General features: G+C 68.0%; 105 protein-coding genes and 3 tRNA genes (1 of these 108 running past the window's edge). 61 read left to right on the top strand and 47 right to left on the bottom strand.

Features of this window, described 5'->3' with window-relative positions; all coding sequences use genetic code 11:
- The 11 genes from recF to ACZ54P_RS01640 form a co-directional block, all read left to right on the top strand.
- Nucleotides 1-991 carry the 3' portion of a DNA replication/repair protein RecF gene (gene recF / locus ACZ54P_RS01690; protein WP_465459644.1) on the top strand. 164 nt of this gene lie to the left of the window's left edge, so 991 of the gene's 1,155 nt are visible here — the last part of the coding sequence; the start codon falls outside the window, past its left edge; its stop codon occupies nt 989-991.
- A gap of 206 nt (nt 992-1,197) precedes the next feature.
- Nucleotides 1,198-1,758, top strand: a complete 561-nt coding sequence (locus ACZ54P_RS01685; RefSeq protein ID WP_465460206.1) for a DciA family protein — start codon at nt 1,198-1,200, stop codon at nt 1,756-1,758.
- Between the two features lie 205 nt (nt 1,759-1,963).
- The gene (gene gyrB / locus ACZ54P_RS01680) at nt 1,964-3,931 is read left to right on the top strand and encodes a DNA topoisomerase (ATP-hydrolyzing) subunit B (protein WP_465459643.1); all 1,968 of its coding nucleotides are present in this window, start codon (nt 1,964-1,966) and stop codon (nt 3,929-3,931) included.
- Nucleotides 3,932-3,981: 50 nt separating this feature from the next.
- On the top strand, nt 3,982-6,507 hold the full coding sequence (gyrA, locus tag ACZ54P_RS01675; RefSeq protein ID WP_465459642.1) for a DNA gyrase subunit A: 2,526 nt from the start codon (nt 3,982-3,984) through the stop codon (nt 6,505-6,507).
- A gap of 36 nt (nt 6,508-6,543) precedes the next feature.
- Nucleotides 6,544-7,233 carry a DUF3566 domain-containing protein gene (locus tag ACZ54P_RS01670; protein WP_465459641.1) on the top strand — a complete coding sequence of 230 codons (690 nt, stop codon included), beginning with the start codon at nt 6,544-6,546 and terminating at the stop codon, nt 7,231-7,233.
- 47 nt (nt 7,234-7,280) lie between these two features.
- Nucleotides 7,281-7,354 (top strand) — tRNA-Ile (locus ACZ54P_RS01665).
- A gap of 432 nt (nt 7,355-7,786) precedes the next feature.
- Entirely contained in the window at nt 7,787-7,975 is a 189-nt protein-coding gene (locus ACZ54P_RS01660) for a DLW-39 family protein (protein ID WP_465459640.1), read from the top strand.
- A gap of 37 nt (nt 7,976-8,012) precedes the next feature.
- Nucleotides 8,013-8,085 (top strand) — tRNA-Ala (locus ACZ54P_RS01655).
- 153 nt (nt 8,086-8,238) lie between these two features.
- Entirely contained in the window at nt 8,239-9,567 is a 1,329-nt protein-coding gene (locus ACZ54P_RS01650) for an amidase (RefSeq protein WP_465459639.1), read from the top strand.
- Complete coding sequence (locus ACZ54P_RS01645) at nt 9,564-9,725, top strand: hypothetical protein (RefSeq protein ID WP_465459638.1); 162 nt, start codon at nt 9,564-9,566, stop codon at nt 9,723-9,725. Before ACZ54P_RS01650 ends, ACZ54P_RS01645 begins: the two co-directional genes overlap by 4 nt.
- Nucleotides 9,722-11,179, top strand: a complete 1,458-nt coding sequence (locus ACZ54P_RS01640; protein ID WP_465459637.1) for an MFS transporter — start codon at nt 9,722-9,724, stop codon at nt 11,177-11,179. The genes ACZ54P_RS01645 and ACZ54P_RS01640 overlap by 4 nt, the downstream gene beginning before the upstream one ends.
- Here the strand turns inward: ACZ54P_RS01640 and ACZ54P_RS01635 are convergent.
- The 6 genes from ACZ54P_RS01635 to ACZ54P_RS01610 form a co-directional block, all read right to left on the bottom strand.
- On the bottom strand, nt 11,097-11,492 hold the full coding sequence (locus tag ACZ54P_RS01635) for a helix-turn-helix domain-containing protein (RefSeq protein WP_465459636.1): 396 nt from the start codon (nt 11,490-11,492) through the stop codon (nt 11,097-11,099). The genes ACZ54P_RS01640 and ACZ54P_RS01635 overlap by 83 nt on opposite strands.
- 37 nt (nt 11,493-11,529) lie before the next feature.
- On the bottom strand, nt 11,530-12,381 hold the full coding sequence (locus tag ACZ54P_RS01630) for an ADP-ribosylglycohydrolase family protein (RefSeq protein ID WP_465459635.1): 852 nt from the start codon (nt 12,379-12,381) through the stop codon (nt 11,530-11,532).
- Nucleotides 12,382-12,391: 10 nt separating this feature from the next.
- Nucleotides 12,392-13,396 carry a helix-turn-helix transcriptional regulator gene (locus ACZ54P_RS01625; RefSeq protein ID WP_465459634.1) on the bottom strand — a complete coding sequence of 335 codons (1,005 nt, stop codon included), beginning with the start codon at nt 13,394-13,396 and terminating at the stop codon, nt 12,392-12,394.
- Between the two features lie 106 nt (nt 13,397-13,502).
- Nucleotides 13,503-14,780 (bottom strand): M14 family metallopeptidase, encoded by a 1,278-nt coding sequence (locus ACZ54P_RS01620; protein WP_465459633.1) that lies wholly within the window; start codon nt 14,778-14,780, stop codon nt 13,503-13,505.
- 95 nt (nt 14,781-14,875) lie between these two features.
- Complete coding sequence (locus ACZ54P_RS01615) at nt 14,876-15,517, bottom strand: pyridoxine/pyridoxamine 5'-phosphate oxidase (RefSeq protein ID WP_465459632.1); 642 nt, start codon at nt 15,515-15,517, stop codon at nt 14,876-14,878.
- Complete coding sequence (locus ACZ54P_RS01610) at nt 15,517-16,239, bottom strand: hypothetical protein (RefSeq protein WP_465460205.1); 723 nt, start codon at nt 16,237-16,239, stop codon at nt 15,517-15,519. The genes ACZ54P_RS01615 and ACZ54P_RS01610 overlap by 1 nt, the downstream gene beginning before the upstream one ends.
- A gap of 100 nt (nt 16,240-16,339) precedes the next feature.
- Here ACZ54P_RS01610 and ACZ54P_RS01605 point away from each other — a divergent pair, with 100 nt between their 5' ends.
- Both ACZ54P_RS01605 and ACZ54P_RS01600 read left to right on the top strand, forming a co-directional pair.
- On the top strand, nt 16,340-16,861 hold the full coding sequence (locus tag ACZ54P_RS01605; RefSeq protein WP_465459631.1) for a DUF2020 domain-containing protein: 522 nt from the start codon (nt 16,340-16,342) through the stop codon (nt 16,859-16,861).
- Between the two features lie 167 nt (nt 16,862-17,028).
- Nucleotides 17,029-17,481 (top strand): DUF6918 family protein, encoded by a 453-nt coding sequence (locus ACZ54P_RS01600; RefSeq protein ID WP_465459630.1) that lies wholly within the window; start codon nt 17,029-17,031, stop codon nt 17,479-17,481.
- A gap of 265 nt (nt 17,482-17,746) precedes the next feature.
- Here ACZ54P_RS01600 and ACZ54P_RS01595 read toward each other — a convergent pair whose 3' ends face one another.
- Nucleotides 17,747-18,499, bottom strand: coding sequence for a hypothetical protein (locus ACZ54P_RS01595; protein WP_465459629.1), 753 nt, complete (start codon nt 18,497-18,499; stop codon nt 17,747-17,749).
- Between the two features lie 89 nt (nt 18,500-18,588).
- Here ACZ54P_RS01595 and ACZ54P_RS01590 point away from each other — a divergent pair, with 89 nt between their 5' ends.
- From ACZ54P_RS01590 to ACZ54P_RS01580, 3 genes are all read left to right on the top strand, one after another.
- Nucleotides 18,589-19,149, top strand: coding sequence for a peptidylprolyl isomerase (locus ACZ54P_RS01590; RefSeq protein WP_465459628.1), 561 nt, complete (start codon nt 18,589-18,591; stop codon nt 19,147-19,149).
- A 52-nt stretch (nt 19,150-19,201) separates the two neighbouring features.
- Entirely contained in the window at nt 19,202-20,164 is a 963-nt protein-coding gene (locus ACZ54P_RS01585; RefSeq protein ID WP_465459627.1) for a rhomboid family intramembrane serine protease, read from the top strand.
- A 100-nt stretch (nt 20,165-20,264) separates the two neighbouring features.
- Complete coding sequence (locus ACZ54P_RS01580) at nt 20,265-20,753, top strand: hypothetical protein (RefSeq protein ID WP_465459626.1); 489 nt, start codon at nt 20,265-20,267, stop codon at nt 20,751-20,753.
- Here the strand turns inward: ACZ54P_RS01580 and ACZ54P_RS01575 are convergent.
- Complete coding sequence (locus ACZ54P_RS01575) at nt 20,738-21,115, bottom strand: PH domain-containing protein (RefSeq protein WP_465460204.1); 378 nt, start codon at nt 21,113-21,115, stop codon at nt 20,738-20,740. The two genes, ACZ54P_RS01580 and ACZ54P_RS01575, sit on opposite strands and share 16 nt — an antisense overlap.
- Before the next feature lie 118 nt (nt 21,116-21,233).
- Nucleotides 21,234-21,500: a cell division protein CrgA gene (gene crgA / locus ACZ54P_RS01570; protein ID WP_101613637.1), complete on the bottom strand. Its 267-nt coding sequence runs from the start codon at nt 21,498-21,500 to the stop codon at nt 21,234-21,236.
- Nucleotides 21,501-21,888: 388 nt separating this feature from the next.
- Between crgA and ACZ54P_RS01565 the strand changes: the two genes are divergently transcribed.
- Genes ACZ54P_RS01565 through ACZ54P_RS01555 form a run of 3 tightly spaced genes read left to right on the top strand, consistent with a single transcriptional unit; the run spans nt 21,889 to nt 23,950 of the window.
- On the top strand, nt 21,889-22,815 hold the full coding sequence (locus ACZ54P_RS01565) for a class E sortase (protein WP_465460203.1): 927 nt from the start codon (nt 21,889-21,891) through the stop codon (nt 22,813-22,815).
- Nucleotides 22,815-22,970: a hypothetical protein gene (locus tag ACZ54P_RS01560; RefSeq protein WP_005161850.1), complete on the top strand. Its 156-nt coding sequence runs from the start codon at nt 22,815-22,817 to the stop codon at nt 22,968-22,970. Before ACZ54P_RS01565 ends, ACZ54P_RS01560 begins: the two co-directional genes overlap by 1 nt.
- Complete coding sequence (locus ACZ54P_RS01555; RefSeq protein ID WP_465459625.1) at nt 22,943-23,950, top strand: LLM class flavin-dependent oxidoreductase; 1,008 nt, start codon at nt 22,943-22,945, stop codon at nt 23,948-23,950. The genes ACZ54P_RS01560 and ACZ54P_RS01555 overlap by 28 nt, the downstream gene beginning before the upstream one ends.
- Here the strand turns inward: ACZ54P_RS01555 and ACZ54P_RS01550 are convergent.
- From ACZ54P_RS01550 to ACZ54P_RS01540, 3 genes are all read right to left on the bottom strand, one after another.
- The gene (locus tag ACZ54P_RS01550) at nt 23,947-24,339 is read right to left on the bottom strand and encodes an SCO5389 family protein (protein ID WP_465459624.1); all 393 of its coding nucleotides are present in this window, start codon (nt 24,337-24,339) and stop codon (nt 23,947-23,949) included. The two genes, ACZ54P_RS01555 and ACZ54P_RS01550, sit on opposite strands and share 4 nt — an antisense overlap.
- Nucleotides 24,340-24,449: 110 nt before the next feature.
- Nucleotides 24,450-25,184, bottom strand: coding sequence for an ABC transporter permease (locus ACZ54P_RS01545; RefSeq protein ID WP_465459623.1), 735 nt, complete (start codon nt 25,182-25,184; stop codon nt 24,450-24,452).
- Between the two features lie 15 nt (nt 25,185-25,199).
- The gene (locus ACZ54P_RS01540) at nt 25,200-25,910 is read right to left on the bottom strand and encodes an ABC transporter ATP-binding protein (RefSeq protein WP_465459622.1); all 711 of its coding nucleotides are present in this window, start codon (nt 25,908-25,910) and stop codon (nt 25,200-25,202) included.
- A gap of 131 nt (nt 25,911-26,041) precedes the next feature.
- Here ACZ54P_RS01540 and ACZ54P_RS01535 point away from each other — a divergent pair, with 131 nt between their 5' ends.
- Nucleotides 26,042-27,892 (top strand): sensor histidine kinase, encoded by a 1,851-nt coding sequence (locus ACZ54P_RS01535; RefSeq protein WP_465459621.1) that lies wholly within the window; start codon nt 26,042-26,044, stop codon nt 27,890-27,892.
- Nucleotides 27,832-28,485 (top strand): response regulator, encoded by a 654-nt coding sequence (locus ACZ54P_RS01530; protein WP_465459620.1) that lies wholly within the window; start codon nt 27,832-27,834, stop codon nt 28,483-28,485. Before ACZ54P_RS01535 ends, ACZ54P_RS01530 begins: the two co-directional genes overlap by 61 nt.
- Before the next feature lie 200 nt (nt 28,486-28,685).
- Here the strand turns inward: ACZ54P_RS01530 and ACZ54P_RS01525 are convergent, their stop codons facing one another.
- Nucleotides 28,686-30,005, bottom strand: a complete 1,320-nt coding sequence (locus ACZ54P_RS01525) for an FAD-dependent oxidoreductase (protein ID WP_465460202.1) — start codon at nt 30,003-30,005, stop codon at nt 28,686-28,688.
- A 111-nt stretch (nt 30,006-30,116) separates the two neighbouring features.
- On the opposite strand from ACZ54P_RS01525, the gene ACZ54P_RS01520 reads away from it, so the two are divergent.
- From ACZ54P_RS01520 to ACZ54P_RS01510, 3 genes are read left to right on the top strand one after another with little or no spacing between them, the layout of a single operon-like run.
- On the top strand, nt 30,117-30,761 hold the full coding sequence (locus ACZ54P_RS01520; protein ID WP_465459619.1) for an aminodeoxychorismate/anthranilate synthase component II: 645 nt from the start codon (nt 30,117-30,119) through the stop codon (nt 30,759-30,761).
- Nucleotides 30,758-31,570, top strand: a complete 813-nt coding sequence (locus ACZ54P_RS01515) for an ATP-binding cassette domain-containing protein (RefSeq protein WP_465459618.1) — start codon at nt 30,758-30,760, stop codon at nt 31,568-31,570. The genes ACZ54P_RS01520 and ACZ54P_RS01515 overlap by 4 nt, the downstream gene beginning before the upstream one ends.
- On the top strand, nt 31,558-32,202 hold the full coding sequence (locus ACZ54P_RS01510) for a hypothetical protein (protein ID WP_465459617.1): 645 nt from the start codon (nt 31,558-31,560) through the stop codon (nt 32,200-32,202). Before ACZ54P_RS01515 ends, ACZ54P_RS01510 begins: the two co-directional genes overlap by 13 nt.
- Before the next feature lie 217 nt (nt 32,203-32,419).
- Here the strand turns inward: ACZ54P_RS01510 and pknB are convergent, their stop codons facing one another.
- From pknB to ACZ54P_RS01475, 7 genes are all read right to left on the bottom strand, one after another.
- The gene (gene pknB, locus ACZ54P_RS01505) at nt 32,420-34,387 is read right to left on the bottom strand and encodes a Stk1 family PASTA domain-containing Ser/Thr kinase (RefSeq protein WP_465459616.1); all 1,968 of its coding nucleotides are present in this window, start codon (nt 34,385-34,387) and stop codon (nt 32,420-32,422) included.
- On the bottom strand, nt 34,384-35,670 hold the full coding sequence (locus ACZ54P_RS01500) for a protein kinase domain-containing protein (protein ID WP_465459615.1): 1,287 nt from the start codon (nt 35,668-35,670) through the stop codon (nt 34,384-34,386). Before ACZ54P_RS01500 ends, pknB begins: the two co-directional genes overlap by 4 nt.
- Before the next feature lie 3 nt (nt 35,671-35,673).
- Nucleotides 35,674-37,137, bottom strand: a complete 1,464-nt coding sequence (locus ACZ54P_RS01495) for a peptidoglycan D,D-transpeptidase FtsI family protein (RefSeq protein WP_465459614.1) — start codon at nt 37,135-37,137, stop codon at nt 35,674-35,676.
- Nucleotides 37,134-38,612, bottom strand: a complete 1,479-nt coding sequence (locus ACZ54P_RS01490) for an FtsW/RodA/SpoVE family cell cycle protein (RefSeq protein ID WP_465459613.1) — start codon at nt 38,610-38,612, stop codon at nt 37,134-37,136. Before ACZ54P_RS01490 ends, ACZ54P_RS01495 begins: the two co-directional genes overlap by 4 nt.
- Nucleotides 38,612-40,012 (bottom strand): PP2C family protein-serine/threonine phosphatase, encoded by a 1,401-nt coding sequence (locus ACZ54P_RS01485; protein ID WP_465459612.1) that lies wholly within the window; start codon nt 40,010-40,012, stop codon nt 38,612-38,614. The genes ACZ54P_RS01490 and ACZ54P_RS01485 overlap by 1 nt, the downstream gene beginning before the upstream one ends.
- On the bottom strand, nt 40,009-40,476 hold the full coding sequence (locus tag ACZ54P_RS01480) for an FHA domain-containing protein FhaB/FipA (RefSeq protein ID WP_007030429.1): 468 nt from the start codon (nt 40,474-40,476) through the stop codon (nt 40,009-40,011). The genes ACZ54P_RS01485 and ACZ54P_RS01480 overlap by 4 nt, the downstream gene beginning before the upstream one ends.
- A 160-nt stretch (nt 40,477-40,636) precedes the next feature.
- On the bottom strand, nt 40,637-41,890 hold the full coding sequence (locus ACZ54P_RS01475; RefSeq protein ID WP_465459611.1) for a DUF3662 and FHA domain-containing protein: 1,254 nt from the start codon (nt 41,888-41,890) through the stop codon (nt 40,637-40,639).
- Nucleotides 41,891-42,020: 130 nt separating this feature from the next.
- Between ACZ54P_RS01475 and ACZ54P_RS01470 the strand changes: the two genes are divergently transcribed.
- Nucleotides 42,021-42,103: transfer RNA gene (locus tag ACZ54P_RS01470), tRNA-Leu, on the top strand.
- Between the two features lie 450 nt (nt 42,104-42,553).
- On the opposite strand, the gene ACZ54P_RS01465 is transcribed toward ACZ54P_RS01470, so the two are convergent.
- Nucleotides 42,554-42,928 carry an FKBP-type peptidyl-prolyl cis-trans isomerase gene (locus ACZ54P_RS01465; protein ID WP_465459610.1) on the bottom strand — a complete coding sequence of 125 codons (375 nt, stop codon included), beginning with the start codon at nt 42,926-42,928 and terminating at the stop codon, nt 42,554-42,556.
- Between the two features lie 141 nt (nt 42,929-43,069).
- Here ACZ54P_RS01465 and ACZ54P_RS01460 point away from each other — a divergent pair, with 141 nt between their 5' ends.
- The 5 genes from ACZ54P_RS01460 (at nt 43,070) to ACZ54P_RS01440 (ending at nt 49,324) form a co-directional block, all read left to right on the top strand.
- Nucleotides 43,070-46,306, top strand: coding sequence for a penicillin acylase family protein (locus ACZ54P_RS01460; RefSeq protein ID WP_465459609.1), 3,237 nt, complete (start codon nt 43,070-43,072; stop codon nt 46,304-46,306).
- A 25-nt stretch (nt 46,307-46,331) separates the two neighbouring features.
- On the top strand, nt 46,332-47,372 hold the full coding sequence (locus ACZ54P_RS01455) for a trans-sulfuration enzyme family protein (RefSeq protein WP_465459608.1): 1,041 nt from the start codon (nt 46,332-46,334) through the stop codon (nt 47,370-47,372).
- An 18-nt stretch (nt 47,373-47,390) separates the two neighbouring features.
- The gene (locus tag ACZ54P_RS01450) at nt 47,391-47,723 is read left to right on the top strand and encodes a hypothetical protein (protein ID WP_465459607.1); all 333 of its coding nucleotides are present in this window, start codon (nt 47,391-47,393) and stop codon (nt 47,721-47,723) included.
- Nucleotides 47,724-48,054: 331 nt separating this feature from the next.
- Nucleotides 48,055-48,720, top strand: coding sequence for a hypothetical protein (locus tag ACZ54P_RS01445; RefSeq protein WP_465459606.1), 666 nt, complete (start codon nt 48,055-48,057; stop codon nt 48,718-48,720).
- A 4-nt stretch (nt 48,721-48,724) separates the two neighbouring features.
- Complete coding sequence (locus ACZ54P_RS01440; protein ID WP_465459605.1) at nt 48,725-49,324, top strand: class F sortase; 600 nt, start codon at nt 48,725-48,727, stop codon at nt 49,322-49,324.
- A gap of 75 nt (nt 49,325-49,399) precedes the next feature.
- Here the strand turns inward: ACZ54P_RS01440 and ACZ54P_RS01435 are convergent, their stop codons facing one another.
- Both ACZ54P_RS01435 and ACZ54P_RS01430 read right to left on the bottom strand, forming a co-directional pair.
- The gene (locus ACZ54P_RS01435) at nt 49,400-50,446 is read right to left on the bottom strand and encodes a patatin-like phospholipase family protein (protein WP_465459604.1); all 1,047 of its coding nucleotides are present in this window, start codon (nt 50,444-50,446) and stop codon (nt 49,400-49,402) included.
- A 57-nt stretch (nt 50,447-50,503) separates the two neighbouring features.
- Nucleotides 50,504-51,244, bottom strand: coding sequence for a FadR/GntR family transcriptional regulator (locus tag ACZ54P_RS01430; protein ID WP_465459603.1), 741 nt, complete (start codon nt 51,242-51,244; stop codon nt 50,504-50,506).
- Between the two features lie 60 nt (nt 51,245-51,304).
- Here ACZ54P_RS01430 and ACZ54P_RS01425 point away from each other — a divergent pair, with 60 nt between their 5' ends.
- The 8 genes from ACZ54P_RS01425 to ACZ54P_RS01390 are packed head-to-tail and all read left to right on the top strand — an operon-like array spanning nt 51,305 to nt 59,618.
- A complete protein-coding gene (locus tag ACZ54P_RS01425; protein ID WP_465459602.1) occupies nt 51,305-52,795 on the top strand; it encodes an ABC transporter substrate-binding protein in 1,491 nt (496 codons plus the stop codon).
- Complete coding sequence (locus ACZ54P_RS01420) at nt 52,792-53,736, top strand: ABC transporter permease (protein WP_465459601.1); 945 nt, start codon at nt 52,792-52,794, stop codon at nt 53,734-53,736. Before ACZ54P_RS01425 ends, ACZ54P_RS01420 begins: the two co-directional genes overlap by 4 nt.
- Nucleotides 53,736-54,548 carry an ABC transporter permease gene (locus tag ACZ54P_RS01415; protein WP_465459600.1) on the top strand — a complete coding sequence of 271 codons (813 nt, stop codon included), beginning with the start codon at nt 53,736-53,738 and terminating at the stop codon, nt 54,546-54,548. Before ACZ54P_RS01420 ends, ACZ54P_RS01415 begins: the two co-directional genes overlap by 1 nt.
- Nucleotides 54,545-55,291, top strand: coding sequence for an ABC transporter ATP-binding protein (locus tag ACZ54P_RS01410; protein ID WP_465459599.1), 747 nt, complete (start codon nt 54,545-54,547; stop codon nt 55,289-55,291). Before ACZ54P_RS01415 ends, ACZ54P_RS01410 begins: the two co-directional genes overlap by 4 nt.
- Nucleotides 55,288-56,058 (top strand): ABC transporter ATP-binding protein, encoded by a 771-nt coding sequence (locus ACZ54P_RS01405; protein WP_465459598.1) that lies wholly within the window; start codon nt 55,288-55,290, stop codon nt 56,056-56,058. The genes ACZ54P_RS01410 and ACZ54P_RS01405 overlap by 4 nt, the downstream gene beginning before the upstream one ends.
- Nucleotides 56,051-57,472 carry an aldehyde dehydrogenase family protein gene (locus ACZ54P_RS01400; RefSeq protein WP_465459597.1) on the top strand — a complete coding sequence of 474 codons (1,422 nt, stop codon included), beginning with the start codon at nt 56,051-56,053 and terminating at the stop codon, nt 57,470-57,472. Before ACZ54P_RS01405 ends, ACZ54P_RS01400 begins: the two co-directional genes overlap by 8 nt.
- On the top strand, nt 57,469-58,227 hold the full coding sequence (locus ACZ54P_RS01395) for an SDR family NAD(P)-dependent oxidoreductase (protein WP_465459596.1): 759 nt from the start codon (nt 57,469-57,471) through the stop codon (nt 58,225-58,227). Before ACZ54P_RS01400 ends, ACZ54P_RS01395 begins: the two co-directional genes overlap by 4 nt.
- Before the next feature lie 11 nt (nt 58,228-58,238).
- Nucleotides 58,239-59,618 carry an amidase gene (locus tag ACZ54P_RS01390; protein WP_465459595.1) on the top strand — a complete coding sequence of 460 codons (1,380 nt, stop codon included), beginning with the start codon at nt 58,239-58,241 and terminating at the stop codon, nt 59,616-59,618.
- A 77-nt stretch (nt 59,619-59,695) separates the two neighbouring features.
- Here the strand turns inward: ACZ54P_RS01390 and ACZ54P_RS01385 are convergent, their stop codons facing one another.
- Genes ACZ54P_RS01385 through ACZ54P_RS01370 form a run of 4 tightly spaced genes read right to left on the bottom strand, consistent with a single transcriptional unit; the run spans nt 59,696 to nt 63,453 of the window.
- Complete coding sequence (locus tag ACZ54P_RS01385) at nt 59,696-60,358, bottom strand: DUF4276 family protein (protein WP_465459594.1); 663 nt, start codon at nt 60,356-60,358, stop codon at nt 59,696-59,698.
- Nucleotides 60,351-61,481 carry an AAA family ATPase gene (locus ACZ54P_RS01380; RefSeq protein WP_465459593.1) on the bottom strand — a complete coding sequence of 377 codons (1,131 nt, stop codon included), beginning with the start codon at nt 61,479-61,481 and terminating at the stop codon, nt 60,351-60,353. The genes ACZ54P_RS01385 and ACZ54P_RS01380 overlap by 8 nt, the downstream gene beginning before the upstream one ends.
- 35 nt (nt 61,482-61,516) lie before the next feature.
- Entirely contained in the window at nt 61,517-62,371 is an 855-nt protein-coding gene (locus tag ACZ54P_RS01375) for an HpcH/HpaI aldolase/citrate lyase family protein (RefSeq protein ID WP_465460201.1), read from the bottom strand.
- Between the two features lie 11 nt (nt 62,372-62,382).
- Nucleotides 62,383-63,453, bottom strand: coding sequence for an HpcH/HpaI aldolase/citrate lyase family protein (locus tag ACZ54P_RS01370; protein WP_465459592.1), 1,071 nt, complete (start codon nt 63,451-63,453; stop codon nt 62,383-62,385).
- Nucleotides 63,454-63,571: 118 nt separating this feature from the next.
- Between ACZ54P_RS01370 and ACZ54P_RS01365 the strand changes: the two genes are divergently transcribed.
- From ACZ54P_RS01365 to ACZ54P_RS01345, 5 genes are all read left to right on the top strand, one after another.
- The gene (locus ACZ54P_RS01365) at nt 63,572-65,815 is read left to right on the top strand and encodes a protein kinase domain-containing protein (protein ID WP_465459591.1); all 2,244 of its coding nucleotides are present in this window, start codon (nt 63,572-63,574) and stop codon (nt 65,813-65,815) included.
- Entirely contained in the window at nt 65,806-68,073 is a 2,268-nt protein-coding gene (locus ACZ54P_RS01360; RefSeq protein WP_465459590.1) for a serine/threonine-protein kinase, read from the top strand. The genes ACZ54P_RS01365 and ACZ54P_RS01360 overlap by 10 nt, the downstream gene beginning before the upstream one ends.
- Nucleotides 68,074-68,424: 351 nt before the next feature.
- A complete protein-coding gene (locus ACZ54P_RS01355) occupies nt 68,425-69,075 on the top strand; it encodes a hypothetical protein (RefSeq protein ID WP_465459589.1) in 651 nt (216 codons plus the stop codon).
- Between the two features lie 19 nt (nt 69,076-69,094).
- A complete protein-coding gene (locus ACZ54P_RS01350) occupies nt 69,095-69,745 on the top strand; it encodes an NAD(P)H-binding protein (protein WP_465459588.1) in 651 nt (216 codons plus the stop codon).
- Nucleotides 69,746-69,795: 50 nt separating this feature from the next.
- Complete coding sequence (locus ACZ54P_RS01345) at nt 69,796-70,743, top strand: ribose-phosphate diphosphokinase (RefSeq protein ID WP_465459587.1); 948 nt, start codon at nt 69,796-69,798, stop codon at nt 70,741-70,743.
- On the opposite strand, the gene ACZ54P_RS01340 is transcribed toward ACZ54P_RS01345, so the two are convergent.
- Nucleotides 70,740-72,044: a D-arabinono-1,4-lactone oxidase gene (locus ACZ54P_RS01340; RefSeq protein WP_465459586.1), complete on the bottom strand. Its 1,305-nt coding sequence runs from the start codon at nt 72,042-72,044 to the stop codon at nt 70,740-70,742. The genes ACZ54P_RS01345 and ACZ54P_RS01340 overlap by 4 nt on opposite strands.
- A gap of 102 nt (nt 72,045-72,146) precedes the next feature.
- On the opposite strand from ACZ54P_RS01340, the gene ACZ54P_RS01335 reads away from it, so the two are divergent.
- Nucleotides 72,147-73,331 (top strand): amino acid deaminase/aldolase, encoded by a 1,185-nt coding sequence (locus ACZ54P_RS01335; protein WP_465459585.1) that lies wholly within the window; start codon nt 72,147-72,149, stop codon nt 73,329-73,331.
- An 809-nt stretch (nt 73,332-74,140) separates the two neighbouring features.
- Here ACZ54P_RS01335 and ACZ54P_RS01330 read toward each other — a convergent pair.
- Nucleotides 74,141-74,785 carry a TetR family transcriptional regulator gene (locus ACZ54P_RS01330; RefSeq protein ID WP_465459584.1) on the bottom strand — a complete coding sequence of 215 codons (645 nt, stop codon included), beginning with the start codon at nt 74,783-74,785 and terminating at the stop codon, nt 74,141-74,143.
- Between the two features lie 126 nt (nt 74,786-74,911).
- On the opposite strand from ACZ54P_RS01330, the gene ACZ54P_RS01325 reads away from it, so the two are divergent.
- Nucleotides 74,912-76,234: a GH1 family beta-glucosidase gene (locus tag ACZ54P_RS01325; protein WP_465459583.1), complete on the top strand. Its 1,323-nt coding sequence runs from the start codon at nt 74,912-74,914 to the stop codon at nt 76,232-76,234.
- Nucleotides 76,227-77,483 (top strand): MFS transporter, encoded by a 1,257-nt coding sequence (locus tag ACZ54P_RS01320; RefSeq protein WP_465459582.1) that lies wholly within the window; start codon nt 76,227-76,229, stop codon nt 77,481-77,483. The genes ACZ54P_RS01325 and ACZ54P_RS01320 overlap by 8 nt, the downstream gene beginning before the upstream one ends.
- A gap of 317 nt (nt 77,484-77,800) precedes the next feature.
- Here the strand turns inward: ACZ54P_RS01320 and ACZ54P_RS01315 are convergent, their stop codons facing one another.
- On the bottom strand, nt 77,801-78,223 hold the full coding sequence (locus ACZ54P_RS01315; RefSeq protein ID WP_465459581.1) for a hypothetical protein: 423 nt from the start codon (nt 78,221-78,223) through the stop codon (nt 77,801-77,803).
- Between the two features lie 13 nt (nt 78,224-78,236).
- The gene (locus tag ACZ54P_RS01310) at nt 78,237-78,611 is read right to left on the bottom strand and encodes a hypothetical protein (RefSeq protein WP_465460200.1); all 375 of its coding nucleotides are present in this window, start codon (nt 78,609-78,611) and stop codon (nt 78,237-78,239) included.
- A gap of 316 nt (nt 78,612-78,927) precedes the next feature.
- Here ACZ54P_RS01310 and ACZ54P_RS01305 point away from each other — a divergent pair, with 316 nt between their 5' ends.
- Nucleotides 78,928-80,337, top strand: a complete 1,410-nt coding sequence (locus tag ACZ54P_RS01305; RefSeq protein WP_465459580.1) for a helix-turn-helix domain-containing protein — start codon at nt 78,928-78,930, stop codon at nt 80,335-80,337.
- Between the two features lie 10 nt (nt 80,338-80,347).
- Nucleotides 80,348-81,235 (top strand): phosphotransferase enzyme family protein, encoded by an 888-nt coding sequence (locus ACZ54P_RS01300; protein ID WP_465459579.1) that lies wholly within the window; start codon nt 80,348-80,350, stop codon nt 81,233-81,235.
- 214 nt (nt 81,236-81,449) lie between these two features.
- On the opposite strand, the gene ACZ54P_RS01295 is transcribed toward ACZ54P_RS01300, so the two are convergent.
- The 5 genes from ACZ54P_RS01295 to ACZ54P_RS01275 form a co-directional block, all read right to left on the bottom strand.
- On the bottom strand, nt 81,450-83,531 hold the full coding sequence (locus ACZ54P_RS01295) for an ATP-binding protein (RefSeq protein WP_465459578.1): 2,082 nt from the start codon (nt 83,529-83,531) through the stop codon (nt 81,450-81,452).
- 299 nt (nt 83,532-83,830) lie between these two features.
- A complete protein-coding gene (locus ACZ54P_RS01290; protein WP_465459577.1) occupies nt 83,831-84,862 on the bottom strand; it encodes a copper resistance D family protein in 1,032 nt (343 codons plus the stop codon).
- Nucleotides 84,859-85,422 (bottom strand): copper resistance CopC family protein, encoded by a 564-nt coding sequence (locus ACZ54P_RS01285; protein ID WP_465459576.1) that lies wholly within the window; start codon nt 85,420-85,422, stop codon nt 84,859-84,861. The genes ACZ54P_RS01290 and ACZ54P_RS01285 overlap by 4 nt, the downstream gene beginning before the upstream one ends.
- Nucleotides 85,423-86,193: a YcnI family copper-binding membrane protein gene (locus ACZ54P_RS01280; protein WP_465459575.1), complete on the bottom strand. Its 771-nt coding sequence runs from the start codon at nt 86,191-86,193 to the stop codon at nt 85,423-85,425.
- Between the two features lie 69 nt (nt 86,194-86,262).
- On the bottom strand, nt 86,263-86,763 hold the full coding sequence (locus ACZ54P_RS01275) for a hypothetical protein (protein ID WP_465460199.1): 501 nt from the start codon (nt 86,761-86,763) through the stop codon (nt 86,263-86,265).
- 293 nt (nt 86,764-87,056) lie between these two features.
- Between ACZ54P_RS01275 and ACZ54P_RS01270 the strand changes: the two genes are divergently transcribed.
- From ACZ54P_RS01270 to ACZ54P_RS01255, 4 genes are read left to right on the top strand one after another with little or no spacing between them, the layout of a single operon-like run.
- A complete protein-coding gene (locus tag ACZ54P_RS01270; RefSeq protein WP_465460198.1) occupies nt 87,057-87,704 on the top strand; it encodes an ABC transporter permease in 648 nt (215 codons plus the stop codon).
- A complete protein-coding gene (locus tag ACZ54P_RS01265) occupies nt 87,691-88,875 on the top strand; it encodes an ABC transporter ATP-binding protein (protein WP_465459574.1) in 1,185 nt (394 codons plus the stop codon). Before ACZ54P_RS01270 ends, ACZ54P_RS01265 begins: the two co-directional genes overlap by 14 nt.
- Nucleotides 88,872-89,648, top strand: a complete 777-nt coding sequence (locus tag ACZ54P_RS01260; RefSeq protein WP_465459573.1) for an ABC transporter permease — start codon at nt 88,872-88,874, stop codon at nt 89,646-89,648. Before ACZ54P_RS01265 ends, ACZ54P_RS01260 begins: the two co-directional genes overlap by 4 nt.
- 1 nt (nt 89,649) lies before the next feature.
- Nucleotides 89,650-90,624 carry a glycine betaine ABC transporter substrate-binding protein gene (locus ACZ54P_RS01255; protein ID WP_465459572.1) on the top strand — a complete coding sequence of 325 codons (975 nt, stop codon included), beginning with the start codon at nt 89,650-89,652 and terminating at the stop codon, nt 90,622-90,624.
- A 369-nt stretch (nt 90,625-90,993) separates the two neighbouring features.
- On the opposite strand, the gene ACZ54P_RS01250 is transcribed toward ACZ54P_RS01255, so the two are convergent.
- Nucleotides 90,994-91,458: a DUF6474 family protein gene (locus ACZ54P_RS01250; protein ID WP_465459571.1), complete on the bottom strand. Its 465-nt coding sequence runs from the start codon at nt 91,456-91,458 to the stop codon at nt 90,994-90,996.
- Nucleotides 91,459-91,548: 90 nt separating this feature from the next.
- Between ACZ54P_RS01250 and ACZ54P_RS01245 the strand changes: the two genes are divergently transcribed.
- Nucleotides 91,549-93,195 carry a TM0106 family RecB-like putative nuclease gene (locus ACZ54P_RS01245; RefSeq protein WP_465459570.1) on the top strand — a complete coding sequence of 549 codons (1,647 nt, stop codon included), beginning with the start codon at nt 91,549-91,551 and terminating at the stop codon, nt 93,193-93,195.
- A gap of 72 nt (nt 93,196-93,267) precedes the next feature.
- On the opposite strand, the gene ACZ54P_RS01240 is transcribed toward ACZ54P_RS01245, so the two are convergent.
- A complete protein-coding gene (locus tag ACZ54P_RS01240; RefSeq protein ID WP_061980484.1) occupies nt 93,268-94,026 on the bottom strand; it encodes an SDR family NAD(P)-dependent oxidoreductase in 759 nt (252 codons plus the stop codon).
- Between the two features lie 160 nt (nt 94,027-94,186).
- Here ACZ54P_RS01240 and ACZ54P_RS01235 point away from each other — a divergent pair, with 160 nt between their 5' ends.
- Nucleotides 94,187-95,497: a UDP-glucose dehydrogenase family protein gene (locus ACZ54P_RS01235; RefSeq protein ID WP_465459569.1), complete on the top strand. Its 1,311-nt coding sequence runs from the start codon at nt 94,187-94,189 to the stop codon at nt 95,495-95,497.
- Nucleotides 95,498-95,564: 67 nt separating this feature from the next.
- On the opposite strand, the gene ACZ54P_RS01230 is transcribed toward ACZ54P_RS01235, so the two are convergent.
- A complete protein-coding gene (locus tag ACZ54P_RS01230; protein ID WP_465459568.1) occupies nt 95,565-96,143 on the bottom strand; it encodes a TetR/AcrR family transcriptional regulator in 579 nt (192 codons plus the stop codon).
- 114 nt (nt 96,144-96,257) lie between these two features.
- Here ACZ54P_RS01230 and ACZ54P_RS01225 point away from each other — a divergent pair, with 114 nt between their 5' ends.
- Together ACZ54P_RS01225 and ACZ54P_RS01220 are read left to right on the top strand one after the other, a co-directional pair.
- Complete coding sequence (locus ACZ54P_RS01225) at nt 96,258-97,451, top strand: FAD-dependent monooxygenase (protein ID WP_465459567.1); 1,194 nt, start codon at nt 96,258-96,260, stop codon at nt 97,449-97,451.
- A gap of 77 nt (nt 97,452-97,528) precedes the next feature.
- The gene (locus ACZ54P_RS01220; RefSeq protein WP_465459566.1) at nt 97,529-99,292 is read left to right on the top strand and encodes a gamma-glutamyltransferase family protein; all 1,764 of its coding nucleotides are present in this window, start codon (nt 97,529-97,531) and stop codon (nt 99,290-99,292) included.
- 204 nt (nt 99,293-99,496) lie between these two features.
- Here ACZ54P_RS01220 and ACZ54P_RS01215 read toward each other — a convergent pair whose 3' ends face one another.
- Both ACZ54P_RS01215 and ACZ54P_RS01210 read right to left on the bottom strand, forming a co-directional pair.
- A complete protein-coding gene (locus ACZ54P_RS01215) occupies nt 99,497-100,393 on the bottom strand; it encodes a VOC family protein (protein WP_465459565.1) in 897 nt (298 codons plus the stop codon).
- A complete protein-coding gene (locus tag ACZ54P_RS01210) occupies nt 100,386-100,904 on the bottom strand; it encodes an RNA polymerase sigma factor (protein WP_465459564.1) in 519 nt (172 codons plus the stop codon). The genes ACZ54P_RS01215 and ACZ54P_RS01210 overlap by 8 nt, the downstream gene beginning before the upstream one ends.
- Nucleotides 100,905-101,113: 209 nt before the next feature.
- Between ACZ54P_RS01210 and ACZ54P_RS01205 the strand changes: the two genes are divergently transcribed.
- The 5 genes from ACZ54P_RS01205 (at nt 101,114) to ACZ54P_RS01185 (ending at nt 105,351) form a co-directional block, all read left to right on the top strand.
- Nucleotides 101,114-101,962, top strand: a complete 849-nt coding sequence (locus ACZ54P_RS01205; protein ID WP_465459563.1) for a hypothetical protein — start codon at nt 101,114-101,116, stop codon at nt 101,960-101,962.
- 58 nt (nt 101,963-102,020) lie between these two features.
- Nucleotides 102,021-103,145: a sensor histidine kinase gene (locus tag ACZ54P_RS01200; RefSeq protein WP_465459562.1), complete on the top strand. Its 1,125-nt coding sequence runs from the start codon at nt 102,021-102,023 to the stop codon at nt 103,143-103,145.
- On the top strand, nt 103,142-103,810 hold the full coding sequence (locus ACZ54P_RS01195) for a response regulator (protein ID WP_465459561.1): 669 nt from the start codon (nt 103,142-103,144) through the stop codon (nt 103,808-103,810). The genes ACZ54P_RS01200 and ACZ54P_RS01195 overlap by 4 nt, the downstream gene beginning before the upstream one ends.
- Nucleotides 103,811-104,431: 621 nt before the next feature.
- Nucleotides 104,432-104,602, top strand: coding sequence for a hypothetical protein (locus ACZ54P_RS01190; protein WP_465459560.1), 171 nt, complete (start codon nt 104,432-104,434; stop codon nt 104,600-104,602).
- Nucleotides 104,602-105,351 carry a Crp/Fnr family transcriptional regulator gene (locus ACZ54P_RS01185; protein ID WP_465459559.1) on the top strand — a complete coding sequence of 250 codons (750 nt, stop codon included), beginning with the start codon at nt 104,602-104,604 and terminating at the stop codon, nt 105,349-105,351. The genes ACZ54P_RS01190 and ACZ54P_RS01185 overlap by 1 nt, the downstream gene beginning before the upstream one ends.
- Nucleotides 105,352-105,607: 256 nt before the next feature.
- On the opposite strand, the gene ACZ54P_RS01180 is transcribed toward ACZ54P_RS01185, so the two are convergent.
- The 6 genes from ACZ54P_RS01180 to ACZ54P_RS01155 all read right to left on the bottom strand — a co-directional run bounded on the left by ACZ54P_RS01180 (nt 105,608) and on the right by ACZ54P_RS01155 (nt 113,833).
- Nucleotides 105,608-107,377: a glycosyltransferase family protein gene (locus ACZ54P_RS01180; protein ID WP_465459558.1), complete on the bottom strand. Its 1,770-nt coding sequence runs from the start codon at nt 107,375-107,377 to the stop codon at nt 105,608-105,610.
- A complete protein-coding gene (locus ACZ54P_RS01175) occupies nt 107,374-107,913 on the bottom strand; it encodes a hypothetical protein (RefSeq protein WP_465459557.1) in 540 nt (179 codons plus the stop codon). The genes ACZ54P_RS01180 and ACZ54P_RS01175 overlap by 4 nt, the downstream gene beginning before the upstream one ends.
- Nucleotides 107,906-109,825: a glycosyltransferase family 4 protein gene (locus ACZ54P_RS01170; RefSeq protein ID WP_465459556.1), complete on the bottom strand. Its 1,920-nt coding sequence runs from the start codon at nt 109,823-109,825 to the stop codon at nt 107,906-107,908. Before ACZ54P_RS01170 ends, ACZ54P_RS01175 begins: the two co-directional genes overlap by 8 nt.
- The gene (locus tag ACZ54P_RS01165) at nt 109,822-111,153 is read right to left on the bottom strand and encodes a methyltransferase (RefSeq protein ID WP_465459555.1); all 1,332 of its coding nucleotides are present in this window, start codon (nt 111,151-111,153) and stop codon (nt 109,822-109,824) included. Before ACZ54P_RS01165 ends, ACZ54P_RS01170 begins: the two co-directional genes overlap by 4 nt.
- A gap of 4 nt (nt 111,154-111,157) precedes the next feature.
- Complete coding sequence (locus ACZ54P_RS01160) at nt 111,158-112,525, bottom strand: flagellar basal body-associated FliL family protein (RefSeq protein WP_465459554.1); 1,368 nt, start codon at nt 112,523-112,525, stop codon at nt 111,158-111,160.
- Between the two features lie 144 nt (nt 112,526-112,669).
- The gene (locus tag ACZ54P_RS01155; RefSeq protein WP_465459553.1) at nt 112,670-113,833 is read right to left on the bottom strand and encodes a hypothetical protein; all 1,164 of its coding nucleotides are present in this window, start codon (nt 113,831-113,833) and stop codon (nt 112,670-112,672) included.
- Between the last annotated feature and the right edge of the window lie 268 nt (nt 113,834-114,101).

Raw genomic sequence — 114,101 nt, 5'->3', positions numbered from 1 at the left:
GACGGACGCACCCTTGGTGCGGCATGGCTGCGAACGCGCGCTGATCAGGGTCGCGGTGGTCAACGACGACCGCGAACTGACCGTCGAGCTGGAGATCACCCCGGGCAAGGCGAACCGCGCGCGGATCAACCGCGGCTCGGTCGGCAAGCCCCGTGACGTGCTGGGCATCCTGCGCACGGTGCTGTTCTCCCCGGAGGACCTGGCACTCGTGCGCGGGGATCCCGGCGAGCGCAGACGCTTCATGGACGAGCTTCTCGTGCTGCGCGCGCCCCGGTACGCCGGGGTCCGCGCCGACTACGAGAAGGTGCTGAAGCAGCGCAACGCCCTGCTCAAGACGGCGGGCAAGCGGCGTACAGGACGTGAAGACCCGTACGCGTTGTCGACACTCGACGTCTGGGACGACCACCTCGCGGTGGCCGGGGCCGCGTTGCTGGCGGCCCGGCTCAACCTCATCGCTGATCTCGCGCCGTACGCGGCCGCCGCTTATATGGGGGTCGCGCCCGACTCGAGACCGGCGAAGATCGCGTACAGATCCAGCCTGGGCGAAGCGATGCCGGAGGGCTACGGCGTTCCGGACGGTCCTCGCGCCGAAGAAGCGGTACTCAAGGAAGTGCTGGTAGAAGCGCTGGGACGATCCAGGAACCTGGAGCTGGAGCGCGGGGTGAGCATGGTCGGCCCGCATCGGGACGAACTCGACCTCATCCTCGGTGAAGCACCGGCCAAGGGCTACGCGAGCCATGGGGAGTCCTGGTCGTTCGCGCTCGCACTGCGTCTGGGAAGCTACGAGCTCCTGCGTGGCGAGGCCGGGGAACCGGTGCTTCTCCTGGATGATGTGTTCGCCGAGCTGGACCGGCGTCGCCGGGCCCGGCTGGCGGAGGTGGCGGCAGGTGCCGAGCAGGTACTGGTGACCGCCGCCGTGGACGAGGACGTGCCCGCCGAACTGGCCGGGCGCCGGTTCCTCGTGGCAGATGGTGAGATCAATCCAGGGTGACCGGCGTGAAGCGGATACCCAGGGTGATCGGCGCCACAGCAGTTGCCCACCGATCTGGGGACAAACCTGTGGACAGTGTGGATAACACCGTGAACGCGTTATCGCCCCGCGTGACCAAGGGGCCTGAAAAGCGGCTTGACGCCTCCCAAAAGGGGGGTAACCCCAGTGAGGGAAGTCTGTTCGACACGCGGAGTGAGCAGCCGTCGATACCGAACGGCGCAACCGATACCGGCAGCAAGGAACCGGCTACCGGCCGTGATCTCGCCCATCTCGCACTGGAGGCCGCGAAGGCCAAAGCGAAGGCGCGCGGAGTCGAACCAGGCGTGCGCCGAGGCCGTATCACCGGAGGGGGAGCCGGTGCGAACGGACAAAGCCCACGACGTCGTCGCTGGTCAGGGCCGGGTGCCGACACACGCGACCCGCAACCGCTCGGCAGGCTCGCCTCGCGGCTCGCGGTCGACCGCGGCTGGAACACACGGCTGGCCAACGGGCAGGTCTTCGGCCATTGGGCCCGGCTGGTGGGTGAAGAGGTCGCCGAACACGCCCAGCCGGTGGCCTTGAAGGACGGCGAGTTGACCGTGCGTGCCAGCTCGACGGCGTGGGCGACACAGCTGCGCCTGCTCCAGGGGCAGCTGCTGACGAAGATCGCGGCCGGGGTCGGGCACGGCGTGGTGAAGAGGATGCGGATTCAGGGACCGACGGCGCCGAGCTGGCGGAAGGGGCCGCGGCACGTCCCGGGACGTGGCCCGCGTGACACGTACGGATGATCCGAGTTGCGCTTCGCCACGACTGTGCCACCAGCGCCCCGAGAACGCGCCCAGAGCGCTTCGTCAACGTCAAGACTCTTCTTCGAACGAATTAGCGCGTCTGGGAGCAAATCAGGGGTGTCCTTGCCGCATGCCAGCGAACGCGGCCAAGTACACTGGAGATGAGCGAGCGTCTGCTCGAGCGAGACGAGGAGAATCAACGCCTGTGACCGAGAACAAGAGCGAGTACAACGCGTCGTCGATCACGGTGCTCGAAGGGCTCGAAGCTGTCCGCAAGCGTCCCGGTATGTACATCGGTTCCACCGGTGAACGCGGCCTCCACCACCTCGTGCAGGAGGTCGTCGACAACTCCGTCGACGAGGCGATGGCGGGTCACGCCACCAAGGTCGAGGTTACCCTGCTGGCCGACGGCGGCGTCCGCGTCGTCGACGACGGCCGCGGTATCCCGGTCGACATGCACCCCAAGGAGATGAAGCCGACCCTCGAGGTCGTGCTCACCGTGCTCCACGCGGGCGGCAAGTTCGACAGCGACTCCTACGCGGTCTCCGGTGGCCTGCACGGCGTCGGCGTCTCCGTGGTGAACGCGCTGTCGAAGAAGCTGCTCGCCGAGGTCAAGTACGGCGGCCGCAGCTGGCGTCAGGAGTACACGAACCAGCTTCCCGGTGAGCTGGAGGATCTCGGTCCGGCCGACGAAACCGGCACCACGATCACCTTCTGGGCCGACGACGACATCTTCGAGACCACGACGTACAACTTCGAGACGATCTCCCGTCGTCTGCAGGAGATGGCCTTCCTCAACAAGGGCCTGACCCTTTCGCTGCGCGACGAGCGCGTCGCCGACGAAGAGACCGAAGAGGACGCCTCCGGCCAGGCGGCGCGGGTCAAGGAGAAGACCTACTGCTACCCGGGCGGTCTCGAGGACTTCGTCAAGCACATCAACGGCAGCAAGGACCCGATCCACACCAGCGTGATCTCCTTCGAGGCCAAGGGCACCGGCCTCGAGGTCGAGGTCGCCATGCAGTGGAACAACGGCTTCACGCCGTCGGTGTACACGTTCGCCAACACGATCAACACGCACGAGGGCGGTACGCACGAAGAGGGCTTCCGCGCCGCGCTCACCCGCGTCGTCAACGCGTACGCGCGCGAGAAGAAGCTGCTCAAGGAGAAGGACGCCAATCTGACCGGTGACGACGTGCGCGAGGGTCTCGCCGCGATCGTCTCGATCAAGCTGGCCGAGCCTCAGTTCGAGGGCCAGACCAAGACCAAGCTGGGCAACAGCGAGGCGAAGACGTTCGTGCAGCAGACGTCGAACGAGTGGCTGGCCGACTGGTTCGAGCGCAATCCCACCGAGGCGAAGACGATCATCAACAAGTCGATCTCCTCGTCGCAGGCGCGGATGGCCGCCCGCAAGGCGCGCGACCTGGTCCGCCGCAAGGGCGCGCTCGAGATCGGCGGGCTGCCCGGCAAGCTCAAGGACTGCCGGTCGACCAACCCGTCGGAATGCGAGCTCTACATCGTCGAGGGTGACTCGGCCGGTGGTTCGGCCAAGGAAGGCCGCGACTCGATGTACCAGGCGATCCTGCCGATCCGAGGCAAGATCATCAACGTCGAGAAGGCCCGCATCGACCGCGTCCTCAAGAACACCGAGGTCCAGTCGCTGATCACCGCGCTCGGCACCGGTATCCACGAAGAGTTCGACATCGAGAAGCTGCGCTACCACAAGGTCGTGCTGATGGCCGACGCCGACGTCGACGGCCAGCACATCACCACGCTGCTGCTCACCTTCCTGTTCCGGTTCATGCCCCCGCTGATCGAGCACGGACACGTGTTCCTTTCACGCCCGCCGCTGTACAAGATCAAGTGGCCGCGGGCCGATCCGGAGTACGCGTACTCCGACCGGGAACGCGACGCCGTCATCCAGGCCGGTGTCGAGGCGGGCAAGCGCCTCCCCAAGGACGACGCGATCCAGCGCTACAAGGGTCTCGGCGAGATGAACGCCGAAGAGCTGTGGGAGACCACCATGGACCCGGCGAACCGGCTGCTCGGCCAGGTCACCCTGGACGACGCCGCGCAGGCGGACGACCTGTTCTCCGTCCTGATGGGTGAGGACGTCGAAGCGCGCCGTTCCTTCATCACGCGCAACGCCAAGGACGTTCGCTTCCTCGACGTCTAGGTAGCCCCCGCTCTTAGTCCCCTTAGGACTGCTCTCACGAGAAGGACCTCATGACGGAAACCTTGCCGCCCGCTCCGGACCACGACCGGATCGAACCGGTCGACATCCAGCAGGAGATGCAGCGCTCCTACATCGACTACGCGATGAGCGTCATCGTGTCGCGGGCGCTGCCGGACGTGCGGGACGGCCTCAAGCCGGTGCACCGCCGCGTGCTGTACTCGATGTTCGACTCGGGCTTCCGCCCCGACCGCGGGTACAACAAGTGCTCCCGCGTCGTCGGCGACGTGATGGGCAACTACCACCCGCACGGTGACTCCGCGATCTACGACGCGCTGGTGCGGCTCGCCCAGCCGTGGGCGCTGCGGTATCCGCTGATCGACGGCCAGGGCAACTTCGGTTCTCCGGGCAACGACCCCGCCGCCGCCATGCGGTACACCGAGTCCCGGCTCGCGCATCTCGCGATGCACATGCTGCAGGACATCGAAGAAGACACCGTCGACTTCTCCGACAACTACGACGGCCGCACCCAGGAGCCGGACGTTCTGCCGTCGCGGTTCCCGAACCTGCTGGTCAACGGTGGTTCCGGGATCGCGGTCGGGATGGCGACGAACATCCCGCCGCACAACCTGCGCGAGGTCGCCGACGGCGTCAAATGGGCGCTGGAGAACTTCGAGGCGAGCGACGACGAGCTACTCGCCGCGCTGCTGGTCCGGATCAAGGGCCCGGACTTCCCGACCAAGGCGATGATCCTCGGCAACTCCGGCATCGAGGACGCGTACCGCACCGGCCGCGGCTCCGTGCGCATGCGCGCGGTCGTCGAGGTCGAAGAGGACGCCAAGGGCCGCACGATCCTGGTCGTGTCCGAGCTGCCGTACCAGGTCAACCCGGACAACCTGGTGGAGAACATCGCGAACCTCGTCCGCGACGGCAAGCTCACCGGCATCTCCGACATCGCCGACGAGTCCAACAGCCGCAGCGGGATGCGGATCGTCGTCACGATCAAACGCGACGCGGTCGCGAAGGTCGTGCTGAACAACCTGTACAAGCACACCCAGCTGCAGCAGAACTTCGGTGTCAACATGCTGGCCCTGGTCGACGGCGTGCCCCGCACGCTGCGGCTGGACCAGATGATCCGGCACTACGTGAAGCACCAGATCGACGTCATCGTCCGCCGGACCCGCTTCCGGCTGCGGAAAGCCGAAGAGCGCGCCCACATCCTGCGCGGTCTGGTCAAGGCACTGGACATGCTCGACGAGGTCATCGCCCTGATCCGGCGTTCGCCCTCGGCCGAGGAAGCCCGGCCCGCGCTGATGAGCCTGCTCGACGTCGACGAAATCCAGGCCACCGCGATCCTCGACATGCAGCTCCGCCGCCTCGCGGCACTGGAGCGGCAGCGGATCATCGACACCCTGGCCGAGATCGAACTCGAGATCGCCGACCTCAAGGACATCCTCGAGAAGCCCGAGCGGCAGCGCTCGATCATCGCCGAGGAACTCCAGGAGATCGTCGACAAATACGGCGACGACCGGCGCACCAAGATCATCCCGTTCGACGGCGAGGTTTCGGTCGAAGACCTCATCGCGGTCGAAGACGTTGTCGTCACGATCACCCGCACGGGTTACGCCAAGCGAACGAAAACCGATCTGTACCGATCGCAGAAACGCGGCGGCAAGGGCGTCCAGGGCGCGACGCTGAAACAGGACGACATCGTCCAGCATTTCTTCGTCTGCTCGACACACGACTGGATCCTGTTCTTCACGAACAAGGGCCGCGTCTACCGGGCCAAGGCCTACGACCTGCCCGAGGCCAACCGCAACGCGCGCGGCCAGCACGTCGCGAACCTGCTCGCGTTCCAGCCGGACGAGAAGATCGCCCAGGTCATCGAGATCCCGAACTACGAGGTCGCCCCATACCTCGTGCTCGCGACCCGGCGCGGCCTGGTGAAGAAGACCAAACTCACCGACTTCGACTCCAACCGCGCCGGCGGCCTCATCGCGGTCAACCTTCGCGAAGGGGACGAACTGGTCGGTGCCGTGCTCGCGGCCGCGGAAGACGACCTGCTCCTGGTATCCGCGGAAGGCCAGTCCATCCGCTTCCACGCCACCGACGAAGCACTGCGCCCGATGGGCCGCGCCACGTCCGGCGTGCTGGGCATGCGGTTCAACGACGGCGACGAACTGCTCGGCATCAACGTCGTCCAGCCCGACAAGTTCCTCCTCGTCGCCACCGACGGCGGCTACGCCAAGCGCACCCCCACCGACGACTATCCGGTGCAAGGCCGCGGTGGCAAGGGTGTGCTCACCATTCAGTACGACCGGAAACGTGGCAGGCTGGTGGGTGCGGTCATCGTCGACGCCGAAGACGAGCTTTACGCGATCACCTCCAGCGGCGGGGTGATCCGGACTTCGGCCGGACAGGTGCGCAAGGCAGGCAGGCAGACGAAGGGAGTGCGGCTGATGAATCTCGACGAAGGAACCACTCTTCTCGCGGTCGCACGCAACGCGGACGAGCCCTCAGACGTCGCCACTGCAGGTAGTACTGAAGGAGAAGAAACCCCGGCGTCGGAGCAGGAGTAGACGACGCCCCACGTACTGGGTAAGGACTGACACCTCGTGACACCATCCGAGAAGCCCGAAGCAGGCGGCGCGCAGGCGGGATCGTCGAGCCCGCCGTGGCAGCGTGACAGCGGTGCGGGAGAGGCCGAAGGCGCCGGTGAGCAGACGGTCTCGGTGTCTTCGGTAGCCACCGAAGACGGGGCCTACTCGGAACCGAAGCAGGACGCGACAACCGTGACCGACCACCACGGAGTCAGCGGCACCGCCGCGAAGAGGCTGTTCGGCGAGAGCGGAGAGGGCGACCAACCCGCCCCCTCCGCCATCCCGTCCGCCTCCCGCACCCGTGCCGCCCCCACCGCGCTCCGCCGCCCCGGCCGCGGACCGCGTCGCGCCAGCCTGCAGATCAAACGCTTCGACCCCTGGTCGGTGCTGAAACTGTCCCTCGTCCTCGGCGTCGCGCTGTTCTTCGTATGGCTCGTCGCCGTCGGCGTCCTCTACACCGTCCTCGACGGCATGGGCGTATGGGACAAACTCAACGGCACCTACTCGTCGCTCGTCGGCGGCGAAGGAGCCGACGCCCCGGCCGACCCGCTGATCAGCGCCGGCCGCGTCTTCGGCATCGCGGCCATCCTCGGCGCCATCAACATCGTGCTGATCTCGGCACTCGCCACCGTCAGCGCCTTCATCTACAACGTCTCCGCCGACCTCGCCGGAGGCCTCGAAGTGACCCTTTCCGAACGAGAGTGACCCGGTTGCAGGGCGCCGAAAGGCGTCCTGTAATCTTCTCGTCGTTCGGGCCCATAGCTCAGGCGGTTAGAGCGCTTCGCTGATAACGAAGAGGTCCCAGGTTCAAGTCCTGGTGGGCCCACCCGATCGCCCGGTTTGTGTTCGCGGAAAGCGCGAACGCGGATCGGGCGTTTTTCTTTTTGGGGGTCGAACCCCCAAGCCCCCGCCAGGGAGGGCTTCGCCCCCTGGACCCCCCTTTCGGCTCGGGCCCTGGCGGGCCCATTGCCGTGGGGGTGAGTGGGTTACGTGGGTGTTGTGGGGTTGGGGTGGGCAAGGTCACGGGGGAGAGGGAAGGGTGCTGGGCGTGTCGGCGTTGTGAAGAGAGGGTCGGTGTGCGGGGTTTCCGGGCTCACCCAGCGATAGAAGGGGACGCGGCACGCCGGCCTTGTCAGGGCCCTGCCGGACCTTCTCTTCCCGGCAGGGCTTTCGTCATGGGTGTTCCACGTGGAACCTCGGGCGTGCAGTAGCATCGATGGGTAAGCGGAGCAATTCGGCGGAGAAGAGGGGGCTTCTGATGAAGAAGCTGTTGGCACTCGCGGTCATCGCGGGCGGCGCGCTGTTCGTGATCAAGCGCAACAAGGCAGCCAAGGCCGAGGCCGACCTCTGGCGAGAGGCCACCGCGCCGACCGAGCGTCCGCTCGGCTCCGTTTCCACGAACGGAAGCGCCCCGGCCAAGGCCGCGGACGCCTCCCGCAACAACTGAGGTTTCCGCAGGCGGCTATTCTGACCGCCTGCGACCCGGGGCTGTAGCTCAATTGGTAGAGCACCGCCTTTGCAAGGCGGGGGTCAGGGGTTCGATTCCCCTCAGCTCCACACGCGAGGAAAAGGCCTGACCGGCGAACTCCGGTCAGGCCTTTTCCGTTACCCGCGATGCCCGCCTGACCGGGGCTTGCGCTCAACCACGCTTCAGTTTGCACGCTGGTTCCGGCGGCGCGAAACCAGCGCCCGCCGGACTGGAGGGTTGTGGTGAGGAGAGAAGACGCGGGTTCGGTACTCGATGCCGCGCAGGCGTTGCGTCAGGGAGAGGTGACCAGCGTCGAACTGGTGGAACGCGCGCTGACCGTCACCGACGAACTCGGGGTGTTCATCGTCAGGTTTCCCGACGACGCGCTGGCATCGGCGCGGCGAGCCGATCGGGAGTTCGCGGCGGGGGTGGATCGCGGACCCTTGCAAGGGATTCCGTTGGGGATCAAGGATCTCATCGCGGTCGCGGAAGGACCGACGACCGCGCAGAGTCTCGTGCTCGACTGGGATGCGGGCGTCGACGCCGCGGTGACGGAGCGGCTCAAGGAAGCGGGCGGCGTCATTGTCGGGAAGACCTCGACGATGGAGTTCGGCTGCGGGGTTCCCGACGACACCAAGCCGTTCCCGATCCCGCGGAATCCCGTGTGCACCGACCGTTGGGCGGGCGGGTCCAGTTCGGGGACGGCGAGCGGAGTCGCCGCCGGAATGTTCTTCGCGGGCCTCGGTTCGGACACCGCCGGCAGTATCCGGATGCCCGCGGCCTTCTGCGGTGTCAGCGGGTTGATGCCGACCTACGGCCGGGTGTCCGGTGCGGGTTGTGTGCCGCTCGCCCACAGTCTCGATCGGATCGGCCCACTCGCCCGCACCACTCGCGACTGCGCCGCGCTGCTGGAGGTCATCTCGGAATCCCCTTTCGTGGCACCGGATTTCACCGGCGACCTCACCGGTCTGCGGGTCGGCGTCGTCCGGGACGACCACCACTTCCCCGAAGACGCCGATCCCGCGCTGGCCGCCGCTTTCGACGAAGCACTGTTCGTTGTGGAGGATCTGGGTGCCGAACTCGTCGAGGTCCGGTTGCCGTACTGGAACGAGTTGACCACCGCGGTGCTGGTCACCGCGAGCTGTGAAGCCCTTGCCCATCACCGAGCCGAGTTGAGCACGCGATGGCAGGACTTCGGTGTTTCGGCGCGGGGGATCTTCGCGGCGGGTGCGGTGGTCTCCGGAACCGATTACGTGCAGGCACAACGGGTTCGGCAGGTCGTGCGGCGGGAACTGGCCGGCCTTTTCGCGGACGTCGACGTGATCGCGAGTCCGGTGGCTTCGATCGGAGCTCCGCTGCTTGAGGACGTCGCCGACGAAGCGGGGCAGCAAAACGCGAAGGTGTTCCGGAAGATCAACACACCGTACTGGAACGGGGTCGGCAATCCGGTCCTCGCCGTGCCGATGGGAAGAACCAGCGAAGGACTGCCGCTTTCCCTGCAACTGGCGGGTGGCCTTTTCGACGAGGCGACCGTGCTGCGCGTCGGCGACGCCCTGGAGACGGCCCGATGACCGGGGAACTGATCGATCTGTTGCTGGCCAAGGCGGAACTCCCCGCTGACGAGGCCGACAAGCAGGCACTGGCGAGCTTGTCCTGGCTGTCCACAGTGGATTCGCTGTACGCGGTACCGATGGACCGCTGGGTCGCCCCGAACGGAGAGCCGGCATGACGCGTAGTCGTGACGAAGGCGCGGTGCTCACACTGGCCTGTGCCGGGACGTTCGTGGTCATCCTCGACGCGACCATCGTTTCCGTCGCCCTGCCGTCCATCCGGTTCGGGCTCGGGTTCTCGCCGAGCGCGCTCACCTGGGTGGTGAACGCGTACACGCTCGCGTTCGCCGGTTTCCTGTTACTGGGCGGCCGGTTGTCCGACGAATTCGGGACACGGCGGATGTTCGTGCTCGGCATGAGCCTGTTCACCGTCGCGCGACTCGTCGCCGGGTTGGCCGGTTCGCCGGAGCTGCTGCTGATCGCGCGGACGGTGCAGGGCTTCGGCGGTGCCTTGCTGATGCCGGTGACGTTGTCCTTGCTGACCACGACGTTCACCGAGCCTGCCGTTCGCGCGCGGGCGCTGGGCACCTGGAGCGCGGTGGGCGCCGCCGGTGCCGCGGCCGGGCCGGTGATCGGCGGACTGCTGACCCAGTGGGCGGGCTGGCGCTGGGTGTTCTTCGTCAGCGTCCCGATCGGGGTGGTGGCCGTCCTCGCGGCCGGAGCGGTGTTGCCGGTGCGGGTCCGTAGCGGTGCCCGCGGCCGGTTGGACGTGCTCGGCGCGGTTTTGTCGACGGCCGGACTCGTCAGTGTGGTCTACGCGGTGATGCGTTCTTCGGTCGACGGCTGGCTGTTTCCGTTGCTCGGTGGACTTCTCCTGCTCGGTGTCTTCCTGCTGCACCAGCATCGATGGGCGGCCGAACCGCTGGTGGAGCTCGGAATCTTCCGGCTGCGGCCGGTGCTCAGCGGGAACGTGGTGATCTTCCTGCTGGGGCTGGGTTTCCTTGCCAGCCCGATCCTGCTTTCGCTGTATCTGCAGGACGTTCACGGCTACTCCCCGTTGCGAGCCGGACTGGCATATCTGCCGTTGGGAGTGGCGATGTTCGCCGGCTCGCGGTCGGCGAGCGGGTTGTCGATGCGGTTGGGGCCCCGGCACGCGACGGCGTTGTCGTGCGCGATCGGCGCGGTGGGTTTGGCCGGGGTCGCCGTACTGACCGGCGCGCACGCGTCGTACGTCCTTTCGGTGCTGCTGCCGGGGATGGTCTTCGGGTTCGGGACCGCGGCGGCCTTCACCCCGATCACCATCGCCGCCACCAGCGGGGTGCCGGAGCAGCAGAACGGGCTGGCCGCGGGCGTGCTGAACACCGTCCGGCAGACCAGCGGCGCGATCGGGCTGGCGGCATCGACCGCGCTCGCGGCGGCGGTGACGGCGAACTGGCGGTCGACCACCGAACCGGCTGAAGCGCAGGTCCACGGCTACACGGCCGCGTTCATCGCTTCCGCCGCCTGCCTCGCGGCCGCCGCGGTCGTCGCGGCCGTGGCGATGCCAGGCCTCAGCTCGCCGCCTGTGCCGGCAGGTCGACCCGGTCGCGGAACCAAGGGCAGTCCTCCAGGCTCTCTTCACGACGACAGGTGAGGAGTTCGACCAGGTAGTCGCGCGCGGTGTCGAGCCGCGCGCGCTCCTGCTCGATCTCGGCGAGCTGACCGGCCACGACCTCTCGCCAGCGGTGCTGTTCGGCGAGCAGTTCGGTGATCTTGGTCAGGCCCAGTCCGCCGATCTGCCGCCAGTGCTTGATCAGCGCGATGCGGTACAGCTGATCGTCGTCGTAATACCGCCGTCCCGACCGGCGGAAGGCGGTGATCAGGCCGCGGCGCTCCCAGAAGTGCAGGGTCGAAATGGCCAGCCCGAAGTGGTCGGCGGCCTCGCGAACCGGCGTCAAGGCGTCCATAGGGCCATTTCACCGCGCCACGCCTGGTTAGGCCACCCTAACTTGCCAGGAGTCGCTCATCGAGCTTCGCCAGGTAGTCGCGGCCGAACTCGCCATTCTCCAGGTCGCGCCACAGCACCGGCGGCAGATCCTGGGCCACCTCGGGTGACCGCGACGCGGCGGCCAGCGCGATGGTCGCGGCGGTGTCGACGTCGCCGGTGAACGCGACACAGGTGTGCAGCATCCGGGCGAGGCCGCCGCCGTCGGCGAGCACGGTCAGCGCGGCGCGGACGCTCATCCAGCCCTGCGGCCCGATCTTGCCTGACCACGGCCGCGCCCAGCCGCCGTGCCCGACGTCCTCGGGAAGCACCCCGTCGATCCATCGTGCGACCTCGGCCAGTGGACCGAGCCGATGGTGGCAGTAGTGCACGGCGAGTGCCGCCGCCTGAGCCGCGGCGATCCCGGCCGGTGTGTCGTGCGTGATCCTGGCCTGCAGTTTCGCGTGGTAGAGGACGTCGTCGACGGTCGGCAAGAGCCCGATCGGCCCGGCGCGCATGGCCGCCCCGCTCTTGTCGCTCTGCGGCTGCAGCCGTCGCAGCAGCTCCTCACCGTCCCGGACTTCGCTGAGCAGCCGGTGGAAGCGCGGCGCGTAGCCGTCGTGCGGATCGCGGTGGTAGGCGAGGACGAACTGTTCGGCGAGCAGCGACGGCGTCCACCGGCGACCCGAGACGAGCAGTTCGGCGATCGCGATCGTCATCTGCGTGTCGTCGGTGTAGCGGCCGGTCGGGACGCCGGGAGAGCCGGGATGCGGCACGTACCCGCTCAGCGTGTTGTGCTCGGCGACGAAGCTCGGGTACGCGTGTTCGAAGGAGCCTCCGTACGCGTCGCCGATGGCCAGTTCGACCAGCATCCGAACTCCTTCAGGCGGTGAGGCGGGCCGTCTCCGAAGGGAGTTTGCCGTAGGTCTGGCGGTAGAAACCGGAAAACCGGCCGAGATGCGTGAAGCCCCATCGCAGCGCGACGTCGGTGACGGTGCCTTCGGCCCGTCCCTGCGCGATCGCGAGCAGATCCTGGTGCACGTAGTCGAGCCGGACACGTCGCAGATACTCCATCGGCGTCAGGCCGAGTTCGGTGCGGAACGCCAGTTGCAGGGCGCGCACGCTGACTCCCGCGACCATCGCCAGCTCACCGATCGACACCGGATCGGCGGCGCGTTCCTCGCAGTGGATCATCGCGCGGCGGACCGCCGCCGTCTTCGGCCGTGGCCCTTCGACGGCGAGGTCACCGGAAAGCGAATGCGGTTGGGTGTCGAGCAGGCCGTGCAGCAGCAGCTTCTCGAAATGCGCGGCGGCCAGCGGTGACCGGTCGAACAGGCCGGAGGCCGCGGTCTCGCTGAAGGTGTGGAGCAGGGTGATCCACTGACCCATGCCCGAGGTCTCGACGACCGCCGGATCGAAGCGCAGGGTCGACGTCGGTGGCTCGCCGAGCCGTTCGCGCATCGCGTCCGCCACCACTTGCTTGCCGATCCGGAGCAGCAGGATGTCGGGGTGCTCGAAGCTGGTCCGGAACCGGGTCTCCGGTCCGGTCACCACGTGGCGCGACGGCACGATCTCCTGGCCGAGGGTGATCTGGTTGCGGCCGTTCATGGTCACGATCACGGTGTAGGCGTCGGGGGTCTCCTCACCCTCCAGGACGACGTCGGAGTCCAGTGTCAGTTCGTAGACCGAGAGGCCGTTCGGGTCGATTCCGGGGGTGCGGACGCCGCTGAGCTGGGAAATGTCGAAGAATCCGGTGGGTGCCGGGGTGTGCAGCTTGACCGTGTCCGGCGCGAGGAACGCTTGGAAGGTGTTCTCGAGCTCGTCGAAGTCGTCGCCGGTGACCACCGTCGACGCGATCGGGAAGCCTTCCGCGAACCGCTTGCGCACCTGTTGATTATCCAGAAATCGGCCATTCGGGGCACCGAAGAACAAAGTGGATCATGCTATTGGCTCTTGGCGTCGCGAATGGCCGATCTGGGGGAACTGAGCGGGGTCAGGCGCCTGCCTCGTTGATCAGGATGTCGACGGCCTTGTCGTTGCGGGCGGTCTGCTCCGGGATCACCGAAGCGGGCGGGTAGAAGCCGTCGATCCCGCCGTCCTTCGGGTACATCTCGAAGGTGTAGCTGAGGATCTTGTGCTTGCCCCAAGCCCAGTCGTTGATGTCGCCGTCGGTGACGTACAGATCGCTGGACTGCTCCGGCGTGTAGCCGTTGGTGGCGGCCATCTTCTTGCCGACGTCGGCGAACCGCTGAGCCTCGGCCTCGGTCATGCCCTCGTCGGTGTCGTTCTTCGTGTAGCCGAAGGGCCAGAGCACCAGTTCCGAGAACGTGTGGAAGTCGATGTGCGTCTTGATCTGCTGCGCGCCGCCGACCACCCGGGAGTTCACGAAGTCCGCGACAGCCTTGGTCTCGGACTCGGAGAACGCCGACGGGCCGTGGTAGTCCTCGGCGGACGGGCTGTTGCTCGACCCGCCGCAGCAGTTCCACTTGTAGTCCCAGTTGCGGTTCGGGTCGGTGCCGACGGCACTGCTGCCCGGCACCGGCTTCCGCGTTTTGCGCCAGCCCTGGTACTCGCCGCCGGAGATGTCGTACTCGGAACCATCCGGGTTGACGTTCGGGATCACGTGGATCTCGTGCTCGTCGACCATCTTCTTGATGGCGGGGTCGCTCGCGTAGCCGCTGGTCAGCCGCTGCACGATCCGCAGGCACATCTCGGTGGTGAGGTGTTCGCGCGCGTGCTGGTTGCAGGTGAACAGGACCTCGGGCTCGTTCTCGTCCGTGCCCGCGTTGTCGCTGATCTTCAGCAGGTTCAGATCACGGCCTTCGTACGACTTGCCGACGCTGGACAGCGTCGCGATGTCGCTGTGGTCCTTCGCGGCCTTCTGCAGCTCAGCGGTCGTTTCGGCGTAGGTGTGGTACGCCTCGTCGCCCGGCGGGAAGTCGCCCGCGACCGCCGCCGTGCCCGCCCGATCGCTCCGTTGCTTCAGCATGCTGTCGAAATCACCGAGCGACTTCAGGGTGAACCCGCCGGCGCGCAGGCTCGCGGCCTGCTCGGGCGTGGCGACGACGGTCAGCGCACCACCGCGCGAGCCTGCCACGTCGACACCGGTGCGGGCGACGGCGGTGCGCTCGCCGGTGTCGTTCACACCCTCCACCGAATACAGCCCTCTCGCCGGGGCGCCGGTCTGGGCGCTCGCGACGGGCGTCGTGACGGCCAGCAGGACGAGCCCTGTGGCGGCCAAGGCGCCACCGATGCGACGGCGTGTGGACATTTCGCCTCCGAACGATCAGGGGACAACGTGGGCATTCACCGTCGTCGAAGGGAATCGTTCACGACAACCCGACGATCGTCGTTGCCAGTTACCGTTTACGGCCAGAGGCGTTCTTTGCGCCAGGACTCGTTCTCCCGCCGATAGCGGAGACGCCGGTGCCGCCTATCATGGCTGGCCTGCCAAAACTCCACTTCGGACGGTGCCACCAGGTAGCGCGTCCAGGTTTCCGGCGCCACGCCGGGATTCTCCTCGACCCAGCGCTCCGCTTCCAGTGCCGCGCGGTCGAGGTCGGCCGGATCTTCGAGCACCTGGGACTGCCTGCCGACGAACGCCTCCACTCGGGACGCCGGCGGCCGGGCGGTGAAATCGGCCGCGGAGACCTCGGGATGGGCGACCGAGACCGGACCGCGCAGGCGGACCTGACGGCCGCGTCCCGGCCAGAAGAACGTCAGCGCGGCGTAGGGATTCTTCGCCAGCTGTACGCCTTTCGGACTTTCGGAACTCGTCGCGACCGCCCAGGTGTCGCCGTCGACATCCTTGAGGATCACGACCCGCGCGTCCGGCAGTCCATCGGCGTCCACTGTGGACAGAGTGACGGCATGCGGCGCCAATACGTGTTCCCCGGCTTCGTCGAGCCAGTTCAGGAAGAGCTCGCTCGGCGTCTCCGGCGTGACTTCGGTGTCGAACTCCGGCAGCTCTTCGGGGAACGACGGCCAGCCGCGCAACGTGCGGTTCATCAATATCCCGGCGGGCGCTGGCCGTGCGTCGGATAACCGGGCGCCGGCGGCGGGTAGTGCGGCGGATGCTGACCGGGCGGCGGCCCCTGCGCGGGCGGCGGCCCGACCGGATACTGCGGCGGCGGTGGTTGCTGCGGCTGCCAGCCGGGAGGCGGCTGCTGACCGGGCGGCGGGCCCTGGTGCGGCGGCATCGGCGGTTGCTGTCCCTGCGCCTGCTGCCACTGCACCTGCTGGTAGACCTCGGCGGGCTGCGGGAAACAGAACGTCAGTTTCGCGTTGACCGAGCCCTGCACCGCCGCGCCCCACAGCTTCCCGCCGACGAACGCGTACATCTGCGCCGCCGAAACGTCGACGGCCACCATGCGGGTCTCGCCGCCGAACTGATTGCCGGATTTCGCCGACGCGGCCTGCGCGGCGTCCGGGTAGACCCGGTCCCCGATCAGACCGGCGATGACCACGGAAGCCGCCGTCCAGCCGACCGTGCCCATCACGTTCGCGCGCGCGTGCTGTGTCGCGAGCCCGGTGAAGTCGTACAACGCGGGCGCCGTCACCTCCGGGATCGCCGCGGCGACCACGCAGTAGTTCATCGTCGACATCATCACGGATTCGGTGAACAGGCCGACGACGGCCGTGCTCGGACCGATCTGGACCGTGTTCAGCCTGCCACCGCTGCGCTGGATGCGTTCTGCCACCGCACCCAGGTACTGCTCCTTGGTGAGCACTGATGCCTCCTGAAGACCCGTCACGCATCGCCATCGTCGCACGAAGAGGGCGGATGGTCGCACCGGCGCGGTGATCCGATCTGCTTCACTGGTCGCCACTATGCGACGTCTTCTGATCTTGCCGCTCGTCGTACCGCTCCTGGTGGCCTGTGGGCCGAAGGAACAGCCGCCTGCGACGAACCCGCCCGCGCCGTCGAGCAGCCCGGCGCCCCGGATCCCGCCGTCGCCGGAACCCACCGGCAAAGGTCCGTGCCCGTATCTGAGCGCCGAGTCCGTCTCGGACGCCAACGGACAGAAGGTCTCCAAGGTCAAGACGTCGGTGGAGCAACCGCATCCGACCTGTTTCTTCTACGCGCTCAGCGGGAAATTACAGCTGACGGTGCGCGTGTACGTCGGCGAACCCGCCGTGGCGAAGGCGCTGGTGGACCAGGCGGCACCCATCGACACGTCCAACCCCGCCGACGAGCCGGCGGGCTGGAAAGGCGGCTACCAGCCGTCCGGCGACGGCGCCGTTTACGCCGTCGCGAAGGGCGGGAACGCGGTGGTCGTGACGACCAACCAAAAGCAGAGCATCAAGGCACGCACGGTGGCGAAGGAGGCTATCGGTGAGCTGCGTCTCTAGGTAGTGGTATCCACACGTCAGAGTGAAGTTGATCTTGTACTACCCTGTGCCGCACGCGCGACGGTTCGCGGGACCAGCGCAACGCCAGATCCGGCGGAGGCCGCCTTGCGGTGTGGCTCGGCGGCACAAAAGATCATTTCTCCCCATAAGACAAAAGGACAGGTTTCGTGGCTGACACCCTCAAGGAAATCTTGCTCGACTCCAGCCGTCGTCCGGCGGTCGTGAGCGACTTCGAAGGTCTCGTCGACGCCGAGGTGTCGGACAAGGGCGGCGTTTCGGGTGCCGTCGTGAAGACCGGCTTCGCGGCCGTCAAGAAGATCAAGCCGGGCATCATCCCCGCCGCCGTCGACACCCTGCTCGACGACTTCGCCGGTGCCCTCGAGCCGTTCTACGGCGACTACAAGGCCAAGGGCGGCAACGACTTCGGCGCCTACCTGGCCAGCCGTAGCGACGAGGCCTCGGACGCGCTCCTGTCGGTCACCGACGCGCGCGCCGAGAAGAGCAGCCGCGACAGCATCAAGAAGGTCTACGGCAAGCTGCGCCCGAACGGCAAGAAGAACGTCGAGGAGGCCCTTCCCCGCGTCGGCCAGCTGATCGACAAGCACGCGGCCGCTGTTTAATCGCACTGTGTTGATCTAATCGCGCGCTGACGTAAACGCGCCGAAGGGGCGTCGATCCGCTTCCCACTTACGGTGGGCGGGGAGGCGCCCCTTCATCGCGTTCACGTGGGCCTTCGGCCCGTAAGAGGGCGCGCGACTGGTGAAGTCTCCCGGTGCTGTTGTCGGGCGCGTTGATCTTCGGCACCAAGACGTGACAGGGCCGTCCAGTGACCGGGTTGGTCGCTGGACGGCCCTGTCGCGACAAGCAGAAGACGGGTGTGAGGCGTCAGTTCTTCTTGTCGGCGGAGCGGGTGCTCGAAGCCTGGTGCCCGTTCTTCGGGGCGTTGGGCTTCGTCTCCGCGGGCTTCGCCGGAGCCGGACCGGAAGCCGACGGACCGGAAGCCGACGGACCGGAAGCGGCAGGCTTCGCGGGCGCGGCCGGTGCGGCCGGTGCGGGCTTCGGAGCGGCGGCCGCCGGAGCAGCGGGCTTGGCGGGGGGAGCGGGCGGTGCCTTGGGCGGAGCAGGCGCGACAGGCGGCTCCTGCTTGGAACGCAGTGCGTAAGCCGCACCGGCACCGACCACGGCGATGCCGAGGACCAACGGCCAGCGACGACGCTTACGCGTCCCCTTGGCAGCGGCCTTCGCCTCGACGAGGGCGGCGCGGAAGTCCTTCTTCGCGGCCTTGAAATCCTTCTTGCCGCGACGCTTCGACTCGCCGGCGGCCTTCGCCGCCTGGATGGCGGCCTTGCGCGCCTTACGGCCCGGCTTCCGCATCTCGGAAAGCCTGGCCATTGCCTCCTTGCGAGCCGCCTTCGAGCCCTTCTTGAGCTCCTTGCGGGTCAGTTCCGTCTTCTTCGCGAGCTTCTTGCGCGCGCGACGGCTGGTCTTAGCGATCTCACCGGCGCTCTCGGAGAGCTTCTGCTCGGCTACCTCAACGGCGTGGGCGGTGGCTTCCTTGCCCACCTCAACCGCACGTTTGCGCAGGCCGAGCGCGCCGGCCTTCGCCGACTCGCTCACCGAATCTGCGGCCCGGGTCATGGCCTTCACCTCATCAATCGTTTTGATTCTGCATCGTTGCTTGTAACCTATCGTGCCCCTTTTCGGCAGATCTTGCCGCAGATGGCACGATGAAGCCTGTGACTGAAAGCAAGGGATCCCTCATTGGTGGCGCGCTGAAGGCCACTCTGCACACCAACCAGGGTGACATCAACCTGAACCTGTTCCCCGACCACGCGCCGAAAACGGTCGCGAACTTCGTCGGGCTCGCCGAGGGCAGCAAGGAGTACACCCAGCCCAACGCGAAGGGCGCGAACTCCGGCCCGTTCTACGACGGTTCCATCTTCCACCGCGTCATCGACGGCTTCATGCTCCAGGGCGGCGACCCGACCGGCACCGGCCGCGGCGGCCCCGGCTACAAGTTCGGCGACGAGTTCCACCCGGAGCTCCAGTTCTCCAAGCCGTACCTGCTGGCCATGGCCAACGCCGGACCCGGCACGAACGGCTCGCAGTTCTTCATCACCGTCGCCCCGACGACGCACCTGAACTTCAAGCACACGATCTTCGGCGAGGTCGCGGACCAGGCTTCCCGCGAGGTCGTCGACGCGATCGGGCGTACGGCGACCGGTCCGGCGGACCGTCCGCTGGACGACGTCGTCATCGAGAAGGTCAGCATCAGCCGCGAGGGCTGACCACGCTGATCACACGGCCTGTTACGGGGGATTTCGGTAGGTTGGTGGCATCGTGAGCCAACCACCGAATCCCCAGTACCAGCAGGCCGCCATGCCCGGCTGCTGGTGGCACCCGAACCGGCCGACCGGGCTGAGCTGTTCACGCTGCGAGCGACCGGCCTGCCCGGACTGCTTGCGCGAAGCCTCCGTCGGCTTCCACTGCACCGACTGCATCCAGGCAGGACGGCAGCAGGACCGCGTCCAGCAGAAGCAGTACCGCGACGCCGGCTACGGCGCGACCACCATCACCGGCGCCCGGCCGCCTCGCGCGGCCGTCGTGACGCCGGTCCTCCTGGTGCTCAACGTCGTCATCTTCTTCATCACGGTCGCCCAGTCCGGCAGCATCGCGAGCAACAACTTCTCGGAGCTCTTCCAGCTCGGTGAGCTGTGGAATCCCGCGACCCTGGCGGCCAACGAGTGGTGGCGGGTCTTCACCTCGGGGTTCCTGCAGTTCGGCCTGCTGCACATCGCGGGCAACGCGTTCTCCCTGTGGTTCATCGGCCGCCCGCTGGAGACCATCCTCGGCCGGGTCCCGTTCGTCGCGCTCTACTTCATCTCGATGCTCGGTGGTTCGGCCGCGAACCTGGTGTTCACCGACCTCGACGCCGTCCCCGTGGTCGGCGCGTCCGGCGCGATCTTCGGACTCATGGGCGCCTACGCGGTCATCGTCGTCAAACTCAAGCTCAACCCCACCTGGCTGCTCGTCATGCTGGGGCTGAACGTCTTCATCACCTTCCAGGTGCCCGGCATCTCGATCCTCGGGCACGCGGGCGGGTTCGTCGCGGGGCTCCTGGTGACGTTCGCGCTGCTCTACGCGCCGGAGAAGAACCGGCTCAAGTGGCAGGTCGGCGGGCTCGCGATCGTGGTCGTCGCGCTGATCGGGCTCATCGCGTGGAAGGACTCGCAGACGATTTCCGCCTCCTGCGAACTGGGGACGAACCGCGGCCAGCCCTCTTACGTCTGCTACCCGGAGTAGGCCCACTTCCACCAAGTGGGTTATGCGATTACCCGGTGGGGAAGCAACGTGACGGGGTACTTTCAGGTTGATCAGCAACATCGTCAACTTGGGGGTTGAGATGAAGATCCGGAAAGCAGCAGCTCTCACCGCCGTCGCCGTGCTGGCGTCGGCCCTGGCACCGGCCGTCGCACAGGCCGGGCAAGCCGCTGAAACCTGTCAGACCTACACCAAACGCTATTTCCTGGGTTCGGGCAGCACGATCACGCTGCGTGTCGCCTACGTCGATGCGGCGTTGAAAATCTGCTTCGGCGATCCCGGCGTGACTTCGGCGGTGGCGACGCAGACCGTCGGCACCACCGGGCCGGGAGCGGCCAGCGGCTGGGAGATCACCGCCGGTCCGGCCGTGGTCGAAGACCAGCGGCCGCGGCACGTGAAGGCGAAGTTCAGCGGGTCGCTGCGAACCTGCGTCGTCAAGATCAACCCGATCTGCTCGCCGGCCTCGCCGTACGAGATCTTCGGGGAGTACGCGCCGCCCGCGGTCGGCCCCGCCGTTCCCGGCTGGTCACATGGCCCGAACGGCGACGTCCACTACTACGACAACGCCTGACCCTTGAGGGCGGTGAGGACGTCCAGGACGTCCCTGGGGTCCTCGCCGAGGTCGATCCGGCCGAACACCAGCAGGTGTTCGCCGGATTCGACCTCGAGGGTCAGGCTGTCCCGGCCCAGTCGTCGCGTCGTGCGCAGCCGGAGCCGGGCTTCGGTCCAGGAATAGCGGTGCGCGCCGCCGACCGTCCTGGCCAGGATTCCCTCGGGACCGGCGGCCAGCCGAGGTCGGATCAAGGTGCCGTGGAGCGCGAGCGCGCCCGTGGAGAGCGTGGCCATCCCCGTCAGCACGGTGCCGCCGACGTCGCCGCCGAAGGCCAGCCATGCCGCTCCTGCCAGCAAGAACAGGGTGATCACCCAGGCCACTACCACAACGTTGCGCTGCGGCGCCCACGAGGTGGGGTAGTTATCCACAGGGGTTATCCACAGTGGGGATGAGTCACACCGGTGTAATTAGGCGTCAAGCCGCCGACCGGAGTAATGCTCACCGCCACCGCATCGTCATGAGCAGCCCGGCGATCATCAGCACGAAGCCGATGGCGAAGTTCGTGTTGCCGAGATCCGCCATGAAGGGGATCTTGTCGCCCGCGATGTAGTTGACGACCAGCCACATCAGGCCGACCAGCATGAGACCGAACATCACGATCTTGTAGAACAGGTTCGACGGGCCCGCGGCCTTGACCTTCACCGGCGTGCGGCGGTCGGTTGGCGGGGTGTACGCCGTCTTCTTACGGACCTTGGACTTCGGCATCGTGTTCCTCGCGTACTGTTCGGCTTCCCTGGTGGCGATGACCCGCTTTCGGGTGCGCAACCAGCGCCACGTGCACACGTTAACGTAAACGAGCGCCGCTGGGCACCGTCCGGGACCGGTCGATTTCCCGCACTGTGACAATGGTGTCACACACGGTTCGACATTGTGCCGGTTCGTCACTGCGGCTTGGTTCGAGACTGAGGAGCTTTGCGTGGCTGAGCGGGAAGAGCCGGGCGGGGGCCGACGGCGGTACTCCGAAAGACCACCTGGTGAGGGCCGTCCGGCTCCCCGGCGTAGGCCGGACGAGGCGACTTCGCCGCGTCGCGCCCCTGGAGAGGCGCCGACCCCGCGTCGGAGGCCGCCGGTGGGGGCGCCACCGCGCCGCCCGATGGACGGCCCGCCACCGCGTCGCCGTCCCGCGCCGCCGCCGGGTTCGACCGAGGAGACCGTCGTCTTCGAACCGGTCGGCGGCGGTACCGCGACCGAGGAGCGTCCGCCGCCGCGCGAACTGGGCAAGGGCGGCGTCGCCATCAGGACCGTGGGCGAACTGCTCATCACCGCCGGACTGGTGGTGCTGCTGTTCATGGTCTACGAGGTCTACGTGACCGACTTGTTCTCGGCGGGCAAGCAGTCCGAGGCGAGTTCGGAACTGGACGGTGACTGGTCGAAGGACCGGCAGCTGCATCCCGAGCTGGTCGACGGGAAGGCGTTCGCCAGGATCCACATCCCGGTGTTCGGCGCCGACTTCAACTTCACGATCCAGGAAGGCACCACCGAGGCCGCGCTCGAAGTCGGCCCCGGCCACTACAAGGGCACGGCGCTGCCGGGCGAGCCGGGCAACTTCGCCATCGCCGGGCACCGTGTCGGCAAGGGTGCGCCGTTCAACGACCTGGACAACCTCGCCTCGTGCGACCAGATCATCATCGAGACGCAGACCGACTTCTACATCTACAAGGTGCTGCCCTACAAGGACGAGGTCGAAGGCTGGGCCGAGGGCAAGGGCGCACAGCCGAAGTGCAAGAACGTCGGGACGCTGCGGGACCCGAACGCCGTCGACGGCGGCGCCTACGGCGAGACCAACGGCCGCCGTATCGTGTTCCCGACCAAGGGCGAAACGGTGAACCCGGTGCCGTACAAGGACCCGGAGATCCTGCCGAAGGCCGAGCAGGTTTCGCTGCTCACGCTGACGACGTGCCACCCGAAGTTCTCGGCGAAGGAACGGCTCATCATCCACGCGGTGCTGGCTCAGCAGGTGCCGAAGAACCAGGTCGGCTCCTACGCCGAACTCCTGCCCAAGATCTCGGAGGCGCGCTGATGTACGGCTGGATCTGGCGCAAGCTGCCGGGCCCCTTCGCGGTGAAGCTGGCGACGGCGGTCGTGCTGGCGCTCGGGATCGTGGCGCTGCTGATGTTCGTGGTCTTCCCGTGGCTGGAGCCGCGCCTGTGGTTCAACGAAGTGAGCGTCCAGTAGGGCCGCGGTTCGGCGTCTTCCTCGTCTCCGGGCGGTTCCCCGGGCAGGAGGACGCCGATGTCCTGCGACGCTCGGTGGACGCCGCCATCGCCGCCGAACGGGCCGGGTTCGACGACGTCTGGTTCGCCGAGCACCACTTCATGCCCTACGGCGTCTGCCCGTCCGCGATCACCCTCGCCGCGCACGTGCTCGGCCGGACCGAACGGATCGCGGTCGGCACCGCGGTGAGCGTGCTGTCGGTCGCGCATCCGGTGGCGCTCGCCGAACAGTGGTCGCTGCTGGACGCGGTCTCCGGCGGCAGGCTGCGGATCGGCGTCGGCCGCGGCGGGCCCTGGCAGGACCTCGAGGTGTTCGGCACCGGGTTGTCCCGCTACGAAACGGGGTTCGAGGAGAGTCTCGACCTGTTGCTCGCGGCGATGACGTCGAAGACCGTCTCCGCCGACGGCGACCACTTCGCATTCCGTGAGGTGCCGATGGTGCCGCGGCCGCAACGCGCCCCGCGCATGGTCGTGGCCTGCGGTGACGCCGGATCGCGCGCGGTCCGGCTCGCCGCCGATCGCGGGTTGCCGATGCTGCTCGGCCTGCACGCCGACGACGACGTCAAGATCGAAACCCTTGCCGCGTACGGGGATTCCGCCGCGGAGCATGTCTCGACGGTGATGTGCCAGGTAGGGGACGACGCCGTGGACGTCGTGCGGTCGGCGTTGCCTGGTTCCCTGAAGGAGGGGTTCGCCGGGCACGTGTACCTGAACGGCAAGCGCGGTCTGGAGAAAGACCCGGTCTCCTACACCGACAAGCTGTGCGAAATGCACCCGATCGGCGGCGTCGAGTACTGCGTCGACCGGCTGGGAACGAGCATCCGGCGTACCGGGGTCTCCCACGTGATCATGATGGTGGAAGCGTCCGGTACGCCGGAGGGAACGCTCGAGAACATCGCGCGGATCGGCGCCGAAGTGCTACCCGCGCTGCGCCAGGGCTAGCAGTCGCGGAGTTCCGGGCTCTGGTTCAACAGCTGCCCGCGCACCGAGACGAACGCGCGGTAGCGGTCACTGTCCACCTGGGACGGTTTGAACGCGGCGACGCGGTGGCAGTTCTGGAACGCCAGCTTCACACCGAAGTGCCGTTCCAGTCCGCCGCGGATGGAGTCCGAGGCCAGCGCCCGCAGCAGTTGACCGCGTTCGGCCTCGCTCGGCGGCGGCGTCTCGTTGTCGGCGAACCCGTCGGGCGCGCCGTCGGCCTCCGCGATGACACCGGTGATCACGGTCCAGGCGTAGGGCAGGGATTCCCGGACACAGGCGACGAATTCGGCGTCGGAGACCTCCCCGCGCTCGGCCTTCTCAAGCAGCGCGGGCGATACATCCAGAGACATCGAACCTCCGAGGGAGACACAGTGAACGTGGGCCGTCTTCCTGACTACTCACCCGCGGGCCAAGCCACAAGAGAAAACGATCATCATCACCACTTTGGCCAAAGCCGCCGTCACTCCCAGCGAAAAAGCTTCGCCGCCACGACACAACTGCCCACCGCGAAAGCCGCCAATACGGCGAGTTGCAGCGGCTGGGCGCCGGCGCCGGTCCAGGAGTCTTCGAGGGCTTTGACGCCCGGTGGGATGTACGCGCCGATCTTCTGGATGGCTTCCGGCAGCAACGGACGCGGCAGGTAGACGCCGCCGAGGAACATGATCGGCAGGTAGGCGATCATCGCGATCCCGCCCGCGGCGCGGCTGGTCTTGGCGACCGACGCCGCGATCAGGCCCAGCCCGAAGATCGCCGCCGTGCCGAGGACGAACGTGAGCAGGAAGCCGAGCGGGTGACGCGGGCCGGGGACGTCGAAGAAGACGGTGCCCGCCACGAGGAGCACGCCGACACCGCCGATCGTCACGGTGATGTTGATGATCAGCTGCGCCACCAGCAGCTTCGCCGGGTGCACCGGAGTGGTGGCGAAGCGGCGGAGAATTCCTTGTTCGCGGTAGGTCGCGATGATCCCGGGGATCGACTGCAGCCCCATCATCGCGATGGTGAGCACGACCATCGACGGCACCCAGGCGTCGAGGAAACGCATGCCGGGAGTGTCCTTGCTTTCGGTCCGGATGGCCGGGATCGCACCGAGGATGGCCATGATGGCCGTCGGCAGCACGAGTCCGGAGATGACGAAAGCCGGTGACCGGAGGGCGAGTTTCGTTTCGGTGACCGTGATCTTGGTGAGTGTGTGCATTTCTCGTCTCCTGGATCAGTCGCGGCCGGTCAGGGTCACGAAGGCGTCGTCCAAAGTGGATTCACCGGCGCGGTCGCGGAGTTCGGCCGGGGTGCCGGTGGCGACCACGCGTCCGGCGTCGAAGATCGCGAGGCGGTCGCAGAGCCGCTCGGCCTCGTCCATGAAGTGCGTGACCAGCAGGACCGTGACGCCCGTTTCGCGCACGGCCTCGACGAGCTTCCAGGTGTCGCGGCGGGCGTGCGGGTCGAGTCCGGTGGTCAGCTCGTCGAGGACGGCGACCTCAGGGCGGCCGACCAACGCGAGCGCGATCGAGACGCGCTGCTTCTGCCCGCCGGAAAGCCTGCCGAAATACTTGTTCCGCTGCCCGGTCAGACCCAGTTTGGCGAGCAGCTCGCCGGTGTCGGCGGGGTTCGCGTAGAAGGACGCGTAGAGGTCGAGCGCCTCGTGGACCTTGAGCTTGTCCGGCAGGCGGCTCTCCTGAAGCTGCGAGCCGAGACGCTGTCGGAGGAGGTTGTGGTCCTTGCCAGGGTCGAGGCCGAGGACCGACATCGTCCCGGAGTCCGGCGTCCGCAGTCCCTGAAGGCATTCGACCGTGGTGGTCTTGCCCGCGCCGTTGGTCCCGAGGATGCCGAAGATCTCGCCCTGTTCCACGTGGAACGAAACGTCGTCGACCGCGACGTGCTCCCCGTACGTCTTGCGGAGGTTGGTGACTTCGATGAGTGGCATGCGAAAACGTTATGGCGCACGGGGTCCGGCCAGAATGGTGCTGAATCCCCAGGTGGGGTGGGGCTGGACCCACCCCACCTGGGGAGCTTCGGTCCCTGTGCCGCGCGACTCGATGGGGAAGACTTCGTCGCATGATCCGCACCTACCTCACCTCAGTGCGCCGGGGCTTCGTGCTCGCCGCCTTGGCGCTGGTGAGCTGGCTGGACCTGTTGCTCGAACTGGTGGGTTTCTGCCTGCTCTGCGTCGGGCTGGTCTTCGCCTACACACTGGCGCTGGAAGGAACACGCCCGCGGGCCGCCCTCACCCGACGGCTGGCCGGACGCTGGTGCGGTGTCGAAGTCGAGCCGCCCTACCGGCCCGCGCCGCCCGAGCCGGAACGTGAGCGCGATGGCTGGTATCGAGACGGGAACAGCCTGTTCAAGCGGTCGTGGTTCATCCGATGGACAAAGCGGTTCGAGTGGATCTCCGACGATCCGGCGACCGGCCGCGACCTGGGCTGGCAGCTGTGGAATCCGTTCGCGGGTCTGCTGCTCGCCCCCGCCGTGCTGCTGGCCGGGCCGCCCGCGCTGCGGGGGTACGGCCACTGGACCCGATGGTGGCTCGGACCTCGTGCTTCTCGGAGCGGCGGAGGGTGGCTCAAGCGACACCTCGAGGCGCTGGGCCACCAGATAGGCCTCTTCGCGCTTTCGTTCGCGCAGCTCGCGACGGCGGTCCCGACGATGCTCGTGCTGATCGGGCCGGCGCCACTGTTCCCGACACTGGTCATCGCCGGTCGTTCGGTGACCGACACCCTGCGCCGCGAGGCCCGGAACTGGACCGGTGTGCGGATCGACCGCCCGTACCTGCCGGAACCGCCGTTCCCCGTCCCTCGGGCGGACGGGATGTACCAGTACGGACGGCAGCTGTACGACACGCCGTGGTGGCCGGCGAGGCTCGCTCGCTTGCGCTGGGTGATGCGTGACCGGGCGACCTGGCGTGACCTGGTCGCCGCGGTGGTCAATTCCGTCGTGCTGCTGGTGCTGGCGGCGCCGACGGCGGCGTTGGTGTCCTTCGGCTTCTGGGGCGTGCTGGCGTTGTGGGTGTGGCGGCCGATCGCCCAGTGGACGGACATCCCGGGGTCGACGACGCACTGGTTCTCGATGATCGGGCTGCCCGAAGCGACCACCCATGCCCAAGCGCTGGCGCTGACTCCTGTGGCCGTGGCGGCCTTTGTCGCCGGGCTGGTCGCGACACCGTGGCTCGCTCGTGCCGGGGCACGCTTCGCGAAACTGCTGCTGGGGCCGACAGAGGCTTCGCGGCTGGAACAGCGTGTCGAGCGGCTGAAGCAGACGCGGACGGACGCGTCGGTGGCGCAGGCCGCCGAGCTGCGGCGTATCGAACGGGATCTGCACGACGGAGTCCAGTCGCGGCTGGTCGCGATGGGAATGAAGCTGGGGGCGGTCGAAGCGCTGATCGACACCGATCCGGCCGCCGCGAAACGGCTCGCCGCCGAGTTGCGGCAGACGTCGTCCGAGACGTTGACGGAGTTGCGGCTGCTGGTGCGGGGGATACACCCGCCGGTGTTGTCCGAGCGCGGTCTCGGCGACGCGGTACGAGCGATGGCGCTGGACAGTCCGCTGCGGGCATCGGTGAGCGGCGTCCTGCCGCGGCTGGAGCAACCCGCGGAGGCCTGCGCGTACTTCGCGGTCAGTGAGTTGCTGGGCAACGCCGCGAAGCACGGTGAGGCGCGGCGAGTGTCGATCGAGCTCGGTTACGACGACGGCCTGCTGCGGATCGAGGTGACCGACGACGGGAAGGGCGGCGCCAACGCGGCCCGGGGGAGCGGGATTCGCGGGATCGAACGCAGGCTCGGCGCGTTCGACGGTACTTTTGCGCTGACCAGCCCGCCCGGCGGGCCGACGAAGGCGACCGTGGAGATCCCGTGCCAGCTCGACCCCGATGTGTCGTCGCCGAAGACCAGTACCTCCTCCGAGACGGCCTGACGCATTTGCTGACCGCGCACGGCTTCGACGTCGTCGAAGCCGTCGGGACCGGACCCGAGCTGGAACGCGCGCTACGCGGACACCGGCCGGACGTCTCGGTCGTCGACGTCCGCATGCCGCCGACGAACACCGACGAGGGGCTGCGAGTCTCCTTGTCGATGCGGCGGGAGATCCCCGGCTTGCCGATTCTCGTGCTCTCGCAGCATGTCGAGCAGCTTTACGCGCGCGAGCTGCTCGCCGACGGTGCCGGAGCGATCGGATATCTGTTGAAGGACCGGGTCTTCAACGCCGACCAGTTCATCGACGCGGTGCGGCGCGTGGCGGGCGGCGGGACCGCGATGGACCCCGAGGTGATCGCGAAACTGGTGGCGGGCAACGCCTCCGACCCGCTGGCCGCGTTGACCCCTCGTGAACGCGAGGTGCTCGGGCTGATGGCCGAAGGCTGTTCGAACGCCGCCATCGCCGGGCGGCTGCACTTCAGCGAGGGGGCGGTGGGGAAACACACCGCGAACATCTTCGCGAAACTCGGCATCGTCGCTTCGGACGACACGAACCGGCGGGTGCTCGCGGTGCTGGCCTACCTGGGCTCCTGAGATTCGCTCACCCGAGTGTCATGAGGGGTCCCCATCGGACAAAATTTGTCCGATGGGGACCCCTCATGACTTGCCCGACAGTTGTCCACAACCGAGCCCGACTGTGGACAACCCCGTCTGACCAGCCCGTTTCCCCTTCCCAGCCGATAGACTGAGCTCGGGGCCGCCCCCTGGGACGGGTGGGGGGCTGGGTAGGTGAGTCAAGAGCGCGAGATGCGGGTCATTTCGTCGCGTTCCACGACCTTGACGCGGTCGCGGCCGTGCGGGGCGCCGAGGGACTTCTCGTGGGCGTCGAGTTTGCCCCAGCCTTCCCAGGTGGTGAAGGGGATGCCGCGTTCGGTCAGGAAACCGAGGATCGCGTCGGGATCGTCCACCGCCGGAGCGGCCAGCTCGTCGGCGTCGGCCAGCAGGCTCGCGATCGTCTCGGCCGCGTCGCCCTTGGTGTGCCCGATGAGGCCGACCGGGCCGCGCTTGATCCAGCCGGTCACGTAGACGCCCGGCACCTGGTCCTCGTCGATGTCCAGCACGCGGCCCGCCTGGTTCGGCACGGTCCCGGTGCTGTGGTCGAACGGGATCTCCGGCAGATGCGACGACAGGTAACCCACCGCGCGGTAGACGGCCTGGACGTCCCAGTCGTGGAATTCGCCGGTGCCACGCACGTTCCCGTCGCCGGTGAGTTCGGTGCGCTCGGTCCGCAGGCCGACGACGCGGCCGTCCTCACCGAGCACCTCCGAAGGCGAGTGCAGGAAGTGCAGGTGCAGCCGCTTCGGCCGGTCGCCCTGGTCGCGGATCGCCCATTCCTGCAGCGTCTTCACGACCATGTCGACCTGCTTCGACGCGCGAAGCGTGGCGATGCTGCCGTCGTCGAACTCGATGTCCTCCGGGTAGACGATGACCTCGACGTTCGGCGAGTGGTCCAGCTCGCGAAGCTCAAGCGGCGTGAACTTCGCCTGGGCCGGACCACGGCGCCCGAACACGTGCACATCGGTGACCGGGCTGGCCTTCAAACCCTGATAGACGTTGTCCGGGATGTCGGTGCTGAGCAGCTCGTCCGCGGTCTTCGCGAGGATCCGCGCCACGTCGAGCGCCACGTTCCCGACCCCGAGCACCGCGACCGAGGTCGCGTTCAGCGGCCAGGTGCGGGGCACGTCGGGGTGCCCGTCGTACCAGGACACGAAATCGGCGGCACCGTAGCTGCCGTCGAGGTCGATGCCGGGGATGTCGAGCGCCCGGTCGGCCATGGCCCCGGTCGAGAAGATGACCGCGTCGTAGAACTGGCGCAGGTCGTCGAGTTTCAGGTCGGTCCCGTAGTCGACGTTGCCCAGCAGCCGGATGTTCGGCTTGTCGAGCACCTTGTGCAGGGCGGTGACGATGCCCTTGATCCGGGGGTGGTCGGGCGCGACGCCGTACCGGATCAGCCCGAACGGCGCCGGCATGCGCTCGAACAGGTCGATCGTCACGTCGGCGTCGGACTTGTCGAGGATGTCGGCGGCGTAGATGCCGGCCGGACCGGCACCCACGATGGCTACACGAAGAGAACGGCTCACTCCTACCACGGTAAGTTAGGTAGTCCTAACAATCATTGTGATCTGGCGTACGGTCCACCTGGTGGGAGCCGCTAAGCTGGCGGCATGCGCGTGCTCGTCGTCGACAACTACGACAGTTTTGTCTACAACCTGGTCCAGTACCTGGCCCAGCTCGGCGCCGACTGCACCGTCTGGCGGAACGACGTGGTGGAAGTCGACAAGCTCGGCGAGTTCGACGCGGTCCTCGTCTCTCCCGGCCCTGGAACCCCGGAACGTGCTGGTCAGAGCATGGAAGTCATCCGCGAATGCGCCGAAGAGCGGATCCCGATGCTCGGCGTCTGCCTCGGCCACCAGGCGTTGGGCGTCGTCTTCGGCGCCACCGTCGATCGCGCGCCCGAACTGCTGCACGGCAAGACCAGTCAAGTCCACCATTCGGGCGCCGGTGTCCTCGCCGGACTCCCCGGGGAGTTCACCGCGACGCGGTATCACTCGCTGACCGTTTTGCCGGAAACCATCGACGACGCCGTGTTTGAGATCACAGGCCGCACCGACACCGGCATCGTGATGGGCATGCGCCACCGCGAGCTGCCGCTCGAGGGCGTCCAGTTCCACCCCGAATCCGTGCTCACGCAGGGCGGGCACCGCATGCTGGCGAACTGGATGGCGTCGGCGGGGCACCCGGTGGCCGACGCCACGGTGAACGAACTCGAACAGGCGACCCGTGCGCTGCAGAAGGCCGCTGCTGCGTGACCTCGCTGATCCGGCTCGAACAAGTCGGTAAGCGCTACGGCCGCGGTGAACCCGTACTCGTCGACGTCGACCTCGACGTCCCGGCGGGTCGCGTGCTCGGCATTCTCGGCTCGAACGGCTCGGGAAAGTCGACGCTGCTCAGGATTCTCGCTGCCCTTTCCCGTGAGACCTCGGGAAACGTTGTCGGCAGCCCGCGCGCCGGTTACCTGCCGGACCGTTTTCCCGCCGGGCAGCGGATGAGCGCCAGGGCCTACCTGCGGCATATGGCCCGCATCGACGGACTTGTCGACTTGTCGGCCATCGACCCGTTGCTGGAGCGGTTGGCGCTGGTCGGCGGTCCGGACGCGCCCTTGCGGACGCTTTCGAAGGGCAACGCCCAGAAGGTCGGCCTCGCCCAGGCCGTCCTGGCCGAGCCGGAGCTGCTGATCCTCGACGAACCTTGGTCGGGCCTCGACGTCGAAGCGCATACCGTGCTCGGCGAGCTCGTCGCCGAAACCAAGGAGCGGGGCGCGAGCGTGGTCTTCACCGACCACCGGGCGGCCGTCGTGCACGCCCACGCCGACGACATCCATCGGATGGACGCCGGGCGCCTGACCCGCGTCGAGACAGCGGCGAAGGCCGAAACGGCGACCAGGGTCGTCTTGCGAGGACCCAGCGGCGACTGGTCTTCGGAACCCGGTGTCAGCAAGGCCGTCGCCGACGGCGACCAAGTCGTCCTGACGGTCGAAGCCGGGCACGCGGACGCCGTCCTGTTCCGTGCGCTCAACCGGGGCTTCTCGGTCCGGGAGGTGGCGCCGTGCTCGCCATGACCCGCTACTACCTGGCGCTGCTCGGCCATTCTCAGCGCTATCTCCCCGCGGTCCTCGCCTACCTCGCGGTCAACACCGTGCTCTACACCGATCCGAAGTCGCCGTTGCTGCCGCAGTACGGGATCAGTGCGGGCTCGCTCCTGGTGGTCTCTTGCTGGCTGACCATCGCGATGCTCGACATCGAGGATCCGGTCCAGCGGTTGGTGACATTCAGCCACGCCCGCCGCTGGCGGCCTGTTCTCGGCGGCGCCGCACTGGCCGTCTTCGGCTGCGCGCTCGTGCTGATCGTCGTGACGCTGGCGTGGTCGATGATCCGATCGGGCGACTTCCAACTCGGCACCCTCGCCCTCGGAGCAGGCGCACACGCGTTGTGCGCGCTGTTCGGGATCGCGATCGGCCTGCCCTGCTCGCGCCTGCTGGTCCCGCGTATCGGCTGGTCCGTACTGGCGGCGGTCTTCGCTCTCGCGGCCGTGCTCCTGGTCAAGTGGCTGCCGCTGGCGAATCCGCTGCTGCGCGCCCTGACCTCACAACAACCACTGGCCGTCCCGTTCACGGTGGCCGTGGTGGCGGCGGTCGCCGCGATGCTCGTGAGCATGACGGTCGTCGGATACCTGCTTCGCCGCAGCGCCTGATGCCTCGGCTGATCGTCCTGACGTGATGCGCTAGTCCGTAGCCGCCTTGGCCGGGCGGGCGATTACCTTGACCAGCGGTGCGAGGTCGGTGAGATCGTCGCCGTTGCGAGTCACCAGGGGAATCCGATGGATCGCCGTAGCGCTTCGTAGCGACCCGTCTCCATGGCATGAAAAGGGCCCCGCACGAAACCGTGCGGGGCCCTTTCACGTCAGTCGATCACGGAGGCGAGATGATCCCGCCGCGTGAACTCGAGGACGGCGGCCCTCCGTCACTCTCGTAGACGAACATCGTGATCGGCGCGTTCTTCGCGATCTTCGAACCCGCCTGCGGGTTGGTCTTGCTGACCTTGCCCTCGTCGTCCCTGTCACCGCTCTTGTCGGCCTGGGTGTTGAGCGAGCCCGACCAGCCGAGTTCACGCAGCTTGGCCTTCGCCTCGTCTTCCGTCATGCCCTGCAGGTTCGGCATGTCGATCGTCTCCTGGCTGCCGTCCGACACGGACAGCTTGACCACACTGCCGACGGCGAGCTTCCCGCCGTTCGGGGTCTGGTCGATCACCGTGCCCTTGGGCTGTTCGGAACTCGTGGTGGACACCGAAGGAGTGAACCCGGCGGCCTTCAAACCGGACTCGGCTTCGGCCTGCGTCTTGCCCTTGTAATTCGGGACCGTCTTCAGTTCCTTGGACTTCCCGACCGTGATGTCGACCTTGGAACCTTGGTCGACCTCGGACTGCGCTCCCGGGTTCTGCGACAGGACCTTGCCTGCCTGGTTCGGGTCGTCGGTCTCGTCCTCGGTGATGGCACCGACCTTCAGACCGGCTCCGGTCAGCGCGGTTTCGGCCTCGGACTGGGACTTGCCCTTGAGGTCCGGCGTCTTGACCTTAAGGGGCTTCGCGCCGACGGTCAGCGTGATCTTCTCCGTGGTCAGCGTCATCTGACCTTCCTTCGGAGCGATCGCGATGACCTTGTCGATTTCGTTCTCGTCGCAGGCGGGCAGACCGTTCACGGCCTCGCCGGTGCAGGGAACCTTCTTGGTGGTTTCGAACGCGTTGAAGCCCGCACCGCGAAGCGAGTCCTTCGCGGTCGCTTCGGACTGGCCGATCACATTCGGGATCGCCTTGCTCTCCGCGCTGGTGCCGTTGAACGCGTTGGACAGCCACATGATCAGCAGCACCACGGCCGCCAGCGAGACGACGATACCGGCGATCAGCCAGGCGCGGCGCTTCTTCTTCGCCGCCGGGTCCTCGTCTTCTTCCTCGAACTGGTCGTAGCGCTGCGGCACCCGGCGGTCGGAGTCCATGACCTGGGTGCGCTCGTCCTCCGACATCACCATCGGCGCGGACGGCCGCTGGCCGGACAGCGTGCGGACGAGGTCCGAACGCATCTCCGCCGACGACTGGTAGCGGTTCGCCGGGCCCTTCGCGAGCGCCTTGAGCACGACCGCGTCGAGCTCGGGCGCCACCGCCGGGTTCACCGACGACGGCGGGTTCGGGTCCTCCCGGACGTGCTGGTACGCCACCGCGACCGGGGAGTCGCCGGTGAAGGGCGGCTCGCCGGTGATGAGTTCGTACAGCACACAGCCGGCGGCGTAGACGTCGGAACGCGCGTCGACGGACTCACCGCGGGCCTGCTCCGGCGAGAGGTACTGCGCCGTGCCGATCACCGCGGCGGTCTGCGTCATCGCGGACTGGCCGTCGTGCATGGCGCGCGCGATGCCGAAGTCCATCACCTTGACGGCGCCGTTCTTCGTGATCATCACGTTCGCCGGCTTGACGTCGCGGTGCACGATGCCGTGCCGGTGCGAGAAGTCCAGCGCCGCGCAAACGTCGGCCATGACCTCCATCGCCCGTTTCTGCGACATCGGACCCTCGGTCTTCACGATGTCGCGCAGAGTCCGTCCTTCGACGTACTCCATGACGATGTAGGGCAGCGGGCCGAACTCGGTGTTCGTCTCGCCGGTGTCGTAGACGGCGACGATCGCCGGGTGGTTCAGTGCCGCCGCGTTCTGTGCCTCGCGACGGAAGCGTTCTTGGAACTGGGGATCCCGCGCCAGGTCGGCACGCAGGATCTTGATCGCCACCTCCCGGCCCAGGCGCACGTCGTGGCCATGGTGGACCTCGGACATGCCTCCGTAGCCGAGCGTGTCGCCCAGCTCGTAGCGGTTGCTGAGCAGTCTTGGTGTGCTCATCTCTGCGTGCCGTTCCATTCCGTCCAAGGTGTGCTCATCATGCCTGGATTCGCCTGCCCGGCCGATTCCGGCACCGCGGGGTACGCGGATGTCGGCGGTGGGCCTTCAAGTGTCTTACCCGGTGCCGGTGCCTGTTCACTCGTTTCCACGCCGCCCGACTGTTGTCCGTTGCCCGAACCGACCAGTCTCACGATGAGGAAGGCCCCGGCCACCAGTACTGCGATCAGGATCACCGCGAGCAACACCCACCAGCCCCATTGTGGCCGTTTGCCGGGTAGCCGCCGGACCGCCATCGGGGGCGGGCCGGTGACCGGGTGCATCGCCGGATGCGACGCCGGGCCGACCGCCACCATCGGGTTGGGCGGTGAGACCGGACCGGGCGGACCCTGCTGCGGCAGCACGGGCGGCTGGCCCGCGTAGGCGACGTTGACCAGCCCCGACGGCGTCGGCAGCGGCAGGCCCGCGCGGACGGCGGCCACCGCGGCCGCGAATTCGCCACCGTTGTTGTACCGCTGTCTCGGATCCTTGATCAGGGTCGCTTCGATGACCGCGCGGGCACCCGGCGGTACGTCCGGCGGGAGCGGCGGCGGGATGTCGCGGATGTGCATCATCGCGACGGTCACCGCGTTCTCCGAAAGGAACGGCCGGTGTCCGGTGAGACATTCGTAGCCGCACACGGCCAGCGAGTAGACGTCGCTCGCCGGTTCGGCGTTGTGCCCGAGCGCCTGCTCGGGTGCGATGTAGTGAGCGGTGCCCATGACCATGCCGGACCTGGTCACCGGTGCGGCGTCGGCGGCCTTCGCCACCCCGAAGTCGGTGATCTTCACCTGTCCGGCCGGGGTGACCATGATGTTGCCCGGTTTGACGTCGCGGTGCACAAGACCGGTTTCGTGCGCGGCCTGCAGCGCGTTACCGGCCTGCTCGAGAATGTCGAGGGTGCGCTCGGCGTTCAGCCGTCCCTCGCGGGTGATGATCGCGGCCAGCGGATCGCCCTCGACCAGCTCCATCACCAGATACGCGATCGACAGCTCGTCGGCGACCGTCTCGCCGTAGTCGTGCACCGCGGCGATGCCGGGATGGTTCAACGACGCCGTCATCCGCGCCTCGGTCCGGAACCGGTGCAGGAACTCCGCGTCCCCGGACAGCTCCGCCTTGAGGATCTTGACCGCGACCGTCCGGTCCAGTCGCGTGTCGCTCGCCTGCCAGACCTCGCCCATCCCGCCGACGGCGATCCGGTTCGTCAGCTTGTACCGGTCGGCCAGCAGCTGACCCGAGGACAGCATCCGCTATCCACCCCCGAGCATCGCGTTGACGGCGGCGCGGCCGATCTCCGCGGCCACGGTGCCACCGGTCGCTTCGAGCCCGCGGTTACCACCGGACTCGACGATCACCGAGACGGCGATCTTCGGGTCCATCGCCGGCGCGAACCCGGTGTACCAGGCGTGCGGAGGCGTGGCCTTCGGGTCGTTGCCGTGCTCGGCGGTGCCGGTCTTGGAGGCGATCTGGATGTCGGCGCGCTTGCCGGCCCCCTTCGTGTTCTCCTCCGACGCCAGCATCATGTCGCGCAGGATCGCGGCGTTCGCGCTGGACAGCGCGGCGTCTCCGGTCAGTTCGGTCGGGGTGTAGTCCTCGATGGTCGACAGGTTCGGCGCCAGCAGCGACTGTACGAGCTGCGGCTTCATCGCCATGCCGTTGTTCGCGATGGTCGCCGAGAGCAGGCAGTCCTGCAGCGGCGTCAGGCGCACGTCGCGCTGCCCGATGGCGCTCTGGAACAGCGCCGCCTTCGACTCGAGCGGCCCGAGGCTGGAGGAGGCGACCCGCATCGGCACGGTCAGATCCTCGCCGACGCCGAAGTTCTTCGCCGTCGCGTTCAGCTTGTCCTTGCCGAGTTCACCCGCGAGTTCGGCGAAGGGCACGTTGCAGGAGTACCGCAGCGCTTCCTTCAAGGTGCTGCCCTTGCAGGGGGCGCCGCCGTAGTTCTCCAGCGTCGTCTGCGTGCCGGGCAGTTTGACGTTGGGCGCGGTGTTGACCGGCATGTCCGCCGTCTTGCCGTCTTCGAGCGCGGCCGCCGTCACCATCAGCTTGGCCGTCGAACCCGGCGGATAGGTCTCCGAGATCGCGCGGTTCAGCATCGGCTTCTTCGGATCGTCGCGCCACTGCCCCCACGCCGCGATCTGCTCCTTGCCGACGTGCGAGGCGAGCTTGTTCGGGTCGTACGACGGCGTCGAGACCATGGCCAGGATGCGCCCGGTCTTGGGCTCGATCGCGACCACCGAACCGGTGTAGCCCTTCTGCGTCATCAGGTCGTACGCGGCCTTCTGCACGGCCGGGTTGATCGTCAGCCGCACGTTGCCGCCGCGCGGGTCGCGGCCGGTGACCATGTCCGACAGTCGCCGGACGAACAGCCGAGGGTCGGAGCCGTTGAGGACGTCGTCCTCGGAGCGCTCCAGGCCGCCGGAGCCGTAGTTGATCGAGTAGTAACCGGTGACCGGCGCGTACATCGGCCCGTCGGCGTAGGTGCGGATGAACTTGTACTTATCGTTCGACGGGTCGACCTTCGCGAGGGCGGCACCGTCAGGGGTGACGATGAGCCCGCGCTGGCGGGAGAACTCGTCGTAGAGCACGCGCAGGTTGCGCGAGTCCGTGCGGTAGTCGTCGGCCTTGACCACCTGGATGTAGGTGGCGTTGGCGAGCAGGAGCACCACCATGACGAGCATGGCGACGCCGACCTTGCGGAGCGGGGTGTTCACGAGGCGTTCCCCTCACCGGTCGCGGGCGGCCGCTGGACCATCACCGTGTGCGCTTCCGCGATCGGCGCCTGTGGCTGTTGCGGCTTCGGCCGCGCGGCGGGTTTGCGGGCGGCGTCGGAGATGCGGAGCAGGAGGGCCACCAGGATGTAGTTCGCGAGCAGGGAAGACCCACCGCGGGAGAGGAAGGGGGCGGTGATCCCGGTGTTCGGGATCAGGTTCGTGACGCCGCCGACGACGACGAAGATCTGCATGACGATGGTGAACGCCAGGCCGCCGCCGAGGAGCTTGCCGAAAGTGTCGCGGACGGCCAGCGCGCTGCGCATCCCGCGCATCGCCAGGATCAGGTACAGCATCAGCATCGCGGCGAGACCGATGAAACCGAGTTCCTCGCCGATCGCGGTGGTGATGAAGTCCGTTTTGGCTTCCGGGACCATGTCCGGCCGCCCGGCGCCGAGACCCGTACCGCCGACGCCGCCGGTCCCGAGGCCGAACAGGCCCTGTGCGACCTGGTAGCCGCCGCCGGGATCGTCGTAGGTGGCGAGCGGGTCGATCCAGTTCCGGACGCGCTGCTGGACGTGCGTGAACAGGTTGTAGGCGATGACCGCGCCGACGGCGAAGAAGCCGACGCCCAGCACCACCCAGATGACCCGCTCGGTCGCGACGTACAGCATCACCAGCGTGACGCCGAAGAACAGCAGCGACGTTCCGAGGTCCTTCTCGAACACCAGCACGCCGAGGCAGGCGGCCGCCGCGATGAGGATCGGGCCGAGGTCACGGGCACGCGGCAGTTCGACGCCGACGATCTTCTTGCCCGCGACCATGAACAGGTCCCGTTTCGTCACCAGGAACGAGGCGAAGAAGATCATCAGCAGGATCTTCGCGAACTCACCCGGCTGGATCGAGAAGAACGGCAGCTTGATCCAGACCTTCGCGCCGTTGACCTCGGAAAGGCTCGACGGCAGCACCGCGGGCAGCGCGAGCGCCACGATGCCGACCAGACCGCAGGTGTAGCCGTAGCGGGTCAGCGTGCGGTGGTCGCTGATCACGACCAGCACCACCACGAACAGCACCAGCGAGATCGCCGTGAACAACACCTGCTTGGTGACGTCCGGCGTGTACTCCTTGCCCTGCTGGACCGCGCGTTCCGCGAGCGCCAGGTCGATCCGGTGGATCATCACCAGGCCGAGCCCGTTCAGCAGCGCGACACACGGCAGGATCACCGGGTCGGCGTACGGCGCCCAGCGGCGGACCGCCAGATGCGCCGCCGTCAGCACCCCCAGGTAGGACAGCCCCAGCCAGATGATCGAGCTGGTGAGCTCCTGCTCCTGGTTCGCCTCCACCAGCACGAGCGCGACGGTGACGATGAACGTCGCGAACGCCAGGAGAACGAGTTCGGTCCCGCGCCGCTTGGGCAGCTCGCGCGGAGGATTCGTGGCGAACTGGGCCGAAGCCGGATCGGCGAGCGGCGTGCTCATCAGTTACCGCCCCCTGGTGCTGCCGTGGCCGGCGTCGAGCAGTCCCTCCCCGCTGGCTGATTCGCCGAGCTCGGCGAGGCGGGGGTAGAAGGGGGAGCCGCCGACGACGACACCGGTGGCGGCGCCGAAGACGCGTTAGGCGGCGTGGAAGGCGAGCTCGTGTTCGGTTTGCAGTCGGCCAACTGCTTGTGCGGCCGCAGGAAGTCGTCGATGTACTTGCGGGCGTCGTCGAGGTTGTCCTTCTTGACGCCGTTCTTCACCGCGATCCGCGCGTCCTCCTGCAACGCGGGCACCAGCAGTTTGTCGGTGCACAGGCCACCCGGAGGACACGAGCCCTGCTCGTAGGCGTGCAGCTCGATGCCGAGGATGCTGCCGGGGACGCCGCGGTAGATCACGACCTCCTCGCCGGGGCCCTCGCCGACGTAGTACTGGCTCAGCACGAAATACCGCGTGGCTATCGCCGCCGCGGCCAGCACGATCAGGACGACCACCGCTCCCGCCAGCCAGCGAAATCGCCTCCGGCGCTTGACCCGCGGGTCCTCCTGTGGTGGCTGGACCTCGGGCCGCGGCTGCGGCGCGGGCTGGGTCAGCGCCCTGGCACGGGCGGCGGGGGAGTCGCCCTGGTGGAACTCGTCACTGCCGTCCCCGGCGGCGCCGCCCACGATGGGCGCGTCCTCACCGAAGTCGACGTCGACGACGTCGGCGATGATGACCGTGACGTTGTCCGTGCCGCCGCCCTTGAGCGCCAGCTCGATCATCCGGTCGGCGCAGGCCTGGGGATCCGGGATCTGGATCGCCTCGGCGAGGGTCTCGTCGCTGACCATGCCGGACAGGCCGTCCGAGCAGATCAGGTAGCGGTCACCGGCGCGGGCTTCGCGCACTGTCAGGCTCGGCTCGACCTCGTGACCGGTGAGCGCCTTCAGCAACAGCGACCGCTGCGGATGCACCGCGGCCTCTTCCGGCGTGATCCGGCCCTGTTCGAGAAGTTCGTTGACGAAGCTGTCGTCCCGCGTGATCTGCGAGAACTGCCCACCGCGCATCAGATACGCCCGCGAGTCGCCGACGTGCACGACACCCATCCGCGAACCGGCGAACAGCACGGCGGTCAGGGTGGTGCCCATCCCGTCGAGGTCCGGGTCCTGCTGGACGAGTTCGGAGATGGCGGCGTTGCCGTTCTGGACGGCTTCGCGCAGCTGCGCGAGGAGATCGTCACTGGGGTCATCGTCGTCGAGCGGGGCGAGGGAGGCGATGACGACCTTGCTGGCCACTTCACCGGCGGCGTGGCCGCCCATACCGTCGGCGAGGGCGAGCAGGCGGGGTCCGGCGTACACGGAGTCCTGGTTGCTGGAACGCACCAGGCCCCGGTCGCTGCGAGCCGCGTAGCGGAGGACGAGAGTCATGGGCGAAGCTCGATCACCGTTTTGCCGATCCGGATGGGGACTCCGAGCGGGACCCGGAGGGGTGCCGTGACCTTAGCCCGGTCGAGGTACGTGCCGTTCGTCGAGCCCAGATCTTCCACGTACCAATCCTCCCCGCGCAGGGCGATCCGGGCGTGCCGGGTCGACGCGTAGTCGTCGTCCAGCACCAGGGTCGAGTCGTCGGCACGGCCGATCAGGATCGGCCTGCCGTCCAAGGCGATCCTGGTGCCTGCCAGCGCACCATGGGTCACGAGCAGCTGCTGTGGCGACTTTCCGCCGCGCGGCTTCTTGTTTTCCTTCTTCTTGCGACCGAACGTCGGAACGGCGACTCGCAAGCCGGAAGCCGCGTAGAGATCCGACCGGACGACGCGCAACGCGGCGAACACGAAGAGCCAGAGCAGCACGAGAAAGCCCACCCTGGTGAGTTGAACGACCAGCTCTGGCACTTGTTGTGTCCGCTCCCGCTTCTCCTGTACGCCGCCGAGAGACCGGGCCGTCCGGGATGGTCGGCTCCGAACAGCCTTGCTCTCCGCATACGACCTGAAGTGCCGATCCACTCGAGGTCCCGCACCGCAATTCTGCGGTACCCCCTCCAGCCGCCGCCGGTCAGCCCTGCGTACGGAAGACGAGAGACGAGTGGCCCACGCGGATCACGTCGCCGTCGGCGAGCTGCCACGTCTGCACCGGAGTGCCGTTGACGGTCGTCCCGTTCGTGGAACCGATGTCCGCGAGCGTCGCGCTCTGCCCGTCCCAGGTGATCTCCAGATGACGACGGGAAACCCCGGTGTCCGGCAGCCGGAAGTCGGCGTCCTGACCACGTCCCACCACGTTCCCGCCCTGCTTCAGTGAGTACGAGCGGTTCGAGCCGTCGTCGAGCTGAAGGCTCGCGGCGAGTTGACGGGCCGCCGCCGGCTGGCCGCCATAACCGCCACCCTGCGCGTACGGGTCCGCGGCGGGCTGGCCGTACGCCTGCTGGGCGCCGCCGTACTGGTCGTACCCGCCCTGCTGCGGCTGGCCGTACTGGTCATAGCCAGGCTGCTGAGCCCCACCGGCATAGCCCTGGTCGTAACCGGGCTGCTGCGGCTGCTGCTGGCCGCCGTACTGGTCGTAACCGGGCTGCTGAGCGCCGCCGTAGCCCTGGTCGTACCCAGGCTGCTGCGGCTGACCGCCGTACTGGTCGTAACCGGGCTGCTGGGCACCGCCGTAGCCCTGGTCGTACCCAGGCTGCTGCGGCTGACCGTATTGGTCATACCCGGGCTGCTGAGCGCCGCCGTAGCCCTGGTCGTAGCCGCCCTGCTGAGCGCCATAACCCTGGTCGTACCCGGGCTGCTGCTGGCCAGCCTGCTGTCCGTAGCCGTACTGGCCCTGCTGGCCGTACGGGTCACCCTGGTCGTATTGGCCGTAGCCGGGGGGCTGGCTCATTGCTGGGTCTCCTGCGTTGCTGGGTCGTGCCGACCGTGACGAACCTTCGGCGCCGTGGGGCTTGACGTCGGGATCGACGGACGAACGGGTCTTGAACTGTCCAGTATGCAGCGCCTCATTGCGCTCGAGCGAAACTACGACGTCACCATAGGTGTCCCAACCGTGCTCGGCGAGGTGTTCCTTGACCGCCCCCGCCAACACCGACGTGACCCGAAGCTCGTCTCCGGCCATACGTTCGTGATCAGCCTGCCCCAACGACACGATGTAGTGGTTGGGGGCGAGCTGTCGACCACCGGCCAGCTCACGAACGTTCTCCTCGCTCTCGCGCTCAAGCGCCACCGCCACTTCCTGCGTGACGACGTTGCCACCGAACATGCGCGCGAAGGTATTGCCCACGAGGTTCTCGAGCCGCCTATCAAAGCGCTCAACGCGGCCCACCGGGCAACCTCCTCACACGTGTGCTTCCCCGTCGATCCTATCCGGGTACGGCCAGTCGGACACGGCCCCCGGTGAAACCCGTGAAATCAGCCTGCTACGCTTTGCGGGCTGTCAGAGAACGAAGCAACTCGGGCGAGTGGCGGAATGGCAGACGCGCACGGTTCAGGTCCGTGTGTCCGAAAGGACGTGAGGGTTCAACTCCCTCCTCGCCCACTCTTGTTCGAAGGCCCCTTCGCTCCGCGTCGGGGCCTTCTTCGCGTTTGGGCGTCGCTCGTCAGTTCCCGGGGGGCCGAGCCCCCCCGGACCCCCCACGGTGCGTGCGGCGGCGGTTGGTCTTGGGTTTCGGCCTCGGGCGCGGAGCGCCCTGGCCTGGTGAGGTAGGAGCGGCCTCGGGCCTGGCGGCCCTGGCCTGGGCGGCCTGTTCGTCGGGGTGGCGGGTAGTGCGAAGGCGTAACTCGCGTGCTCAGACACGTAACTCGCGTGCCAGGCTCCCGCACTCGCGAGTCTCGCCTTCAAGCACGCGAGATTCGTCTCTGAGCACGCGAGTGCGGCGCCAGGTCACCCAGACCACCATCCCACCCGAACACGCCACGGTTGCCTTACCCCTCAATAAAAAGAAAAAGACCCGGCGGGGCCGGGTCTTGAGGGTGCGGGTGGGTGTGGTCAGTTCACGCTGACGAGGTCCACCACGAAGATCAGGGTCTCGTTCGGCTTGATGACGCCGCCGGCGCCGCGGTCGCCGTAGGCCAGATGCGGCGGGATGACCAGCTTGCGCCGGCCGCCGACCTTCATCCCGGCGACGCCCTGGTCCCAGCCGGGGATGACCTGGCCGCGGCCGAGACCGAAGCGAAGCGGTTCGCCGCGGTCCCACGACGCGTCGAACTGGGCGCCGGTCGAGTGCGAGACGCCGACGTAGTGCACGGAGACGGTGTCGCCGGTCTTGGCCTCCTGGCCATCCCCGACGGTGATGTCGGTGGTCTCCAGGTCGGCGGGCGCGGCGCCCTCCGGGCGGTCGATCTGGGGCTTTTCCAAAGGCATGTCGACAAGCTACCTGTGCAGGTCCGGGGTTCGCAGGGCGAGTGTTCCGCCGATCGGTGGCAAGAACGCGAAAACTCTTCACAAAATTCGATACCCGTGGGTAGTGTGCGCCTCGTCACGCTCCGACGACGGAGGTCTTTCATGCGACGAGGCATACGGATCCTGACTACGCTCGCGGGCCTCACCCTGGTGACGGGAACCGTCCCGGCCCTGCAGGCGAACGCGGCGGAAACACCCCGGAGTTCGGTGGTGGCGGCCGCGCTCGACGACTACTGCGGCGGTCAGTGCGCCGACATTTTGCCGCCCGGTACCAAGGGGAACGCCACTCTCGCCGAGATCCTGGCGCACAAGGCGCTCGGCACCCGTCCGGCGCATTCCGCCGACCAGCTCGGGAAGTACGCCTCGCTCGCTGACGGCTATCGGACGCTGACCACGGACAAGATCAACCAGTTCTTCAACGACGCCTCGTTCGGCGTCCAGTCCGGGCAGGTCGAGAGCACGATCAAACCGCGCTCGGACGTGACGATCACCCGTGACAAGGCGACCGGCGTCCCCCGGATCGTCGGCACGACGCGGCCGGGCACGATGTACGGCGCCGGATACGCCGCCGGGCAGGATCGCCTGTGGCTGATGGACATCATGCGCCGCGTCGGCCGCGGCCAGCTGACCTCGTTCGCCGGGGGCGCGCAGGGGAACCGCGAACTCGAGCAGAGCTTCTTCTCTTCGGCGCCTTACACCGAACAGGAGCTGCAGAAGCAGATCGACAACGCGGCGGCGAGCGGCCCGCGCGGCGCGCAGGGCAAGGCCGACGCCGAGGCCTACGTCCAAGGCATCAACAAGTACATCTCCGACGCGCACAGCGGCCGCTACTTCCCCGGTGAGTACGTCCTCACCGGGCACGTCGACGCGATCACCAATGCCGGGACCATCGAGCCGTTCAAGCTGACCGACCTCGTCGTGCTCGCCGCGGTGGTCGGCGCGCAGTTCGGCGCCGGCGGCGGCGGTGAGGTCCAGAACGCCATCGCGAAGATGGCGATGCAGGAGAAGTACGGCCTCGAACAGGGCGACAAGATCTGGAAGAGCCTCCGGTCCGAAGACGACCCCGAGACCGTCAAAACCCTCCACAATGGACAGACATTCGACTACGGCAAGGCTCCGGCGAACCCGCAGGGCGCCGCGATGCCGGACAAGGGCACGGTTTCCGGGCAGCAACTCGTCTTCGACCCGACCGGTTCGGCCGGGACGGCCACGCCCGCCAAGGTGCGGGTTCCCGCGCCGGACGACCAAAAGGCCGTCCGCGGCATCTTCGACGACGGTGTCCTGCCCGGCAACATGCTGTCCGAGAAGCACGGCATGTCCAACGCGCTGGTGGTGTCCGGCGCCAAGACCGCGAGCGGCCACCCGGTCGCGGTCTTCGGCCCGCAGGCCGGATACTTCGCGCCGCAATTGCTGATGCTGCAAGAACTCCAGGGCCCCGGCATCAGCGCCCGCGGCGCCTCCTTCGCGGGCGTCAGCATGTACGTGCTGCTCGGCCGCGGCAAGGACTACTCGTGGAGCGCGACTTCGGCTTCGCAGGACATCATCGACACCTACGCCGTCGAACTGTGCGAGCAGAACGGTTCCGCGCCGACGAAGAACTCCGCCTTCTACCGTTTCCGCGGCCAGTGCCTGCCGTTCGAGATCGTCGAGCGCAAGAACGCCTGGAAGCCCACCGTCGCCGACGGCACGGCGGAAGGTTCGTACACGCTGCGCAGCTTCCGCACGAAGTACGGTCCGGTGACGAGCCGGGCGCTGGTCGGCGGCAAACCGGTCGCGTACACGTCGCTGCGGTCGACCTTCCAGCACGAGATCGACACGATCATCGGCTTCCAGAAGTTCAACGATCCGGACGCGATCAAGTCCGCGCAGGACTTCCAGGCCGCCGCGGCCGACGTCAACCAAACCTACAACTGGTTCTACGCCGACTCTCGTGACGTCGCCTACTACAACTCCGGCTCGAACCCGGTCCGCAATCCGAACGTCGACCCGGCCATGCCGGTGAAGGGCGACGCCGGATTCGACTGGCAGGGCTGGAACCCCGACGGCAACCTCGCGAACTACACGCCGTCGTCGCAGCATCCGCAGTCGGTCAACCAGGACTACTACGTCAGCTGGAACAACGCACAGGCCAAGGGCTACGCGGCCAGCGGCGCCGACAAGAGTTCCGTGCACCGCGGTGATCTGCTCGACGCGCGGGTCAAGAAGATGATCTCCAGTGGCACCAGGGTGACGCGCGTGAACCTCACGCAGACCATGGCGGAGGCAGCGCTGGCCGACCTCCGCGCGGAGAAGGTGCTGCCGGAACTGTTCAAGGTGATCGACAAGGCGCCGGTGACCGGTCCGGCCGCGGACGCGGTGGCGAAGCTGAAGACCTGGCTCGCCGCGGGCGGTCTGCGTTCGGAGACGGCGCCCGGCAGCAAGACCTACGCCAACGCCGACGCGATCCGCGTCATGGACGCCTGGTGGCCGCTGCTGGTCAACGCCCAGTTCAAACCCGGTATGGGTGACGCCGCCTACGCCGCGATGGTGGGGGTGCTGAAGATCAACGAGTCGCCGTCCGGCTGGCAGAACGAGGTTCCCGGTAAGCACGTCGGCCAGGGGCACGCCGGTTCGTCGTACCAGTCGGGCTGGTGGGGTTACGTGCACAAGGACATCCGCTCGGTGCTCGGCCAGAACGTCGCCGGTCCGCTGGGCGCGAAGTTCTGCGGTGGCGGTGACGTCGACGCCTGCCGTCAGGTGCTGCTCGACTCGTTGACGCAGGCGGCCGCGCAGCCTGCCAACACCGTCTATCCCGGTGACGGCGACTGCGCCGCGGGCGATCAGTGGTGCGCCGACACGATCATCCACCGCGCGCTGGGCGGGATCACCCAGGACAAGATCAGCACCCAGAACCGGCCGACCTTCCAGCAGGTCGTGGAGTTCCCGGCGAAGCGCGGCGACAACATCGCCAACCTCGCCACCGGCCGGTCGGCGAGCGCCAGCAGCCATGAGACCGGCTGGTTCACCTCGCCGCCGTCCAAGGCCATCGACGTCGACCTTTCGACGCGCTGGGCGAGCGACTGGAGCGACAACCAGTCGATCACCGTGGATCTCGGTTCGGCGCAGCGCGTTTCCCGGGTCGTCCTGTACTGGGAATCCGCGTACGGCAAGGCGTACCAGGTGCAGGTCTCGGCCGACGGGACGAACTGGCGCGACGTGGCGTCCATAGTGGATGGAGACGGCGGGCAGGACAACGTCGCCTTCGAAGCGGTGGACGGCCGTTATGTCCGGATGGCCGGGGTCCAGCGCGGCACGAAGTACGGCTACTCCCTCTACGAGTTCGAGGTGTACGCCCACTGACGCGGGGACGGTTTACGGTGGCGGGGTGGACACGAACGCTTGGTCACCCCGCACCCTCGCCGTCGCCGCCGGACGCCCGGAGGGCCCCGGCGAACCGTTGAACGTGCCGATCGTCGCGGCGAGCACCTTCGACGCCGGTGCCGACCGCGCGTATTCACGCGAGGACGGCACACCGACCTGGGAGGCGCTCGAAGCCGCGATCGGCGCGCTCGAAGGCGGGCACGCCACCGCGTTCGCCTCGGGGATCGCGACGCTCAGCGCTGTCGTCGACACCCTGCCGGTCGGCGCGAAGGTCTGCGTACCGACGTTCTCCTACGCCGGGTCTCGCGGACTGCTCGCGCACGCCCAGCGCACCGGCCGCCTGGCGGTCACCGAGATCGCCCCGGACGACACGGACGCGTGGGTCGCGGCCGCGGACGCCGACCTGCTCTGGCTCGAATCGCCGACCAATCCGACGCTCGACGTCATCGACATCGAGACGATCGCCGCCGCCGCGAACGGGTTGGTCACCGTCGACAACACCTTCGCGACGCCGCTCGGGCAGCGGCCGCTGGACCTCGGCGCCGACATCGTCGTGCACAGCGCGACGAAACTCATCGGCGGGCACAGCGATCTGCTGCTCGGACTGACGATCGCGGCCGACGAAGCCGTCGCCAAAGACCTGCGTGACGCGCGCACCAGGCTGGGGGCGACCCCGGGAGCTCTCGAAGCCTGGCTGGCCCTGCGCGGACTGCGGACGCTGCCGGTCCGGCTGGCCGAGCAGACCCGCACGGCCGCGCTCCTGGCCGCGCGGCTGGTCGACCACCCCGCGATCACCCGGGTGCGTTATCCCGGCTCCGGCACGATGATCGCGTTCGAACTCCCGGACGCCCAGATCGCGGACAAGGTCATCGGCTCGCTGCGGTTGATCCGCGCCGCCACCAGCCTCGGCGGGGTGGAGAGCCTGGTGGAGCGGCGGGCGTGGCTCGCGGGTGACGCGCACGTGCCCGCCGGACTCGTCCGGTTCAGCGTCGGACTCGAAGATCCGGAAGATCTCTGGACGGATTTGGCCTCGGCGCTCGGCTAGCGCCTTAACCTGGAGAGCGTGGAGGAGACGAAAGCGCCCCGGCGGCTCGGTCAATGGATGTGGGGTCTGTTCTGGCTCCTGGTACTCGGCTTCCTCGCGATCGTCGCGGCGGGCCTGGTCGCCGAATTCGCGTCACGGCCCTGCCCGAGTGCCGGGATCTGGACCTGCGACGCCGAGAACCGGACTCTCGCCACGTTCATCCCCGCGATCGGGTTCGGCGCCGGGCTGCTGACCGCGGCCGTGGGCGGCGGCCGGGCGGTGCGGAAGCGGACGTCGCCGAAGCCGTGGTTGCTCGTCGCGGGTCTCCTCGGCGCGCTCTCCCTCGGCGTGTCGTTGTACCTGGTGTTCTGACACGGCTTCGGCCATGAAAACGGGAGTTTTCGAGGTGTTCGAAGGAAGCGGAAAGAATGCTTCCGCAGTACGGCCGTTCCGGCCCTCCGGGTGTTAACATTTCTTCGTCGCTGCCAGGATTCCCTCTGTTGAGCGGACTTCGGGCCCTTGTATCGGGCCGGATCATCCCGGCGTTACCGGTTCTTCCAGTGGGTTTTGTCACCGTCTAATCGCTACGGTCCGGCAGCCTTTTTACGGCAGGATCGCGCTGCCACCCGAAAGAGGGAATCCCCTGGGTGGTCGCATGGTGGGGGTCACCATGCGTTGCGATGCTTTCCACTGGGAGATCACTTTGAAGAAGACGTTGGGTCGCGTCGCGGGCGCGGTGCTGGCCGGCGCCGTCATCTCGCTGGCCGTGACGCCGGTCGCGATGGCGCAGACCGAATCGACGACCTCGTCCCCCGCTCCGCCCGAGACCACGTCTTCCGCTCCGGCGGAGCCGTCCTGGTCCGGCGGCAAGGTCACGACGGCGCCCCCGGCGTCGTCCGAAACGAGCACTCCGGGTTCGTCGTCGCAGCAGCCGACGCCGACCAGCGGCAAGCCGACTTCCGGCTCGCCCTCGCCGACCTCCACCTCGGAGAAGCCGACCCCCACCACCCCGCCGAAGCCGGTGCTGAACGTCGGCGCCGGATATGTCGAGGGCACCGAGGGCGCGCTGGCCATCTTCTGCGGTTCGGAGCCCACCGACGTCACCGCGCCGGACTACGACATCGTCGAGGTGTTCCAGGACGGTGGCGAGGCCTACCTGTGGGTCTACATGATCAAGGCGAAGCCCGGCTTCAAGGGCACCTCGAGCACCTTCACCTGGACCTGTGACGGCAAGCCGGGCAAGGGTGACATCGAGATCGAAGGGACGGTCGGCGGTGGCTCGAACGCGCCGGGTGTCAAGCCGGAGAAGCAGGTCAAGCTGAAGCCCAAGGGCGGCATCGAGACCGGTTTCGGCGCCACCGCGGCCTGATCGGATGAAACTCCTGACGCAGGGCGGCCGCCTGGCCGCGGCCGCCCTTGTCCTCTCCCTCGCGTTGACGGGCTGCGGCACCGACGAACCCGCCCCGCCCGCCGCGCAGGCGGCGCCGTCGGAATCGGCTCCGCCGGTCGTCAAGCCGTTCAACGGGGTTCGCCCGACGAGCGTGAAGATTCCCAAGATCGGCGCGGAGTCGAGTCTGGTCACGGTCGCGATCGGCAAGGACGGCAAGATGTCCGTCCCGTCGGCGAAGAACCCGATGCAGGCCGCCTGGTACCGGCTTTCCCCGGTGCCCGGCGACGTCGGCCCGGCGATCCTGCTCGGGCACGTCGACGGCAACAAGCAGCCGGGCATCTTCTACAAGCTCAAGGACGTCAACCCCGGCGACGAGATCCTCGTCGACCGCAGTGACGGCAAGGTCCTGAAGTTCGTGGTCGAGAAGAAGGACCAGGTTCCCAAGGATCAGTTCCCCGAGGACGCGGTCTACGGCAACACGGACAAACCGCAACTGCGGGTGATCACCTGTGGTGGCGTCTTCGATCAGGAAGAGCACAGCTACAAGGACAACGTCATCGTCTACGCGAACCTGGTCGCCTGACCAAAAGCGCGCTATGAAAGGTCCTTTCCTTGCAAATTTCGCAAGGAAAGGACCTTTCATAGCATTGGGGGACGCTCAACCGAGGCCGGACTTCGGGAACGGGAACCCCGCCGGAGCCGCCGCCTCCCGCTCGACCCACCGCCGCATCCCCGCGTCACAAGCCGCGTAACCCCAGTTGATCAACCGCTCCTGCAACGCTTCGGGCAGCTTCGTCAGCCGAGTGGGTGTTTCCGCCAGCTTGTGCGTGAGGTCGACGGGCGCCGGGAGCGAATCCGCCAGTTCGAAGTTCTCCAGATCGACGTAGGTTCCCCAGTAGCCGCCCGCGAATTCCTTCTCCACATAGGACTTCAGCAGCGCGCCGCGCCGCAGCTCGCGGACCTGGTTGTCGATCACGTCGAGGACCCGCAGCAACTGTCGTCCCCAGTCGCGGGGGACCTTCTGCTTGATCTTCATCCGCTTTCCGGCGTCGCTGACCAGCACCGTCGCGCACTGTCCTTCGACGGGGTCGAGGCCGAGGTTGTCGTAGACGCCAGCGTCACTCAGCACGATCTTCTTGCGCGCCTTGGCCGAAAGCGGATCGTGGATGACCACCGGTGAGAGCATCGGCGGGAACGCCGACGACGCGGCCACCGCGGTCGCGAGCGGGATGTTCCCGTGCGGTCCGTCCTGCCGGAAGAACCACCACAGCGCGCCGTCCTGCAGGTTGGTCGCGGTGAAGACGAATTGCGGTCCCGCCGGGTCCAGATCTCTGAGGCAACAGTCGCCGAACAGGAGTTTCGCGTACACCCGCGCGAGTTCTTCGCCGGCGCTTCGCCAGGGAATGGCCATGGCGCGCAAGGTGACCGGGATGTCGAGCCGCGTGCGCGCCAGGTTACGGACCGGCGCGACGACTTCGTCGTAGAAGTTGTTCGCGATGCCGTTCTCGAAGTCCAGATCCGGCCACGCGTGCGCGAGTATCCCGGCCGCGATGGAACCGCCGGAGACGCTGGAGAACGTCGAGATCTTCGACAGCCAGCCGAGTTCGTTGAGCCGCCACAGGGCGCCGGTGTGGAAGAGCATCGCGCGGTAGCCGCCGCCGGACAACGCGAGACCGACACCCTGCCGGGCTGTCGAAGGCTCCATGGCATCCCCCACTTGAGCGAGTGTAGAAGTGAGTCGGCCCGGCGCGACAGAGTGTTACTAAAGCAGTGGCTGTAAGAGACGCCGTCGTTCTTCGGGGACGTACTCGGCGTAGTTGTCGTACAGCGCCTGCTTCGCCAGCCGCGAGGCGCGCTCGCCGTCCGAGTCGCGGACCGCTCCCAGTACCTCTTCGTGATGCGTGAGCCAGTTGCGCATCAACGCCGTCCGGTCGTCGGCGTGCTCCAGTTTGTCCTCGATGAGTTCGAGTACGACGCCGCGCACGACCTCACCGCTGGTCACCAGCAGCGGATTCCCGGTCGCGCGGGCGATGGCCTCGTGGAACGCGACGTCCGCGTGGCTGAATTCGGCGAACCCCTTCGAGACGCCCGCGCGCATCGCTTCCAGTGCCGCATCCAATTCGGCGAGGTGCTCGGCGGTCCTGAGCTGCGCGGCGAGCAGATGTGCGGAACCGTCGAGCACCATGCGGAACTGGAGCAATTCGGAGAGGCCGATGTGGTCGGCCCGCGCCAGCCGGTGCATGGACCGGTGCAACGCGGCGGGCGAGGCGGCCAGGACCTCGGGGCCGCGTGGATCGCCGGGGCGCGAGCGGATCATTTCCGCGGCTTGCAGCACTCGGAGCGCTTCCCGCACCGTCGAGCGGCCGACGTCGAACTGGACCATCAGCTCGCGTTCGCTCGGGAGCCGGTCGCCGGGTTTGATCCGGCCGCTGAAGACGGCTTCCTCGATCTGCTCGACGACCCGTTGGTACGCGCGGACAGGGGAGACCGGCTCGAATTCCATCTTGACCCTGCCGTCTCGTCTGGTTTACTGGTCAGACCAGTCTACCGGTCAGGGGGCAGGATGAAAGCCCGGATTCACGCGGCAGTGGCAGCGTTGCTGCTGGTGACGTCCGGCTGCTCTGCCGGTTCGAGTGCCACTGTCGCCAAGGATCCCGGCACGCTCGCCGTCGGGTACACCGCGGAACCCGCGAACTTCGACTTCACCCGCACCGACGGCGCCGCCATTCCGCAGGCCTTGCTCTACAACGTCTACGAGGGCCTGGTGAAACTCGACGCGGACGCGAAGATCGTGCCGTTGCTGGCCGAATCGTGGACGGTTTCCCCCGACGGCAAGGCCTACGACTTCAAGCTCCGCGAGAACGCGAAGTTCAGCAACGGCGCGCCGTTCACCGCGGAGGACGTCAAATTCTCGCTGATGCGCGTCAAATCCGACTGGACCGTGTCGATCAAGTCCACAATGGACGTCGTCGACCGGGTCGACGTCGTGGCGCCCGATCACGCGCGGGTCGTGCTCACCAAGCCCAGCAACGGCTGGCTGTTCAGCCTGACCAGCCGTCTCGGCGCGATGTTCAGCGCCACCGGCGTCGCGGATCTGGCGAACAAGCCGATCGGCACCGGGCCGTACACGGTGTCCTCGCGCAGGCGCGGCGATTCCATCGTGCTCAAGGAGAATCCCGCGTACTGGGGCCGGAAACCGGCGTACTCGACGGTGGTGCTCAAGTACATCAAGGATCCGACGGCGCTCAACAACGCCCTGCTCAGCAACGGCATCGACGTCATCTCCGCGATCACCGTGCCGGATTCGATCCCGCAGTTCCAGAGCGACGACCGGTTCACCGTCGTCGAAGGCACGACGAACAGCGAGGTCACGCTCGCGTTCAACAACGCCCGCCCGCCGCTGAACGACGTCCGCGTGCGGCGCGCGTTGTCCTCCGCGATCGACCGGAAAGCCTTGCTGGACACGGCTTGGGCCGGACGCGGCACGCTGATCGGCAGTATGGTCCCGCCGACGGACCCTTGGTATGAGGATCTCTCGAACGCGTATCCGTTCGATCCCGCGAAGGCGAAAGTACTGCTCGCCGAAGTCAGACGGCCGATTCCGCCGCTGCGGCTACGGATTCCGAACCTGCCGTACGCGGTCTCGGCCGCGCAGGTGGTGGCGTCGCAACTGGCGGACGTCGGGATCACGGTGACGATCGAACCGCTGGACTTCCCGGCCGTGTGGCTCAAGCAGGTCTTCACCGACCACGATTACGACCTTTCGATCATCCAGCACGTCGAGGCGCGCGACATCGTCACCTTCGGCAGGCCGAAGTACTACTGGGGTTACGACAGCAAGCCCGTCCAGCAGAACCTGGCGAAGGCCGACAGCGGAACACCCCAGGAGCAGATCGAAGCGATGCGGAAGGTCGCCCGGCAGTTGTCCGAGGACGCCGCCGCGGACTGGCTCTTCCTGTTCCCCAACTTGATCGTGGCGAAGAACAAGGTGACCGGCTTCGTGCGCAACCAGGTCAGCGAGTCCTTCGACCTCACGGGATTGGCGCCGCGATGACCGTCAGGGTCCTTCGCCGCCTGGCGATCCTCGTGGCCAGTGTGCTGGTCGCGTCCATCGTGGTGTTCCTGTTCATGGCCGTGCTGCCGGGTGATCCGGCGCAGGTCGCACTCGGCGTCAACGCGACGCCGGAGCTGGTCGCGAAGACCCGTGCGGAATTCGGCATCGACCGGCCGTTGGTGACGCAGTACTTCGACTGGATCGGCGGTGTCGCCCACGGCGACTTCGGCCGCTCGTACGTCACCCGCGAGGAGATCGGACCGGCGCTGGCCGACCGGCTCGGGGTGACGTTGTGGCTGGTCGGGACCGGGATGCTGGTGGCGTTGCTGATCGCCGTCCCGGCCGGGACGTTCGCCGCGGTGCGGCACCGGAAGGCCGACGGCACCGCGGTTTCCGGGCTCTCGCAGCTCGGTGTCGCGATCCCCGCGTTCCTCGCCGGCATCATCCTGGTGCAGATCTTCGCCGTGCAGTTGCGGTGGCTGCCCTCCGGTGGCTGGACGCCCCCGGTGCAGGACCCCGGCGAATTCCTCCGCGGTCTCGTCCTTCCCGCCCTGTCGCTGGGACTCGTGCAGGGAGCCGTACTGACCCGATACGTCCGGTCCGCGGTGCTCGACACGCTCGGACAGGACTACCTGCGCACAGCGCGCTCCAAGGGACTTCGGCCGTTCCAGGCGTTGTTCCGGCACGGACTGCGCAACGCCGCCGTGCCGGTCGTGACGGTGCTCGGCCTGCAACTGGCGACGCTGCTGGTCGGCGCGGTCGTCGTCGAGCGCGTGTTCGTCCTGCCGGGTTTGGGCAGCATGCTGCTCGATTCGGTGGCGTCGCGCGATCTGTTGTCCGTGCAAGGGATCGTGCTGGTCCTGGTGGTCGGCGTGCTGCTGGTGAACTTCGTGGTCGACGTCCTCTACACGGTGCTCGACCCGAGATTGCGGGGTTCCTGATGCGTAACCGCAGTCTCGTGATCGGCGCCGTCCTGGTCGCGCTGATCGTGCTCGCCGCACTGCTTTCCTTCGTCTGGACACCGTTCGACCCGGTGCGGGTCGACGCAGCCAACCGGCTGCACGGGTTCAGCGGCTCGAACCTGTTCGGCACGGACAGCTTCGGCCGTGACGTGCTCAGCCAGCTGATGGTCGGCGCGCGGACGACGTTGTACGTCGGCGTGGTCGCGGTCGGCATCGCCGCGCTGATCGGGACGCCGTTGGGCATCCTCGCCGGGATGTCGTCTCGCTGGCTGGGCGAGTTCGTCATGCGGGTCAACGATCTTGTGCTCGCGTTCCCCGCGCTGTTGCTGGCGATCATGTTCGGCGCGGTGTTCGGGGCGGACACGTTGACCGCGATGGTGGCGATCGGCATCGCGACCATCCCGTCGTTCGCCCGGATCGCACGGTCGGGGACGTTGCAGGTGATGAGCAGCGAGTTCGTGCTGGCCGCCCGCTCGGCGGGCCGGTCGCGACTGAACATCGCGGCACGACATGTGCTGCCGAACATCTCCGGACTGCTGATCGTGCAGGCGTCGGTGTCGTTCGCGATCGCCGTGCTCGCGGAAGCGGCGTTGTCGTTCCTCGGCTTCGGCACGCGCCCGCCGACCCCGTCGTGGGGCCGGATGCTGCAGGAATCGCAGGTGTTCCTGACCCTGCACCCGCGGCTCGCGCTCGTACCCGGGGTCGCGATCGCCATCGCTGTCCTCGGCTTCAACCTGCTCGGGGACGGCCTCCGCGATCGCCTCGACCCCCGATTGGCGGCGCGGCTATGACCCTCGAAGTCCACGGCCTCGGGATCGGCGACCTGGTTCGCGGCGTCTCGTTCGACGTCTCGCGAGGTGAGCGGGTCGGCCTGATCGGCGAGTCCGGTTCGGGGAAGTCGTTGACGGCGTTGTCGATCATGGGACTGCTGCCGGAAGAACTCGTCGCGTCCGGCTCGGTGAAGCTCGACGGCCGCGAGTTGCTGGGTGCGCCGGAGAAGGAGCTTTCGCGGCTGCGCGGCAACGAGATGTCGATGGTGTTCCAGGAGCCGATGACCGCGCTGAACCCGGCGATGCGGGTCGGTGCGCAGGTGGCGGAGCCGATCCGGATCCACCGCAGCGGAGGGAATCCGCGTGCGGAGGCCGAAGCCTTGCTGGAGTCCGTCGGTCTGCCTGGTGTCGTTCGGGCGTATCCGCATCAACTGTCCGGCGGGCAGCGACAACGCGTCGTCCTCGCGATCGCGCTGGCCAACGATCCGAAGCTGTTGATCTGCGACGAGCCGACGACGGCGCTGGACGTCACCGTGCAGGCGCAGATCCTGGACCTGATCCTCGACGGCGTCCGTGAGCGGGAGAGCGCGCTGCTGTTCATCACGCACGATCTCGCCGTCGTGGCGTCGGTCTGCGAGCGGGTGCTGGTGATGCTGGACGGCGAGATCGTCGAGTCCGGCACCACGCGCGATGTCCTGACCACGCCGAAGCACGAGTACACCCGGAAACTGCTGGCTGCTTCGGATCTGGGGGCGAGCCGATGATGATCGAGGTCCGAGACCTGGAACGCCGCTACCAGCGTCGCGATGTGCACGCTTTGCGTGGCGTTTCGTTCGACGTCGAGGCAGGCCAGCGCTTCGGCATCGTCGGCGAGTCCGGTTCGGGAAAGTCCACTTTGGTCAGATTGCTGGCCGCCCTCGACAAGCCGACGGCCGGCAGCGTTTCGTTCCAGGGCAAGCGCATCGACACGCTGCCCGAACGTGAACTCGGGTTCCTGCGGTCGGAACTGCAGATCGTCTTCCAGGATCCGATGGGTTCGCTCGATCCGAGGATGCGGGTGCGCGACATCATCTCCGAGCCGTTGGGGCGCCGGGATCCCGCGCGGGTTTCCGAGTTGCTGCACGCGGTCGGCCTGCCGGAAGACGCCGCCTGGCGGTACCCGCACCAGTTCTCCGGCGGGCAGCGGCAACGGATCTCGATCGCCCGGGCGCTCGCGCCGAACCCGAGCGTCCTCATCGCGGATGAGCCGGTCAGCGCGCTCGACGTCTCGGTGCGCAAACAGATCCTCGACCTGCTCGCGTCACTGGTCGAGCTGTACTCGCTGACGTTGATCTTCGTCTCGCACGATCTCGGCGTGGTGCGGCACGTCTGCGACCGGGTCGCGGTGATGCGGCGCGGGGAGATCGTCGAACTGGGCGACGTCGACCAGGTCTACGACGCGCCGCAACACGAATACACCAGGGAACTGCTGGCCGCCGCGCCGAATCTGCGGGCCGAGCTGGCACGGTTGAGGGGAGGGGACGATGGCTGAGTACCCCGAAGGTCTGCCGATCGGGGACCGATGGGTGTCCACTATGGACATGGCGCCGGTGACCTTCCCGTACGACGGGAGCGAGATCGGCCGCGCGCCGGTCGGGACGCCCGAGCTGGCCACACGGGCGATCGACGAGGCCGTCGCGGTGCTCAAGCGGGTCGACGCCCTGCCGTCCCGTGTCCGCCGCTCGCTTCTGAACGACGTCGCGGCTGCTTTGGAAGCCCGGCGTGACGAGTTCGAACAGCTTTTGGTTCTCGAAACCGGAAAGCCGTTGGTCGACTGCCGGGTCGAGGTCGCCCGCACGATCGTCACCTGGCAGGCCGCCGCCGAAGAGGTCTCGCGGCTGCACGGGGAGACTGTGCCGCTCGATCTGCTGCCGTCCGGCGACGGGCTCGTCGGATTTTGGAAACGCAAGCCGATCGGCGTGGTCGTCGGCATCGCCGGATTCAACTATCCGCTGCTGCTGGCGTCGCACAAGATCGCGCCCGCCATCGCGGCCGGGTGCCCGGTCGTGGTGAAACCCGCGCCGCAGACCCCGCTGGCGACGTTGTGGCTGGTCCACCTCGTCCGCGAGCTGACCGAACTGCCCGCGATGGTCCAGCTGGTCACCGGCGACGCGGCCGTCGGATCGGCGCTGGTCACGGACCGGCGCGTCGGCGCGGTGTCGTTCACCGGCTCCGCGCTGGTCGGGCACCGGATCGCGCGCGACGCCGCGCCCACGAAGACGTTGCTGGAGCTGGGGTCCAACGCCGCGCTCGTCGTCGCGGAAGACGCCGAACTCGACGCGGCCGTGGACGCGGTGCTGCGCGGCGGGTTCTACGCGTCCGGGCAGGCGTGCATCTCGGTGCAGCGCGTGCTCGTGGTCGAGGCGGTGGCCCAGGAGTTCACCGAACGGCTGCTGGCGCGGCTCGGCGAGGTCGTCACGGGAGACCCGCGTGACGAGAAGACGCGGGTTTCGGCCTTGATCGACCCGGGGGCGACGCAGCGCGTCCAAGAGTGGGTCGACAAAGCGACTTCGGCGGGTGCGCGGCTGGCCGGTGGCGGGGTGGACGGCACGGTCATCCGGCCGACGGTGCTGCTCGACGTGCCCGACGGCCTCGAATGCTGGGACGAGGAGATCTTCGGCCCGGTCGTCTGTATCCGCACGGCGGCGGACGTGGACGAGGCGTTCGACGCGGTCAACGCCTCACGCTACGGCCTGCACGCTTCGGTGTTCAGCACGTCCTTGAAGACCGCGTTCCGCGCGCTCGACGAACTCGAAGTCGGGGGCGTGGTGGTCAACGAGGTACCCGGTTTCCGGTCCGACACCATGCCGTACGGCGGCGTGAAGGACTCCGGGATCGGGCGGGAAGGGCCGCGGTTCGCGGTCGAAGAACTGACCGTGACGAGGATGGCGGTGCTGCGGCCGTGACTTATGAGAACCTGTTCCGCCTCGACGGACGGCGGGCCGTGGTGCTCGGCGGCGGCAGCGGGATCGGCCGCGAGGCCGCGCGGGCGCTGGCCGCGCACGGCGCCGAAGTGATCGTCGCCGACCGCGACGTCGCCGCCGCCGAGGAAACCGGCGCTGGGCAGGCGTACGAGATCGACCTGCTCTCGGACGGTGCCGCCGCCCGAGCGGCGGCGGAACTCGGCGAGATCGACATCGTGGTGTTGACCGCCGCGACCAACGTGCGCAAACGACTGCTCGAATACACCCGCGAGGAATTCGACCGGGTGATCGCGTTGAACCTCGGCGCGACGTTCGAGGTCGTCCGCGCGTTCGGGGCCGGGATGGTCGAGCGCGGGAGGGGCAGCATCATCGGGTTCTCCTCGATCCGCGGCACCACCGTCGAACCGGGGCAGGGCCCGTACGCGGCGACGAAAGCCGGTCTGGTGCAGCTTTTCCGCACGGCCGCCGCGGAATTCGGCCCGGCCGGGGTGCGGGTGAACGCGATCGCGCCCGGCGTCGTCGAGACCCCGCTGACAGCGCAGATCAAAGCGAATCCGGCCTGGTACGACGCCTATGCGACCAAAGGCGCGCTCGGCCGATGGGCTCGTCCCGACGAACTCGCCGGTGCCGTCGTCTATCTGGCCTCGGACGCGTCGTCGTTCGTGACCGGCGCCGTACTGGCGGTGGACGGCGGCTGGACCGCGGTCGACGGCCGCTTCGAACCGCCCGCTACGTGAGGAGGCCCGCTGTGCCGGAGTTGCCTGACCTGACCGCTGTCGAATTGGTCGCCCAGTACCGCGCCGGGACGCTTTCGCCGGTCGAGGTGACCGAAGCGGTCCTCGCGCGAGTCGAGGCGCGTGAACCCGAGCTGCACGCGCTGTACGCGTACGACCCGGGTGCCGCGCGAGAAGACGCGAAGGCGTCCGAGAGCCGCTGGCACGCCGGGGAACAGCTCGGGCCGATCGACGGCGTTCCCTTGACGCTCAAGGAAAACATCGCGACCCGCGGTACGCCGGTCCCGCTCGGCACGGCCGCTTCTGAAGTGACGCCGGCGTTTCGAGACGCCCCGGCGGCCGCCCGCGTGCGCGAGTCCGGCGGTGTCCTGCTGGGCAAGACGACCATGCCGGACTACGGGATGCTGACGTCCGGCCTGTCGAGTTTCCACACCGCGTCGCGGAATCCCTGGGACCTCGCACGTACGCCCGGCGGTTCCAGCGCCGGAGCGGGTTCGGCGGCCGCCGCCGGTTACGGCCCACTGCATGTCGGCACCGACATCGGCGGCTCGATCCGGTTGCCCGCCGGATGGTGTGGTCTCGTGGGCCTGAAACCGAGTTTCGGCCGGGTGCCGGTGGATCCGCCGTTCCTCGGCCGCGTCGCCGGGCCGATGACGCGGACCGTGGCCGACACCGCGCTGCTGATGAGCGTTCTGTCCGGTGTGGACGGTCGTGACCACCTTTCGCTGCCACCTGCGCCGCTCGACTGGACCGCGTTGTCCTGCGAGGTCAAGGGGCTGCGGATCGGGCTGCACCTCGACCCGGGCGTCGGCCTCCCGGTCCTGCCGGAGACGACCACCGCCGTCACCGAAGCCGCGCGGCTGTTCGAGAGCGCGGGTGCCGTGGTGGAGGAGGTTTCGCCGTTCCTGCGCCGCGAAATGCTCGACGGGCTCGACACCTTCTGGCGCGTCCGTGCCTGGTCGGACATGTCGGAGCTGCCCGAGGAGCGCCGCGCCAAGGTGCTGCCGTACATCGCCGACTGGGCCGCCGGCGGCGCCGACGTCAGCGGCGTCGACGCCTACCGCGGCTTCGCGCAGATCGACGCCATCGCCGTCGCGACCCTGCGCGCCACCGAACGCTTCGACGTCGTCCTGTCGCCGACCTGCCCGGTCTCGGCCCCGCCGGCGGAGTGGCCGTCACCGACCAACGACCCTCGGCGGCCTTTCGAGCACATCGCGTTCACCGTGCCGTACAACATGTCCGGCCAGCCGGCGGTCTCGATCAACTGCGGCTACACCAGCGACGACCAGCCCATCGGCCTCCAGATCAGCGGCCGCCGCTTCGCCGACCTCGACGTCCTTCGCGCTGCTGCCGCCTACGAAACCCTTCGCCCCACACCCCGCCCCTGGCCCTGACCCACGCCTGCCCCGCGTTTCGTCCTCTAAATGCGGTCCTTGCCCACGCAACGACCGCATCCAGAGGACGAAATGCGTCACGCCATGGATTCGAGCTTGACCAGCCACGCGGCGAAGTGCGGGCACCGGGCTTGGAGGCCTTCGATGCCCAGGTCGGCGATCGCCAGCGGACCTTCGAGCGTCTTCGTGTAGCCAGGGCAGTACCTGGCGAGGCGTTTCGAGGGTGCGTTCTTCGGATCGTCGTTGACCAGTTCGGGCCCGCCGGATTCCGCGCAATCTCGATTGATCCGCTCGACCACCGTCGGGTCGTCGCGAAGTTCGGCGAGCTGTTCCCCCGCGGCGAAAACCCACGACTCCAGCTCGTGCTGCACGAGATGGGGGACGAATCGGTGATCACCGATCTCGGCCCTCATCGCCTTTTCGACGTGCTCGACCTTGGCGGTGGCGGTTCCCGCCGGTCGAGTGGCCATTCCCGGAGCGTCAGAGGGAAAACCGTAGTAGTCGAACAGTGTCGTGAGTGTGGTGAGATGTGTGCTGGCGAGTAGTTCCTTGAGTTCTCGTCGTAGCTTCGGCCACGACGAGACGCCACCTCGATAGGTCTTGGACGATGTCTGCGTGCGGACGGTCGAGTAGGTGACGAGCCAGCCTTGGCGCTGTAGGTGGCCAGAGAGCACATCGCGGACGACGGTCGCCTCCGTCTGCCCCTCCACCAACAAGTGCAGACGCTTTTGGTCAGGCATCGAGAACGCTGCCCAACGATCCCGGCTGGCCCCCGAGGAGGTTCTTCTCCCAGAGCTCACCGAGCGAGTATTCGTCGAGCCAATTCTCCAAAGCCGCCTTGTTAGGCCGGGCGAAGGACGAGTTGCCCTCTCGTTGTTCGACGACGATCAGGTCTTCCGCGGAGAACTGGTTCATCAGCGTCACCGATTGGGTCGCGATCAGGACCTGACTGCGAGTGGATGCCGATCGCAGCATGTCCGCCAGTTGGACGATGGCGAACGGGTGGAGGCCGAGTTCCGGCTCGTCGAGTACGACGAGTGCCGGAAGCTCCGGTTGCAGCAACAGGGTTGCCAGGCAAACGAAACGAAGTGTTCCGTCGGACATTTGGTTCGCCGAGAAGATCGTCTCCGAACCCTGCCGATGCCAGCGAAGCAGAATGCGGTCGGTGCTGTCGGGTTGCAGGACGAAGTCGCGGAAGAACGGGGCGACCAACCGGATCGCGCCGATGATCCGGCGGTATGCGGCCTTGTCCGCCGGATCTTCGCTGTCGCGGAGCCGCAGCAGAACCGCGGCGATGTTCGCCGCGTCCGCTCGCAGCGCGAGATCGTCCGCGGTCGGAGTCAGCCGCTTCACCGGCGCGTCAGCGCTTGTGTCGTGGAAGTGATAGACGCGGCACCCTTTGAGCAGCTCGGTGATGTGCGAAGCCACCGAGTTCGCCCCGCGCTCTTCAACGACGTCGTTGAGGCGGCTTTCCCGGTGTCCACGTCCGATCGATTTCGACCACGGCTGCTCGTGGCCAGCCCCGTGATACGAAATCACTTCTTCGTCGAAGATCAGTTCTTCGCCGGGTGCCGCCGCCAGATGGGCTTGGTAGCTGTTGGGCGGCGCATCCAGTTTGAGGCTGATCCGCATGGTGTCCGCGGCGTCGTTGATCAGCGCCGACGCGCCGCCGTTGCGTCCCACGAACAAGTTCAGCAGATCTTCGCTGATCCTGCCCAACAGCTCGAACGCCTGGACGAAGTTGCTCTTGCCCGCGCCGTTCGCACCGATGAGCACGTTCATCGCGCCTAGTTCGACGCGCGCCGAACGGATCGAGGTGAACCCCTCGATCTCGATCGACGTCAACCGTCGTTGATCAGCCACGCGCCTACTCTAGGCCGTATCGATACTCGGTTGCGTCAGCCGCCGATCGCGTCGGCGAGCGCCAGGATCCGCCGCGCGTTGTCCACGTGCAGGTTCTCGATCATCCGCCCGTTCACGGTCACGACGCCCTGCCCGGCCGCCTGAGCCTCTTCGAACGCCGAGATGATCTTCCGCGATCGCTCGATCTCCTCCTTCGACGGCGCGAAGATCCGGTTGCACGGCTCCAACTGCGAAGGGTGGATCAGTGTCTTGCCGTCGAAGCCGAACTGGCGCCCCTGAAGGCATTCGGCCTCGAAACCTTCGAGGTCCTTCACGTCGTTGTAGACGCCGTCGAGGATCGCCTTGCCGGTCGCGCGCGCGGCCAGCAGCGCCAGCGAAAGCCCGCCGAGCAGCGGCGCGCGGCCGGGGACGAACTCGGCGTGCAGTTCCTTCGCCAGGTCGTTCGTGCCCATGACCAGCACGGTCAGCCGTTCGGACGCCGCCGCGATCTCCTCGGCGTGCAGCATCGCGACCGGCGTCTCCACCATCGCCCAGATCTTCGTGTGGTCGGGTGCGCCGCCGAGTTCCAGCGCGCGCTCGATGTTGTGCACTTCGGCGGCGGAATTCACCTTCGGCACCACGATCGCGGCCGGACCGGCCTGCGCGGCGGCCCGGAGGTCCGCGTCGTGCCACTCGGTGTCGAGGCCGTTCACGCGGATGGTCACTTCGCGTGAGCCATACTCCTTCGACGACGCGGCCGCGCAAACGCGTTCACGTGCGGCTTCCTTCGCGTCGGGCGCGACGGCGTCTTCGAGGTCGAGGATGAGCCCGTCCGCGTCCAGCGTCTTGGCCTTTTCCAGCGCTCTTTCGTTCGCGCCCGGCATGTACAGCACCGAGCGGCGGGGCTTCAAAGCCGCGGAAGTCATGAGAGGGCCTCCTTGGTGGCCGCGTCGTAGGCGGCGGCGAGTTCGGGGTCGTCGGCGGCCAGCGCGTCGGCGAGTTCGGCGACCACGCGGCACTGCTTCACCGACGCGTCGTCCTGCATCTTCCCGTCGATCATCACGGCACCGGTGCCGTCACCCATGGCGGCGATCACGCGCCGCGCCCAGGCGACGTCCTCGGGGGACGGCGAGAACACCTTCTTGGCGATGTCGATCTGCACCGGGTGCAGGCTCCACGCGCCGACACAGCCGAGCAGGAACGCGTTGCGGAACTGGTCTTCGCAGGCCACGACGTCGCGGATGTCGCCGAACGGCCCGTAGTACGGCAGGATCCCGTTCGCCGCGCAGGCGTCGACCATCCGCGCGACGGTGTAGTGCCAGAGGTCCTGCTGATACGTCGTGCGTCCCTCGTTCAGGTCTTCGCCGGTCGGGTCCGTCCGCACGAGGTAGCCGGGGTGTCCGCCACCCACCCGGGTGGTTTTCATCCGGCGGCTCGCGGCGAGGTCGGCCGGACCGAGGGAGATGCCCTGCATGCGGGGGCTCGCGCCGGCGATCTCCTCGACGTTCGCGACGCCGCTGGCGGTCTCCAGGATCGCGTGCACCAGCAGCGGTTTCGTGAGCCCGGCCCGCGCTTCGAGCTGCGCGAGCAGCCTGTCGACGTAGTGGATGTCCTGTGCGCCTTCGACCTTCGGCACCATGATGACGTCGAGCTTGTCGCCGATCTCGGTGACCAGGGTGATCAGGTCGTCGAGCACCCAAGGCGAGTCGAGGCTGTTGACGCGGGTCCACAGCTGCGTCTTGCCGAAGTCGGTCGACTTCGCGATGGAGACGAGCCCGTTCCGCGCGGCCTCCTTGCGGTCGGCGCGCACCGCGTCCTCTAGATTCCCGAGCAGGACGTCGACCTTCTTGGCGATGTCCGGGACCTTGGCGGCCATCTTCTCGTTGCTGGGGTCGAAGAAGTGGATCATCCGCGAAGGAGGCACGGGGATCTGGCGGAGCGGTTCCGGCGCCCCCACCGCGAGCGGGGCGAAGAAATCCTTCGGCGAACGCATCGTTCCTCCATCGCAACGGGCCAAGTGACCGACGAGTAACCCTAAACCCGGAACCCGGGGAACCGCTGCGGCGCAGCTCACCTCCAAGGGGACACGATCGGGCAGCGCGGAGGATTCTGTGGACGACTGGACCTTGCCGGGTTTCACCGAGATGGGGTCGCTCGGCGAAGGCGGTTTCGGTCGAGTCGTGCTGGCGCGGCACGATGAATCCGCCCAGGTCGTGGCCATCAAATACCTGTACGCGAGGTTCGCGGCGGACCCGCAGAGGCTGGCCGAATTCCGCCATGAGGCGCAAATCCTGAGTCGCGTTTCGGGGCCGCACATCGCCCGTCTGCACCAGTTCGTGGAAACCCCGCAAGGTGCCGCCATCATCATGGAAGCGGTGCACGGGATCTCCTTGAAAGAGATCCTCGGCCGCGAGGAGAAGCTCGAACCCGAAGCCGCGCTGGCCATCCTCAAGGGCTCGCTGCTCGGCCTCGCCGGCGCGCACGCCGCGGGCACCGTCCACCGCGATTACAAACCGGCCAACGTCCTGGTCACCCGTGAGGGGCAAAGCAAACTCGTCGACTTCGGCATCGCCGTACTCGCCGGGCAGACCGGTGTCGCCGCGGGCACCCCCGCGTACATGGCGCCCGAGCAGTGGGCAGGCGGGGTCGCCACCCCCGCCACCGACGTCTACGCCGCGACCTGCGTGTTCTTCCAGTGCGTCGCCGGGCACCGGCCGTACGAGGCCGAACAGACCGAAGTGCTGCGCACCCTGCACGAATACGCGCCGATCCCGTTCGGCGAGGTCCCTGCGCCGGTACGCGACCTCATCGCGCGCGGGATGGCGAAGGACGTCGCCCAGCGGCCGTCGGGTGCCGCCGAGTTCGTCACCGAACTGGAGACGTCCGCGCGGAAGGCGTACGGCGACGACTGGGAGCGCAACGGCTGGCACTGGCTCGCCAAGGGCGCCGGTGTCCTGGTCGCCCTGTCCCCGCTGGCCCTGCTCGGGGCCGGGACCGCCGCCGCACCGGTCGTCGCGGGCGGCGCGGCGGGCGGGGTCGCGGCGACCACCGGCGGCGGGATCGCGCTCGGGCTCAAGGTGACCGCCGCGCTCGCCGCCGTCACCGCGGCCGCCGTCGGCACGGTCGTGGTGGTGAACGCCAACGGCGACGAGACACCGCCGCGGACGACGACGGTGGCCGCGATGCAGGTCGACCTGCTCACGCGCACCGAGAAGCTCAACGGCTACGACTACAACGGCAAGTACGTCCGGATCAGCGGGTTGAAGGACAAGGCCGCCGAGGAGCGGGTCAACAAGGCGCTGATGGCACCCATCGACGGCTGGCTCGAGAACTTCTGGCCGGACAGTTACCAGCCGCAGCGCGAACCCGACGGCGACATCCCGCACATGAAGACCGAGGCCGAGATCCTGCGCAGAGACGACAAACTGCTCTCGGTCGTCTACAAACGCTCGATCGACTCCATCCAGTTCGGCAACCACGGCGGGTTCAGCATCCGCCCGATCGTCATCGACCTGACGAAGGGCGAACAGGTCTCCACCGCGCACCTGTTCGACAACGTCGACGGCACCGCCGCGCGGATGCGGATGGTGGAAGACCAGATCCTGGAGGCCGCGAAGCCGGGTGACTGCCTCACCGGGGCGCGGAACGACGTCGAGCACCTTCCGGTGGACGCGATGTCGGCGCGCTACACCTTCGACTACGACTCCATCGTGCAGGCGGCGCCGACCGCGAACGGCATGCGGTTCTTCGTCTACGGTTCCGCGCTCGGCTTCCCGCGCGCCTGCGATCCGACGGAGGTCACCGTCGACTACGCCCGCCTGTCCGGCCTGATGAGCCCGACCGTCACAAAACTGCTCGGCCTCACCGGCGGTGGCACGCAGGGCAAGCGGACCAAAGAGGACAACGTCGGCCCCTTCACCATCACCACGCCGGAGAAATGGTGGCTGCTGTCCAACGCTCCCATCGAGCGCTACCTGGTGACCGCCGACCAGTGCTCGAACACCGGCATGCAGCCGTTCCACTGCGCGGGCGTCGTCTTCAGCGACAACTCACGGGTCGAACCGGCCACTCCGGCGTATGAACCGGGCAAGCCGTACAACAGGTCCTATGGCCCGCGTCCGTGTCATTCGATCGGGGCGCCTGGCGAATCGCAGGGGTCACCCGTCTTGCAGAAGAAGGAGCTGCGGCCGGTCGGGACGAAGAAAGCCGCGTACGAGGAGTGGCGGCTCACGTGCTCTGGCGGCGGTTCTGTCACCCAGCGGGTCTGGTTCCTGCCGAAAACGCAGCTCGTGATCGTCGACGAGTGGAACACTCCAGGCCTCGACAAGATTCTGGAAGAGGCACGGTGGAACTAAGTGACGAGTGGAGACTGCCCGGCTTCACCGAGCTGGAGCAGCTGGGCACGGGCACTTTCGGCCGTGTTGTCCTGGCCCGCCAGGACAACACGGGCCATGTCGTCGCGATCAAGTACCTCTTCTCCCGCTTCGCCGCCGACCCCGCCTACCTGACCGCGTTCCGGCAGGAGGCGGTGGCGCTGCACCGGGTGACGAGCCCGCACGTCGTCCGCCTGTACGAGTTCTTCGAGACGCCGCAGGGCGCGGCGATCGTGATGGAGGCGATCAACGGCGTCTCCCTGCTTTCCGTGCTTCGGGCCGAAGGCGCTCTCGAACCCGAAGCCGCGCTCGCGGTGCTGAAGGGTTCGCTGCTCGGCCTGGCCGCGGCGCACTCCGTCAACGTCGTCCACCGGGACTACAAACCGGGCAACGTCCTCGTCGCCGACACCGGCGAAAGCAAGCTGGTCGACTTCGGCACGGCCGTCCTGGCGGGTGAACAGGGCCCGTCCGTCGGCACCCCCGCGTACATGGCGCCCGAACAGTGGGCAGGCGGCAAGGCCACTCCCGCCACCGACGTCTACGCCGCGACCTGCGTGTTCTTCCAATGCGTCGCCGGGCACCGGCCGTACCAGGCCGAGGAAACCGAGATACTCCGGACGCTGCACCAGCACGCGCCCATCCCGTTCGGTGAGGCCCCCGACCAGGTGCACGAGATCATCGCGCTGGGGATGGCGAAGGATCCCTCGAAACGGCCGGTCGACGCGCTCACCTTCGTCGACGAACTGGAACGCGTCGCCCGCGCGGGTTACGGCGACGACTGGGAGCGCAAGGGCTGGTCACGGCTGGCGAAGGCGACTGGCGTCCTCGCCGCGGCGACACCACTGGTCCTGCTCGGCGCCGGGACGGCGGCCGCGCCCGGCGTCGCCGCCACCGGAACGGGCGCGGTGGCCGCGTCGACCGGCGGGATCGCGGCCGGGCTGAAGATCGCCGTCGGCGTCGTCGCCGCGACCGCGGCGGTGGTCGGCGGAGTGGTCGTCTTCTCCGACGCGAGCACCCCGCCGCCCTCGCCGCCGACCACCCAGCAGGCCGTCGCGCTGAAGGTCGCCATGAAGACCAAGACCGGGACGGTCCCCGGGACGAACATCGCCTACACAGGCGACTACCCGGAGGTGACCGGGAGCACCGACCAGGCCTGGTTGAAGCGAGTCAACGACGCCTTGGCGGCGCCGATCGACGAATGGAACCGCAAAACCGGTCCCGGCGCCGCCAATCTGGAGCCGGAGCGCGGTCCGTACACGCTCCTCACGAAGGCCGACGTGCGCTCGCAGAACGAGCGGTACCTCTCGGTCCGCTACTCGCACGATCTCGCGAACAAACCGCATCCGACCTGGAGTTACGGCCGGGCCACGGTGACGATCGACCTGAAGGAAGGCAAGGCGCTCACCCCCGCGGAGCTGTTCGCCCCCGGGAAGTTCACCGACGACGGACTGCTGGCTCTCACCGAACGCATCTGGCCGGACAAGGAGCAGTGCGGACCCGTCAGCACCACGTTCCCGTACCGGCCGCTCAAGACGGTGGATCTCACCGACGAGCGGAAGGCGTGGCTCGCCTTCACACCGACGGCCGTCGAGATCACCGTCAACATGACCGATCTCGGTTTCTCCACCGCCTGCGCCGTCCAGGACTACTCGCTGCCCTACGACAAGGTGGCCGATCTCCTGAACCCGGAGCTCGTGGCGGGCGTGACCGGCGGGAAGCCGATGAAGGCGACGTCGTCCGCGCCACCCGCCCAGGGACTCACCGATGTCTCCGTCGGCGCGCTGACCCTGCACCTGCCGCCGGGCTGGTCGGTGCAGACCCAGGGCCTCGAGAAGGTCATCGTCGACGCGAGCTGCCCGGACCCGAAGAAGTACTTCAACTGCCGGTACTTCCTGGTCACCGACAACACGCAGGAGTCGGCGGAGCAGCCGTCGTACCGGCCGGGCGGGTTCTACCGCCGCAGCGCCGGAGGCCGTGCCTGCAACGCCGCCGGCCGCAAGGACCTCCGCCAAGAGGGTGACGCCGTGCCCACGGTTTCCGCCACCGCACCGATCGGGGCCGCGACGGCGACCTACGAGGAGTGGATCGTCAACTGTGTTCCTCGTGGACAGAGCGGGGGGAACGGCGAGACGAAGGTGACCCAACGGATCTGGTTCCTTGCGGAGAAGCAGATCGTCGTCATGGACGAGTGGCAGACCCCCGGCGTCGAAGAGCTCCTCAGGACCGCGACGGTCTCTTGAGCCTGACCTGCGAAGTCCACAGTGGAATGACTATTCACTGGGCTGAATGGACTAGCGCACTACTTCCGTTGCCGCGGCTGTGTTCGGTAGCGGCCCGTCCGTGCTGTGACCGTTCGGAGACGCCGGGTAACACCACTTACCTCGCTCTCACTCGGTTGGCGGCACGGTCGGACTGAAGTCCGATGACCGCCCACCGACCGGTCACCGATCGCAAGGCGCCGCCGATCGCAGCCACTCCCGTTGTCCGGCGCCGCCGCCTTCCGGCCCTGTTAGACAGTTCATGTGCCGCTTCCACCGAGGTGGCACGGGGATGAAGAGCCTTAGGGAAACCAGGTTCGAAGGAGGCGGAACGTGGCGGCTACACCGAACATGGAGAGCTCGACGGTCGCCGGTGGCGCGAAGCGCAGCCGGTCACTGCCGAGCCGGGTGGTGCCGCCGATCGAACTGCCCGCGAGCGTCGAGGAGCTTTCGCGCAAGGCGGCGGCCCTGCTCGGCTGGAACGGCATCGTCTTGCCGGAGACCACCGTGCTCGGCCGCAAGATCTGCGTGGTCGCCCGGCTCCGCACCGACGTGCACGCGGAGCGCATCGCGATGGGCATGGGTCCCGTCGTCGATCGCGCCACCGTCGACACCTGGACATGGCCAGAGCTGGCCGCGACCGCACCCGCGCCGGCCGCCGAGATCATCGGCGTCCTCGCGGTCGCCCGGCACTGGCGCACCGCGATGGCCTCCGCGGTCCCGTTCGCACGCTACGGCGAGGCCGCGATGGTGCTCCCATCGCCAGCCGTACTGACCGAGGACTACGTCGGCAACTGCCTGCCGCGTGCCCGCGCCTACGGGCTCGCCATCGTCAGCGCCGACCCCAACGCGGTCACCGACCTCGACCTCGAGGGCCACAACGAGCGCATGATCCTGGACGAGGACCCGGTTTCGCGCCTGGTCAACGAGATCGTCTACGACCAGCTGCTGCGCGCCACCGAGCTCCCTGCCGAAGTGGACTGAACCCACTACTGTCGGTTCCATGCGAGTCGTCATTGCGGGTGGACACGGACAGATCGCGCTGAAGCTGGAGAAACTCCTCTCGGCGCGCGGTGATCAGGCGGTGGGGATCGTGCGCAATCCCGATCACGTCGCCGATCTCGAAGCGGCCGGCGCCGAAGCCGTCGTCCTGGACCTGGAAAAGTCCGATGTGGACGCCGTAGCCAAGGTGCTCGACGGTGCCGATGCTGCCGTCTTCGCCGCGGGAGCGGGCCCCGGCAGCGGCACGGCCCGTAAGGACACTGTGGACAGGGCCGCTGCGGAACTCTTCGCGGCGGCGTCCGAACAGGCGGGTGTCCGGCGGCACATCCAGGTCGGTTCGATCGGCGCCGCCGAATGGGAGACCGCGGACGTACCGGACGATTTCCGGCTCTACCTCAAAGCCAAGAAAGCGGCCGAAGACGATCTGCGCGCCCGCGATCTCGACTGGACGATCCTGCGACCGGGACAGCTCACCAACGACGAAGGCACCGGCAAGGTCCTCATCGCCCAATCCACCGAGCGCGGCCCCATTCCCCGACAGGATGTCGCCGCGATCCTCGTCGCACTGCTCGACGATCCGTCGACGGCGGGCCGTATCCTCACCGCGATCTCGGGTGATACTGCTATCTCTCAGGCCGTTTCCGCTTTGTGAAACCATAGTGTGTGGACGTAATCCGTCTTTTGACTGAACGGAGTAGGTCCTTGCGCGAGGACATCGCGGTCTTCAGCGGCAGCGCACATCCCCAGCTCGCCGAAGAGATCTGCACTCATCTGGGCGTCCCGTTGCATCCCGTGCGGGTGCAGCGGTTCGCCAACGACTGTCTCGAAGTCCAGCTTCAGGCGAACTGCCGCGAGCGCGACGTCTTCCTGATCCAGCCGCTGGTCCGGCCGGTGCAGGAGAACCTCGTCGAACTGCTGCTGATGCTGGACGCCGCGCGGGGCGCGTCGGCGAAGCGGATCACCGTCGTCATGCCCCACTACGCGTACGCCCGATCGGACAAGAAGGACGCGCCGCGGATTTCGATCGGCGGCCGTCTCGTCGCCGACCTCATGGCGACCGCGGGTGCCGATCGCGTCCTCGCGATGACCCTCCACTCGCCGCAGGTGCACGGCTTCTTCAGCGTTCCGGTCGACCACCTGCACGCGTTGCAGGAGCTGGCCAAGCATTTCCGCCAGTACGACCTTTCCGCGACCACCGTGGTCTCGCCGGATCTCGGCAATGCCAAGGAGGCCGCGCATTTCGCGCGGTTGCTCGGGGTTCAGGTCGCCGCCGGCGCGAAGCAGCGCTTCGCCGACGACAGGGTGGAGATCAGCTCGGTGATCGGTGAGATCACCGGCCGCGACGTGATCGTCCTCGACGACGAGATCGCCAAGGGCAGCACGGTGCTCGAACTGCTCACCAAGCTGCGGGAACTGAAGCCGCGCTCGATCCGCGTCGCGTGCACGCACGGGCTGTTCTCCAGCGGAGCGCTCGAGCGGATCGGCAGCCAGCCCGACGTGCTGGAGGTCGTGTGCACGAACACGGTTCCCATTCCGCCGGAAGAGACGAGCCCGAAGCTGCGGGTCCTGTCGATCGCGCCCGCGCTGGCGGAGGCGATGCGGCGGATCCACAACGGCGAGTCGGTCAGCGCGTTGTTCGAAACCACCTAAACGGTGCCGAGAACCCGGTCGAGGTAGGTGTTCGCGAAGACCCCGGCCGGGTCCACCTCCTTGCGGACCCGCGAGAAGTCGTCGAATCGCGGATAGCGCGAGCGCAGGGTCGCGGCGTCGAGGTCGTGCATCTTGCCCCAGTGCGGGCGGCCGCCGACTTCGCCGACGATCGAGGCGAATCCGGCGAAGTACTCGCGGTAGGGCATGCCGACGAACTGGTGGATCGCGATGTAGGCGGAGTCGCGGCCGTTCGCCGTCGAGAGCCAGATGTCGTCCGCGGCGGCGACCCGCACCTCGACCGGGAACGCCACCGGATTCTCCAGTTTCGGTACCATCGCGCGGAGTTCGGCGAAGACGTCGAGCAGCGATTCACGCGGGACCGCGAACTCCGACTCGACGAACCGCACCCCGCGATGGGTCACGAAGACACGATGCGACGTGTCGCTGTACTCGCGGGCGGAGAGGACGTTCGAGGCGAACCCCCCGAGCGGTCGCACGAGTTTCGGCACCGCCCGGCCGAGGCGGCACAGCCCGCCGAACGCGAGGTTCTCCGTGATCTCGTAGTCGACGAATTCCTTCAGCTTGGTCAGCGGACGGCGCTCGCTGCCCGCCGGGAGCCGGTTGTTGCGTTTGACCAGTGCGTTCTTGCCGTAGGGAAACCAGTAGAACTCGAAGTGGTCGTTCTCGTCGGCGAACTGGTCGAAGCCTTCGAGAACCTGTTCGAGCGGTTCCGGTCGTTCCTGCGCGGCCAGCAGGAACGACGGTTCACACTGCAAGGTGACGGTGCTGATGACGCCGAGCGCGCCGAGGCCGACTCGCGCGGCGGCGAACAGTTCGGGCCGCTCGTCCGCCGAACAGGTGACCACGGTGCCGTCCGCGAGGACGAGTTCGAGCGCGGCGATCTGCGTGGCGATGCCGCCGAGCCGGGCGCCGGTGCCGTGGGTGCCGGTGGAGATCGCGCCCGCGACGGTCTGCGCGTCGATGTCGCCGAGGTTCGTCATGGCCAGTCCCAGCGCGTCGAGTTCGGCGTTGAGCTGCTTGAGTGTGGTGCCCGAACGGACGGTGACCAGGCCTTTCGCGGCGTCCGCCGACGCGATCCCGGTCCAGCCGGTCAGGTCCATCGCGTCCGAACTCGCCGCGGCGATCGCGGTGAACGAGTGGCCGCTGCCCAGCGGGCGCAGGCGCCGTCCGTCCGCGACCGTACGGCCGATCGCTTCGGCGATGCCGCTCGTGTCACGCGGTCGATGCACGCGCAGCGGCGACGCCGTCGCGGTGCCGGCCCAGTTGCTCCACCGTGTCATGCGCCACCCGTTCCGTGGGGTATTGCTCTGGAATGTTCGAGTGCCGAAACAATAAGTGAATAGTATTCGCGTTTCAAGCCCTTCTGTCGTACCTTAGTTCGGGTGACCAGTGCGACGGTGTACGACTTGGCGACGAAGGACCTGGATCCTCCGTTCGCGGTTGTCGACTTGGATGCTTTCGACGCGAACGGCGCCGACCTCCTGCGGCGGGCGGGCGGCAAGCCGATCCGCGTGGTCAGCAAGTCCGTCCGCTGCCGGTATCTGCTCGACCGGGTGCTCGCGCGGCCCGGCTTCGAGGGCCTCATGTGCTACTCGCTCGCTGAAGCCGTCTGGCACGTCGAGCAGGGGACGACCGAGGACATCGTCGTCGCGTATCCGACCGCCGACCACGGCGCGCTGCGGCGGCTGGCGGCGAACGACCGTGCGCGGGCGGCGATCTCGATCATGGTCGACTCGCCGGACCACCTCGACCTGGTCGACGCCGCCCTCGGACAGGACCACCCCGAGATCCGGGTCTGCCTCGAACTCGACGCTTCGTGGCGGCCGCTGCCCGGCGTGCACGTCGGGACCAGGCGCTCGCCGGTGTTCAGCCCGCGGCAGGCCGCGGATCTGGCGCGAACCATCCTGTCCCGCAAGGGTTTCCGGCTCGTCGGGATGATGGCGTACGAAGGTCAGATCGCCGGTCTCGGCGACGCGGCGGGCAGCGGCGCCAAGAACGCGGTCGTCGGCTGGATGCAGCGAAAGTCCATTGTGGAAATCGCGAAGCGCCGCGCGGCCGCTGTCCGGGCGGTGCGGGCGCTGGCGGAGCTGGAATTCGTCAACGGCGGCGGCAGTGGCAGTGTCGAATCGACCGGTGCCGAGGAAGCCGTCACCGAGATCGCGGCGGGCTCCGGCCTGATCGGCCCCACCCTCTTCGACGGCTATGCGCACTTCTCGCCGCGACCGGCCGCGATGTTCGCACTCCCCGTGGTCCGGCGCCCCGCGCCGAAGATCGCGACGCTCTTCTCCGGCGGCTACATCGCTTCGGGCCCGGCAGAGTCTTCGCGACTCCCGACGCCGTACCTGCCCGAAGGCCTTTCGCTGCTCGGCTTCGAAGGCGCCGGCGAAGTCCAGACCCCCGTGTCGGGCGAAGCCGCCCGCCACCTGCGGCTCGGCGACCGCGTCTGGCTGCGCCACGCGAAAGCCGGCGAACTCGCCGAACGCTTCACGCACTACCACGTCGTCATCGGCGACCGCGTCGACCGGACCGTCCCCACCTACCGAGGCGAACACCAAAACTTCGGCTGATTCCGCGCGACCCCACCCCCACCCATCCCTGGGGGGCGCGCCCCGCACCAGCGTATCGGGAGGGGGTGTCGGGGAGCGGATTCCGGGGGAGTGAGGGGCGAGGTTGTCCACAACTGTGGGTGGGTGTGGACAACTTATGTGGACAACTGGATAACGCCAGGTCAGGGCTGTGTAGACCGTGGTTGGTGGGAGTCGTGTGACTGTTGGGGCATGGGATCCGGTTGCCGGTGGACACGAATGGAGCAGGGGGATCCACCGGCGCTCCGAAGGCCGCCTTCGTGCTGAGGGCGGCCTTCGCCATGTCCGGAAAGTGCCCTCCAAGTCCATAATGGACAGGGGTCGGCGGGCGACAGGCGGTTAAGGCGCAGGGGTCGTGAGTGGCGATTCGGGTTCTAACGAACCCTCTCTTGGTATCTACTCGTGGCCTGCGCCCTTGTCCGGGTGAAGTACATGATGGCTTCCTTCCTTGCGTCTAGCGCCAGGGTCCCGGCAAAGTCGAGGCAGGGCAGGCGCTGATTGTGGACACCGGCCGCGCTTCAGTGTCCACAAGGGACACTTCTTGACAGTCGATTGTCCGATTGATGCCTCTATGTACGGTTTCTCCGGGATCGCGAGTGTCAATGAGGGTTAGAACGACCCAAAACACTCACGACCCCCTCGCGAAACCGTACAAGTCGCCCAAATGGGACACGCTTGCCTCGGAAAGTGTCCTTTATGGACGCTCAAGAGCCGGACTGAGTCCTTTCGCGCGAGCCCGTCGATACCTGAACAACCCGAATCGCCACCGCGCGAGAGTCGCCCGCGACCCCTCAGGCTTCGCCGAACTTGCTCGCCAAGTACCCCTTCACCACTGACTTCGCCTCTGCCACGATCCGCTCGTCTCCGCGCGGGTCACGGCGGAACGCCAGCTTCAGCAGCGCGTCGGCCGTCTCGTTCGCGATCGTCAGCGCGAACCGGATGTCGTCCAGTGGCGACGAGATCCGCGCCGAAAGCACCTTGGTGAGCTCGTCGACGATGACGGCGTTGTTGTCGCGGGTCTCATCCAGGAGCTGCCGGTCCACGACGTCACCGAAGTGGACCTTCGAGAACCCGGGTACCTCGCGGTGCATGGCGAGGTAGATGTCGAGGATCGAGTCCACGACGTCCCACCAGTGTTCGGGCGCCAGCTGGTTCAACGTCTCCGACACCGAGGCGACGAACCGTTCGAGATTGCGCTGCGTCAGCGCCTGCACCACGGCCCGCTTGTCGGGGAAGAACTGGTACAGCGACCCGACGGCCACCCCGGCGCGCTTCGCGATCAGTGTGGTCGTCAGTGCGTCGTAACCGAGTTCGTCGATCAGCTGGGCGCTGGCGTCGAGCATCTGCTCCACCCGCTTGGCGCTGCGTTGCTGGACGGGCTGCCGCCGGAGCGGAGTCGTCTCCGCCGGCGGTTTCGCGGCCTGGATGTCGGACACTCGGGCTCCTCCTTCGCTGATCTGCGACTTTATCGTGCCGACGGGGTTCCCCACGGTCGAGTGAAGGCATAGTATCTGAGAACTTTTCATGTTCGTCCGTGTCTGGCGGAGAAAGGTGCGTAGCCGGTGGAAAAATCGATCTTCCCGTCCGATTTCCTGTGGGGTGTTTCGACCTCCGCCTTCCAGATCGAGGGGGCGACCGGCGAGGGTGGCCGAGGACAGTCCATTTGGGACACATTCACCGAAACGGAGGGAAAGATCGCGCGGGCTGAGCACGCAAAGGTAGCTGCCGATCACTTCCACCGCTACTCCGAGGACATCGCGCTGATGGCCGACCTCGGCGTCGGTGCCTACCGGATGTCGTTCGCCTGGCCGAGGATTCAGCCCGACGGCGACGGAAAGCCCAACGCCGAAGGCCTTGCCTTCTACGACAAGCTCATCGACGAGGTCTGCGCCGCCGGAATCGACCCGGCGGGGACGCTCTTCCACTGGGACCTCCCGCAGGCGCTCGAGGACAAGGGTGGCTGGCTCGCCCGTGACACCGCAGAGCGGTTCGGCGAATACGCCGCCATCGTGGGCGAGCGTTTCTCCGATCGGGTGAAAATGTGGATCCCGCTCAACGAGCCCATGGTCATGTCGATCTTCGGCTACGCGATCGGCGAGTACGCCCCCGGCAAGACGCTCCTGCTCGACGCCCTGCCCACCGCGCACTACCAGAATCTCGCCCACGGTCTCGCCGTCCAAGCCCTGCGCGCGGCCGGCGCCCGCAGCGTCGGCACGGCCAACAACCATTCACCCGTCTGGCCCGCCTCCGATTCACCGGAGGACAAGGCCGCAGGGGAATGGATCGACGCCCTCATCAACCGGACGTACGCGGATCCTGTGCTGCTTGGCCGTTATCCCGAACAAGTCGTTCCACATCTCCCGGCGGGCTTCGCGGAAGATCTCGCCACCATCGCGCAGCCGCTCGACTTCTACGGGGTGAATTACTACGAGCCGCAGGGCGTCGCCGCGCCCGGTGAAGGCAATCCGCTGCCCTTCGAGCTTCGCGCGATCGAGGGTTATCCCATGACCACCAACGATTCGCCGATCGTCCCGCAGGGCTTGCGCGAACTGCTCGTCGGCTTCCACAAGCGCTACCGGGAGCATCTCCCGCCCGTCTACCTCACCGAAAACGGCTGCAGTTTCGACGACGTCGTCGCCGAAGACGGTCGCGTGCACGACCAGGAGCGCATCGACTTCCTCGAAAGTCACCTCGTCGCGGTGCGGGAAGCGATGGACGCCGGCGTCGACGTCCGCGGGTACTTCGTCTGGTCGCTGATGGACAACTTCGAATGGTCGAAGGGCTACCAGCCGCGGTTCGGCCTGGTGCACATCGATTACGAGACGCAGCAGCGGACACCGAAGGATTCCTTCGGCTGGTACCGGAAACTGATCCGCCATGAGTGAGGTCAGGGCGCTGCCCGAGGCGCTCGCCGAGCCGGTCGCCAGGGTCCGCGCGGGCTGGATGAGCCTGTTGTTCTTCGCGAACATCGCGCTCTGGCTCGGCGTTTACGCGCCCATTCAGGTCCTCCTGCCGAAACAGGCCGAGATTCTGGACGCCGCCGGCAAGGAGGCCGTGTTCAGTCTGGTCACCGGGATCGGCGCGCTCGTCGCGCTGATCGCCAACCCCGCCGTCGGCCTGCTTTCGGACCGGACCTGTTCCGTTCGCGGCCGCCGTCACCCATGGACGGCGGCCGGTGCGGTGGTCGCCGCGGCCGGGCTGCTCGTCCTCGCGTTCGCGCCGAACATCGCGGTCATGGTGCTCGGCTGGTGCCTCGTCCAGGCCGGGCTGAACGGGATGCTCGCGATGCTGGTCTCGGCCATCGCGGACCGGGTGCCCGTGCCCCAGCGTGCGCAGGTCGGCGGCCTGGTCGGCATCGCTCAGATGCTGGGGACCGTGCTCGGCGCGGTGGTGGTCGTCGTGATGCTCGACGTCGCGGGACTGCCACTGGGCTACGCGGTGTGCGCGGCCATCGTGCTGGCGGGGGCGGGAGCGTTCGTCCTGCGCACGCCGGACGCGCGGCTGCCGGTCGCGTTCCGGCCGTCCGTCCGGACCCGGGACGTGCTCGCGAACCTGTGGATCTCCCCGCGTAAGCAGCCGGACTTCGCCTGGGCGTGGGGCTGCCACTTCATGATCAACCTCGGCAACGCCTTCGGGACGCTGTACCTCTTGTTCTTCTTGAAGGACGCGGTGCACCACGAAGATCCGGACACCGGACTGCTGATCATGATGGGGCTCTACGGCGCCGCTCTCATCGTCGGCGCGCTCATCGCCGGGCATTTCTCCGACAAGTCGGGACGGCGTAAGCCTTACGTCTTCGCCGCGTCCGCGGTGATGGCCGTGGCCGCGCTGCTGCTGGTCGTCTGGCAGAACTGGGCGGCCGCGCTCGTGGCGTCACCGTTACTGGGCGTCGGTTTCGGCGCGTACATGGCCGTCGCGCTCGCGATGCTCACGCAGGTGTTGCCCGCCGCACAGGACCGGGCGAAGGATCTCGGGGTCATCAACATCGCGAACTCGCTGCCACAGGTGGTGGCGCCGATGCTGACCGCGCCGATTTTGGCTTACCTGGGCGGATATCCGAGCCTCTTCGCGGCTTCGGCGCTGTCCACCGTCCTCGCCGCGGTGCTGGTCACGCGGGTGAAGGGCGTCAGCTGAGAGAAGTTGGAGACCGCGGACCGGTGCCGGTCGGGGGAGGGGAGTGCAACGGCACCGGCCCGCGGGGTTCGGGGGATGGCAACGCGGAACCGAAGGATTCTCGCGTTGCGTTTGTGATCATCAACTTAGCGACCGATTACTACCTTCGCTAGGTGTTCTGCCGATGTTTTTCGATTAATCGCGGTGGGGACCGGGGTGATTACCGAGAGCGGCTCGTCGCGTTCGGGGGTACGCGCGAACCGCCTCCGGCGGAGGCGAGATCGCGGCGTGGTTGCCGAGGGGGCGCTCGGACCGCCGTTCACTCGCCGACATCTTCATCAAGCGTGCACGCCGCCGATGGCGGGACGACGCGGGTTGACCAGCGCGTGCCTGCCGGTGGTTTCGGCCGCACTCACCCTGGTCTGCCCGGGAACACGGCGGCGGGCTTCGCGCCGGTGGTCCTGGGAGGCCGCGGTCTGCTGGGGGGCGAGGCCGCCGGCGACCAGGTGCTCGTGCGCGACCTGCCACACCGAGCAGGGGGCCTTGCACTTGTGCCAGCGGGTCGAGCAGGTGGGGCAGTCCCCGCGTTCGTCGGGCTCGTGCGCCTGGAGCATGGCGCGCCAACCCTCGGTCAGCCGGGGGAGCTCCGAGCGGGCGACCGACACGAGCGACTGCGCGTCGGCCCGGTTCGCGAGATCGGAGAGCATGTCGAGGCGTTCCCAAACCGCGTTGCGGAGGACTTGCCCTAGGACCTGATCCACGGAGAACTCACCGTTACCTTTCCGCCATCTTGGCGGCTTCGTTGAGCGCGGCCCTGAGCTGTCCGAGCTGGCCGGACGTCAGGCGCGCGGTCTCTCCTGGCGGCGCCACGAGAACCACCTGGTTGTCTTCGACGAACACGGTGACGGCACGCTCGCGGCTGATGAGATCGCCGCACTGCACCCGCCAGACCAGCTGTCCGCCTTCATAACGGCGCACGCTCGCGGTACGGGGGTCGACCGGGGCGGACGGGGAGACCGGACGGTTGGCACCGGGGGCGACGGCGACCGCCTGCTGACCGGCGGGGCCGGTCGCACGCAGGTGGCGCGTGGCCATACCGGGCCGTCCCGCGGTGATGGAGCCTGTTGCGATCGAGTCCACGAACTCCACTGGCTCTGCTCCGCTCTCTCGTTCCACGTCGTCTTCGTAACCGCGTATCCGCACCTGTGGGGGTTCGGAGACTGGTAGCTCTCTGTGATCGCTGCCGGTGGCCGGTAGGTCACGGAGATCTGACAACTACAGTGATGTGAAACGGAGTTCGATAGAAGGTCGAACCGCCGTCATAGCGGTGACCGGACGAGGTTTCACGGTGAGCGGTCAAACGACTTCTGCCGGACCGATCACGACGGGCATTCCGGTGTTTCGCGCGGTTGAATAGGTGTGCTTACGCTGTTTCTCGACCCCAACGGAACTGTGAGGGGGCGCAATGGACGCCAGTATCGGTGGCGGCGCTGTCGCCGGCTCGGACACGAGTGTCAAGGGCCGCCAGAGTCACCCCGTGCCGCCGGATGCCTGGGAGCAGCCGGAGATGCGAGCCGCACTGGCCGCCCGGGAGATCTCTTCCGTGTACCGGCTGTTGCGCAAGCACGGTGTTTCGCAGCGCCAGATCGCCGCGATGACCGGCCAGTCGCAGTCCGAGGTGTCCGAGATCCTCAAAGGTCGCCAGGTGATGGCGTACGACGTGCTCACCCGCATCGCTGACGGCCTTGGTGTCCCACGGGGATACATGGGTCTCGCCTACGACGAGGCGACAGCGATAAGGGTCGTCGGCGCTGCCGACGGCCAGCAGGCGGAGGAGGACGAGTCCGTGAAGCGACGGAGGTTCCTCGCGCACGCCGCCCAGGTCACGATGGGGGCGGCGGTGTTCGGTCCGGAATCGGGTACTTGGTCCGCGGGGCCGGCGAAGACACCCGCTCCCGGACGGATCGGCATGACCGACGTCCGCCAGGTGGAAGCCGCGACCAGAGCGCTCCGGTCCCTCGATTACCAGTACGGCGGCGGTTTCTGCCGCGACGCCGTGGTCGCCCAGCTGTCCTGGGGACAGCAGATGCTCGAATCCAGTGGCACTGAGCCGGTCAAGAACCGCCTGTACGTCGCGCTGGCCGACCTGCACAGCCTGGCAGGCTGGACGTCCTTCGACACCGGCCTCATGGACTCCGCCCGCGGACATTTCGCGAACGCGCTCGACCTGGCCAAACAGGGCGACAGCCACCCGCTGGTGGCCAACGTGCTGTACCGGATGGGCCGGGTCTACCTGCACAACGACGCTCCCAACGACGCGCTGAAACTGTTCCAGCTCGGCCAGATCGCCGCCCAGGAATCGGGCTCCGAACTGGCGGTCGCCGTGCTCTGCGCCAACGAGGCGTGGGCCTACGCGATGATGGGCAACGAGGAGCAGGCCACGAAGCTGCTCGGCCGGAGCAAGGACGAGTTCGCCCGCGCCGATCTGGCCGAGGCCGAGTCCTGGGTCAAGTTCTTCACCGAGACCGACGTCTACGCCATGATCGGCACCGTGCACACGGTGCTCGCCGCGAAGAACGCCGAGCACACCAAGTACGCGATCCCGGCGCTGACCAAGGCCGTCGAGTCCTACGACGACGACATGGCCCGCAGCAAGACCTTCATGCTCAGCGCATTGGCCACGAATCACCTGCTCGAAGGCGATCTCGATCATGGCTCCAAGGTGGGCTCGAAGGCCGTCGACTGTGCCGAGGGCATCAAGTCGGAGCGGGTGAAGGACCGGATGCGGCCGCTGCAGGTCGAGGCGGAGCGCCGCCGGAACAACGCCGACGCCCGTGACCTCGCCGACCGCCTCAATTCCTTCTACGCCGCCTGAGCCGACCGGATTGGACGGCCGGTTCACGCCCGGCAAACTGCACGATGCCCTGGGGCGGACGTGCGAAATGCTGGGCGTGGACCCCGCCGGTGCCCGGCTGCTGAGGTTCACCAACAACGCCGTCTACGAACTGGCGAGCGCGCCGTTCGTCGTCCGGATCGTCGGTTCCACCCGGCTGCGGCACCGCGTCGGCACGGTCGTGCGGGTCGCGCGTCATTTCGAACGGCACGGAGTGCCTGCCATCCGCCTGCTTCCCGGCTTCGAGCAGCCCATCCCGGTCGGCGAGCACCTCGTGACGGTGTGGTGGAAAGTGCCGCCCACCGGCCGGAAGGCCGAATCCTCCGACCTCGCCGCGTTGCTGCGCCGGGTCCACGCCCTCGACCCGCCCGATGGACTCCCCGAATGGGCCCCGTTCGCCGCCGTTCGCGCCCGGGTTTCGGACGCGGAGGAGCTGGACGACGGCGACCGGCGGTTCCTGCTCGAACGCTGCGCCGAGGTCGAGGCCGCGCTCGCGACGCTCGACTTCCCGCTGCCGAGGGGCCTGATCCACGGCGACGCGCACACCGGGAATGTGATCACGGGACCGGACGGACCGGTGCTGTGCGATTTCGATTCCTCGTGCGTCGGGCCGCCGGAATGGGACCTGACCCCGCTCGCCGTCGGCCGCGAACGGTTCAGTGATCCACCCGCCCGCTATCGCGTGTTCGCGCGGCGGTACGGATTCGACGTGACCACCTGGTCCGGTTTCCCGGTGTTGCGGGCCATCCGCGAACTGAAGCTCACCACGAGTGTTCTCCCGATTCTCCGCAGTCATCCCGACGTGCGGGATGAGCTGCGAAAACGGCTGGACGATCTCCGGAACGGACGCACCGGAGCCCGGTGGAACCGCTATCGGTGAGTTACCCGGAACGGCCGACTTGCACGTGCATTCGCCGACGGCGAATGACCGTTCGTCGCTTGCCCGAAATAGTCCATCAATGAGTGACTAATTCGGCCGCGCTAATCACTTCCCTTGGCGCAGTGCTCCCCCAAATGTGCAAGTTGCAGCTACGCTCCGTTATTCGGCGCGGCGGGGTTCACCTCGTAGTTGGGCAAGGATCGGTGCCCTCGGGTCACAGTTGTTCCAAACGCGTACGCAGAGCGTCTGCCTCCGGGCGTCCCAGACCGACGAAAATCGGCAGGGCCTGGTCGTAGTGGCGCCGGGCTTCTGCGGGGTCACCCTCCGCCTCGGCGATCTCGCCGAACGCCGAAAGCGTCCTGGCCACCTCGAACCTCGACCCACTGGCCTCCATGGTGGCGCGGGCCGGCTCGAGTTCGGCCCGTGCGGCCGCGAGCTCCCCGGTGGCCGTGAGGACGCGGCCGAGTTCGATCCGGGCGCGGGCCACGTTGTAGTCGTCGCCGTCGAGGATGTCGCGAGCGCGGACGAGGTCGGCGATCGCGGCTTCGGCCCGTCCGGTCTTGGCGCGGGTCGCGCCGAGGTTGATCAGCGCCAGCCCGATGTCGTGCGGCCGCTCCTGCCGCTCGCTGAGCGCGAGGTCCTCGGCGAACCACTCGATCGCGTCGTCGAGCCTGCCCTGCTGCAGAGCGACCAAGCCGAGCCCTTCCACCGACCGGATCTCGACGACGTGGTCGCCTGCCGCCCGTGCGGCGTCGCGTCCGGCCAGGTAGTGCCGGACGGCGTCGTCGTAGCGGCCGGTACCGCGGCAAGCGGCACCGCTGCGGTTGCGCATCAGCGCCTCCGCGGAGGTGTTGCCCCAAGCCTTCGCGCACTGGACACCGAGCTCGCTCACCCGCAGGAAGTCCGGATAGTGCTTGCGCAGCAGGAAAAGCGGCCACATCGCGGCGGCAAGCTGCCAGCCGAGTTCCCACAGCTGCCATGCATGGGCCGTCTCGACCGCGGCGATGAGGTTCTCGCGTTCCAGCTCCAACCAGGCGAGTGCCTCTTCGGAGGAGTCGAACGTGGTCCGCGTCGAGGGGCGGTACTCGTAGCGGTACGGGATCCCGTCCTGGTCGGGCGTGGTCAGGACGGCGGTCTCGGACGCCGTGAACAGGTACCACTCGAGCATGCGGCGGACGGCGATGTCGCGGTCGTACTCGTTGCCCGCCGTCTTCTCTTTGGCGTGCAACCGCGCGAGGTCGTGAAAGGTGTACCGGTCGTCGCCGCGATCGATCAGCAGCCCGACGTCGACGAGCTGGTCGAGCAGGTCGTCGGCGACCTCGGGACGGACGTCGATCGACGCGGCGGCGACCCCGACACCGAAGTCGGGACCGGGATGCAGGCCGAGTGCCGCGTACAGCGCGGCGGCGTCCGAGGGGAGTTCGTCATAGGACAGGTTGAAGCTGGCTTCCACCGATTGCGCCTCTTTCGTCGAGAGCGTGGCCAGTCGACGATATTCCTTGGCCAGCTCGGTGGCGATCTTCTCCAACGACATCTTGGGCCGCCCGGCCAGCTTGGCGCTGATCGTGGTGAGCGCGATCGGCAGACCGCCGCACAGGTCGGCGATGTCACGCGCGTGGACGGCTTCGGCGCCGACCCGCTCGGCGCCGACCGCGCGGCCCAGCAGTTCGGCGCTGTGCGCGGAGCCGAACGGGGCCAGCTCGATCAGCTTCGCGCGATGCTCGGTCTGGAGCCTGCCCAGTCGGCGGCGCGAAGTCACGATCACGAGGCTTTGCCCGCAGGCCGGCAGCAAGGGCAGTACCTGGTCGGTCGACCCCGCGTTGTCGAGCAGCAGGAGCAACGGCCGGTCGGCGGTCGTCGTGCGGTACAGAGCGGCGAGTTCCTCGACGTCCGAGGGCAGTCCTTCCGGCGGGACACCCAGCGCGCGAAGGAACCGGCCGAGCGCTTCGCTCGCGGAGAGCGGGCCGTTGGTGCTGAACCCGCCGAGATCCGCCCAGAGGTGCCCGTCCGGGAACCGGTCACCGAGACGGCGGCCCCACGCGGTCGCCAACGCCGTCTTCCCGATCCCGCCCTGGCCGCTGATCAGGTGCACCGCCGGCCGGTCGACGTCGGTGTCGGCCTGGGTCAGCAGCTTCTCGAGCAACGTGAGCTCGGCCGCGCGGTTGGTGAAATGCGCCGGCACGGGCGGAAGCTGACGGGGGCCGGAACTCACCTGTCTGGTGAGCGGCGTCGCCGAACGCTGGCGCGGTACCTGCGGCGTGCCGACTTCACTTTCACCCGGCATCGGGCTGCCCATCCACTATCCCCTCTTCGGGTTAACCCCAGCGATCGCGTAGAGCATCGCGGCGAAGATCCGAAGAGGACAGCGAAACCGGCCAAATGCGGCCAGATGGAGCAAAGCGGGTAACAGCTGACATCGGTGCACGGGTGGGGCCGGCGCGAGCGGCATCAGGCTTCGGCGCTGGGCAGTGGTGTCCCTCCTTGAGGAATAACCCTCATCGGCACTCACGACCTCACGCAGAACCGTACACGGAGGTCAGGATGTGTCCCTTGTGGACACTGAAGCCCGTCGGCGCCCTCACGGCCGACCAGGCGCTAGCTGGTCGGCACCACCGGCGCGCGAGTCAGGACCACGGCGAAACCGAACGCCAGCCCCATCACGGTCAGCTCCAGCGTCGCCCACGCGGCCAGCGCCGTCCGGTTGTGCCGGATGATCCGCGGCATCAGTTTCCACCGCGTGTAAGCGCCGAGTCCCGCGATCACGCCAGTGCACAACAGCTTGAGCAGCACCAACTGCCCGTACGGCGTGGTGAACAGGCCTTCCCAGAACCCGAGCGACGGGTTGAGCGTGATCTCGATCAGCCCGTTGAACAGTCCGGTCGCCGCGCCGAGGAGCAGGCACAGCGTCGCCAGTTTGGAAAACCGCGGCAGCGCGTGCGCCAGCAGCGTCCGGTTCCCGATGAGCAGCACCGTCATCGCGCCGAGTCCGCCGGTCCAGGCGACGGCGCTCATCACGTGCAGTTCCATCGAGATCATCGTGTAGTCGTGGTAGTTCCAGTTCGACGCGTGCCCGGTGACGGGCAACGGAAGCAGCGCGAACAACCCGAGTCCGACGCGGACCTCGGCGGGCACCTTCTCGCCGTGCTTCAGCGCCAGGATGCCGAGTCCCGCGTGCAGCAGCGCCAGTACCGCGACGATCAGCAGCGCCTTCCCGGCGCCGACGTCGGCGATGTAGCTCCCGACGTCCGACATCGACAGCGTGCTGGAGCCGGGCCGGTACTCGGCGGTCTGCAGGATCAGCGCGACGAGCGCGGTGGTCGCCCACACCAGCGCGGCCGCGACGCTCGCGGGCCGCGCGATCCGCATGATCGGCTCGGAGAGCTTCGGCCGGTCGTAGCCGACCAGCACCGAAAGCAGCGCCAGCCCGATGGTGGCGACCGCCGCGATGTCCAGCAGCACCCGCACGATCGGGATGGAGACCGAGACCACCTCGCTGACCTGCGCGACCCCCGGCACCGGGGCGGTCGCCGTCAGCGCGACGCCGATCAGGACACCGACCATCGCCGCCGTCACCACGCAGAACAGGACGGCGACGCGGGCGCGCGAGGTGGTCTCGGTCTGTGTCATGACCCGCTCTTCTCCTTGTCACCCGCGCCGGTGCGCAACGCGACGGTCAGTCCGACGGCGAGCAGCACGACGGCGCCCGCGATCCACACCCAGATCGGCACCCCGGACGAGCCTTCGCCGCCGGTCGCCGGGGTGTTCGCCGATTCGCCGCCGCCGCTTCTGGCGGCGTCGACGGACGCCGGTGTGCCGGTGCCCGCGGCGGTGAGGGTGAACGGCACCTCGCCGGTCACGGCGTGCCCGTCCGCGGACAGGATCCGGTAACCGATCTTGTACTCACCCGCCGGGCCGAGCGGCCGCAGCGGCACGGACACGACACTGTCGCGGACCTCGACCTGTCCTTCGGCCCACTGACCGCCGCCCGGTCCGATGACCGCGATCTGGTTGACGTTCGCGTTCTGGACGTACTGGTCGAACGTGAGCGTGACCTTCGCCGGTCCGGTGGCGAGCGAAGCGCCCTTCGCCGGGTCGGAGGAGATCAGCACGTTGTGCGCCAGCGCCGGGGTGGCGGTGGCGAGCCACGCAACCCCGGTGATCGCCAGCGCGATGAGCGCCTTACGCATTTACTTGGTTCCCTCGGTGCTCTTGGTGGCGGCGGCCGCGGTGGCGCGGCGGGCGCGCAGGGTGGCCCCGGCGCCGACGCCGAGTCCGAGCGCGCCGACGACCAGACCGGCGCCGCCCAGCCAGCGGGCGGTGTTGTCGGAAGACGAAGAAGCGTGCGATTCCTCGGAGGCCTTCGCGTCGGAGCCGTGGCCGCCGCCGTGCCCGTCACCGCTCTTCTCGGCGAGCTTCACGCTCGGCGCGGGGTGCTCTGGCTCCTCACCCGAGGCCGGGGTCGGCTGGTCCCAGTTGACGACCTTGCCGTTCTCGTACGTCTGGGTGGCCGGGAACTCGAGCGTGTCGACGGTGGTCGGGAACTGGCCCGCGCTGATCTGGAACTCCTGGAACTCGGTCGAACCGGCGGCGATCTTGGTGCCGGGTTCCGCGGTCCAGGAGACCTTGGTGACGGCTTCGGTGATCTGCGTGCCGGACGCGGTGGTCACCGGGGCGGACAGCTTCGACTTGACGACCTCGGCCTTCCAGCCGGGAATCGGCTTGGTACGCACCGAACTGAGCGCGTACTCGGGTTTGACGGCGACCTCGACCTTGATCGTGCCGGCGTCCTTCTCCTCGTTGGGGACGCGGAAGAAGATCGACCCGTAACCGCCCTTTTCGGGCTGGGGGCCGTAGACGTTGGCGGTGACGTGGGCCGAGGCGATCCCGGCCGAGAGCAGACCGGTGATGCCGACGGTGGCGGCCAGGACACCGGCGCGCTTGAAGACGTGCTTGGACACGAAAACTCCTGAACGTGATGGTGACGGCGGGTTCGGGGACCTCGCCGGAGTACGGGGGATGAGTGGGGTTCAGGAGAAGAGCGGCGGGCCGCGTCTGCCGTGCACCCGGCGAAGGTCCACGCGGACGAGGTGACCGGGGCCCGCCGGACGGGCGAGCACCGGCGCCGCCGGACGGGCGGGCACCGGAAGCGCGTTGAGGATGAAGGGGACCAGCGCGCGCAGGCAGGCGAGGACGCCGAGCAGCAGTCCGTCGGCCTTGGCCAGCAGCAACGCGGTGACCAGCGTCGCCACGACGTGGGCAGTGGTCATCGCGAGCCCGCCGGAGGACGGCGCGGGAGCGTTGTGCGTCAGTTCGTGGCTGCCCAGTGAGCTGAGCACGAGATGCATCACGACCTGGCCCGCGCCGAGGTCGAGGATGGTGGCCATCGGTCCGCGTGCCTTCGCGGCGAGCGCGGCGGCGTTCCAGCCGATGAGCACGGTGAGCAACAGCGTCATCGCCGTATCGGGTACTTCGCCGTCCCCGATGACGTGCGCCGTTACGGCCAGCGCGGCTGAGCTGACGCCGAGCAAGCCACCACGTACAGCGCGTAACGCGCTTCGGTGATGGCTGCCTTTACTCACGGGGTGAAGCGTATGCGACGTACTGGCGGGTGGTCGATCTCCTCCCGGCTGTTGAGCAGTGGGAAAGACACCGCCGGGACGGCGCGTGCGTTTGCCCATTTAGGCCGAATGGGGAACGGTTGTGGGAAAGACGCGGTAAACCGGGGTTTGGCCGCACACTTTTTGGGTAGTCAGGCTCCCGATACAGCTACTCCGAATGGGTGAGGACTCTCACTCAGAGGCGGCGGGAGAACCAGCACGCGATGAATCTCTTCGAGTACATCTCGGATCGGTGGGACAGACTCGCCCTCCAAGGGCTTCTCCATGTCAGCGCGGTCGTGCAGTGCACGATCCTCGCCGCCGTGCTCGGCGTGCTGATCGGCGTCGCCGTCTACCGCAGCCCGATCGGGTCCGCGGTGGCCACGGCACTGGCGAGCACGATCCTCACCGTCCCCTCCTTCGCCCTCCTGGGTCTCCTCATCCCGGTCTTCGGCCTCGGCGCGAACACCACCGTCATCGCCCTCGTGCTCTACGCGCTGCTGCCGATCGTGCGGAACACGATCGTCGGGCTCGGCGGGGTCGATCCGGCGGTCAGTGACGCGGCGCGCGGTATCGGCATGAGCCGATTCGGCGTGCTGACCAGGGTGGAGCTGCGGCTCGCCTGGCCCGCCATCCTCGCCGGGATGCGGGTCGCGACGCAGATGCTCATGGGCATCGCGGTCATCGCGGCCTACGCGAAGGGCCCCGGCCTCGGCTCGGAGGTCTTCTCCGGGCTCACGAACGCGGGGAGCACGAACTCCCTCAACCAGGCATTGACCGGGACACTCGGCGTGGTCGTCCTCGCGCTGGTCCTCGACGCCGTTTACGTCCTGATCAACCGTTTGACCGTCTCAAGGGGTGTCCGTGCCTGAACACGCTGAAACCGTATCCGGTGTCGAAATCGAGCTGGAGCACGTCAGCAAGCGTTACCCCGGTACCCGCGAGCCGGCGGTCGACGACTTCTCGATGGTGGTGCCCGCCGGCAAGATCGTGGTCTTCGTCGGCCCGTCCGGCTGCGGCAAGACCACGACCATGCGGATGATCAACCGGCTGATCGAGCCGACGTCCGGCCGGATCACCATCGGCGGGGACGACGCGCTGAAGCTCGACGTCGACACCCTGCGCCGACGCATCGGCTACGCGATCCAGCAGGCCGGGCTGTTCCCGCATTTCACCGTCGCGCAAAACATCGCGGTCGTGCCGGGGCTGCTCGGCTGGGACAAGAAGAAGGTCAACGACCGGGTCGAGGAGATGATGGACCTGGTCGGGCTCGACCCGATCGACTTCCGCGACCGCTTCCCGCGTCAGCTGTCCGGTGGACAGCAGCAGCGCGTCGGCGTCGCGCGGGCGCTCGCGGCGGATCCGCCGGTGCTGCTGATGGACGAACCGTTCGGTGCGGTCGACCCGATCACCCGCGGCAACCTGCAGGACGAACTGCTGCGGCTGCAGACCGAGTTGAAGAAGACGATCGTCTTCGTCACCCACGATTTCGACGAAGCCGTGAAGCTCGGCGACAAGATCGCGGTGCTCGGCAACCAGTCGAAGATCCTCCAGTACGACACCCCGGACGCGATCCTCGCCAACCCGGCCGACGACACGGTCGCCGGGTTCGTCGGCGCCGGTGCCTCGTTGAAGCAGCTGACGCTGCTGCGGGTCCGCGACGTCGAGCTGAAGCAGGACGCGCTGACGGCGACCGTGAGCGAATCGCCGTCGGACGTGCGCGAGAAGCTGACCAAGCAGCGCAAGCATTTCGTGCTGGTGCTCGATCAGCGCCGCCGTCCGATGCGGTGGGTCCACGTCCGCGAGCTGACCGCGGCCACGTCGCTCTCCACCGCGGGCAAACCGCTGCGCGACTCGGTCAGCCTCCAGTCGACGCTGCAGGACGCGCTCGAAGCGATGCTCGCCGAGGGCGGCAGCGTCCCGGTGACCGGCGCGCGCGGCGAGTACGCCGGGACGATCGAGCTCGACACCGTCATCTCGACGATCCAGCAACTGCGCGAGGAGCACTCGGAGGACAACCCGGCGGAAGGTGTGACCGCATGACGGCCGTCGACACCGGTTTCTCCACCGAATCCTCGTCGAGAAGCGCCGAGCGGGTCCGGCTGTTCGCCCAGCCCGCGGTGGTGCTGCTGATCGTCGCGGGGGTGCTGATCTGGGTCTTCGCCGGCGACCTGACGGCGACGGAGAAGGCGACGCTCAACGCCGCCGGGTTGCTCGCCGCGCTGCGCGACCACCTGGCGATGACCGTGGTGGTGACGGCGATCGTGGTCGCCGTCGCGGTGCCGCTCGGTGTGCTCGCGACGCGGCCGTGGGCGAAGTGGGCGGCGCCGGTCTTCCTGGCGGTCGCGAACATCGGCCAGGCCGCACCCGCGCTCGGGGTGCTGGTGCTGTGGTTCATCGTCACCGGCGCGACCGGCGGGCTGTGGGTCGCGGCGCTTCCGCTGGCGTTCTACTCGCTGCTTCCGGTACTGCGGAACACGATGGTCGGCCTGCAGCAGATCGACCCCGCCCTGATCGACGCGGGCCGCGGCATCGGCATGTCGGCGTCCGGTGTGCTGTGGCGGGTCGAATTCCCGCTGGCCGTCCCGCTGATCCTGGCCGGTCTGCGGACGTCGCTGGTGCTGGCTGTCGGCACGGCGACGTTCGGCATGTTCGTCAACGCCGGAGGTTTCGGCCTGCTCATCGACACCGGCTACAAGCTCAACCTGACGAAGGTGCTGATCACCGGTTCGGTGCTCGCCGTCGCGCTGGCACTGCTCGTGGACTGGCTCGGCGCGGTCGCGGAACAGTTCTTCGGACCGAAGGGACTGCGCTGACATGCGAGTTAAGGCACGTCGTTCAAAGGCACTGTTTGGCGCGATCCTGCTCTGCGGCACGCTTTCCGCGTGTGGACTCGAGGTCAACACCGCGCTGCCGTACAAGATCGAACCCGGGTCCATCCAGCCCATCGAGTCGCTCAAGGGCGTCGAGGTGACGGTGGGGTCCAAGGACTTCACCGAGAACATCATCCTCGGCTACATGGCCGAAATGGCGCTTTCCGCGGCGGGCGCGGACGTCATCGACCTGACCGACATCAAGGGCTCGAACTCGTCGCGGCAGGCGCTGCTCGCCGGCCAGACCGACGTCACCTGGGAGTACACCGGCACCGGCTGGATCAACTACCAGGGCAACGAACTCCCCGTCCCCGGCGGGGAACAGGCCCAATATGAAGCCACGAAGGCGGCCGACGAGGCGAAGTACGGCGTCACCTGGCTGAACTACTCGCCGCTCAACGACCAGTACGCCTTCGCGGTCACCGAGGCCTACGGCGCGGCGAACAACCTGAAGACGACGTCGGATCTGGCGGAGTTCCTGAGGCGGAAACCCGACCAGAACGTGTTCTGCCTGGAAACCGAATTCACCAGCCGCCAGGACGGATTCCCCGCCGCCGTGCGGGCGTACGGGTTCCAGAACCCGGTGATCAAGAACTTCGGCATCGGCACGATCTACTCGGCCGTGGCGAGCGGCACCTGCCCGATCGGCGAGATCTTCACGACCGACGGCCGCATCGCCGGACTCAACCTGCGCGTCCTCGAAGACGACAAGAAGGCGTTCCCGCAGTACAACGCCGTGCCGACGCTGCGGACCGACTTCCTCAAGCAGCACCCGGAACTACGCGGCCCGCTCGACGCCGTCAGCGCGGCCCTCGACAACGAGCAGATGATCGAACTCTGCAAGCAGGTCGACGTCGACGGCCGTGACCAGGGCGAGGTCGCCTACGAGTGGATGAAGAAGAAAGGCTTTATTTCTTGATCGAGCGCTGACGCAAACTCGCCGAAGGGGCGCCGTTCCGCTTCTGCCTCGCGGTGGGAGGGGAGGGCGCCCCTTCATCGAGTTTCCGTGGGCCTTCGGCCCAAAGAGGGCGCTCGACGGGTGAAGTCTCCGTCGGGCGCGGGCGCCCTTTGGGAGACCTCTGGGCCGAGTTCGCCCGCCGTCACTGCCCGCTTGGGGCCTCCGCGCGTGCCATGAAAGGTCCTTTCCTTGCAAAATTTGCCAGGAAAGGACCTTTCATAGCACTTGAGGCTCCCGTCGCGCGCGCAATGAAAGCGTCCTTCATTGCAAAGTCTGCGATGAAAGGCCCCTTCATTGCGCTTGAGGGCACCTATCTCGCCGCGGCAAGGCTCAGATCCCCAGGCGGTGCAGCAGCTTCCCCTCCAGCTGGTCCAGCTCCCCGGCGACAGCCCGATGCGCCGCCTTGCGCCGCGCGGCGGGCATCCGCTCCGCGGCACGAACGGTCGCCGAAAGCTGCTCCAGCGTCCCTTGGGTGTCCTTCGCGAAGCTCACGTCGGCGTCGGTCGCCTTCGCGGACTTCTTCAGCTCCGCGAGCCCCTGCGTCAGCCCCGCGATCCGCGCGTGCAACGCGGCACCGCGTCCGCTGTACTCGCTGAGCTGGTCGACGGCGACGCCGAGCTTCTTCGCCTGATGACGGTCGTACAGCTCTCGCGCGGCACCCGCCGCTCGAACGGCGTACGGCGCGATCACCGGCAGTACGGCCGGTCCGAGCACTTTGGCCACCGCGACGGCGTTTTTCGCCTTCTTCGGGGTGAACCTGCCTTCGCCCTCGATGGCTTTGGCCTTGCGCGCCATGGCACCTCCCACGCTGTGTCACTGACGAACTTACTGGTCCCCGAAGTGGCGGGCATGTCGGCTTGCCGGTCGCCTTCTAGAGTGTTGTCTGTGAGTAACGAGGTGCTACTGGACGCGGGAGCGGTGAGCCGCTGCCGGCGTCGCGTGCACCTTGAGCACGATCCGGCGATGCGCGAGGTTCCGCTCGCCCCGCCCGACCCCGCGGCGCAGCAGCGGATCGCCGACGCGTCGGCCCATCGCGAGGCCATTGTGCAGCGCTTGATGGCCGCGACCGGCCCGGACGCGGGCTGGGTCAAGATCGCCCGCGACCTCCCGGCCGCCGAGCGCGTGCAGCTCACCGAAGAGGCTCTCGCCGCCGAAGCGCGCTACATCTGGGGCGCGCTGCTGCCGGTCGACCGCGCCGGTCATCGGCGTGGCGGCTCCGAACTCCTGGTCCACACGGGCGCGGGGTACGTGCCGGTGCTGGTCGTGCGGCACCGCATCACCGATCGCGGCGCGGGCGCGCCGACCACGGTGATGACCGACCTCGATCCGGCGAACCGGCTGCCCGACCCGGCGCGCAAGGTCCGCTCGCAACCGCGGGACCAGATGCGGCTCGCGCACCTCTATCGGATGCTCGAAGCGCTCGGGAAGAACGAAGGGCACCGCGCGATCGGTGGCGTCATCGGTCTCGACGCGGACGTCGTCGTCTGGCACGACCTGGCCGCGGGCACCTGGCCGGGCGGCCGAAGCGCGCTGACGGAGTATCAGAGCCGCTTCGCCGACAGGCTCGCCATCGCGACCGCGGCAGCCGAAGGCGAAGAGCCGCTCGCCGAACCGTCGCGTGTCCTCGAATGCCGTCGCTGTCCCTGGTGGCCGACGTGCGAGTTCGTGCTCACCGAAACCCGCGACGTCAGCCTGGTCGTCCGCGGCGAGGACGCGATGGAACTCCGCCGCGCCGGCGTGTCCACAGTGGACAAACTGGCGGCGCTCGACCCGGCCGACGAGCCCCCGCCGATGAACTGGACCGGCGGCACCTTCGCCGACGCGATCATCCTCGCGCGGGCCTGGCTCGCCGATCTCACGATGGTGCGCAAGGTCGACCGCATCGAGGTCTCCCGCGGCGACGTCGAGGTGGACGTCGACATGGAGAGCTTCGGTGATTCCGGCGCGTATCTGTGGGGTTCGCTGCTGACCGGCGCCGACATCGGGATGGAGCAGGGCTACCGGGCCTTCGCGACCTGGGAACCGTTGCCGACCGCGGACGAGGCCCGGTCGTTCGCCGAGTTCTGGGCCTGGTTCAAGGAAGTCCGGGAGCGCACTCTCGCGGCCGGACTGACCTTCCGCGCCTACTGCTACAACGCGCTCGCCGAGAACCGCTGGCTGTTCGGCTCCGTGGAACGATTCGGCGATTACCCGGGCGTTCCGACGAAGGCCGAGATCGCGTCCTTTGTGGACTCCGAGGAATGGATCGATCTCTTCCGCAGCGTCACCGACCAGTTCCTGTGCTCGCACGGCAAGGGACTCAAGGTGATCGCCCCGGTCGCCGGTTTCGCCTGGCGCGACCCGGAAGCGGGCGGCGAGGCGTCGATGAGCTGGTATCGCGACGCCGTCGGCATGGACGGCGGCGTCCCGGACGACGGCCAGCGTGAGCGTCTGCTGCGCTACAACGAGGACGACGTACTGGCCACGCACGCGCTGCGGAACTGGATGACCGACCACGCGCAGACGGCCGTGCCGTACATGAACGACCTCTGATCTCTCAGCTTATGAACGGGACTTTCATCGCAAAAATTCGTCATGAAAGTCCCGTTCATAACACGGCAAGGGTCAGCGAGGGGCCATGCGCAGCGAGCCGTCCATCCGGATGACCTCGCCGTTCAGGTAGTCGTGGTCGATCAGCGACAGCGCGAGCTGTGCGTACTCGTCCGGCCGCGCGAGCCGCTTCGGGAACGGGACGCCTTCGGCCAGCGAGGCGCGGAACTCCTCGCTCACCGTCGCCAGCATCGGGGTGTCGACGATGCCCGGCGCGATGGTCAGCACCCGGATGCCGTGCGACGCGAGGTCACGGGCGGCGGGCAGGGTCATCCCGACGATGCCGCCCTTGGACGACGAATACGCCACCTGCCCGATCTGGCCGTCGAAGGCCGCGACCGACGCGGTGTTGATGATGACGCCGCGCGCGTTGTCGGCGAGCGGTTCCGTCTTCGCGATGGCCTCGGCGGCCAGCGTCAGCACGTTGAAGGAGCCGATCAGGTTGATCTGGACGACCTTCGCGTACAGGGCGAGGTCGTGCGGGCCCTTCTTCGAAAGGATGCGGGCGGACGGCCCGATCCCGGCGCAGTTCACCACGGTCCGCAGGGGCACGCCGGACTCGGCGGCGGTCGCGACGGCGGTCCGCACCTGCTCCGGATCGGTCACGTCGGCCTCGACGTAGGTGATGCCCTCGACCTGCTCGGCGTTGGCGATGGCACCGGCGAGGTCCAGCGCGAAGACCCGCGCGCCCTTCGCCGCGAGCGCCTTCGCGGTCGCACCGCCGAGCCCGGACGCGCCACCCGTGACGAGCGCCGCGGTATCGGTGATCTGCATGTTCTCCCTTTCGTCGACAACCGGGTCCAGGTTAACGCTCGTTCGCATCGCTGGGGTGGGTGTGCTGGCTCACGTCGGTGCGGAGCATGTCGTGAGGAGTATTCGGGCCTGAAGCGTTCCGTTCGCTTCCAGGTCAACTCCGGCTGTCACCTTCAGCAGCATGAGCACTGCTCGGATCGTGGTGGTGGGGACCGGTTACGTCGGATTGACCACGGGGGCCTGCTTGGCCGGCCTGGGGCATCGAGTCACTTGTGTCGATGTCGACCAGGCGAAGGTCGCAAGGCTTTCCGCCGGACGGGTGGACATCCTGGAGCCGGGATTGTCCGAGCTGGTGTCGAGGGGGCTGACCAGCGGAAGACTCACTTTCGTGGTCGGCGCGCGCGACGCGGTTCGCGACGCGGAGGCCGTTTTCCTTTGTGTGCCGACGCCGATGGGGGCGGGCGGCTCGGCGGACCTGCGCGCGGTCGAAGCGGTGACCAACGAGATCGGCGACGTCATCCCTTCGGGTTGTGCGCTGATCACCAAATCCACCGTTCCGGTGGGCACGTCGAAGCGCATCCAAGCGATGCTCGGCCGCACGGACGTGCCGGTCGTGTCGAATCCGGAGTTCCTGCGCGAGGGCACCGCGGTCGAGGACTTCCTCGGCCCGGACCGGATCGTCGTCGGCTCCGACGACGTCGCGGCCGCCCGCTGGGTCGGCGATCTCTACGCCGATCTGGCCGCGCCGGTCGTCGTCGCCGACGCGGCCAGCGCGGAACTGGTGAAGTACGCGGCGAACTGCTTCCTCGCGATGAAACTGTCCTATGTGAACTCGATCGCCGAACTGTGCGAACGTCTCGGCGCGGACATCGACCTGGTCACCGAAGGAATGGGCTACGACCGGCGCATCGGCCGCTCGTTCCTGAAGCCCGGCCCGGGCTGGGGCGGCTCCTGCCTGCCGAAGGACACCAGCGCGCTGGTCAAGGTCGCCGAATCCGTGCAGTACGACTTCACGCTGCTGACCTCGGCGATCGAGGAGAACATCGCGCAACGGGACCGGATCGTCGCGAAGATCGCCGGCGCCGTCGGCGGCACGCCGGCCGGTTCGCGGATCGGCATCCTCGGTCTGGCGTTCAAGGCCGGGACGAACGACCTGCGCGACTCACCCGCCCTCGCGGTCGCTTCGGTGCTGGGCGCGCTCGGCGCGGAATTGACCGCTTACGACCCGGCCGTCGGCGGCCAGATCGCCGGGATGACCGTGGTCGACGACCCGTACCAGGTCGCGAAGGCGGCCGACGCCGTCGTCGTGCTGACGGAATGGGACGAGTTCAAACGGCTCGACTGGCACTACATGGCCGAGCAGATGGACGGCGACTCGGTCGTCGACACGCGCAATCTCCTGGACCCGCAGCGGATCCTGGACGCCGGTCTGTCGTGGCAGGGCGTCGGGCGGCCGCGGGCGGCGCTGCGGCGGAGGGTCGCCGTCTCCTGACCCGCCTGACCTCCCGCGTGTGCAATGAAAGGTCCTTTCCTTGCGAAATTCGCAAGGAAAGGACCTTTCATTGCACCAGGGAGACCAGCTTCAGCAGCCCGTCCACGACCTCCTCGGCCGTCGGAGCGTTCTCCGGGTCGAGCATGTGCTGCAGCATGATGCCCGAGTTCAGCGCCGTGGCCACCGCGCCGATACGGCGCTCGTCCGCCTCGGTGAGGTTGTCCTCGTCGATCCCGAGTACTCCCGCCGCCATCCCACGCCGACCCTCACGCTGCGCCGCGGCGAGTTGTTTCCGCAGCTCAGGGTGATGCTCGGACTGCACGAACGCCTCGATCGAGGCAATCCACAGCTGCCGGTTGCGGCCGTAGGAGTCGATCATCGCCCGCCACGAGGCCCGGTACCGTTCGGATGGCGACGCCTCCGGGTCGATGGCGCTCATCATCTCGCGCTGGACTTCCCGGCCCCACTCGTCCATCGCCTGGGAGAACGCCGTCAGCAGCAGAGCTTCTCGAGAGCCGAAGTGGTAACCGATCGCCGCGTGACTGACCCCGGCCGCCGCCGCGATGTCCCGCACCGTGGTGCGTGACCAGCCCTTTTCCTTCAAGCACTGGATGGCGCCCGCCATCAGGTCCTCGCGATTGCCCATGCCCGAGATCCTAGGCCACGCGGTTTATCCATATGGTTTAACCAGGTGGATTGACCAAGCGTGCAAATCTGCCGTACGGTCGCTTTCATCACCCGAGAACATCGAGGAGCAGCCATGACGACCACCGTTCTGATCTCCGGCGCCGGCATCGCGGGACCGGCCCTCGTCTTCTGGCTGCGGAAGCGCGGTTTCGCGCCGACCGTCGTCGAGCGGGCCCCGAGCCTGCGCGAAGGCGGCAGCGCGGTCGACTTCCGCGGCGAGCAGATGACCCTGCTGATGCGCATGGGGATCCTCGAAGACATCCGCGCGAAGGAAACCGCGATGGGCTCGCAGGTCATCGTCGATCCCAAGGGCAAGAAGGTCGCGGAGATGCCGTCGGTGTTCTTCAGCGGCGAAGTCGAGATCGAACGCGGAGACCTGACCCGAATCCTCTACGAGCACACGAAGGATGACGTCGAATACGTCTTCGGCGACTGGATCACCGGGTTGGATGAGTGCGACAACGGCGTCGACGTCACCTTCGCCACCAATGAGCCACGCAGATTCGACCTGGTCGTCGGCGCGGACGGGCTCCACTCCGGTGTCCGGCGGCTGGCCTTCGGCGAAGAAGAGCGATTCCGCACCGATCTCGGCTTCCACACGGCGGGCTTCACCGCGCCCAACCATCTCGACCTCGACCACCTCGGCCAGATCTGCAGCGTCCCCGGCCGGACGGTGATGGTCGCCAGCGGCCGCGACCGCTCGGCGCTCAACGTCAGTTTCGTCTTCGCGTCCGGGCCGCTGGAGGTCGACCGCCGCGATGTCGAGGCGCAGAAGAAGACCCTCACCGAGCGCTACGCCGACTTCGGCTGGGAAGTTCCGGCATTGCTGGAAAGCCTCGGCGACGTCGACGCGCTGTACTTCGATTCGCTCAGCCAGATCCACCTCGACAAGTGGTCGCAGGGCCGGGTCGTACTGCTCGGCGACGCCGCCTGGTGCGCGGGTCCGGGCGGTTCGGGAACGGGTCTCGCGATGATGGGCGCGTATGTCCTGGCGGGTGAACTCGCCGTCGCACGGGGCGACCACGAAGCCGCCTTCGCGCGCTACGAGGAGAAGCTCCGAGGTCCGGTGAAGGTCTCGCAGAAGCAGGCGGCCGGGATAGGCACGTTCCTCGCGCCGAAGACGCGGTTCATGGTCGGCTACCGGAACTTCCTGTACCGGGTGCTGGGCTCGCGGCCGATGACCAAGGTCTTCACGTGGCTGACTTCGCGTGCGGCCAACGCGACGACGCTCGAAAACTATGACTCCCCGGTGGTCGCGCGGGGATAGGTTCGGTGGGTGAGGGATGCGAAGGAGCTTCGCCGGGCCTGCTGAAAAAGTAGTTAGCAAAGCGTAGTATCAGTCGTGTGTTCACGACCAGGCCGGAACTGGCCGGCACCCATGGCATGGTGGCATCGACGCACTGGCTGGCCTCGGCCACCGGCATGGCGGTGCTCGAAAACGGCGGCAACGCCTTCGACGCGGCGGTAGCGGCCGGGTTCGTCCTGCAGGTCGCCGAGCCGCATCTGTGCGGTCAGGCGGGGCAGGTCCCCGGCATCTTCGTCACCGCTGCCGATCGAACCCCGCGAGTTCTCGCGGGTCAGGGCGTCTCGCCGGCCGCGGCGACGCCGGAGCGTTTCGCGGACCTCGGGCTCGACCTGATCCCCGGCAGCGGTCTGCTTCCCGCGACCGTGCCGGGGGCGTGGGACGGCTGGCTGCTGCTCCTTCGTGATCACGGCACGAAGTCGCTGCGTGACGTGCTCGGTTACGCGATCTCCTACGCGCGCGATGGGATTCCGCTGGTCAGCCGGGTCGGCGACACGATCCGCGCCGTGCAGGATCTCTTCACCGAGCATTGGCCGACGTCGGCGGCGCTGTGGCTCGCCGACGGCAAGCCCGTCGAGGGCCTGCACCGCAATCCGGCGCTCGCGGACACCTGGGAGCGGTTGCTCGCCGAGGCCGAATCCGTCAGCGGACGGGAGGCGCAGATCGACGCCGGACGGCGGGCGTGGTCGCAGGGCTTCGTCGCCGAGGCGATCGAGAAGTTCAGCCGCAAGGCCTTCCGCGACGACTCCGGTCGTGACCACGCCGGACTCCTCACCGGCCAGGACCTCGCGAGCTGGGAAGCGACGTACGAAGACGCCCTGCAGGTCGACTTCGGTGACTGGGGCCTGGTGAAGATGGGCGCCTGGACCCAGGGGCCAGCCTTGCTGCAGCAGGCGCGGTTGCTGGACGGCCTGCGTGCCGAGTTGTCCTATGTGGACGGAATGCCGACGGAACGTACGGTGCATTTGGCCGTCGAGGCGGCGAAACTGGCGTTCGCCGATCGTGAGGCCTGGTACGGGGATTCGCCCGAGGTGCCGATCGAATTGCTGATCTCCCGTGAATACACGGAAACCCGCCGCGCCTTGATCACCGAAGAAGCATCCGCCGAACTCCGGCCGGGTGGCCCCTCTCCGCGGCTGCCCGCGATCCTGGAAAAGTTGCGCGGTCTCGAATCCGGTTCGGGCGCGACAGGGGAGCCGACGGTCGGGCCGCTGGGTGAGACCCGTGGCGACACCGTGCACATCGACGTCGTCGACGCGGCCGGGAACATGATCTCGGTGACGCCGTCGGGTGGCTGGCTGCAGTCGAGCCCGACGATCCCCGAACTCGGGTTCTGCCTCGACTCGCGTGGGCAGATGTTCTGGCTGGAACAAGGTCTGCCGAACTCGCTGGCGCCGAGGAAACGGCCGCGGATCACGCTTTCGCCGTCGATGGGGCTGCGCGACGGCGAGCCGGTGCTGGCCTTCGGGACGCCTGGCGGGGATCAGCAGGACCAATGGCAGCTGTGTTTCTGGCTGGCGCACACGCTCGGCGGGCTGAACTTGCAGGAGTCGATCGACTCGCCCGCTTGGCATACGACGGCGTTCCCGAGTTCGTTCTATCCGCGTTCGTGGACGCCGCGGGAACTCGTGGTCGAATCGCGGCTCGGTCAGTCCACAATGGACGCACTGACGGCACGCGGGCACACCGTCGTCGATGCCGGACCTTGGGCGCTGGGGCGGCTTTCGGCCGTGTCGCGTTCCGATGGAGTCCTCCGCGCCGCCGCGAACGCGCGCGGAATGCAGGGCTACGCGGCCGGCCGCTGACTGCCGCTGACCTGCCGTGAAGGCCTCCTTCCCTACCCTCACGGTAGCGAAGGAGGCCTTCACGGCATGGACCCCCAGTCCCGGTTGTCCACAACCATCCCCACCTGTGGACAACTCGCCTCAGTTCCGCTTCCCGTTCCCCCTAAGCGATAGACTGGCTTCGGGGTCGCCCCCCTGGGAGCGGTGGGGGCTGGGGTGGTGACCTTAAGAGCGCGGCTGTTCCCAGAGCCAGAATTCGATGCCCTGGTCGTCCACGCAGTCGGCGCTCAGGCCGTAGGGCTGCTGTTCGGTTTCGCCAACCTGGCCGCCTTGGGCGCGTACTCGGTCGAGTGCGGCGGCGAGGTCGTCGACGGCGTACATGACCTTCCAGCCCACCTGCCGCCCCGGGCCACCCCAGAGACCGCCCTGCAGGCCGGAACCTTCGATGCCCCAACCGCCTTCGACCCGCCCGGGGGAGAACTGCCAGCCGAGGACGGCGCCGTAGAACGCCTTCGCTCGCTGGTCGTCCGGGACCTGGAAGGTGAAGTAGCACGCTTCGCCGTGTCGGATCGGCTTCGCGCCTGAAGTCCCTGAAGTTTCTGAAGTCCCTGAAGGGGCGGCTTGCGACACCAGCCACCGCTGGCCGTACGGGTCCTTGATCGTCCCGTACAGACCATGGCCTTCGTCCGAGACGGCCCGTTCCAGTTCCCCGCCCAGTTCGACGGCCCGCCGCGCGGCCGCGTGCACGTCCGGGACCTCGACCCGGATCAGCGGGCCACCGGCGGGCGCCACGACATTGCCCAGTTCGGGAAATTCTTCCGCGAGCATCAGCACGCTGTCCCCGATGGCCAGTTCCGCGTGCCCGACCCGGCCGTCCTCCATCACGATCGGTTCGGCCCGGCGCCGCGCCCCGAACACCTCGACGTAGAAGTCGAGCGCGGCGCGGGCGTCGGTCACCACGAGGTACGGCGTCAAAGAACGCGCTTCGGCGTTCGTCACAGATGTCATATCGGCTCCGTTCAAGACGGCACGACGCAGATTGTCGCGCAGTTCGGCGGCGAAGAGCGGGTCGGGATCGACCGGCTGCGAGGGTGCGCGAAGCGCGTCGAACGGATCAGGCATCGCGACCCTCCTTCTCCTGGTAAGCACGCCGGAACGCGGCACGGGCCCGCACGAGCAACGCCTCCGTGGCGTGCAGCGTGCGGTCCAGATGGGCGGCGACCTCCGCGACCGGGAGGCCGTCGACGTAGCGAAGCGTCAACGCGGCTTGATGATGCGCTCCGAGCGACGCGAGCACCTCGCGCGCAAGGAGGGCGTCCAGCCGTTCGTCCCACGGATCGGTGACGTCCTCCTCGTGGACGAGCCGCAGCCCGCGTTCCTCACGTTCCTTACGCCGCCAGTGATCGGCGAGCTTGTGCCGGGCGACGCCGATCAGCCACCCGGTGCTCACTGCGGGCGCAAGCTCCTTGCGACAGGCCCTCACCGCGCCGAGGAACGTCTCGGACGTCAACTCCTCGGCGAGGGTGCGATCACCGCACCGGGACAGCAGGTACCCGTAGACCTCCGGCAACGCCGTGTCGTACAGCGACAAGAGCGCGAAGGCCGGGTCCCGATGCACCCGTGGTTCCGTCACATCCCCATCGTCGCTCGGGGAGCCACTTCTCCGACGGGTACGGCCGGACTTTTCTCGGATCCGCGGATCCGGCAGCCTCCGCGCCACCCCCAGCGCCATCGCGGCCTGCTGGCCAACGCCCCGCGTCGTCGCCGGTTTCCTTCTGAAGAGGGAGGCGGACCAGGCTCGCGAGGGAGTCTTTCCGCGGTGTGGACGCCGAAGCTGACTGCATGACCGCAGCAGTCGCCACTCCCAAGATTTCCAGTGCCCGCGTGATCGTCTGCTACGCCGCGATTCTGGGCACGCTGCCCTATCTGACACTCAAGGCCTCCTGGGTCACGGGAGGCAGCATCGGCCTCCGTGATCCGTCGTTCGTGGACTCCGAGCTGATGCTCTTCGCGAACCTGCTCACCGGCGGGATGGACGTCGTCGCGGTGGTACTCGCGTTGGCGTTCACTTACTCCTGGGGTCGCCGGATCCCCGCGCCGCTCGTGCTCTTCCCGATCTGGATCGGCACCGGACTCCTCGCGCCGATCGTGCTGAACCTTCCGGTGATCATCGCCGACCTGACGCAACCACAACTGGCCGAACTGCCGTTGGAAAACTGGGTCTGGGCCGTCGTCTACGGTGGTTTCGCCTGGCAGGGCGTCCTGCTGCTGACCGCGTTCGTGCTCTACGCCCGCGATCGCTGGTGGTTCGTCGTCACCGGCACCGTGCGACCGGGGACGATCGGCATGCCGGGCACGCTCGGTATCGCCGCCGCCCTCGTTTCCGCGATCGGCCACACGATCTGGGCGTTCGGCTCCGGTGGGCTGTCGGCTCGTGGTCAGGACGTCGTGATCGCGCTGCTCGGCGTGCTCGCCGCGGTGGCCTTGGCGACCGTTTCGCGGGGACGGTTCTGGCCGCGGCTGATGCTGGTGTGGACCGGTGCCGGAGCGATGGCGGGTTCGGGTGCGTGGGGCCTGTTCAGCGAGTTCGCGATGAATTCGTCCGGGCATGTGCCGGTGCTGGTCGTGCAGGTGATCGGCGGGGTGCTGATGATGATTGCGGTCCTGCGGCGACTACCGCACGCGGCGTAGCCGAGAAGCCGCTTTTCAACGGACGCGATCGGCCCCCGCCCCCGGTAGCTTTCGTCCTGTGCTGCTGAAAGAACGGTATCCGTGGAGCCCTTGGGCCGGCCGCGTACTGCGCGTGGTGCTGCCACTGGGGTTCGTCCTCGGCGCCACGAGCAGCGCGGCCCGCTGGCAACCGGGCGCCCCGCCGCTGACCGCGTTCGGCGTGCTGTGGCTGGTCGCCATCGCGGTGCCGCTGCTGCTGGTCCACCGGTATCCGTTGCCGATCTTTCTGCTGACGGCCGCGCTGACGCTGGGCTACTACGCCTCGGACAATCCCGGCGGGCCGGTGATCGTGCTCCCGACGATCGCGTTGTTCGTGCTCACCAAGATCCGCGGGCCGCTGGTCGCCGGCATCACCGGCGGATCCCTGCTCGTGGCCGCCGGTATCGCCCTGTTCGCCCGGCACGGGTTCGCCGGTTTCGATCTCCGGACCGGGCTGGGGCTCGTCTGGGTGATCGCGGTCGTCGGGGTCGGGACGGCGGTACGCAACGGCGTGGCCGCGGCACGGGCCCGGCGCGAGCAGGCCGACGAACATCGGCACCGGATGGCCGAGCAGGAGCGGCTCACCATCGCCCGGGAGGTGCACGACGTCGTCGCGCACAGCCTCGCGATGATCAACGTGCAGGCCGGGGTCGCCGCGCATGTCGCCGATCGGCGTCCTGAACAGGCGAAAGAGGCTTTGCTGAACATCAAGGAGGCGAGCGCTTCGGCGCTGAAGGACCTCCGCGCGACGCTGGCCGTCCTGCGTTCCGGCGAGGACAAGGCGCCCGCGCCGAGTCTCGCTCAGGCCGACGAACTGTTCGAACACGCGCGGGCCGCCGGGTTGGCGGTCCGCGTCGACGGCGAACCGGGTGAGCTGCCCGCCCCCGTCGACGGCGCCGCGTACCGGATCCTGCAGGAATCGTTGACGAACGTGGTCCGCCACGCGAATCAGGCGCGGGGTGTCGACGTCAGGTTCGAGCGGAAAACCGGTGCGTTGACCTTGCTCGTCCGCGACGATGGTCGTGACGCCGTCGAACCCACGCCCGGCCACGGGCTGCGCGGCATGTCCGAACGGGCGGCGGCGCTGGGTGGCGCGCTCACGACGTCCGTCGTCGACGGCGGGTTCCAGGTTCGCGTGGATTTGCCTATCGAGGGGGAACGATGACGATCCGGGTGGTCCTCGCCGACGACCAGGTGCTGGTGCGCGCGGGTTTCCGGGTGCTGCTGGAGACCGAAGACGGCTTCGAGGTCTGTGCCGAGGCCGGTGACGGCGAGCAGGCCGTCGCGGCCGCCGTCGAGCACCGGCCGGACATCGTGGTGATGGACATCCGGATGCCGGGCGTCGACGGGCTCGAAGCGACCAGGCGGATCACCGCGAACCCGGAGCTGGCCGGGGTGAAGGTTTTGGTCCTGACCACTTTCGACGTCGACGAGTACGTCTACGAGGCGTTGCGCGCCGGTGCGAGCGGATTCCTGCTGAAGGACACCGACCCGGTGGAACTGCTGCGGGCGCTGAAGGTGGTCGCCGCGGGTGAGGCGCTGCTCGCCCCGACCGTGACCCGGCGGCTGATCGCGGAATTCGTCGATCGGCCGGAGAACCGCCGCATCGACGTGGGCGCCGTCCGTGAGATCACCGACCGCGAACGCGAGGTGCTCGGCCTGGTCGCCGGCGGCATGTCGAACGACGAAATCGCCGCGCACCTGGTGATCTCCACGGCCACCGCGCGTACGCACGTCAGCCGGATCATGACCAAGATCGGGGCGCGCGACCGGGCGCAGCTGGTGGTCTTGGCCTACGAGTCCGGCCTGGTCAGCCCCCGACGGAGCTGACCGGGGGCCTCTACCGCGTTAGCCGGCCGGTGGGGATTCCCCCAAAAAGATGAGATTTGCGGGGAAGACCCCCGAATCACGCGGGGTGACCGGGGTCTCAGGATCGCTGACCCTCCGTTAAATCGATGGGATGCACGTGCAGATGCACGACCTTCGGCTGCTTACGCGGGCAGCATCCGGAGTGGGCACGTTCGCTTCTTCTTCATTTCCACCTGGGGAAACATTCGGGCCTGCGGAGTGATCGACGATTCCCGACCATCGAGCCGAAGCCATATGCGCGTACGGCTAACCCTGATTTCCCGGTGTTTTCACCCGTGACTCGCCGAAATTTGCCGCGACTTCGGGCACAGTCCGTGATTTTCCGCTTCCGGCGCCACGGAAATCGCTGTCACTTTCTGTCGCGAAAAGGCCGGCTGGAAGCTCCCTGTCCGGGTGCGGACGGCGCGGGTTGCTTTCACACAATGACTCTGAGCACTAGTCTTCGGTGCTACGGCCGCGCGGCGTCGTCACCTACTCGACGTGATTCTCACCCGGCCGGTCAGGGTTCGATAACACTTCAAGATCGCAATTTCTTCTCACTGGGAGTCACCATTGGCGTCAAATACACCTGACCCCCTTCTGGTGGTCACCGCGGGCGTCGTCGTTCTCGCCTACATCGTTTTCGCCGCGATCCTCACCCGGCTTCTGCTCGCGAGAAAGGTCGCGCAGCCTGCCAAGGTGATCGGCTCGGTGGCGGCCTTGGTAGCGGGTCTGCCCGCCATCCTCTACGCGTTCGCGGCGGTGGTCGGCTGATGGGGGGATCTTTCCTGGAGGCGCTCACCGAGCGGCAACGGCGGCGGCTGCTCGACCTCGCCAGACATGTCGACCACCCGGCCGGGTCGAATCTGGCGAACCAGGCGGAGCCGGTTCCACCGGTGCTCATCCTGCAGTCGGGTTTCGTGAAAGCCCTGCGGACGGCGCAGGGCGACACACCGGCCATGATCGTCGACCTGTTCGGCGCGGGTGACGTACTCGGGCTGGAGGACTGCCTGATCGGAGGGGCGAGCCACCTCGCCTACGTCGCCACGAAGCCGGTCCGTGTCCTCGAAGTCCCGCAGAAAGCCTTTCGCCGCTTTCTCCACGACAACAAGCAGGCGATGGGCGCGGCCGCTGAAGCACTGGCGTTCCGGCTGCGCCGCCGGGATGCCGCGCTGGGCTTCGCGCCCGCCAAGGTCCGGAGCAGATTGACCGCTTTTCTGGCCCGGTTGCAGGCGGTCTACGGGATCCCCGGTGAAGACGGCGTGGTGATCGACGTGGGCTTGAACCACGCGGACATCGCGTCCGCGATCGGGGCGTCGGCCGCGTCGGTGAACTCCGAGATGGTGAAACTGAAGAACGAGGGCTATCTGACGACGGGATACAAGACGATTCACGTCAAGAAACAACTGCGGGAAGACGGCCCTCCGCTTTTCCCGGCGCGAGCCAAGACAAGGCGGATTCCGCAGCTGAAGCTGCGGCGCCGCGAGCTCAGCCGCGCTTCAGCTGAAGCGCCAGCCGTATGACGAACACGACGGCCAGCGCGGCGACCAGGGCGATCTCCCAGGCCATGGCGGCTCCTCCTCGTCCACATCCGAACGCTCCGATGCTCTGCCCATAAGGCGCACGACCGGGGGAGGACGTTCACCGACACGGCCCAACTCACACTAATGGGGCAACTGAACGTCGACCCGGCGTGCAATGAAAGGTCCTTTCCTTGCAAGATTTGCCAGGAAAGGACCTTTCATTGCACGCGCGGGCACCTGAGGTACCAAGCGACGACTACAGCGCGCCGCCGACCGCCGCCCACACCCGGTGCGGGTCGAGGTCCATCGGCCGCGAGTCCGGATCCGGCCGCAGCCGCCGCAGCAGCACCTGCTGCACCAGCGTCGTCGGCTTCGCCGAAGAAGCCACCCGCCGCCAGAACAGGTGGTCCTCCAGGCCCTCGAACAGCACCTCGGAGTTCCAGCCGCCGAGTTCGTCGATCAGCGACCGCCGCACCAGGTACCCGCTGCCGAGGTACGGCAGCGTCCGCAGCCGCCGCTCCTCCGGCGGCAGCGCGCCGACCAGGCCGTCCACCGGATCCGCGACCGGGCAGTGCACCACGTCGACGTCGTCGGAAGCGGCCAGCAGACGCTCCAGCAGGAATTCCGACGCGCGCATCCCGCCGTCGAGCACCAGCAGCCAGGCCGCCGTCGAGCGCTCGAGCAGCGAGTTCCTGGTGAGCCCGCGGCCGAGCGGGGTGTCGTGCAGCAGGACGTCGTACGGGCGCGGACGCGGCCAGGGGTGTACGCCGTCCTCGCCGACGAGCACCTTCCGTGGCAGCACACTGCCGGTGAGCAGGTCGTTCGCCAGATCGTCCGGATCGACCTCGCCGGTCCGGCGCACGATCAGCACGTCGACATCGGCCGAGCCCGGCACCGAAGCCGCAGCAGGCTCCCAGCGCCGCGAAGCGACCCTTCGCGCACCTGCCGCGCGCTGAGCGATCCGTGCCGACAGCGCCGTTCCGCGCGCCGAAGCCGGGCCGGCGGCGGACCGGTCGCCCGCGAACCGCGCGTCGAACGACGGGGTGTCGACGGCGAGGGCGTCCTCCGGGTTCCGCAGGCTCGCCGCCAGCGCCCGCGCCGGCGCGATGTCCGCGGCAGGAGCCGAGCCCAGCGACGACGCCAGGTCGATCAGCCGCCGCGCGGACGCCGTCATGTCCAGCGACTTCACGAAGCCGTAGGCGGCCGAACGCAGGTGCCGTTCACGCTCGGGCTCGTCGGCCAGCGCGGCGACGACCGAGCCCAGCGCCTCCGGCCGGGCCAGCACCAGATGCTCGCCGGGGACCAGCGGTTCGACGTCGGCGGAGGTCTCGCTGACCACCACGCAGCCGTTGGTCATCGCTTCGAGGGTGCGTACCCATTCCAGGGTCTGCTTCTGCTCGCGGTGCAGGTTCAGCAGAAACCGCGACCGCGCGAGGTGCTCGAACTTCGCCTTGCCCGGCAGGAAGTCGACCCGGGCGCCGGTCATCGGTTCGTGCGGCGGGGTCAGCAACCGCGTCCGCAGCCCGGCCAGATCACGCGCGTACGAGCCGAGCAGCACCGAACGCCGCCGTTCGGCCGTGCCGAGGTAGGTGACGTCGAGGTCGCGCGGGCTGTCGAGGTCGCCGCCCCACAGATCCCACAGCGGGCTGTAGCCGAGCTGGAAATGCTCGACGGCGATCCCGCGCCGGCGCAGTTCGGCGGTCGAATCGTGGTTGATGTCGACGGCGCCGCCCAGGATGGAGAGCAGTTCGGCGTTGCGCTCGAAGGTCGCCGTCCCGGGATGCTCCACACAGAACCCGATGGTGCGGCGGCACTGGTCGGCGGTCGGGAAGGCGGCGTCCGGGACGGTCACGAAGTACTCGTGGGGGACGACGACGTACACCGTGTCGGCCCCGCCCTCGGGATACTCGCCGACCGCGGTCCTGGCCTTGCCGCCCGCCGTGCGCACGGCGTCGGCGACCACTTCGAGCAGTTCCTCCATGAAGGCGGAACCACCCTCGGCGGAGACGAAGCAGAGTTCGGTCACGGCCGGTCCATCTTCTTCCGCACGACACGCAGTGGCGCGGTGACCCGCCAGCTGACGGTGCGGCGCGTGGCGTCGAGTTCGCGGGCCATCTCGGCGGCGAGCCGTTCGGCGTTGAGCAGCCGCTGCCGGTCCGCCGACGGCTCGCCGCCGGGCAGGATGTCCGCGTCGACGACGCCCGCCGAAACGACGAGTTCGGCGTCTAGCAGCGCCAGCCGCAGTTTGTCCCGCTCTTCACGGCAGGTCTTCAGTTCAGCGCGCAGCGAGTCGCGCTGCTGGTGAGCGAGCAGGACCTCGGTCTCCAGCGCGCGCAGGCGCGCCTTCGCGACGTCCAGTTCTTCTTGCTGAGAAGCGAGCTTCTGGTTCAGGTCGGCGAAGTCGCCTTCGTTCGACGAAGCCCCGGCTGTCGCTTCACGCAGCTCGTGCTCCGTCTCGGCCAGCTTGGCCTTCAGCCTGTCCTGCTCGGCGGTGAACACCTGCCGCTCGGCACGGAGCCGGGTCAGTTCGGCCTGGACGCGGCCGGGAATTTCGTCAGACATGGACGCCCCCACTCTGGTGCCCGTGCAGGGCCAATTCGGTCAGGATTTCGGAGTATTCGCGCGCGTAACCCGCCGGGTCGAGCCACGGCAGCAGCTTTTCGTGCGCGGCCTTCGCCATTTCACGGCGACGCGTGGCCGACGTGCCGAGTGCGCGCAGCAACGCCGCTGTCAGCGCGTCCACGTCGTTGGTCTCGAACAGCCAGCCCGTCTCGCCGTCGACGATCATTTCCCGCGCGCCGAACACGTCGGTCGCCGCGACCGGGACGCCGCAGCAGACGGCTTCGAGGATCGACCGCGGCAGCGATTCGATGTCGGAGCTGTTCACGAAGATGTCCGCGGCCTGCAGCCAGCGCAGCGGATCCGGCTGGATCGGCACCAGGCTGACCGACTTCTCCAGACCGGCGCGCTCGACCGATTCCTCCATCGCCAGCCCGTACGGCGACGGGTGCAGGCCGACGACGGCCAGCTTCGCCTCGGGATGGACCTTGTGGATCCGCTCCATCGCCGAGATCAGCGGCGCCTGCCCCTTGCGGGATTCCGCGATGCCGATGTTGACCAGCACGATGTCGTCCGGCGTGTAGCCGAGCATGTTCCGCGCCTGCCGTCGCGTTTCCGACCGCGTTCGACCGCCGAACTTGTGCATCGGCGTGCCGTAGCGGACGGTCTGGCAGCGTTCCGGTTTGCTGTAGGGCAGGAACATCTCGCGCGTCGCGTCCGCGACGAACAACAGCTTGTCGACCTCGGCGAGCGTGCTCTCCCAGCGCTGCCAGACCGCGGCGGGCGGTTTCACCGGACCCCAGTTCTGGTAGGCGAACGCGGGGAGCGAGAAGCTCTCGTGGATCACCCACGCCGTCGGCATCCCAGCGCGCTTCGCGGCATCCGCACCGACGAAGCCACCGAGCGTGTTGACGAGCGCGACGCCCGCTCCGGAGCACTTCGCGAAGCGCGCCAGCTCGGCGACGTGACCTTCGTAGGCCGGGACCGTCTGGTTCCGGTAGTGCGTCGTGACGTGCACGGGAATGCCGAGTTCGTGGCAATCCGCGCGCAGCGGGCCGTCGGTCTCACTGACGAGGCTGACCTGCCAGCCGTGGTCGGTCACGATCCTGCTCAGCAGTTCCTGCAGCCACAGCTGCCCGCCGCCGACCCCGAGGCTGTGCGTGAACACCAACACGTGCCTCGGGTCTGTCGGGATGTTCACCCGCGCCATCGCCTTCGCCGTGTCACTCGCCAGCTCGTCGGCGAGTTCGGCGTCGTCCGGGTCCGCGACAGGGTTGCGAAGCGTGAAAGTGCGCTTCGCCGACACGACCTCGCCGACGCCTTCGGTGCGGTACCGGACGCGAAGCGACAGCGTCCGCTCTTCGCCGTACGGAAGATCGACGGGCACCCAGGCTTCGAAACCGCTGACAGCGGCGTCGTCGAAGCCGGGGAATTCCTTCGGCACGTCCTTGCGCGGCAGGCGGGTGCGCGCGCTGACCGTGCCGCCGCCCTCGACCATGACCTCGATCAGACTCGGCGCGCGGCCCTGAAGCATCGCCCAACCGGTCACGTAGACCACGTGACCTTCGGAGACCTTGCCCTGCTTCGGCGCTTCGAGTTCGCCCAGCCACAACGGTTCTTCGCCCGGCAACGTGCCGACGTGGACAGTCGCCTGGTTGAGCACGCGCTCGTCCGGGCCGGTGACGACGATGTCCTGAGTACCCGCGGGAACCCAGGTGGCGGGGACGGCACGCCAGCCGAAGGTGCCTTCGGGCGCGCCCGGGCACGGCTCGGGGAACAGGTTCGTTTCGACGTCCGCGATGGTCACGGACATTTCGTCGATCCGGCTGATCCCGGTCGTCCAGCCCCGGAGCTCGAACAGGTGCCCGACCGGCCGGTCCGGGGTCAGGATGCCGGCGGTATGCAGGCTCGTCATCGCTTCGCTACCTCGTCTTCGTTCGCCGCCACACCGGAACGGTACCGGTGGACGGTCCGCGCCAAACGCGATCGCCAGATCTCGGCGATCGCCGCGCGTACTTCGTCCGTGCCGTGCGTGGTGCCGCACGAGCCGATGGTGGAGAAGTCGACCTCGCGGGCCAGCGCACTGTCCACAAAGGAGGGATGGAGGCCGAGCAGCACACCGAGCCAGCCGGCCAGATCACGCGTCGAACCGCCCACCGCGGCCGCGGACCAGCCCGCGTCGGCGAGTTTGTCGGCCAGCACGAGCACTCCGCGCTCGACCACCTCGGAAAAGCCGGCGCCCGCGTTCCGCCACTCGAGGTCGATCGGACGCAGCGTCGCGCCGTCGACCAGCACGTTGTGCGGCACCAGATCCCACAGCGCCTCGACCCCGCGCGCGGCCTCCGCGCGCAGGAGATCCCGCCAGCCGGTGAGCAGTTCCGCGACTCGTTCCGGCTCGTCGAGCAGGACGTCGACCATCGTCGGGGCGTCGTACACCTTGTCCGTGCACGGTCCGACCGAGATCCCGGCGACCGGCGGCGACGGGGCGAGCGGCGTGCGCCGGACTTCGGCGCCTTCACCGGTGCGCACGACGTCGGCGCGCGTGCAGGCGAACGCGGCGCGCTCCGCGGTGTTGAAATACGTCGCGAGCCGGTACGGGGGCCAGAGCGCGGCGGCGCCGGGTCCGCACAGCAGGGCGAGACCGTTCGCGGGTCCGCCGGTGATCGCGGCGGACAGGCGGGGGAGTTCGGTGTCGATCTGCGCGCCGCGCACCGCGCGGGCGACTTCGTGACCGGGGGAGCAGAGCAGCTCACGCTGGACTTCGAGCCCGGCAGCCGCGAGCGTGTCGACGACACCACGCGACGCGGTCAGCACCACGAGGGCACCTGACGGCGACAGCCGCTCGCGAACCACGTCCAGCAGGCTCCGCGTCGCGTAGGGCTGCTGGACGACGACGAGGTCGTAGGTCCCCGAGCCGGGAGGCCGGTCGTACACCGTGACCGTGTCGAGGTCACGCGTCCGGAACCGGACCGCGGCGGCATGGACCGGCTCTGCCTCGACGGCGTGCACCGTCGCCGAAACCTCGCCCAGGTACCTGGTCAGGCCGCCGAAACCGGCCCCGACCTCGAGGACTCGAGCCGCCTTCGGCAGCACGAGCGCCCGGAGGACGTTCGCGGCACCGTGGTCGAGCGGAACGCGCTCGGTGGCGTCCCAGCCGGCGAAATGCAGTTCATCGGACAGCGACCCGGTGTCCTCGGCCAGCGAAAGCAGAGTCGTGAGCAGCCGGGCCTTCTCGCCGATCATCGGATCAGCTGGTGACGGCGTAGTTTTCCAGCGTCTTCTTCACCGCACGCTGGTACGTGCCACTCAACGCCTTCTCGCCCTCTTCGCCACTGAGCGGGTTCTGCAGCACGTCCACCCGGACGATGTTGTTGCCGCTGATCCACGTGCCGCGGTAGGTGCCCTTGTCGCCGTCGATCTTCTTCTGGAAGTTCAGCTTCGGCGGCATCCCCGGCAGCGGCTCGGTGATCTGCACGAACCCGTTGCTCGTCTGGTACTGGCGCAGCTGCTTGACCAGGTCACCGGCGGCACCGGGGCTGGTCAGCGGGATGACCGTGACCGAGATCTTCGCCGGCTGCGGGCCGGTCTCGTCCGGCTGCTTCTGCGAGCCGCGGTACGCGACCTGCTTCACGCCGGCGGCGATGACCAGATCGGCCTCGCCCTTCTCCATGCCGGTGATCTCGGTGAGCTGCGCCGCGGTGAGCACACCGCTCTTCGCGTCTTCTTCGCCGGACTGCTCCGGGATCTTCTCGAACAGCAGCTCTTCGGGCGTCTTCGGCTTGGCCGACGACGGCGGGGGCGCGTTCTGCGACTGGGTCGGCTGCGGCTGAGCCGTCGGATCCGCCGGGTCGTCACCACCGCCGGAGAAGGCGAAGTAACCGCCGACGCCGAGACCGGCGAGGACCAGCACGGCGACGATCGCGATGATCGCGATCTTGCCGCCCTTGCCCTTGGGCTTGTCTTCGAACAGCTCGGGGCCCTGCTTGACCCATTCCGTGCTGCCGACCGGCGAGATCGGCGGGAAGTCCGAACCACCCCACGGCGGGCTGGCGTCGGTGTCGGTCCAGCCCTGCTGCTGCGGCTGTTGCTGCTGCGGGTAACCCTGCTGGGGCGGCTGCTGCGGGAAACCACCCGCGGGCGAAGCCTGACCCTGCTGGGGGAAACCGCCCGCCGGGGATGCCTGACCCTGCTGGGGGAAACCGCCCGCCGGCGACGCGACCGGCGGCACGACCTGGGTGCGGTTCGGGTCGGCCTGCTGGTGCTGCCAGTTCGGCACGACCTGGGTGCGCTCGCCCTCGCCGTTCTGCGGCGGCTGGTTCACCGGCGCGATGATCTGGGTCGAGTCGGCGCTGTTGGACTGGCCCGCCTGCGGAGGCTGCGGGGGTTGCTGAAGTTGCTGCGGCGCCTGCGGAGCGGGCGGCTGCTGGAACGGCTGCTGCGGGAAGGGCTGCTGCGGCTGCTGGCCCGGTTGCTGGACCTGCTGCTGCGCGGGATCACCGTAGGCGACCGCCGAGGACAGCACCTGGTCGCGGCGGATCCGGTAGTCGTCCGCTGAGAGGCGTCCAGACGCGAGCTCCTCGTCCAGATTGCGCAGCTCTTCCTGCCAGGACACCACCAGCCCCCTTAATCCGATTCAGGCGGGAAGTACGCTCCCGGCCGTCGCGATACCACCGCTGCGGTGACCTCGCACATTCTGCACTGCCCGGCCACGTCACGCCCTCGCGGGTCGAATCCGTGATCTCCCCGCGACCTGCGCTTCTCAGGTCGCCGGGAGGACCGTGTCCAGTGAGGTCAGCGTCTGCTCCAGACGCGTGTCGAGCGCCTGCGAATCCCCACCGAGAGGCTGCGAGACCCACGTCGTCACGGCCATCGTCCCGGACACGTAGCCGATACCGCTGAGCTGGCCGTTCTTGTTCGCGCCGACGAGGGCGAGCCGGTCTCCGACGCGCTGCTCGCGCAAGCCGGCGTTGAGCGAGTTCTCCCGGAAGTACTGGACGATCGCGGCGGCGTCCTTCGCGTCGGTCGCCGGGATCACCAGGACGAGGTAACCGTTCGTACCCTCGTTCGAACCCTTGTAGGTGACCGACGCGATGCTCTTCGACGTGAGGTAATCGGCGGCGGCCTTCGAATAGAGGTTGAGCTCGACACCCTTCGCGACCGACATCGTCGAGTTGTCCTTCGACGGAGTTCCCGGCAGCGTGGGCAGCCGGTCTTCCAACGGTGTCTGGGCGCTGTTGGGCTGGCTTGACGGCGCGAGCCCGGAGAGCCCGTCCGGCGGCTGGGCCACGCTCGGCTGCTCGGCGACGTTCGAAGACGGCGACGAGCCCAGCCACAACGTCCCGCCGATGATCAGCGCCAGCACGACCAGCACCCCGGCGCCGATGAACAGCCAGGTCGGCTTGCGCTTGCCGGCGACCGCGTAGTCCTCGGTCGGCGCGCTGTGACGCGGGCCCGGTTCCGGGGTGAGCGGCGGAAGCGGACGGTTCAGCTGACGGGTCGACGGCTTCTGCTTGGCCTGAGGCGGCTCGGCGCGCAGGTAGACCGTCGGATTGATGTCGGCCGGCGAAGGCGCGGTGGTCTTGTGGTTCTCGATGCGCGGGATGGCGCTCCGCTGCACTTCGCGCGGCTTCGGTTTCTCGGTTTCGAGAGGCTGGGTGCGCTGTTCCGGCGGCGGCGCGTAAGGCTGCTGATACGGCTGGGGCTGCTGGACCGTGACTGTCGGCAGGTCGATCGGCCGCGCCGCCGGATTGGTGCTGTGCCAGGCGCCGCCCGGCTGTCGCAGCGGTGAGGGGACCGGTGACGGCATCGTCCCACCGGAGGCCTCCGCCAGGAGTTCGTCCCGCTTCTTGCGGTGCTCGGCGTGCCCGATCCGACCCGCGGCCAGCTCGACGTCCAGCTGTCGAAGCTCGTCCTGCCAGCTCATGTAGCCCCCTGCCGCCGGGTGTGGGCAGCCAGTGTTGCATGCACCCTTATGGGTGGTTGATGTGGTCTTTCCACATTCTTGCGTCCACAAGCGACCCGGTCCAGGACGGATTCGCTGGCTCGCCGCACCGATGGCTGGTGATCTGTGCAGTCGATCTCTGGACCGCGTTCACCCTCAAGCCTCAGCCCTGATCCCGTCGTTCGCATCACCCTCGCTTGTCCACGGTGTGATGTTCTTTCGGCTGGTCAGAGGCGGCTGACGAGTCTCG

Source organism: Amycolatopsis sp. NPDC034160 (assembly GCF_055575355.1).
The sequence above is the reverse complement of the archived record's forward strand: the minus strand, read 5'-3'. Positions and strand labels throughout refer to the sequence as shown.

Bases quoted from the DNA above. Each gene is read 5' to 3' on its own strand.
- ACZ54P_RS01165 (WP_465459555.1), bottom strand. From the start codon at position 111,153: ATGATCGGCGAGAAGGCCCGGCTGCTCACGACTCTGCTTTCGCTGGCC.
- ACZ54P_RS01605 (WP_465459631.1), top strand. From the start codon at position 16,340: ATGCGACGTCTTCTGATCTTGCCGCTCGTCGTACCGCTCCTGGTGGCC.
- ACZ54P_RS01235 (WP_465459569.1), top strand. From the start codon at position 94,187: ATGAGCACTGCTCGGATCGTGGTGGTGGGGACCGGTTACGTCGGATTG.
- ACZ54P_RS01615 (WP_465459632.1), bottom strand. From the start codon at position 15,517: ATGAACCGCACGTTGCGCGGCTGGCCGTCGTTCCCCGAAGAGCTGCCG.
- ACZ54P_RS01320 (WP_465459582.1), top strand. From the start codon at position 76,227: ATGAGTGAGGTCAGGGCGCTGCCCGAGGCGCTCGCCGAGCCGGTCGCC.
- ACZ54P_RS01405 (WP_465459598.1), top strand. From the start codon at position 55,288: ATGATGATCGAGGTCCGAGACCTGGAACGCCGCTACCAGCGTCGCGAT.
- ACZ54P_RS01535 (WP_465459621.1), top strand. From the start codon at position 26,042: ATGATCCGCACCTACCTCACCTCAGTGCGCCGGGGCTTCGTGCTCGCC.
- ACZ54P_RS01255 (WP_465459572.1), top strand. From the start codon at position 89,650: ATGCGAGTTAAGGCACGTCGTTCAAAGGCACTGTTTGGCGCGATCCTG.
- gyrA (WP_465459642.1), top strand. From the start codon at position 3,982: ATGACGGAAACCTTGCCGCCCGCTCCGGACCACGACCGGATCGAACCG.
- ACZ54P_RS01560 (WP_005161850.1), top strand. From the start codon at position 22,815: ATGTACGGCTGGATCTGGCGCAAGCTGCCGGGCCCCTTCGCGGTGAAG.
- ACZ54P_RS01240 (WP_061980484.1), bottom strand. From the start codon at position 94,026: ATGCAGATCACCGATACCGCGGCGCTCGTCACGGGTGGCGCGTCCGGG.
- ACZ54P_RS01565 (WP_465460203.1), top strand. From the start codon at position 21,889: ATGGACGGCCCGCCACCGCGTCGCCGTCCCGCGCCGCCGCCGGGTTCG.
- ACZ54P_RS01425 (WP_465459602.1), top strand. From the start codon at position 51,305: ATGAAAGCCCGGATTCACGCGGCAGTGGCAGCGTTGCTGCTGGTGACG.
- ACZ54P_RS01175 (WP_465459557.1), bottom strand. From the start codon at position 107,913: ATGTCTGACGAAATTCCCGGCCGCGTCCAGGCCGAACTGACCCGGCTC.
- ACZ54P_RS01500 (WP_465459615.1), bottom strand. From the start codon at position 35,670: ATGCTGTCCTCGGGTCAGCTGCTGGCCGACCGGTACAAGCTGACGAAC.
- ACZ54P_RS01460 (WP_465459609.1), top strand. From the start codon at position 43,070: ATGCGACGAGGCATACGGATCCTGACTACGCTCGCGGGCCTCACCCTG.
- ACZ54P_RS01350 (WP_465459588.1), top strand. From the start codon at position 69,095: ATGCGAGTCGTCATTGCGGGTGGACACGGACAGATCGCGCTGAAGCTG.
- ACZ54P_RS01260 (WP_465459573.1), top strand. From the start codon at position 88,872: ATGACGGCCGTCGACACCGGTTTCTCCACCGAATCCTCGTCGAGAAGC.
- ACZ54P_RS01540 (WP_465459622.1), bottom strand. From the start codon at position 25,910: ATGCCACTCATCGAAGTCACCAACCTCCGCAAGACGTACGGGGAGCAC.
- ACZ54P_RS01415 (WP_465459600.1), top strand. From the start codon at position 53,736: ATGCGTAACCGCAGTCTCGTGATCGGCGCCGTCCTGGTCGCGCTGATC.
- ACZ54P_RS01385 (WP_465459594.1), bottom strand. From the start codon at position 60,358: ATGCCTGACCAAAAGCGTCTGCACTTGTTGGTGGAGGGGCAGACGGAG.
- ACZ54P_RS01545 (WP_465459623.1), bottom strand. From the start codon at position 25,184: ATGCACACACTCACCAAGATCACGGTCACCGAAACGAAACTCGCCCTC.
- ACZ54P_RS01400 (WP_465459597.1), top strand. From the start codon at position 56,051: ATGGCTGAGTACCCCGAAGGTCTGCCGATCGGGGACCGATGGGTGTCC.
- ACZ54P_RS01620 (WP_465459633.1), bottom strand. From the start codon at position 14,780: ATGTCCACACGCCGTCGCATCGGTGGCGCCTTGGCCGCCACAGGGCTC.
- ACZ54P_RS01420 (WP_465459601.1), top strand. From the start codon at position 52,792: ATGACCGTCAGGGTCCTTCGCCGCCTGGCGATCCTCGTGGCCAGTGTG.
- ACZ54P_RS01185 (WP_465459559.1), top strand. From the start codon at position 104,602: ATGGGGGGATCTTTCCTGGAGGCGCTCACCGAGCGGCAACGGCGGCGG.
- ACZ54P_RS01630 (WP_465459635.1), bottom strand. From the start codon at position 12,381: ATGCTGGTCGAACTGGCCATCGGCGACGCGTACGGAGGCTCCTTCGAA.
- ACZ54P_RS01250 (WP_465459571.1), bottom strand. From the start codon at position 91,458: ATGGCGCGCAAGGCCAAAGCCATCGAGGGCGAAGGCAGGTTCACCCCG.
- ACZ54P_RS01580 (WP_465459626.1), top strand. From the start codon at position 20,265: ATGAAGATCCGGAAAGCAGCAGCTCTCACCGCCGTCGCCGTGCTGGCG.
- ACZ54P_RS01590 (WP_465459628.1), top strand. From the start codon at position 18,589: ATGAAGCCTGTGACTGAAAGCAAGGGATCCCTCATTGGTGGCGCGCTG.
- ACZ54P_RS01550 (WP_465459624.1), bottom strand. From the start codon at position 24,339: ATGTCTCTGGATGTATCGCCCGCGCTGCTTGAGAAGGCCGAGCGCGGG.
- crgA (WP_101613637.1), bottom strand. From the start codon at position 21,500: ATGCCGAAGTCCAAGGTCCGTAAGAAGACGGCGTACACCCCGCCAACC.
- ACZ54P_RS01215 (WP_465459565.1), bottom strand. From the start codon at position 100,393: ATGCCTGATCCGTTCGACGCGCTTCGCGCACCCTCGCAGCCGGTCGAT.
- ACZ54P_RS01435 (WP_465459604.1), bottom strand. From the start codon at position 50,446: ATGGAGCCTTCGACAGCCCGGCAGGGTGTCGGTCTCGCGTTGTCCGGC.
- ACZ54P_RS01595 (WP_465459629.1), bottom strand. From the start codon at position 18,499: ATGACCCGGGCCGCAGATTCGGTGAGCGAGTCGGCGAAGGCCGGCGCG.
- ACZ54P_RS01170 (WP_465459556.1), bottom strand. From the start codon at position 109,825: ATGACGAGCCTGCATACCGCCGGCATCCTGACCCCGGACCGGCCGGTC.
- ACZ54P_RS01230 (WP_465459568.1), bottom strand. From the start codon at position 96,143: ATGGGCAATCGCGAGGACCTGATGGCGGGCGCCATCCAGTGCTTGAAG.
- pknB (WP_465459616.1), bottom strand. From the start codon at position 34,387: ATGAGCACACCAAGACTGCTCAGCAACCGCTACGAGCTGGGCGACACG.
- ACZ54P_RS01485 (WP_465459612.1), bottom strand. From the start codon at position 40,012: ATGACTCTCGTCCTCCGCTACGCGGCTCGCAGCGACCGGGGCCTGGTG.
- ACZ54P_RS01305 (WP_465459580.1), top strand. From the start codon at position 78,928: ATGGACGCCAGTATCGGTGGCGGCGCTGTCGCCGGCTCGGACACGAGT.
- ACZ54P_RS01270 (WP_465460198.1), top strand. From the start codon at position 87,057: ATGAATCTCTTCGAGTACATCTCGGATCGGTGGGACAGACTCGCCCTC.
- ACZ54P_RS01155 (WP_465459553.1), bottom strand. From the start codon at position 113,833: ATGAGCTGGCAGGACGAGCTTCGACAGCTGGACGTCGAGCTGGCCGCG.
- ACZ54P_RS01520 (WP_465459619.1), top strand. From the start codon at position 30,117: ATGCGCGTGCTCGTCGTCGACAACTACGACAGTTTTGTCTACAACCTG.
- ACZ54P_RS01660 (WP_465459640.1), top strand. From the start codon at position 7,787: ATGAAGAAGCTGTTGGCACTCGCGGTCATCGCGGGCGGCGCGCTGTTC.
- ACZ54P_RS01440 (WP_465459605.1), top strand. From the start codon at position 48,725: ATGAAACTCCTGACGCAGGGCGGCCGCCTGGCCGCGGCCGCCCTTGTC.
- ACZ54P_RS01490 (WP_465459613.1), bottom strand. From the start codon at position 38,612: ATGAGCACGCCGCTCGCCGATCCGGCTTCGGCCCAGTTCGCCACGAAT.
- ACZ54P_RS01370 (WP_465459592.1), bottom strand. From the start codon at position 63,453: ATGCGTTCGCCGAAGGATTTCTTCGCCCCGCTCGCGGTGGGGGCGCCG.
- ACZ54P_RS01635 (WP_465459636.1), bottom strand. From the start codon at position 11,492: ATGGACGCCTTGACGCCGGTTCGCGAGGCCGCCGACCACTTCGGGCTG.
- ACZ54P_RS01195 (WP_465459561.1), top strand. From the start codon at position 103,142: ATGACGATCCGGGTGGTCCTCGCCGACGACCAGGTGCTGGTGCGCGCG.
- ACZ54P_RS01285 (WP_465459576.1), bottom strand. From the start codon at position 85,422: ATGCGTAAGGCGCTCATCGCGCTGGCGATCACCGGGGTTGCGTGGCTC.
- ACZ54P_RS01295 (WP_465459578.1), bottom strand. From the start codon at position 83,531: ATGGGCAGCCCGATGCCGGGTGAAAGTGAAGTCGGCACGCCGCAGGTA.
- ACZ54P_RS01645 (WP_465459638.1), top strand. From the start codon at position 9,564: ATGACCGGGGAACTGATCGATCTGTTGCTGGCCAAGGCGGAACTCCCC.
- ACZ54P_RS01340 (WP_465459586.1), bottom strand. From the start codon at position 72,044: ATGACACGGTGGAGCAACTGGGCCGGCACCGCGACGGCGTCGCCGCTG.
- ACZ54P_RS01465 (WP_465459610.1), bottom strand. From the start codon at position 42,928: ATGCCTTTGGAAAAGCCCCAGATCGACCGCCCGGAGGGCGCCGCGCCC.
- ACZ54P_RS01290 (WP_465459577.1), bottom strand. From the start codon at position 84,862: ATGACACAGACCGAGACCACCTCGCGCGCCCGCGTCGCCGTCCTGTTC.
- ACZ54P_RS01225 (WP_465459567.1), top strand. From the start codon at position 96,258: ATGACGACCACCGTTCTGATCTCCGGCGCCGGCATCGCGGGACCGGCC.
- ACZ54P_RS01205 (WP_465459563.1), top strand. From the start codon at position 101,114: ATGACCGCAGCAGTCGCCACTCCCAAGATTTCCAGTGCCCGCGTGATC.
- ACZ54P_RS01410 (WP_465459599.1), top strand. From the start codon at position 54,545: ATGACCCTCGAAGTCCACGGCCTCGGGATCGGCGACCTGGTTCGCGGC.
- ACZ54P_RS01430 (WP_465459603.1), bottom strand. From the start codon at position 51,244: ATGGAATTCGAGCCGGTCTCCCCTGTCCGCGCGTACCAACGGGTCGTC.
- ACZ54P_RS01640 (WP_465459637.1), top strand. From the start codon at position 9,722: ATGACGCGTAGTCGTGACGAAGGCGCGGTGCTCACACTGGCCTGTGCC.